The sequence below is a fragment of the Enterococcus sp. 9E7_DIV0242 genome, from assembly GCF_002140975.2.
Taxonomy (GTDB): domain Bacteria; phylum Bacillota; class Bacilli; order Lactobacillales; family Enterococcaceae; genus Enterococcus_L; species Enterococcus_L clewellii.
Genome location: NZ_CP147247.1, coordinates 3,758,429 through 3,873,771 on the forward strand (window position 1 = coordinate 3,758,429; position 115,343 = coordinate 3,873,771).

The 115,343-nt window shown below is 39.1% G+C and carries 102 protein-coding genes (2 of these 102 running past the window's edge); 84 read left to right on the forward strand and 18 right to left on the reverse strand.

Annotation, left to right across the window (positions count from 1 at the left end; genetic code table 11):
* Positions 1-667, reverse strand: partial view of a LacI family DNA-binding transcriptional regulator gene (locus A5888_RS17620; RefSeq protein WP_086350942.1) — the 5' portion only. It extends 317 nt beyond the left edge of the window; only the first 667 of its 984 coding nucleotides appear in the window; the start codon lies at positions 665-667; its stop codon lies off the left edge, out of view.
* Between the two features lie 223 nt (positions 668-890).
* Here A5888_RS17620 and A5888_RS17625 point away from each other — a divergent pair, with 223 nt between their 5' ends.
* The 5 genes from A5888_RS17625 to A5888_RS17645 all read left to right on the forward strand — a co-directional run bounded on the left by A5888_RS17625 (position 891) and on the right by A5888_RS17645 (position 7,626).
* Positions 891-2,108: an extracellular solute-binding protein gene (locus tag A5888_RS17625; protein ID WP_212647231.1), complete on the forward strand. Its 1,218-nt coding sequence runs from the start codon at positions 891-893 to the stop codon at positions 2,106-2,108.
* A gap of 187 nt (positions 2,109-2,295) precedes the next feature.
* Positions 2,296-3,648: a carbohydrate ABC transporter permease gene (locus A5888_RS17630; RefSeq protein WP_086350943.1), complete on the forward strand. Its 1,353-nt coding sequence runs from the start codon at positions 2,296-2,298 to the stop codon at positions 3,646-3,648.
* Positions 3,648-4,481 (forward strand): sugar ABC transporter permease, encoded by an 834-nt coding sequence (locus tag A5888_RS17635; protein WP_086350944.1) that lies wholly within the window; start codon positions 3,648-3,650, stop codon positions 4,479-4,481. Before A5888_RS17630 ends, A5888_RS17635 begins: the two co-directional genes overlap by 1 nt.
* A gap of 7 nt (positions 4,482-4,488) precedes the next feature.
* On the forward strand, positions 4,489-5,931 hold the full coding sequence (gene gtfA, locus A5888_RS17640; RefSeq protein WP_086350945.1) for a sucrose phosphorylase: 1,443 nt from the start codon (positions 4,489-4,491) through the stop codon (positions 5,929-5,931).
* Between the two features lie 12 nt (positions 5,932-5,943).
* Positions 5,944-7,626: a glycoside hydrolase family 13 protein gene (locus A5888_RS17645; protein ID WP_086350946.1), complete on the forward strand. Its 1,683-nt coding sequence runs from the start codon at positions 5,944-5,946 to the stop codon at positions 7,624-7,626.
* A gap of 375 nt (positions 7,627-8,001) precedes the next feature.
* On the opposite strand, the gene A5888_RS17650 is transcribed toward A5888_RS17645, so the two are convergent.
* Positions 8,002-9,159: an ROK family transcriptional regulator gene (locus tag A5888_RS17650; protein WP_086350947.1), complete on the reverse strand. Its 1,158-nt coding sequence runs from the start codon at positions 9,157-9,159 to the stop codon at positions 8,002-8,004.
* A 135-nt stretch (positions 9,160-9,294) separates the two neighbouring features.
* Here A5888_RS17650 and xylA point away from each other — a divergent pair, with 135 nt between their 5' ends.
* The 10 genes from xylA to A5888_RS17700 all read left to right on the forward strand — a co-directional run bounded on the left by xylA (position 9,295) and on the right by A5888_RS17700 (position 22,133).
* Entirely contained in the window at positions 9,295-10,602 is a 1,308-nt protein-coding gene (gene xylA / locus A5888_RS17655) for a xylose isomerase (protein ID WP_086350948.1), read from the forward strand.
* Between the two features lie 18 nt (positions 10,603-10,620).
* Positions 10,621-11,901 (forward strand): ABC transporter substrate-binding protein, encoded by a 1,281-nt coding sequence (locus A5888_RS17660; protein WP_086350949.1) that lies wholly within the window; start codon positions 10,621-10,623, stop codon positions 11,899-11,901.
* A gap of 168 nt (positions 11,902-12,069) precedes the next feature.
* On the forward strand, positions 12,070-12,933 hold the full coding sequence (locus A5888_RS17665; protein ID WP_086350950.1) for a carbohydrate ABC transporter permease: 864 nt from the start codon (positions 12,070-12,072) through the stop codon (positions 12,931-12,933).
* A complete protein-coding gene (locus A5888_RS17670; RefSeq protein WP_086350951.1) occupies positions 12,930-13,754 on the forward strand; it encodes a carbohydrate ABC transporter permease in 825 nt (274 codons plus the stop codon). The genes A5888_RS17665 and A5888_RS17670 overlap by 4 nt, the downstream gene beginning before the upstream one ends.
* Positions 13,755-13,764: 10 nt before the next feature.
* Positions 13,765-16,050 carry an alpha-xylosidase gene (yicI, locus tag A5888_RS17675; protein ID WP_086350952.1) on the forward strand — a complete coding sequence of 762 codons (2,286 nt, stop codon included), beginning with the start codon at positions 13,765-13,767 and terminating at the stop codon, positions 16,048-16,050.
* A 16-nt stretch (positions 16,051-16,066) separates the two neighbouring features.
* On the forward strand, positions 16,067-17,503 hold the full coding sequence (locus tag A5888_RS17680; protein WP_086350953.1) for a glycoside hydrolase family 1 protein: 1,437 nt from the start codon (positions 16,067-16,069) through the stop codon (positions 17,501-17,503).
* Positions 17,504-17,840: 337 nt separating this feature from the next.
* Positions 17,841-19,343 carry a xylulokinase gene (gene xylB / locus A5888_RS17685; RefSeq protein WP_086350954.1) on the forward strand — a complete coding sequence of 501 codons (1,503 nt, stop codon included), beginning with the start codon at positions 17,841-17,843 and terminating at the stop codon, positions 19,341-19,343.
* Positions 19,344-19,354: 11 nt separating this feature from the next.
* Positions 19,355-20,239: an ROK family protein gene (locus A5888_RS17690; RefSeq protein ID WP_086350955.1), complete on the forward strand. Its 885-nt coding sequence runs from the start codon at positions 19,355-19,357 to the stop codon at positions 20,237-20,239.
* 55 nt (positions 20,240-20,294) lie between these two features.
* Positions 20,295-20,705 (forward strand): VOC family protein, encoded by a 411-nt coding sequence (locus A5888_RS17695; protein WP_212647232.1) that lies wholly within the window; start codon positions 20,295-20,297, stop codon positions 20,703-20,705.
* A gap of 198 nt (positions 20,706-20,903) precedes the next feature.
* Positions 20,904-22,133: a glycosyltransferase gene (locus tag A5888_RS17700; RefSeq protein WP_086350957.1), complete on the forward strand. Its 1,230-nt coding sequence runs from the start codon at positions 20,904-20,906 to the stop codon at positions 22,131-22,133.
* A 129-nt stretch (positions 22,134-22,262) separates the two neighbouring features.
* Here A5888_RS17700 and A5888_RS17705 read toward each other — a convergent pair whose 3' ends face one another.
* The 5 genes from A5888_RS17705 to A5888_RS17725 all read right to left on the reverse strand — a co-directional run bounded on the left by A5888_RS17705 (position 22,263) and on the right by A5888_RS17725 (position 27,865).
* Complete coding sequence (locus A5888_RS17705; protein WP_086350958.1) at positions 22,263-23,372, reverse strand: ABC transporter ATP-binding protein; 1,110 nt, start codon at positions 23,370-23,372, stop codon at positions 22,263-22,265.
* Positions 23,373-23,643: 271 nt separating this feature from the next.
* Complete coding sequence (locus A5888_RS17710) at positions 23,644-24,864, reverse strand: ABC transporter permease (RefSeq protein ID WP_086350959.1); 1,221 nt, start codon at positions 24,862-24,864, stop codon at positions 23,644-23,646.
* Positions 24,861-25,538, reverse strand: a complete 678-nt coding sequence (locus tag A5888_RS17715; protein ID WP_086350960.1) for an ABC transporter ATP-binding protein — start codon at positions 25,536-25,538, stop codon at positions 24,861-24,863. Before A5888_RS17715 ends, A5888_RS17710 begins: the two co-directional genes overlap by 4 nt.
* Complete coding sequence (locus A5888_RS17720) at positions 25,531-26,709, reverse strand: efflux RND transporter periplasmic adaptor subunit (RefSeq protein WP_086350961.1); 1,179 nt, start codon at positions 26,707-26,709, stop codon at positions 25,531-25,533. The genes A5888_RS17715 and A5888_RS17720 overlap by 8 nt, the downstream gene beginning before the upstream one ends.
* A 298-nt stretch (positions 26,710-27,007) precedes the next feature.
* Positions 27,008-27,865, reverse strand: a complete 858-nt coding sequence (locus A5888_RS17725) for a PucR family transcriptional regulator (protein ID WP_170924909.1) — start codon at positions 27,863-27,865, stop codon at positions 27,008-27,010.
* A 412-nt stretch (positions 27,866-28,277) separates the two neighbouring features.
* On the opposite strand from A5888_RS17725, the gene A5888_RS17730 reads away from it, so the two are divergent.
* The 10 genes from A5888_RS17730 to ahpF all read left to right on the forward strand — a co-directional run bounded on the left by A5888_RS17730 (position 28,278) and on the right by ahpF (position 38,525).
* On the forward strand, positions 28,278-28,952 hold the full coding sequence (locus tag A5888_RS17730) for a response regulator transcription factor (RefSeq protein ID WP_086350963.1): 675 nt from the start codon (positions 28,278-28,280) through the stop codon (positions 28,950-28,952).
* A complete protein-coding gene (locus A5888_RS17735; protein WP_086350964.1) occupies positions 28,940-30,100 on the forward strand; it encodes a sensor histidine kinase in 1,161 nt (386 codons plus the stop codon). Before A5888_RS17730 ends, A5888_RS17735 begins: the two co-directional genes overlap by 13 nt.
* 60 nt (positions 30,101-30,160) lie before the next feature.
* Positions 30,161-31,048 carry an ABC transporter ATP-binding protein gene (locus A5888_RS17740; RefSeq protein WP_086350965.1) on the forward strand — a complete coding sequence of 296 codons (888 nt, stop codon included), beginning with the start codon at positions 30,161-30,163 and terminating at the stop codon, positions 31,046-31,048.
* A complete protein-coding gene (locus A5888_RS17745; protein ID WP_086350966.1) occupies positions 31,045-32,259 on the forward strand; it encodes a hypothetical protein in 1,215 nt (404 codons plus the stop codon). Before A5888_RS17740 ends, A5888_RS17745 begins: the two co-directional genes overlap by 4 nt.
* The gene (locus A5888_RS17750; protein WP_086350967.1) at positions 32,243-32,866 is read left to right on the forward strand and encodes a hypothetical protein; all 624 of its coding nucleotides are present in this window, start codon (positions 32,243-32,245) and stop codon (positions 32,864-32,866) included. Before A5888_RS17745 ends, A5888_RS17750 begins: the two co-directional genes overlap by 17 nt.
* Positions 32,867-33,534: 668 nt before the next feature.
* A complete protein-coding gene (locus A5888_RS17755; RefSeq protein WP_086350968.1) occupies positions 33,535-34,659 on the forward strand; it encodes a tyrosine-type recombinase/integrase in 1,125 nt (374 codons plus the stop codon).
* 170 nt (positions 34,660-34,829) lie between these two features.
* Positions 34,830-35,243, forward strand: a complete 414-nt coding sequence (locus tag A5888_RS17760; protein WP_086350969.1) for an RpiB/LacA/LacB family sugar-phosphate isomerase — start codon at positions 34,830-34,832, stop codon at positions 35,241-35,243.
* A 267-nt stretch (positions 35,244-35,510) separates the two neighbouring features.
* Positions 35,511-35,966 (forward strand): hypothetical protein, encoded by a 456-nt coding sequence (locus A5888_RS17765; protein ID WP_086350970.1) that lies wholly within the window; start codon positions 35,511-35,513, stop codon positions 35,964-35,966.
* Between the two features lie 369 nt (positions 35,967-36,335).
* Complete coding sequence (ahpC, locus tag A5888_RS17770; protein ID WP_086350971.1) at positions 36,336-36,896, forward strand: alkyl hydroperoxide reductase subunit C; 561 nt, start codon at positions 36,336-36,338, stop codon at positions 36,894-36,896.
* Positions 36,897-36,992: 96 nt separating this feature from the next.
* The gene (gene ahpF, locus A5888_RS17775) at positions 36,993-38,525 is read left to right on the forward strand and encodes an alkyl hydroperoxide reductase subunit F (RefSeq protein ID WP_086350972.1); all 1,533 of its coding nucleotides are present in this window, start codon (positions 36,993-36,995) and stop codon (positions 38,523-38,525) included.
* Positions 38,526-38,588: 63 nt separating this feature from the next.
* Here the strand turns inward: ahpF and A5888_RS17780 are convergent, their stop codons facing one another.
* Together A5888_RS17780 and A5888_RS17785 are read right to left on the reverse strand one after the other, a co-directional pair.
* Positions 38,589-39,497, reverse strand: coding sequence for an AraC family transcriptional regulator (locus tag A5888_RS17780; RefSeq protein WP_086350973.1), 909 nt, complete (start codon positions 39,495-39,497; stop codon positions 38,589-38,591).
* Between the two features lie 171 nt (positions 39,498-39,668).
* Complete coding sequence (locus A5888_RS17785; RefSeq protein WP_086350974.1) at positions 39,669-40,064, reverse strand: DUF4809 family protein; 396 nt, start codon at positions 40,062-40,064, stop codon at positions 39,669-39,671.
* Positions 40,065-40,311: 247 nt separating this feature from the next.
* Here A5888_RS17785 and A5888_RS17790 point away from each other — a divergent pair, with 247 nt between their 5' ends.
* The 7 genes from A5888_RS17790 (at position 40,312) to A5888_RS17820 (ending at position 47,759) form a co-directional block, all read left to right on the forward strand.
* A complete protein-coding gene (locus A5888_RS17790) occupies positions 40,312-43,080 on the forward strand; it encodes a sigma 54-interacting transcriptional regulator (protein WP_170924910.1) in 2,769 nt (922 codons plus the stop codon).
* A gap of 73 nt (positions 43,081-43,153) precedes the next feature.
* Positions 43,154-43,576: a PTS sugar transporter subunit IIA gene (locus A5888_RS17795; RefSeq protein WP_086351047.1), complete on the forward strand. Its 423-nt coding sequence runs from the start codon at positions 43,154-43,156 to the stop codon at positions 43,574-43,576.
* Between the two features lie 12 nt (positions 43,577-43,588).
* On the forward strand, positions 43,589-44,059 hold the full coding sequence (locus A5888_RS17800) for a PTS sugar transporter subunit IIB (RefSeq protein WP_086350975.1): 471 nt from the start codon (positions 43,589-43,591) through the stop codon (positions 44,057-44,059).
* A gap of 20 nt (positions 44,060-44,079) precedes the next feature.
* Positions 44,080-44,871: a PTS mannose/fructose/sorbose/N-acetylgalactosamine transporter subunit IIC gene (locus A5888_RS17805; RefSeq protein ID WP_086350976.1), complete on the forward strand. Its 792-nt coding sequence runs from the start codon at positions 44,080-44,082 to the stop codon at positions 44,869-44,871.
* The gene (locus tag A5888_RS17810) at positions 44,855-45,676 is read left to right on the forward strand and encodes a PTS system mannose/fructose/sorbose family transporter subunit IID (RefSeq protein ID WP_086351048.1); all 822 of its coding nucleotides are present in this window, start codon (positions 44,855-44,857) and stop codon (positions 45,674-45,676) included. Before A5888_RS17805 ends, A5888_RS17810 begins: the two co-directional genes overlap by 17 nt.
* 12 nt (positions 45,677-45,688) lie before the next feature.
* On the forward strand, positions 45,689-46,741 hold the full coding sequence (locus A5888_RS17815; protein WP_086350977.1) for an SIS domain-containing protein: 1,053 nt from the start codon (positions 45,689-45,691) through the stop codon (positions 46,739-46,741).
* Between the two features lie 13 nt (positions 46,742-46,754).
* Positions 46,755-47,759, forward strand: a complete 1,005-nt coding sequence (locus tag A5888_RS17820) for an SIS domain-containing protein (protein ID WP_086350978.1) — start codon at positions 46,755-46,757, stop codon at positions 47,757-47,759.
* A gap of 193 nt (positions 47,760-47,952) precedes the next feature.
* Here the strand turns inward: A5888_RS17820 and A5888_RS17825 are convergent, their stop codons facing one another.
* Complete coding sequence (locus tag A5888_RS17825) at positions 47,953-48,690, reverse strand: hypothetical protein (RefSeq protein WP_086350979.1); 738 nt, start codon at positions 48,688-48,690, stop codon at positions 47,953-47,955.
* Positions 48,691-49,478: 788 nt separating this feature from the next.
* Here A5888_RS17825 and A5888_RS17830 point away from each other — a divergent pair.
* The 10 genes from A5888_RS17830 to A5888_RS17875 all read left to right on the forward strand — a co-directional run bounded on the left by A5888_RS17830 (position 49,479) and on the right by A5888_RS17875 (position 57,466).
* Positions 49,479-49,631 carry a hypothetical protein gene (locus A5888_RS17830; RefSeq protein ID WP_339101759.1) on the forward strand — a complete coding sequence of 51 codons (153 nt, stop codon included), beginning with the start codon at positions 49,479-49,481 and terminating at the stop codon, positions 49,629-49,631.
* Between the two features lie 166 nt (positions 49,632-49,797).
* On the forward strand, positions 49,798-50,331 hold the full coding sequence (locus A5888_RS17835) for a ClbS/DfsB family four-helix bundle protein (RefSeq protein ID WP_339101760.1): 534 nt from the start codon (positions 49,798-49,800) through the stop codon (positions 50,329-50,331).
* Between the two features lie 272 nt (positions 50,332-50,603).
* Positions 50,604-50,804, forward strand: a complete 201-nt coding sequence (locus A5888_RS17840) for a cold-shock protein (protein WP_086350983.1) — start codon at positions 50,604-50,606, stop codon at positions 50,802-50,804.
* 110 nt (positions 50,805-50,914) lie between these two features.
* On the forward strand, positions 50,915-51,139 hold the full coding sequence (locus tag A5888_RS17845; RefSeq protein WP_086350984.1) for a hypothetical protein: 225 nt from the start codon (positions 50,915-50,917) through the stop codon (positions 51,137-51,139).
* A gap of 343 nt (positions 51,140-51,482) precedes the next feature.
* Positions 51,483-51,881, forward strand: a complete 399-nt coding sequence (locus tag A5888_RS17850) for a nuclear transport factor 2 family protein (RefSeq protein ID WP_339101761.1) — start codon at positions 51,483-51,485, stop codon at positions 51,879-51,881.
* Between the two features lie 4 nt (positions 51,882-51,885).
* Complete coding sequence (locus A5888_RS17855; RefSeq protein ID WP_339101762.1) at positions 51,886-52,236, forward strand: DUF3784 domain-containing protein; 351 nt, start codon at positions 51,886-51,888, stop codon at positions 52,234-52,236.
* Positions 52,237-52,620: 384 nt separating this feature from the next.
* Positions 52,621-54,108 (forward strand): flavocytochrome c, encoded by a 1,488-nt coding sequence (locus A5888_RS17860; RefSeq protein WP_422389755.1) that lies wholly within the window; start codon positions 52,621-52,623, stop codon positions 54,106-54,108.
* A gap of 442 nt (positions 54,109-54,550) precedes the next feature.
* Entirely contained in the window at positions 54,551-55,288 is a 738-nt protein-coding gene (locus A5888_RS17865; protein WP_249274559.1) for a response regulator transcription factor, read from the forward strand.
* Positions 55,285-56,757 (forward strand): sensor histidine kinase, encoded by a 1,473-nt coding sequence (locus A5888_RS17870; RefSeq protein WP_086350986.1) that lies wholly within the window; start codon positions 55,285-55,287, stop codon positions 56,755-56,757. Before A5888_RS17865 ends, A5888_RS17870 begins: the two co-directional genes overlap by 4 nt.
* Positions 56,758-56,845: 88 nt before the next feature.
* Positions 56,846-57,466 carry a hypothetical protein gene (locus A5888_RS17875; protein ID WP_086350987.1) on the forward strand — a complete coding sequence of 207 codons (621 nt, stop codon included), beginning with the start codon at positions 56,846-56,848 and terminating at the stop codon, positions 57,464-57,466.
* Positions 57,467-57,568: 102 nt separating this feature from the next.
* Here the strand turns inward: A5888_RS17875 and A5888_RS17880 are convergent, their stop codons facing one another.
* From A5888_RS17880 to A5888_RS17890, 3 genes are all read right to left on the reverse strand, one after another.
* Entirely contained in the window at positions 57,569-59,506 is a 1,938-nt protein-coding gene (locus A5888_RS17880) for a heavy metal translocating P-type ATPase (protein ID WP_086350988.1), read from the reverse strand.
* A gap of 480 nt (positions 59,507-59,986) precedes the next feature.
* On the reverse strand, positions 59,987-60,175 hold the full coding sequence (locus A5888_RS17885; RefSeq protein WP_086350990.1) for a hypothetical protein: 189 nt from the start codon (positions 60,173-60,175) through the stop codon (positions 59,987-59,989).
* Between the two features lie 708 nt (positions 60,176-60,883).
* A complete protein-coding gene (locus A5888_RS17890; protein ID WP_339101763.1) occupies positions 60,884-61,987 on the reverse strand; it encodes a tyrosine-type recombinase/integrase in 1,104 nt (367 codons plus the stop codon).
* Positions 61,988-62,340: 353 nt separating this feature from the next.
* Between A5888_RS17890 and A5888_RS17895 the strand changes: the two genes are divergently transcribed.
* From A5888_RS17895 to A5888_RS17945, 11 genes are all read left to right on the forward strand, one after another.
* A complete protein-coding gene (locus A5888_RS17895; protein WP_086350991.1) occupies positions 62,341-63,450 on the forward strand; it encodes a CDP-glycerol glycerophosphotransferase family protein in 1,110 nt (369 codons plus the stop codon).
* A 3-nt stretch (positions 63,451-63,453) separates the two neighbouring features.
* On the forward strand, positions 63,454-64,212 hold the full coding sequence (locus tag A5888_RS17900; RefSeq protein WP_086350992.1) for a WecB/TagA/CpsF family glycosyltransferase: 759 nt from the start codon (positions 63,454-63,456) through the stop codon (positions 64,210-64,212).
* A 168-nt stretch (positions 64,213-64,380) separates the two neighbouring features.
* A complete protein-coding gene (locus A5888_RS17905; protein WP_086350993.1) occupies positions 64,381-65,565 on the forward strand; it encodes a CDP-glycerol glycerophosphotransferase family protein in 1,185 nt (394 codons plus the stop codon).
* A 328-nt stretch (positions 65,566-65,893) separates the two neighbouring features.
* Positions 65,894-66,289, forward strand: a complete 396-nt coding sequence (gene tagD, locus A5888_RS17910; protein WP_086350994.1) for a glycerol-3-phosphate cytidylyltransferase — start codon at positions 65,894-65,896, stop codon at positions 66,287-66,289.
* Between the two features lie 39 nt (positions 66,290-66,328).
* Positions 66,329-67,852 (forward strand): glycosyltransferase family 2 protein, encoded by a 1,524-nt coding sequence (locus A5888_RS17915; RefSeq protein ID WP_249274561.1) that lies wholly within the window; start codon positions 66,329-66,331, stop codon positions 67,850-67,852.
* A gap of 66 nt (positions 67,853-67,918) precedes the next feature.
* Positions 67,919-69,046, forward strand: coding sequence for a UDP-galactopyranose mutase (gene glf, locus A5888_RS17920; protein WP_339101764.1), 1,128 nt, complete (start codon positions 67,919-67,921; stop codon positions 69,044-69,046).
* 57 nt (positions 69,047-69,103) lie between these two features.
* Positions 69,104-70,483: an ATP-binding cassette domain-containing protein gene (locus tag A5888_RS17925; RefSeq protein ID WP_086350997.1), complete on the forward strand. Its 1,380-nt coding sequence runs from the start codon at positions 69,104-69,106 to the stop codon at positions 70,481-70,483.
* Positions 70,483-71,295, forward strand: coding sequence for an ABC transporter permease (locus A5888_RS17930; RefSeq protein ID WP_086350998.1), 813 nt, complete (start codon positions 70,483-70,485; stop codon positions 71,293-71,295). Before A5888_RS17925 ends, A5888_RS17930 begins: the two co-directional genes overlap by 1 nt.
* 81 nt (positions 71,296-71,376) lie before the next feature.
* Positions 71,377-73,743, forward strand: coding sequence for a CDP-glycerol glycerophosphotransferase family protein (locus A5888_RS17935; protein WP_339101765.1), 2,367 nt, complete (start codon positions 71,377-71,379; stop codon positions 73,741-73,743).
* A gap of 69 nt (positions 73,744-73,812) precedes the next feature.
* Positions 73,813-75,606, forward strand: coding sequence for an adenylyltransferase/cytidyltransferase family protein (locus A5888_RS17940; protein WP_339101766.1), 1,794 nt, complete (start codon positions 73,813-73,815; stop codon positions 75,604-75,606).
* A 158-nt stretch (positions 75,607-75,764) separates the two neighbouring features.
* Complete coding sequence (locus A5888_RS17945) at positions 75,765-76,370, forward strand: hypothetical protein (RefSeq protein ID WP_086350999.1); 606 nt, start codon at positions 75,765-75,767, stop codon at positions 76,368-76,370.
* A gap of 121 nt (positions 76,371-76,491) precedes the next feature.
* Here A5888_RS17945 and A5888_RS17950 read toward each other — a convergent pair whose 3' ends face one another.
* Positions 76,492-77,787, reverse strand: a complete 1,296-nt coding sequence (locus A5888_RS17950) for an ISL3 family transposase (protein WP_086351000.1) — start codon at positions 77,785-77,787, stop codon at positions 76,492-76,494.
* 381 nt (positions 77,788-78,168) lie between these two features.
* On the opposite strand from A5888_RS17950, the gene A5888_RS17955 reads away from it, so the two are divergent.
* The 12 genes from A5888_RS17955 to A5888_RS18010 all read left to right on the forward strand — a co-directional run bounded on the left by A5888_RS17955 (position 78,169) and on the right by A5888_RS18010 (position 92,136).
* Positions 78,169-79,359 carry a M20 metallopeptidase family protein gene (locus A5888_RS17955; RefSeq protein WP_086351001.1) on the forward strand — a complete coding sequence of 397 codons (1,191 nt, stop codon included), beginning with the start codon at positions 78,169-78,171 and terminating at the stop codon, positions 79,357-79,359.
* A gap of 163 nt (positions 79,360-79,522) precedes the next feature.
* Entirely contained in the window at positions 79,523-80,233 is a 711-nt protein-coding gene (locus A5888_RS17960) for a DUF5058 family protein (protein ID WP_086351002.1), read from the forward strand.
* A gap of 14 nt (positions 80,234-80,247) precedes the next feature.
* Positions 80,248-80,925, forward strand: coding sequence for a hypothetical protein (locus A5888_RS17965; protein ID WP_139843922.1), 678 nt, complete (start codon positions 80,248-80,250; stop codon positions 80,923-80,925).
* A 371-nt stretch (positions 80,926-81,296) separates the two neighbouring features.
* The gene (locus tag A5888_RS17970) at positions 81,297-83,159 is read left to right on the forward strand and encodes a DUF6077 domain-containing protein (protein WP_086351005.1); all 1,863 of its coding nucleotides are present in this window, start codon (positions 81,297-81,299) and stop codon (positions 83,157-83,159) included.
* An 85-nt stretch (positions 83,160-83,244) separates the two neighbouring features.
* Positions 83,245-84,315: a bifunctional glycosyltransferase family 2/GtrA family protein gene (locus tag A5888_RS17975; protein WP_086351006.1), complete on the forward strand. Its 1,071-nt coding sequence runs from the start codon at positions 83,245-83,247 to the stop codon at positions 84,313-84,315.
* A 241-nt stretch (positions 84,316-84,556) separates the two neighbouring features.
* Complete coding sequence (locus tag A5888_RS17980; RefSeq protein WP_086351007.1) at positions 84,557-85,225, forward strand: response regulator transcription factor; 669 nt, start codon at positions 84,557-84,559, stop codon at positions 85,223-85,225.
* Positions 85,216-86,319, forward strand: a complete 1,104-nt coding sequence (locus A5888_RS17985) for a sensor histidine kinase (protein ID WP_086351008.1) — start codon at positions 85,216-85,218, stop codon at positions 86,317-86,319. Before A5888_RS17980 ends, A5888_RS17985 begins: the two co-directional genes overlap by 10 nt.
* A 203-nt stretch (positions 86,320-86,522) precedes the next feature.
* The gene (locus tag A5888_RS17990; RefSeq protein WP_086351009.1) at positions 86,523-87,782 is read left to right on the forward strand and encodes an FtsX-like permease family protein; all 1,260 of its coding nucleotides are present in this window, start codon (positions 86,523-86,525) and stop codon (positions 87,780-87,782) included.
* Positions 87,779-88,438, forward strand: a complete 660-nt coding sequence (locus A5888_RS17995) for an ATP-binding cassette domain-containing protein (protein ID WP_086351010.1) — start codon at positions 87,779-87,781, stop codon at positions 88,436-88,438. The genes A5888_RS17990 and A5888_RS17995 overlap by 4 nt, the downstream gene beginning before the upstream one ends.
* 15 nt (positions 88,439-88,453) lie before the next feature.
* Entirely contained in the window at positions 88,454-89,935 is a 1,482-nt protein-coding gene (locus A5888_RS18000; RefSeq protein ID WP_086351011.1) for an ABC transporter permease, read from the forward strand.
* 13 nt (positions 89,936-89,948) lie between these two features.
* Complete coding sequence (locus A5888_RS18005; protein ID WP_086351012.1) at positions 89,949-90,623, forward strand: ABC transporter ATP-binding protein; 675 nt, start codon at positions 89,949-89,951, stop codon at positions 90,621-90,623.
* A complete protein-coding gene (locus A5888_RS18010) occupies positions 90,616-92,136 on the forward strand; it encodes a PASTA domain-containing protein (protein WP_086351013.1) in 1,521 nt (506 codons plus the stop codon). The genes A5888_RS18005 and A5888_RS18010 overlap by 8 nt, the downstream gene beginning before the upstream one ends.
* Positions 92,137-92,326: 190 nt before the next feature.
* On the opposite strand, the gene A5888_RS18015 is transcribed toward A5888_RS18010, so the two are convergent.
* Positions 92,327-92,626: a hypothetical protein gene (locus tag A5888_RS18015; protein WP_086351014.1), complete on the reverse strand. Its 300-nt coding sequence runs from the start codon at positions 92,624-92,626 to the stop codon at positions 92,327-92,329.
* A 283-nt stretch (positions 92,627-92,909) separates the two neighbouring features.
* Here A5888_RS18015 and A5888_RS18020 point away from each other — a divergent pair, with 283 nt between their 5' ends.
* The 7 genes from A5888_RS18020 to A5888_RS18050 all read left to right on the forward strand — a co-directional run bounded on the left by A5888_RS18020 (position 92,910) and on the right by A5888_RS18050 (position 100,242).
* Positions 92,910-93,818, forward strand: coding sequence for an EamA family transporter (locus A5888_RS18020; protein ID WP_086351015.1), 909 nt, complete (start codon positions 92,910-92,912; stop codon positions 93,816-93,818).
* A 526-nt stretch (positions 93,819-94,344) separates the two neighbouring features.
* Positions 94,345-96,366, forward strand: coding sequence for a BglG family transcription antiterminator (locus A5888_RS18025; RefSeq protein WP_086351016.1), 2,022 nt, complete (start codon positions 94,345-94,347; stop codon positions 96,364-96,366).
* A 46-nt stretch (positions 96,367-96,412) separates the two neighbouring features.
* Complete coding sequence (locus tag A5888_RS18030) at positions 96,413-96,886, forward strand: PTS sugar transporter subunit IIA (RefSeq protein WP_086351017.1); 474 nt, start codon at positions 96,413-96,415, stop codon at positions 96,884-96,886.
* 47 nt (positions 96,887-96,933) lie between these two features.
* Positions 96,934-97,212 carry a PTS sugar transporter subunit IIB gene (locus A5888_RS18035; protein ID WP_086351018.1) on the forward strand — a complete coding sequence of 93 codons (279 nt, stop codon included), beginning with the start codon at positions 96,934-96,936 and terminating at the stop codon, positions 97,210-97,212.
* A gap of 24 nt (positions 97,213-97,236) precedes the next feature.
* Positions 97,237-98,622 carry a PTS galactitol transporter subunit IIC gene (locus A5888_RS18040; protein ID WP_086351019.1) on the forward strand — a complete coding sequence of 462 codons (1,386 nt, stop codon included), beginning with the start codon at positions 97,237-97,239 and terminating at the stop codon, positions 98,620-98,622.
* Between the two features lie 16 nt (positions 98,623-98,638).
* The gene (locus A5888_RS18045; RefSeq protein WP_086351020.1) at positions 98,639-99,562 is read left to right on the forward strand and encodes a 1-phosphofructokinase family hexose kinase; all 924 of its coding nucleotides are present in this window, start codon (positions 98,639-98,641) and stop codon (positions 99,560-99,562) included.
* Positions 99,563-99,594: 32 nt separating this feature from the next.
* Complete coding sequence (locus tag A5888_RS18050) at positions 99,595-100,242, forward strand: class II aldolase/adducin family protein (protein ID WP_086351021.1); 648 nt, start codon at positions 99,595-99,597, stop codon at positions 100,240-100,242.
* 107 nt (positions 100,243-100,349) lie between these two features.
* Here A5888_RS18050 and A5888_RS18055 read toward each other — a convergent pair whose 3' ends face one another.
* Positions 100,350-100,754, reverse strand: a complete 405-nt coding sequence (locus tag A5888_RS18055; protein ID WP_086351022.1) for a hypothetical protein — start codon at positions 100,752-100,754, stop codon at positions 100,350-100,352.
* A 187-nt stretch (positions 100,755-100,941) separates the two neighbouring features.
* Here A5888_RS18055 and A5888_RS18060 point away from each other — a divergent pair, with 187 nt between their 5' ends.
* The 4 genes from A5888_RS18060 to A5888_RS18075 all read left to right on the forward strand — a co-directional run bounded on the left by A5888_RS18060 (position 100,942) and on the right by A5888_RS18075 (position 103,803).
* On the forward strand, positions 100,942-101,652 hold the full coding sequence (locus A5888_RS18060; protein WP_086351023.1) for an NAD-dependent protein deacylase: 711 nt from the start codon (positions 100,942-100,944) through the stop codon (positions 101,650-101,652).
* 99 nt (positions 101,653-101,751) lie between these two features.
* Complete coding sequence (locus A5888_RS18065; RefSeq protein WP_086351024.1) at positions 101,752-102,600, forward strand: chorismate mutase; 849 nt, start codon at positions 101,752-101,754, stop codon at positions 102,598-102,600.
* Between the two features lie 14 nt (positions 102,601-102,614).
* Positions 102,615-103,130 (forward strand): transcription repressor NadR, encoded by a 516-nt coding sequence (locus A5888_RS18070; protein WP_086351025.1) that lies wholly within the window; start codon positions 102,615-102,617, stop codon positions 103,128-103,130.
* 196 nt (positions 103,131-103,326) lie between these two features.
* Complete coding sequence (locus A5888_RS18075) at positions 103,327-103,803, forward strand: GyrI-like domain-containing protein (RefSeq protein WP_086351026.1); 477 nt, start codon at positions 103,327-103,329, stop codon at positions 103,801-103,803.
* A gap of 146 nt (positions 103,804-103,949) precedes the next feature.
* On the opposite strand, the gene A5888_RS18080 is transcribed toward A5888_RS18075, so the two are convergent.
* Entirely contained in the window at positions 103,950-104,882 is a 933-nt protein-coding gene (locus A5888_RS18080) for an ArsR/SmtB family transcription factor (protein WP_086351027.1), read from the reverse strand.
* 207 nt (positions 104,883-105,089) lie between these two features.
* Here A5888_RS18080 and A5888_RS18085 point away from each other — a divergent pair, with 207 nt between their 5' ends.
* The 7 genes from A5888_RS18085 to A5888_RS18115 all read left to right on the forward strand — a co-directional run bounded on the left by A5888_RS18085 (position 105,090) and on the right by A5888_RS18115 (position 113,498).
* Positions 105,090-106,385: an ABC transporter substrate-binding protein gene (locus A5888_RS18085; protein ID WP_086351028.1), complete on the forward strand. Its 1,296-nt coding sequence runs from the start codon at positions 105,090-105,092 to the stop codon at positions 106,383-106,385.
* Positions 106,386-106,539: 154 nt separating this feature from the next.
* On the forward strand, positions 106,540-107,418 hold the full coding sequence (locus A5888_RS18090; protein ID WP_086351029.1) for a carbohydrate ABC transporter permease: 879 nt from the start codon (positions 106,540-106,542) through the stop codon (positions 107,416-107,418).
* 3 nt (positions 107,419-107,421) lie between these two features.
* The gene (locus tag A5888_RS18095; RefSeq protein WP_086351030.1) at positions 107,422-108,297 is read left to right on the forward strand and encodes a carbohydrate ABC transporter permease; all 876 of its coding nucleotides are present in this window, start codon (positions 107,422-107,424) and stop codon (positions 108,295-108,297) included.
* Positions 108,298-108,318: 21 nt separating this feature from the next.
* Complete coding sequence (locus A5888_RS18100) at positions 108,319-109,197, forward strand: sugar phosphate isomerase/epimerase family protein (protein ID WP_249274563.1); 879 nt, start codon at positions 108,319-108,321, stop codon at positions 109,195-109,197.
* The gene (locus A5888_RS18105; protein ID WP_086351031.1) at positions 109,198-110,358 is read left to right on the forward strand and encodes a Gfo/Idh/MocA family protein; all 1,161 of its coding nucleotides are present in this window, start codon (positions 109,198-109,200) and stop codon (positions 110,356-110,358) included.
* Positions 110,359-110,377: 19 nt separating this feature from the next.
* Positions 110,378-111,382 carry a Gfo/Idh/MocA family protein gene (locus A5888_RS18110; RefSeq protein WP_086351051.1) on the forward strand — a complete coding sequence of 335 codons (1,005 nt, stop codon included), beginning with the start codon at positions 110,378-110,380 and terminating at the stop codon, positions 111,380-111,382.
* A gap of 322 nt (positions 111,383-111,704) precedes the next feature.
* A complete protein-coding gene (locus A5888_RS18115; protein WP_086351032.1) occupies positions 111,705-113,498 on the forward strand; it encodes a glycoside hydrolase family 2 protein in 1,794 nt (597 codons plus the stop codon).
* 79 nt (positions 113,499-113,577) lie between these two features.
* Here A5888_RS18115 and A5888_RS18120 read toward each other — a convergent pair whose 3' ends face one another.
* The gene (locus tag A5888_RS18120) at positions 113,578-114,558 is read right to left on the reverse strand and encodes an L-lactate dehydrogenase (protein ID WP_086351033.1); all 981 of its coding nucleotides are present in this window, start codon (positions 114,556-114,558) and stop codon (positions 113,578-113,580) included.
* A gap of 484 nt (positions 114,559-115,042) precedes the next feature.
* Here A5888_RS18120 and pth point away from each other — a divergent pair, with 484 nt between their 5' ends.
* Positions 115,043-115,343, forward strand: partial view of an aminoacyl-tRNA hydrolase gene (gene pth, locus A5888_RS18125; protein WP_086351034.1) — the 5' portion only. 266 nt of this gene lie beyond the right edge of the window; only the first 301 of its 567 coding nucleotides appear in the window; it begins with the start codon at positions 115,043-115,045; the stop codon falls past the right edge of the window.

Consider the following 115,343-nt stretch of genomic DNA (forward strand, 5'->3'; position numbering starts at 1 on the left):
TGCCACCTTCAACACCTAATGTATTGTCGAAAAACAGCTCATTATCGAAAGCAAGATTATTTTTTTCAAGAGCTTTTAGAAACCCTTTAAACCGATGATCATGTGTATTCATGATGTTCCCTGTACAAAAAGCAATTCGTTCATGCCCCTGATCGATCAGATATTGAGTTCCTTCGAAGCTTGCTTGTTCTTCATCAATTTGAATTACCGGCAGATTTTGCTCACCAATATATCTGTTGCAGAGAACAACTTTCCCCTCATTGATGAGTTGGATGACATTCGGTGTTGCAGTTTCCAAGTTGGTGATGATGATTCCATCTAATTGTTTTTTGGGAATCAGTTCTATATAAAATTTCTCTAGATTAGGGTTACCATGTGTTTGTAAAACGACTAAGTGGTACCCAGATGCCATGGCGATTTTTTCAATTGAATCAACTAGATAAGCAAAGAATGGATTTGTTATATAAGAAATAATGATTCCAATCATTTTTGAACCTTTTCCTCGTAGTTGTTGGGCAACATTATTTGGGTAATAGTTTAGTTCCTCCATTGCTTTGTAGATTTTCTTTTTGGTTTTGTCAGAAACATAAGGATGATCATTCAGTGCTCTTGAAACAGTTGTAACCGATACTTTTGCCTTCTTCGCTACATCTTCTATACTTGCCATTTTTATTCTCCTAAATGTGATTTATTTCTAAATATACATTTTATTATAGCTTAAATCCCTAATATATCAACAAAAAATATGTATGAAAACGATTGACATATGAAAACGATTGACATATACTCATATACATAAAAGAAAGCGTATACGAATTATGAATTCTATTTGCTGTCTTTTAAAAAGAGCAGGGTGTCTGCGAATAGTCATAAAGGAGATTGGCACAATTATGAAGAAAAAAGCAGTAGTAGGATTAGTTAGTTTAGTAGTTGCCGGATTATTGGTAGGATGTGGAAATTCTAAGGATGAAAGCACTTCAACATCTGAAAATAAGCAGCCGTTAAAAATGTGGGTTGGGTTAAATCAGGCGGAAACATATCGACAATTGGCAAAAGAATTTGAAGAAAAGCATGATGTTGAGGTTGAAGTAATTGAAATTGAAGAACCTAGAGATGCGTTGCTAAAAGATGGTGAAGCTGCTGCAGATGTAATTCGTCTGCCTCATGATCAGTTAGGGTTATTGGTGGAATCAGGCGCAATTTATGAAAATGAAAAATATAAGGACGAAGTGACTGAAAATAATATTGCAATGGCTGTTGAAGCAGCTTCTTATCAAGAGAAATTGTACGGATTTCCAGCAAGTGCAGAATCAATGTTTCTTTACTATGACAAACGGGTTTACGAAGAGGAAGATTTGAAAACATTAGATAATCTGATAAAAAAAGGCAAAGTTGGGTTAAACATTTCTGAGAATGGCGCCGACTATCGACTAACACCTTGGTTTATAGCAAACGGTGCCTATCTTTACGGTGAAAATGGAACAGAAGTCAATGGTTCTACTTTGAATAATGAACAGGGACTTAATGTTTTGAAGTGGGTCGGACAAGCCAAGACTATGGAAAATCTCGTGGCTGTTAACACGGATGAAATCAGTGCCCTACAAGAGGGAAAAATTTCTGCTCTATTCAGTGGGGTTTGGAATACTCAAAATATTAAGGATGTCCTGGGAGAAAATATGGGAACAGCAATTTATCCTGCCGCAGATTTTGGTAATGGGGACATTTCGTTGAAGGCTTTTTCCGGCGTTCCGCTATTTGTAGTAAATGCGGCAACGAAAAATCCTGGGAAAGCAATGGACTTGGCTAAATTTGTAACCGAAGAAGAAGCTCAACTGCAGGTTTTCAAAGGGATCGCTACTGTACCTTCGAATAAAAATGCTCGTGAATCGCAAGCCGTTCAGGATGATCCGATTGCAAAAACTGTAGTGGAAATGACGACAGAAGAACATTCTGTGCTTATGCCTAAACTGCCTGAAATGAAAAATTTCTGGACGAATATGAATGCATTATTGGTGGATACCTATGAAGGAAAGGTTTCAGAAAATGAGATGCAGACGAAGTTAGATAAACTTGTTAAGGATATTTCGCAGCCAGTGGATGAGGAATAATACGATCTGGAAGAATATAGAAGAGAAGCGTTAGCGTTTAATCAGTCTTTATGATAGCTGATAGTTGTTGATTGATGGGGCGTTTTGCCCCATGCTCAATCAGCGAGTGCATTGGCTGATAATTAGCTGAAACTCCATGCTGATATAAAAAGCAATGTGGTTTATAAAGTGAGAGGGAGTGAGAAAAATGAGACGAATTACATCATTTTGGCAGAGTTTGAACACCATCTTTCGGGAAGGCAGTCTTTGGACAAGAGTTTCTTTCTTCGTGATGGGGGCTGGAAACTTTGCTAGAGGACAAATCATAAAGGGACTGTTGTTTTTAACAGCAGAAATCAGTTTTATTCTGTTTATGATAACCAGTGGCTTTCAATCATTGAAGAATTTGATTACTTTAGGTGTGAACACGCAAGGATGGAAGTATGATGAAAACTTGGGGTTTAAAGTACAGGTTGCTGGAGATAACTCTATGCTGTTGCTAATTTATGGTATTTGTACATTATTTCTATTAGTAGGTATTGCAATTATTTGGTGGATAAATATCAAAAGCAACGGTAATCTGGATCAACTCATTAAAGAAAAAGAGCCTGTTCCTACCTTTTATTCAGAGCTTCGTGATTTGCTAGATCATCGATTTCATCTCACGCTTCTTTCGATTCCAACGGCAAGTATTGTGTTGTTTACTGTATTGCCTTTGGTTTATATGATTTCTATTGCGTTCACTAACTATGATCATCAGCATTTACCACCTAAAAATCTATTCGAATGGGTCGGTTTTGCAAATTTTGGCAATGTCTTAAGTGGAAATATTTCCGGTACATTTTTCCCGTTACTCAATTGGACATTGATATGGGCTGCTTTTGCAACCTTCACTTGTTTTTTCTTCGGAGTTGTATTGGCATTATTGCTGAATGCTAAAGGTGTGTGCGGGAAAAAATTATTGCGTACCTTATTTGTAATAACTATGGCGGTACCGCCATTTGTTTCTTTATTGGTCATGAGGAATCTTCTCCATCTTTCCGGTCCAATCAATACATTTTTGTTGAATAGTGGATGGATAGAAAATCCAGTTCCATTTCTAACAGATGGTTTAATGGCTAAAATTTCGATTATTTTCGTCAATATGTGGATCGGTATTCCTGCTTCCATGCTAATAACAACAGGTGTGATCATCAACTTACCGGAAGAGCAGCTTGAAGCAGCTAGAATTGATGGAGCAAATCCATTTCAAATGTTCCGTCACATTACTTTTCCACAGATATTGACAGTGATGGCACCTAGTTTAATTCAGCAATTTGTAGGAAACATCAATAATTTTAACGTCATCTATTTGTTGACTGGGGGATTACCTTCCAACAGTGATTATTACGGGGCTGGAGAAACAGATTTACTCGTAACGTGGCTCTATAAATTGACCGTGGATAATGCGGATTATAATCTTGCTTCTGTGATTGGGATCGTTACGTTTGCTCTCAGTGCAATTCTATCCTTATTTGTTTATACACGAACAAATTCTTATAAAGAAGGGAGTAAAGCGTGATGCGAAAAAAAATAAATATCCCACTGAATCTATTGTTGATCTTCTTGGCGGTGGTCTGGCTGTTTCCAGTGTTCTGGTTGGTCCTAACAGCATTTCGTGGAGAGCCCGGGCAATTTGTTTCCTATATTTTTCCAAAGCAATATACATTCGAAAATTTTACACATCTATTTGAAAATAATCCGGATTTTCCATTTGTAAAATGGCTTCAGAATACATTTATCGTATCTATCGTTTCTTGTTTACTGAGTACGTTTATTACTGTATCAATGGCCTACGTCATGAGTCGATTGCGATTTAAGCTTAGAAATGCTTACTTAAAGCTTGCATTGGTACTGAATATGTTTCCAGCTTTTATGAGTATGATCGCTGTTTACTACATACTGAAAGCGTTGAATATGACACAAACATTGACTGGATTGATTTTGGTCTACAGCTCAACCGCAGCACTAACTTTTTATATTGCAAAAGGTTTTTTTGACACGATACCAATGTCTTTGGACGAATCAGCTATGATCGATGGAGCGACGAAAGCACAGATATTTACAAAGATTACGTTGCCAATGTCTAAGCCGATCATTGTTTATACTTCATTGATGGCATTCATGGCACCTTGGATGGATTTCATTTTTGCTCGTGTAATTATGGGTGATAAAGTAGAAAAATATACAGTCGCTATTGGTTTATTTACAATGATCAATAAAGAGACCGCACAGCAGATGTATACAAAGTTTGCAGCTGGGTGTCTAGTTGTAGCTATACCTATTACTATATTGTTTATTTATCTTCAAAAATATTACGTCGAGGGAATTACCGGCGGATCAGTTAAAGGATAGTGAGAAAATGACAGTTAAAAACAAAATCATGCTGATTACTTATGCAGACTCATTGGGGGAAAATCTAAAAGAGCTAAAAATCGTTTTGGATCGATATTTACAGGATGTTGTAGGAGGAATTCATATTTTACCCTTTTATCCATCAAGTGGAGATCGCGGCTTTGCTCCAATGAACTATCAAAAAGTAGAGGAACGCTTTGGTACGTGGAAAGATATTCAAGCTATTTCCAAAGAATATTATTTCATGACCGATTTTATGATCAATCATCTCTCTCAGCAATCAGAAGAGTTTCAGGATTTTCTTGAAAAGAAGGAAGACTCAAAATGGAAAGATTTATTTATCCGTTATAAAAACTTTTGGCCTGATGGAGAACCAACACAAGAACAAATAGACCTAATCTATAAGCGTAAGCCACGAGCGCCATTTTATTTGGCGGAGTTTGCTGACGGCAGTAAAGAAAAAATCTGGTGTACCTTTGATGAACAGCAGATTGATCTGGATGTTACGACTGATGTAACAAAATACTTTATCAAAGAAAATCTAAGTTTTTTGGTTGACCAAGGAGCAGATTTGATTCGTTTGGACGCATTTGCCTATGCAAATAAGAAAGCTGATACAAACTGTTTTTTCATTGAACCAGATATTTGGGAAACATTGGAAGAATCTGCTGCTGTGGTACAAGCGAAAGGAGCGGAGGTCTTGCCGGAGATTCATGAGCATTATACGATTCAGCAGAAGATTGCAGATCATGGTTATTATGTTTATGATTTTGCTTTGCCGATGCTGATGCTCTATTCTCTCTATTCTGGGAAAGTCGATCGCCTTGTTCACTGGATGAATAGTTGTCCCCGAAAACAGTTTACGACATTAGATACTCATGATGGTATCGGCGTGGTAGACGTAAAAGATTTACTGGCAGAGGAAGAAATTGAATTTACTAAAGAAAAGCTTTATGCACAGGGAGCGAATACGAAGAAAATCTACTCTTCTGAGGCATATAATAACCTCGATATCTACCAGATAAACTCTACGTATTATTCAGCCTTAGGTGATGATGATGAGTCCTATCTGCTAAGCAGAATCTTACAGTGTTTTGCACCTGGGATTCCTCAAGTGTATTACGTGGGATTACTGGCGGGAAAAAATGATATTGAGCTGTTGGAACAAACAAAAGAGGGTCGAAACATTAATCGGCACTATTATGATCTGGAAGAAATCGAAAAAGAGATAGAGCGTCCAATTGTCCAAAAACTATTTAATTTATTCAATTTCAGAAATCAGCAACAAGCATTTGATGGAACTATTGAGGTACAACAAGAAGATGAACATACACTTAGGATTCTTCGTTCAAATGTTGGCGAAGAAATCAGTTTGACCGCAAATCTGTTGACTAAAGCGTATCATGTCGTGGTCAGCAAAGAAGACACAAAGAAAGAAGTTCGATTTTAGTTAGGAGAGAAGATGTTGGCAAAAGAATGGTGGAAGGAATCAATTGTATATCAAATTTACCCAAAAAGCTTTCAGGATAGTAACAATGATGGAATCGGTGACCTTCAGGGGATCAAGAAACGCTTGTCATATCTGAATAAACTAGGTATAGATGTTATCTGGCTATCTCCAATTTATCAGTCTCCGATGATCGATGGCGGATATGACATTTCTGATTATCAGGCGATTGATCCAATGTTTGGAACGATGGCTGATATGGATGAGTTGATTCAAGAGGCAGATCGGCTTGGTATCAAATTGTTGATGGATTTGGTTGTAAACCATACTTCTAGTGAGCATAGCTGGTTCAAGGAAGCTTTGTCTGACTCGAAAAGTAAATACCGTGACTATTATATTTTCAGGGAGGGGATTGATGGACAACCTCCGAATAACTGGCGAAGCTATTTTGGCGGATCTGCTTGGACTGTTGTTCCAAATGAAGAAAACATGTATTATCTACATGCCTTTGCTGCTGAACAGCCAGATCTAAACTGGGAGAATTCGGAAGTAAGAGAAGAGATCATCACAATGATCAATTGGTGGTTGGACAAGGGGTTGGGCGGTTTTCGTATTGATGCAATTCTAAATCTTAAAAAGAAGATAGAGTATGGAAAATTTGAACCAGATGGAGAAGATGGTCTAGTTTATATCGGTCATTGGATATTGAATCAGCCGGGAATCGAGGTATGGCTGAAGGAGCTAGATGAAAGAACGTTCAAAAAGCATAACAGTTTAACGGTTGCTGAGGCAGATGTGGAACCTTCCCGCTTACATGAATACATTGGGGATGAAGGGGTATTTCGAATGATTTTCGACTTTACTTATACGGATATCGATGTGCCTGGAACTGGAGAGTGGCATAAGCAATCAAACTGGACTGTAAGCGATTTGAAAGAAGCTATTTTTACTGATGAGCTTGAAACACAAGCCGTTGGTTGGGGCGCAAAATATTTAGAAAATCATGATCAGCCTCGATCAATCAACAAATATATTCCAGAAGCTGATATTTCAGATGTTTCGAAAAAAATGTTGGCAACTCTGTTTATGATGCTTCATGGTACACCATTTATCTATCAAGGACAAGAATTGGGAATGGAGAACATTCAGATGGACCGAATTGAAGATTATGATGACATTGCTTCTCATGATCAATACAATCGGGCGGTCCTTTCAGGAATTTTACCGGAAGAAGCATTTCAAGGTCTGTTCAAGCGTAGCCGAGATAACTCCCGAACACCCATGCAATGGTCAATAGAAACAAATGCAGGATTTTCCAAAGCAGAACAAACATGGCTTCCTGTTAATCCCAATCATCTCAGAATCAATGCGGAACAAGAAGAAAAGCAATCAGATTCTGTCTTGAATTATTATCGTCAACTGATCCATCTACGCAAAGAAAGCAAGTACAAGGAAACAATCGTATATGGTGAATTCGTGCCGCTGGAACTTGCTGATGACACAATCATTGCCTATAAAAGAGTCTACAAGGAGCAGGAAATTGTTGTACTGATCAATTTTTCAGACCAAGCAAAAACAATAGATATCGTAGAGGGGATGAAGTCGATTATATTGTCTAATGTAGGTGCTGAAACAGGTTTAATTAAGAAGAACATCCATCTAGCTCCTTACGCTGGTATTATTGCTGTGAATGAATAAAAAAATCAAACCGTAAATCCTCAGATTTTTGATGAGGATTTACGGTTTGATTTTTATTTTATTGAGGTGTTGAGTAAATATTTTTATATTAATTGGTATAGAAGAATCTGGTTGTTGCTATCATAACTATGAATGCCGAAAGGAGTTCTTGCCGAGAGTAGTTTTCAACTGTTGATTTCTGAATGACTATTGTTGTTTTTGCTTAGCTTTTTCAACATGCCTTCTACCTTGGATTTATTGCAACTACAGTCTAAGGTGAGTCCTATGCTATCGAGGATAAATTGAACGAATAAACGGATGTGAGAGAACCATTTCTGAATAAGAATGGTTCTTCTACATCCGTTTTTCAATCGAAGAATGTTGGTAGTCGGCTAGCTATTCATAAATAGAATGGAGTTTTAGCTGTCGGATATTTAAAAAATTCTGACAGCATAAGGCAATCCCGCCGTACAATGTTGCTTCGTTGCCCAATGAGCTGCTTTGCACACAAATATTTTTTGCAAAACGGCTGGCTAGATGTTCTTGAACAACAGTCAGAAGTGCGGGTATTCTACGGTAGACAGAGCTATTGATAATGACAACATCTGGATCATAAAGCGTGACGATATTATTGATACCGACACTTAAAAGAAAGGCATTATTCCTCAATTCTTTTTGTATATCTAAATCATCTTTTAGCGCTTCTATCACCGAGCTGTCAACAAATTCTATATTTTTTTTCTCTGCAACAGCTTGATATAAAACGGTGTTGGAGGCGTATTGCTCCAAACAGCCGTCATTGCCACAAGGACATGGCTTTCCTGCTGGATAAAGTATGGAATGCCCGATTTCTCCAGCGGTCCCATGCTTCCCTTTCTGAACAGTTCCTGCATCGACAATCCCTGCCCCGACCCCACTGTGAATACTTAAGCTGACTAAGCTTTCTGAATCCTTGGAAAACGTGTATTCACCCAACGCAGCGAGGTTCGCTTCATTCTCAAGAAAGATAGGAAAATCATAGCGTTGTGATAGTTCAGCGTGTAGATCGATCGTATCTAAATCATAATACGGAGTAAAGTTGATTTTATTGTTATGCACAACCCCATGAATTCCAACAGTCATGCCAATAATCGTGTTGTAAAGATCAGACTGATTTTTGTGAATCGTCTGAATCGTTTCCTCTAACAACTCTAGAACTGTTTCCGCTGAGACGTCTAGTCGTTTCTTTTCAATAGAAAGAATGGTTTCGCCATTTAAGTAGGCTAACGTTCCTTTCAGATAATTCACCCCTAAGTCAAAGGATAGGGTGACTGCGGCTTTCGGATTGAATTGCAACATGATTGGTTTCCGACCACCTTGTGTGCCGGCAGCGCCAATACCTGTTTCAAAAATCAGTCCATCGTCAAGTAAACCTTTGGTGATGGAAGAGACCGATGCTTTGTTTAAGCCAGTCAAAGAAGAGAGCTCTGCCCTGGAAATATTTTTGTGATCAATAATTCCTTTTAAGACTTGCGCTTCGTTGTGTTCACGGATTTTGTATTTGTTTGTGATCATATCATTTCACCTCTCTATTATATTAAAATTTATGAAAGCGCTTGACAACTTCTTTTTAATGTTTTATATTCTTCTTGTAAGTTAGTTTAACTTACTAACCAACTATAATCAAGTCATTTTTAGGAGGAATCTGAAATGAGTTACTTTCCAAAAGTAGAAAAAGTGAATTATGAAGGACCGACATCCAAAAACATGTTTGCCTTCCGTCATTACAATCCAGAAGAAATAATTATGGGAAAAACGATGAAGGAGCATCTGCGTTTTGCGGTAGCCTACTGGCACACGATGACACAGGATGGTTCTGATCCATTTGGACTACCGATCAATCAACGGGACTGGGAATCTGAAACACCGATGGAGACAGCGAGAAAACGTGTAGATGCTTTCTTTGAAATCCTGACAAAGCTGGGAGTCGAATACTTCTGTTTTCACGATGTAGACATTGCACCGGAGGGAGATTCATTAGAAGAGTTCTTTAAAAATATCGATGAAATCACAGATTTGATCAAGGAAAAAATGGATCAGACAGGCATTAAGCTATTATGGAATACAGCGAATATGTTTTCACATCCGCGTTTTGTCAATGGGGCAGCTTCTTCGAATAATGCAGAGGTTTTTGCTTATTCTGCAGCACAGGTCAAAAAGGGCTTGGACGTCAGCAAAAAATTAGGTGGCGAAAATTATGTGTTCTGGGGTGGCCGTGAGGGTTATGAATCTCTGCTGAACACAGATATGAAATTCGAACAAGACAATATTGCTCGATTATTCAAAATGTCAGTAGCCTATGCTGAAACAATTGGTCATAAAGTTCAGTTTCTGATTGAACCGAAACCCAAAGAACCAACAAAACATCAATATGATTTTGATGCAGCAACGACAATGGCATTTATTCAAAAATATGGATTGGAAAATAATTTCAAACTCAATTTAGAAGCCAATCATGCGACATTGGCTGGTCATACCTTTGAACATGAGCTGACTGTGGCTCGTTGTTACGATGCATTAGGATCGATCGATGCAAACCAAGGAGATATGCTTTTAGGTTGGGACACAGATGAGTTTCCAACTAATATCTATGACACAACATTGGCGATGTACGAAATCCTTGAAAATGGCGGGATTGCACCCGGAGGAATCAACTTTGATTCAAAAGTTCGCCGTTCCTCTTTTGCAATGGATGACTTGCTTTTGGCACACATTGCTGGAATGGATACGTTTGCTCGTGGTTTGAAAGCTGCCGTGAAGTTAAAAGAAGACCGATTCTTTGACGGGTTGAAAGAGGAGCGCTACCGTTCTTATACAGAAGGAATCGGTGAAAAGATTGTTGCAGATGAAGAAAATCTGGAATCACTGACTGCTTATGCGCTTAAGCACGATGATATTGCTATGACGTCTAGCCACTTGGAGTATGTGAAGTCACGTTTTAATGATTATCTAGTATAAACAAGGGGGAGAAAGAAAATGAAACGAGGAAGAATGCTTTTTTCAACAATTATTTTGGCAACAGCAGGATTGATGTTAGGTGCTTGTGGTTCAGGTGGCTCCGGCTCCAGTGCGGATACTACGGTGGATGTATTCAATATCAAGGTGGAAACAAAGGATCAGCTAGAAGATTTGGCAAAAAAATATGAAGAAAGTCATGAAGGCGTCAAGATCAATGTAACAACAGTTGGTGGCGGACAGGATGCGAATGCAGCGCTACAATCCAAATTTTCTTCGGGTGATGAGCCGAGTGTTTTCCTTCTAGGTGGATTGGCTGATGTCGATAAGTGGGGCGATAGCTTGGCTGATTTGACAGATACAGACCTTGCATCCAAAGCGATCGATGGAATGCTGGATGGTGCAACCTCTGAAGGGAAAGTGTATGGCTTGCCGATGAATATCGAAGGCTATGGCTTCTTGATCAACAAAGAGCTATTTAAAAAAGCAGGGATTGATTTTGAAGATATCCAGTCGTATGCAGACTTCGAAGAAGCAGTGAAAACATTAGACAATAAAAAAGATGACTTGGGCATGAAAGCTGTATTTGGCTTCAGTGCAAAGGAATTCTGGGTCGTTAGTCAGTATAGTTCACACTTTACTTCTCCTGAGTTTGATAATGATATGAAGACAGTTTACGATGCGAAAACAATCGACTTTACTTATGGAGATCAATTCAAGGAATATACAGATTTGATCAATAAATACAATGTTCAACCAATTTTGTCACTTGATTACAGTACCTCAGTTGAAGAAGATTTTGCCAATGACCAAGTAGCAATCATTCATCAAGGAAACTGGATCATTCCAACCTTAAATAGCTTAGATCCTGAAATTGTTGAAAAGAAATTAGGCATTCTTCCTCTATATGTTACTTCTGGAACAGATGGAAAAATTGCAGCTGGTGCACCATGGTATTGGGGCGTCAATAAGAATAAGGACGAAGACGTTGTCGAAGCTAGTAAAGACTTTCTGGAATGGATGTATACGGATGAAGAGGCGATGACAGTCATAACAGACGAGATGGAATTCATCCCGGCGTATACGAATTTCTCGGCAGATAGCTTGAAGGACGCAACGTCTCAAACGATTTTTGATTATGTTTCAGAAGGAAAAACCGTACCTTGGGTACACAACCAATACCCAGATGGTTATTCACAAACACAATTTTACCCTGAGTTCCAAAAATATTTAAATGGGGATATTTCTTGGGACGATCTGATGAAAATCGGAAAAGAAGAATGGGAAAAGGATAGAAAATAGTATGTAGTTGGATAGAGTTTTTGATAAAGACAGCTCAGAAAAAGTGTGGAGTGAACGAGGGAAAAGAGATTGAGGTATAAGCACTAAGAAAAAATAATCGCTAGGATCAGGCACTTTTTCAGCTGTTTTATCAAAGAAATTTGTGATAATCGAGAGGGGGACGTATCAATGAATAATCGATCAAAGAGCTTTTGGCTATTTCTGGCACCGAGTTTACTGGGGATGATTGTTGTATTGTTCATACCGTTACTTACAGGGGCTTATTATTCGCTGACTGATTGGAATGGTATCAAGGTCGATCAGTTTTTAGGAGTGGAAAACTATCTTCGGGCGTTTCAAGATGAGCGCTTTTTAAACAGTATTTGGTTTACGACGAAGTTCTCTGTTGTCGCTATCATTCTTGTCAATATTATAGGCTTGGGGCTGGCGCTCCTGGTCACTCAGAAAGCTGATAAACTAAACAATGTTTTCCGAACGGTCTTTTTCATGCCGAATCTAATTGGAGGGATTATCCTTGGTTTCATCTGGCAGTTCATCTTTATCAAAGCTTTTGCGGCGATAGGCGACGCAACAGGGATCGAATTTTTCAAGGGTTGGCTTTCGACGACGAACACAGGATTTTGGGGACTGATCATTCTATTTGTCTGGCAGATGAGCGGATATATTATGATCATCTACATTTCTTTTATTAACAATATTCCAGACGAAATGATCGAAGCAGCTGAAATTGATGGGGCTACAGCTTGGCAAACCTTCTGGAAAATTAAATTTCCAATGTTGGCTCCGGCATTTACAGTCAGCTTGTTTCTAACTTTATCGAATGCATTCAAGATATACGACCAAAATCTGGCGTTGACAGCTGGTGGTCCATTTGATTCTACGCAAATGGTAGCGATGAATATCGTTAATGAGGCCTTTGCGGTACGTAATATGGGGTATGCTCAAGCGAAAGCAGTGATATTCCTAGTCATTATTGCTGTGATTTCAGTTGTTCAGATCAGTATCACCAGAAAGCGGGAGGTCGACCTATGAACAAGCAGAAGAAAAGAAAGTCGTTGGGAATCAAGATCATCGGCCTTTTGTTGATGTTGGCTTGGTTGTATCCGTTTTATCTGATTGTTATTAACTCGTTTAAAACGAAATCAGAGATTTTTAAAAATACATTGAATGTTCCTGAACAGTTTACGTTAGAGAATTATCCGGTCGCATTTGAAAAGCTGGATTTCTTCAGAAGTGCAATGAACTCTGTACTTATTACAGCAGTCTCACTGTTTGTGATCGTCATTTGTACGTCGATGGCAGCATATGCACTATCTAGAAATAAAAGTAAGCTTAGTGATCGACTATATTTTGTGATAGCAATTGGTCTGCTGATTCCATTTCAGGCAATCATGATTCCTTTGGTTTCTTCTTTTGGGAAAGCCAATATGTTGAATCGTCCGGGCTTAGTCATCATGTATCTGGGGCTGGCAAGTAGTATGGCGATTTTCCTTTATTTCGGTGCTTTGCGTGGTATTCCACAGTCACTGGATGAAGCAGCGACAATTGATGGGGCATCAAGATTTCAGATTTATTGGCATATCATTTTACCTTTGCTGAAACCAACAACAGTGACTGTTATCGTGCTGAATTCGATCTGGTTCTGGAATGATTATTTATTGCCTTCCCTGGTTATCAACAAAGAGGGGATGTATACAATTCCGTTGAAGATGTTTTATTTCTTCGGACAGTATTCTAAACAATGGCATTTGGCATTGGCAGCATTATTTATTGCGATTATTCCAATCATTATTCTTTATGTGTTCTTACAAAAATACATCATCAAAGGCATTTCAGATGGTGCCGTAAAATAGGAGGTTAAGTATGAGATTTACAGATGGCTATTGGATGACGAAGGAAGGGTACACGATTCAATCACCGAAAGAAGTATTTACTAGCCAAGAAAGTAAGGATCGTGTGGTCTTGTATGCTCCTTACAAGGCGATCAAGCAACGTGGTGATACCTTGAACATGGGAATGAGCACGATTACATTGACCAGCCCACAGGAGGACATGATTTCTGTTAAGATCGTTCATCATGAGAGGAACAATCAAGGACCGAACTTTCAGCTGGAAACGCGTGAGGTTATCCCTACGATCGCAAAGAGTACGGAAAAAGTATCGATCCAGTCAGGTGCTCTTCGTGCAGAAGCAAGTCTGGATGATAAATTCCAGCTTCGCTTTCTAGGTGATGATAAATTGTTGACGGAATCCAAGTTTGGTGCTCAGGGAGAAATCACACATGTTGATGGGACTCATTACATGAGAGAGCAATTGTCTTTAGGGATCGATGAACTGATTTACGGTCTAGGCGAACGCTTCACGCCATTTATTAAAAATGGACAAACCGTAGATATCTGGAATGAGGATGGCGGAACAGGCAGTGAACAAGCTTACAAAAATATCCCATTTTATATGAGTAGCAATGGCTATGGTGTTTTTGTCAATCATCCTGAAAGGGTTTCCTTTGAAATTGCTTCTGAGAATGTATCGAGAGTTCAGTTTAGCGTTGAGGGAGAAGCACTGGAATATATCATTATTTATGGTCCGACACCAAAAGAAATTCTGGAAAAATATACGAATTTGACAGGTAAGCCCTCCTTGCCGCCAGCTTGGTCTTTTGGTTTATGGTTGTCAACCTCATTCACAACGGACTACAGTGAAAAGACAGTCATGAGTTTTATTGATGGGATGCTGGAGCGAGATATCCCTCTGGAAGTTTTCCATTTTGATTGTTTCTGGATGAAGGCCTTTGAATGGTGCAGTTTCAAATGGGATGATGAGTTATTTCCAGATCCTAGAGGGATGATTCAGCGTATTCATGATAAAGGGATTAAGGTCTGTGTTTGGATCAATCCGTATATTGGTCAGAAATCACCTTTGTTTGAAGAAGCAAAAACGAATGGGTATTTTTTAAAGCAAGCGGACGGTAATGTTTGGCAATGGGACATGTGGCAAGCGGGACAAGGGATTGTTGACTTTACGAATCCCGAAGCTGTGAAGTGGTACCAAGGGCATCTATCTGACCTTTTGGATATGGGTGTGGACAGCTTCAAGACCGATTTTGGCGAACGGATTCCAACCGATGCTGTGTATTTCGATGGCTCTGATCCTAAAAAGGCTCATAACTATTACAGCTATCTATACAATGAAGCAGTCTTCTCTCTGCTGGAAGAGAAAAAAGGAAAGAACGAAGCAGTTCTATTTGCTCGTTCCGGCACAGTGGGGTCACAGAAATTCCCAGTGCATTGGGGTGGGGACAATCTTTCTGAATATGTGTCGATGACAGAAACACTGCGAGGGGGATTATCCTTCCTCCTTTCAGGCTTTGGCTTTTGGAGTCATGACATCGGCGGCTTTGAAGAGAATGCCTCTGCGGATATTTACAAACGCTGGACACAGTTTGGGCTACTTTCTACACATAGTCGTTATCATGGGAATATTCAGTACCGTGTGCCGTGGTTATATGATGAAGAAGCGGTGGATGTGACCAGAACCTTTACACAATTGAAGCTTCGTTTGATGCCGTATCTTTATCAACAGGCCGTTTATACAGCTAAAAGCGGTGTGCCGATGATGCGTCCGCTGTTTATGGAGTATACACAGGATCGCAATGCTTATTATGTGGATAAACAATATTTCTTAGGCGATTCGCTGATGGTTGCCCCTGTCTTTACAGAAACCGGTGAGGTCGATTATTACTTACCGGAAGGGAGATGGACGCAGCTATTGACGAATGATTATCGCCAAGTAACTGAAAATGGGCAGTGGCTCAATGAAACCCATGACTATTTACAGTTGCCTGTCTGGGTAAAAGAGAATACAATTTTAGTGACAGGTCATACAACTCAGATGAGTGTTGTCTATGATTATGAAGACTCAGCCGCGATTCATTGCTACCAGTTATCGGATGGAACACATTATCAGGAAATCGTCGATAGCAATGGAACGGTTGTTGGAAGCATCAGCATAGAACGTCAGGCAAACCAGCTTCAGGTACAAGCGAAGGGCTTGACTGGAAGAACGCAGCTCTATTTCCACGAGGAAAGCCAAATAAAGGAAGTAGAACTGACAGAGGTAAAAATGACCATTGACCTGATCTCAGAATAAATTGGAGGACAAGCAAGTGGAGCATAAACAACTGGATCAATTTCCAAAGGATTTTTTATGGGGCTCAGCCTCAGCTGCTTATCAAGTAGAGGGTGGTTGGAACGAAGACGGAAAAGGGATTTCCGTCTGGGATGAATTTGTTCGAATTCCTGGTAAAACGTTTAAAGGGACAAATGGTGACACTGCGGTCGATCATTACCATCGCTATAAAGAAGATGTGGCTTTGATGAAGGAACAGGGATTGAAGGCTTATCGTTTTTCGGTGGCATGGACGAGAATTTTTCCAAATGGTCGGGGGGAAATCAATCAAGCTGGACTCCAGTTCTATATCGATCTAGTCGATGAGCTGTTGGAAAACGAAATTGAACCGGTGTTGACACTCTATCATTGGGATTTGCCTCAAGCGTTGCAGGAGGAGTACCAAGGTTGGGAATCCAGAAAAATCATAGAAGATTTTACCAACTATGCGGCAGTTCTATTTGAGACCTTCAAAGGAAAAGTCAACTATTGGGTCAGCTTGAATGAACAGAATATTTTTGTTACTCATGGATACTTGATAGCTAGTCATCCACCGGCAGTGCAAGATCCTAAAAGGATGTATCAGGCCAATCATTATGCGAATCTGGCCAATGCAGCTGTGATCAAGAAGTTTCATGAGATGAATATGCCCGGGATGATTGGTCCGAGCTTCGCTTATGGTCCGAATTATTCTGTCAATAGCGATCCTAAAAATGTATTGTCTGCAGAGGATGCAGAAGATTTGAATGCACATCTGTGGCTAGATGTTTATGTTTTTGGAGAGTATCCGATTGCTGCATTCAAATATCTTGAGGAACAAGGCTTAGCACCAACGATCGAAGCAGGTGATAGTGAACTATTGAAAGCAGGTAAGCCTGATTTTATCGGTATTAATTATTACCAAACAAATACAGTTGCATTTAATCCAATTGATGGGGTCGGTATGGGAAAAATGAACACAACGGGAGAAAAAGGCTCAACAGAAGAGTCTGGGATACCGGGCGTGTTCAAACGTGTGGAAAATCCATTTGTTGAGCGGACAAACTGGGATTGGGAAATTGATCCGGAAGGGTTGCGTATTGGCTTGAGACGCTTGACCAGTCGGTATCGTATGCCGATTCTCATTACTGAGAACGGGTTGGGCGAATACGATCAGCTGACAGAAGATAAGGAGATTCACGATACGTATCGAATCGACTACCTGAAGCAGCATATCCATGCGATTCAGGAAGCCATCACAGATGGGGCAACGGTTTTAGGATACTGTACATGGTCTTATACTGATTTGCTTAGTTGGTTGAATGGCTATCAAAAGCGCTATGGATTTGTCTATGTGGATCAAGATGAAACACAAAATGGTTCGTTGGCACGTTACAAAAAAGATAGTTTTTATTGGTACAAGGAAGTTATCCAGTCAAATGGAGAAAAACGATAAAAGTTGGCAGGGGAGAATAGGCAGTAGCTACTTTTCGTACAGCAAGAAACAGGACGAACGCTTTCTTGCATACTTAGAAGGAAAGGGTGCGTCTAGCTATTAGAGGTAGATCATCCACTCTGATTGTTACTTGTCAAATCCCCTCCCGCTAGAAGTAAAAAGCAGATTGATACAAAGGTCATTTGATTTTATCACCGACAGGAATCAGAGTATGGTTCCGCGATTCGGATGTGCGAAATCAGAATAAGGGACTGTCCCATAGTAGTTTTACGGGCAGTCTTCCCTTTGGATCAGTCTTTCTTTTTGAAAATAAGGACAAGTAGATAGGAGTGAAAGGATGAGTTATGTAATTGGCATCGATCTGGGAACTGGGTCAGTGAAGGGGCTTGTTTTAGATAAAAAAGGTACAGTGATCGAACAGGCGACGGAGGATTATCCGTTGCTTCATCCTCATAAAGGGTATAGTGAGCAACGACCATCAGATTGGATCAAAGGAACAAAGCAGGTTTTGTCGACACTGATTGCTAGACAACCACAGCTGAAAGCAGAGCTTGCCGGAATCAGTATTTCTGGTCAAATGCACAGTCTGGTTTTATTAGACAAGCAGGGAGAACCACTGCGTCATGCGATTCTTTGGAATGATGTCCGAACAACCGCCCAGTGTCAGGAAATCACTGATGTCTTAGGAGAGAAGCTGTTGGAGAAGACGAAGAATCTTGCACTGGAAGGCTTCACCTTGCCAAAGCTGCTATGGGTAAAGGAGCATGAGCCCGAGAATTGGCGAAATGCCGCTCGGTTCTTACTACCGAAAGACTATTTGGCCTACTGGTTGACAGGAAATCAACAGATGGAGCTTTCGGATGCGGCAGGAACCCTCCTGTTAAATGTGACAGAAAAGAAATGGGATAGGGTAATTTCTGAACAGTTTGGTATCCGTGATGAATTGCTTCCACCTTTGGTACAATCGATGGACCATGTGGGGGATATCCAATCGAGTATTTGTGAGATGCTAGGCATCGAAGGTCAGGTTCGTGTATTTGCCGGCGGAGCGGACAATGCCTGTGCAGCACTTGGTGCAGGAATTATTGAAGAGGACCGAGCAATGTGCAGTATTGGTACATCTGGGGTGTTTTTATCCTACGAAGGTCAGACAGAACGACAATACAACGGCAAGCTGCACTATTTTAATCATGTGATCAAGGACAGCTATTATTCTATGGGTGTAACGTTGGCTGCTGGTCAAAGTTTGACATGGTATAAGGACACCTTTGATGCAGAGGATTCCTTCGATCAATTGATTGCAGAGGCTGAAACCAGTGATATTGGTGGGAATGGTTTATTGTTTACGCCTTACATCATGGGGGAACGCACGCCTCATGTGGACAGTCAGATCCGCGGTAGCTTCCTTGGTATGGATGCAGGTCAGAGAAGAGCGGACTTTACTCGGGCTGTATTAGAGGGGATCACGTTTTCTTTGAAAGACAGTCAGGCCTTGATGCAGAAGATTGCAAAAAAAGAGTTTCGTGAGGTGATTTCTGTTGGAGGCGGTGCGAAAAGTGCTCTCTGGCTACAAATCCAAGCGGATATATTTAATACGAAGATTCGTACATTGAAGACAGAGCAGGGGCCAGGCCTGGGAGCAGCTATGATTGCTGCAATGGGGCTCCGCTGGTTTGATTCAATCGAGCAATGTGTAGCAGCTTTTGTAGCCTATGAAAAGGAATATTTTCCGATTTCCGAAAATGTACAATTATACGAGAAAATTTATGCTATTTATAGACAAGCGTATGGTCAAACGAAAGAGCTGTGTCATCAACTTTTAGCAGTTTCTAAGGACTAGTGGGAGGGCATATGGGAATTTTAGCATTTGATATTGGCGGTAGTGCAGTAAAATATGGATTTTGGGAAAAGGATAGGCTTGTGAGGCAGCAGGCGTTTTCACTTCCGAAAGACTGGAAAGCGATGACCACGGAGCTAAACGCTGTTTTTGAGCAAATCAGCCAAGAGCACGAGATAACTGGTGTGGCACTAAGTGCACCAGGCTTGGTGAATGAGACTATAGGACAAATTCAAGGCATCAGTGCTGTCCCTTATATCCATCATTTTCCTATTCAGCAGGAGTTATCGGAATTGTTTGGTGTTCCAGTTACGATGGAAAACGACGCCAATTGCGCGGCTTTGGCGGAGGTCTGGCTAGGTGCCGCAAAGGATGCAGAGCACTGCCTATTCTTTGTAATTGGGACTGGCGTTGGCGGGTCAGTGATCCTCAATCGTAAGTTATTCAAAGGTCAAAATCTATTTGGTGGTGAGTTTGGTTATATGTTTTTGAACGATTCGGCTTCATTGAGTGATCTGGGCAGTTCAGTCAAAGCGGTGAAAAAATACAATCAGCTGACGAAAGAAGACATTCATGGACAAGAGTTGTTTGAGCGTGCAGAAGCAGGCGATCCGTTGGCAGACGAGCTTGCGGAAAAGTTCTATCGAGCTGTGGCGCTGGGGATTTATAACCTTCTGGTTTGCTTTGATCCAGGACTTATTGTGCTGGGTGGTGGCGTGTCTGCAAACAAAGTGGTACTAAAGCAAATCAAGAAACACTTGAATCGGATTTTACTGGAAAGAAGCGTAACAGCTATGACTTACAGGCTTGAAGCGTGTGTTTTTGGGAATGATGCAAATTTAATTGGTGCAGTGTATCATCATATGGAAACAGTTGGAAAGCACGAGATATATTGTTAGAAATGATTACGTTGAACTGATATTATGAGAGTATCTTAAGTGAGGAGGTATGATTATGGCATCTTCAAAAATTATTCCATTTTTAACATTCCCGGCGACGGCAGAGGAAGCAATGACATTTTATGAGGAGAGCTTTCCAAACGCTAAAATAACACATTTAGTACGTTACGATGAGCAGGTTCCAAATACATCATCTGAAATGATTGGCAAGGTTTTGAATGGTGGTCTTAGCTTTCAAGGGCAAGAACTATTTTTCATGGATATGGACCCAGAAGCTGCACCCGCTTTTAGCTGGGCAACCTCATTGTATATAAAATGTGTGGATGAATCGGAGTTCGATGTTATTTTTAATCACCTTTCCAAAGAGGGTACCGTGATGATGGGACCGGAACCTATTTTAGATTTACGCAAGGTTTCTTGGGTCACAGATAAATATGGTGTTACTTGGCAGCTAGTTTGGGAATAGCGGTTTTCAGGTACGCTTAGACATAATCGATGAGTTAGAAAAACACGGGCAGAGATGTCGGTGTTTTTTCTACAGGAAGGGAATGAAGTAGGCAAAAACTCCTTGCTGTGAATTCAAAACTAAATTACACTATAGGGAAAGAAGGACATGCTTTGTCAGATAGTAAAGATATGGCATGAATAGAATGAGGGCAGAGATATGGATACGATACTGTTTGCACCGGAAACAATCAATCTAGCTGAAACGACTCGGATGATCGAGACAGCAAAAGCTGTTCGAGCGCGAGGTGAGCACTGTCTATTTATTGCCTATTCTGAAAAATTTTCAGGACTTATTGAGGCTGCGGGATTCAAGCTCACCTATCTTCACCCGAAGACAACAGAAAAGATGGCCGAAGAAATGCTTCGGTTCGATCAGTTTAAAACGCTGAAAAACCCTTTTTCAAAAGAACTGATGGAACAACGGGTAGCCAACGAAATTGATTTTATCAACCAACATAACGTTACGAAAATCGTTACAGGAACATCCATGAGTATCTTTTTATCTGCCAGAATTTGTCGGGTCCCGTTATTTTATATCAAACCATTTGCATACTCTCGACCGCAAATCGAAGCGGGGAATATGTTTGAAAGCACTCTGCTAAATAGAGGAATGCGAGCAATAGCTTTAAGACTAACGTATATTCCTAAAATGTTTCGACAGGTGGAAAAGAAATATGGAATAACTATTTTTAAGAAAACACTTGAGCTTTTCGATGGTGACTTCAACCTGGTTACAACGATTCCGACTTTAACCGGTGTGGAGCAGTTGCCAGTAGATTACCAATATGTCGGGTTTATGTATGCCAACCTCCCCGGGAAGATTCCAGAAGAGATTTATATACTGAAAAAGCAGATCAGGCCCCTGGTATATTTTTCAATGGGCAGCTCCTCCAATCGAAAGCTAGTGGAGAAATTTTTGACCGTTTTGGCGAAGCTTCCTTATATCTTCGTGTGCCCGATTGCATATTATGTACCGGAATTCAAAAATAAGAAATATGCGGAAAATATTTATATCTATGATTGGTTACCGACAGAGCAAATGAATAAGTTGATTGATTTTTCTATAATCCATGGTGGCGAAGGAACTGTACAGACTGCCTGCATGTCTGGGAAACCTTTTATTGGATTGGGTCTGCAAATGGAACAAAGGTATAATCTACGCTTGTGTGAGATATATGGCAATGCGATTCAGATAAGGAAAAGGGATATCTCTGTTCAATCACTAACAGAAAAATGCGAACGATTGCTTCAAGATTCACAGATGATCGATTGCGCAAAGAAATTAAAAGAGCAAATACTTACGAGAGAACCCAGTACAGAATATGCAGCTAGAATCATCTGTAGTGCAGGATCAGAAATGGATAGGCTGATGAATGAAAAATTTTAAAAGATGGATGATCTGGTTTTATTTTAAGAATAGGAAGTACTTTTAACACGATAGGCCACAAAGGTAGTCGTGTTTTTTGTGTAAAAAAAGACCTCCCGCCGAAGCGAGAAGGTCTAGGGGACCCGTTAATTAAGGTAATGTAATAACAAGCTCTGAATCTTTGTCGAAGAAATGACTCTTATTCAGATTGAATGCCAAGTTGATTGTTTCACCTGGCGTATGCAACTCACGTGCATCGACTTTAGAAACAAATTCATGATCGCCAACTTTTGTATAAAGCATTGTTTCAGCTCCTAAAAGCTCAGACACAACGATTTCTGCACGAACGACTGTTTCAGGTGCTGCTTCCAGTGCGATTGGCTCACTGTGGATATCTTCCGGACGAATACCAAAGACCAAATCTTTTCCTTCATAGCCTTTTTGAACAAGCATTTTATTTTGGCCTTCCGGTAATCTCAGATTCAAGTCTTTTCCATCCGTAATCACGCCATTGTTCAATGTTACGTTGAAGAAGTTCATTGCTGGAGAACCGATAAAGCCTGCAACAAAGATATTTTTTGGTGTATCGTATACTTCTTTAGGAGAACCGATTTGTTGAACGATTCCATCTTTCATGATAACGATTCTATCGGCCATCGTCATCGCTTCTGTTTGGTCATGGGTTACATAGATTGTTGTTGTTTCCAAGCGACGGTGCAATTTTGCAATTTCCGCACGCATGGCAACACGTAGCTTAGCATCCAAGTTAGATAAAGGCTCATCCATTAGGAAGACTTTTGCATCACGAACGATTGCACGGCCTAAGGCTACCCGTTGGCGCTGACCACCGGAAAGTGCTGCTGGTTTACGATTCAGGTATTCTGTTAAACCAAGAATGTCTGCCGCATTTTCCACACGTTTTTTGATTTCCGCTTTGTCATATTTACGAAGCTTCAGTCCGAATGCCATATTGTCAAATACAGTCATGTGAGGATATAGTGCGTAGTTCTGGAATACCATTGCGATGTCACGGTCTTTCGGTGCCACATCATTCATTACTTTGTCGCCAATGATCAGTTCGCCTTCTGAAATATCCTCTAATCCGGCAATCATACGTAACGTTGTTGATTTACCGCATCCGGAAGGGCCTACGAAGACAATGAACTCGCGATCCGCGATATCTAAATTGAAGTCTGTTACTGAATATCTTTCAGCATTATCATATTTTTTATGGACACTTTTTAAAGCGATTTCTACCATGAGTCTTTTCCTCTTTTCTCTTGTTTTTGATAGGTTCAGTATATCTGAAAGCGGTATCTTTCAACAATGGTATATTGCCCAAGAAACACTTTAAAATTTCGGCACATTGCCGAAAGAGGATATTCAAGAATGTTTTTCGTAAAATATAGCAAGTTGAAATGAGCGTTACTGAGAGAGTTTGCTTTATAAGTCTGTAAAAAAAGGAATACAAAGAAAAGTCAGAAGCAAGCGAAGGTCAATCTATCCTCGCCGTTTCTGACTTTTCTTATGGCTATTTTAAAATATCAATCAATTCTTTTTTTGCTGCGCTAGAGGCAGGAAGGTAGCTAAAGGCGACACCAATCAATACAGAGGTAGTGATGGCAATCATGACCGTTGGCAGATCAGGTGCAACTGAGAAGGGGAGCATCAGTGAGACAGCAGCTGCAATCAGCATACCAAGAAGATAGCCGATAAGCCCGCCCGTGAGTGTCAAAGCGATCCCTTCATTTAAAAATTGACGCTTGATTTCTTTGCTAGTAGCGCCCAATGCCCGCCGAATCCCAATTTCTTTCGTTCTTTCCGCGACAGAGATATACATCATGTTCATGACACCAACTCCGGCAATAAATAGAGAGATACCGGCAACCAGTGAAATGAAGAGCGTTAAATTATTCAACATGTCGCCGAGCCCCTTCATTTCCGCCATAGGATCGTATGCTTGATATTCTCCTATTGCACGTAAATCCCCATTGGCATTCAGCTGAGCCAGCACCTGCCCCATGACCGCATCATAAGAACTATTTTTTTTCATCTTGAGTATGACAGATGTTTCCTCGGTTTTGTTTCCTTGATAGAATGTATAAGTTTTGGGTGGAAAGAATGCTAATGGTTCATAATTGGTAGGAGAGATATCTCCTGATACATTTTGGGTGATACCGACGATCGTATAGATTTGATTGCCAAGCTGAAATCCTTTACCCAATGCCTGTTCGATCGAATCATATAGACGCGTAGCAACGACTTCATCTATGACTGTTACTTTATTGAGCGTGTCACTATCAGCTTTGTTTAGGCTACGTCCAGCTAATAGTGCGACAGGTTTTTCAAGTGCGTTAGTATTTTCTACAAGTTGAGCAGAGAGGGACAACTTCTTGTTTTTCGCGATAAAGTTGAGTGAAACACTACCATTGTCTTTGCTCATTCGATAATAATCAACAGAGGCAACACCGGGCGTACTTTGGATAATTTCCAGATCGGCTTTAGAGATTCCTTTATCTAAACTCATCAGGTCATTGACATTGAAATAGTTGAGGTTGATATAGCGCGTATTTGGTTCATTATCAACGACATTCATTGTAGACAGGATATTGCGCTTGAAGCCATTACCGATTGCGACAATAGTGATTACGGAAGCAATCCCGATAATGATTCCGATCATTGTCAACAAACTGCGGCGCTTATTTTTTATGATTGATCGAAAGGCTGTTTTCCAGATAATCGAGCTTCTCATACAGGTACCTCCTCTTCCGAGAGTTCTCCGTCACGTACTTTAAACAGACGCGTACAATATAGGACTGTTTCTGGATCATGAGTGACTAGAATAATGGTCACCCCTTCGTCGTTCAGCTGCTTGAACAATTTCATGATTTCATCTGTCGTATGTGTATCTAGCGCCCCTGTCGGTTCATCTGCAATAATAAAACTCGGAGAATTGATGATTGCGCGAGCAACAGCAACTCGCTGCTGCTGACCACCGGAAAGTTGCTTAGGATAATAATCACCTTTATCTGCCAATCCGACTTTAGCTAGCATTTGCTGCACATGGATCTTTGTTTCCTTAGGACTTGCCCCACCATATAGTAGTGGCAGCTCTACGTTTTCAGAAACTGTCAGATTTTCGATCAGACTGAAATTTTGAAAAACAAACCCAACAGAGCGGTTGCGAATTTGAGAAAGATCGCCATCTTTATAATGCTCAACTCTTGTTCCTTCAAAAAGGTAGCTACCTTCGAATGTACGATCAATAAAGCCTAATAAATTGATCAATGTTGATTTCCCGGAACCTGAAGGTCCCATGATTGCAGCAAAATCTCCCTTTTCTATGGTCAGGTTAATATTTTTCAATACTTGTAGCTCTTCTTCTCCGGTGTGATAAAATTTATTGATTTGATTGAGGCTAATCATTGTTGATCACCTTGATTTCTGCATCGGATTTCACTGCTTCATCGGGTTCTTCGATAATCTTATCCTTTTCTTTTAGACCGGATTCGATAATTTTTCGTCCATTTTTGATAGTTGTCGTGATGGCTGTCTTTTTTGTTTTGCCAGAGTGATATAGAAACACATACTCCTGATCTTTTTCATGGACGATGGCACTTTCAGGAATGATCAACTGTTGCTGGTTGATTTGAACTGTTGCTGTGCGGTCGTTGCTCCAGTTAAAGTCCCCATTGACGGTAAAAAGATAGGTAGCAGTATTAGTTTCAGCTGGCACGCCAACATTTTTTTCGGAAAATGAGTTGATTGCGGCAATGCTGCCGCCTGCTTTTTGATCGGTGCCGATCGTTGAGACCTCGACTTCCTGTCCGACAGCCAGCTTATCCAAATCATATTCAGTTACTTCGGCTTGTATTTGTTTTTCTTTACTGGAAATTTGAATAACTGGAACTTCGGAAGAGTTTTTTCCTTGTTCGTTTATTGAGATAATGCCGTCAACAGGAGCGGTAATTACGGTTGATGCTTTTTTCTGCTGGATACCAAGCAGTTCATTAGCTCCGGCGGCTTGTGTTTGAGCTGTTTCAACGGCTTGTTGTGCTTGCCGCAGTTGATCTTCAGCTGTTGCCAGCTCAGCCTGAAGGGAGACTCTTTTTTCTGTAAATAATTCTTTTTCTTCTGGTGTAACAGTCGTTAGTTTCTTTTGATTTTCTGCCAGCTGATTATAAATCGTATTGTATTGAACTTGAGCGGCGTTGACATTTTGAGCCGCTTGAGCTGCTGCAAGATCGAACTGACTGATTTGATTTTGCTGAGTCGAAAGCTCTTCTTCAATATTGCTGTTTTGATACTGAATGATTGCTTCTCCTGCATGAATTTCTTGCCCGTTTGAAACAGGGATTTCTGAAATTTTCCCATGTTCAGGCTCTAGGTAAATGGATTGAAGCTGACGTGGAATTACTTTCCCTTTAAGAATCAACGGATCTGCTTTTTTTACTGTATATAGGGTATAGCCTTCTTCCGCTTCTCCTTTGGTCAAGGTGGAAAAAAGAAATACAGCGGTGCCGACCCCGGCTGCCGCGAATAGAGCAAGGGAAATTTTTTTCTTTTTAGATGTACGTTCTCCAAATCTTTTTTTCATGTCATCCTCCTGATAATGAAGTACTTTTTCCTTCATCAAATTATGGAAGATAGAGTGTTGGACAGCCATTGATTGACATAACAAAGGACTAACAATTTTGAAAGAGTTGACATGAGGGGAGATGATTGGATTATAGATTGACTCGTGATAGCAGATGTTTAACGAACGTAAGTAGTTGATAATTTGAAAATGAGAAAGATCTTTTAAGTCTTTGCATAGGTTGCGACGAGTGCAAAGAAAAAGCAGAAGAGGACACTCATTTCAAGTGTCCCCTCCTGAGTAGGCTATCATGTCTGCCTTAGTGATTCAACAATAAGTAACAAAGAATCAAATCATCTGTATTTTTCAGCTGCATACCAGTGTTTTCCTGGAATTTTTCTAAGCGGTATTGGAGTGTATTCCGGTGCATAAACAGCTCTTTGGCAGTAGAGCTGAGGTTGCCTTGATTTGTCCATAGCGTTTGAATGATTTCCTTCATTTCGTCATCAATCCGCCACTCCTCCTTCATGGAGCGAGTCAGACTGCTTTTTGCCAATGCTTCTTTTGTGAAGTAATGAAGTGCCACATCAGCAATACCAAAAACTTTTTTTCGTTTGATTTGCAGCGCCTCTTCTTTAAAAATCGCCTGTTCTTCTTCAAACAAGGTGGCAAAGTCCTTCGTGCTGTCATGAAAGCCGCCGACAAAGACACGACTAGTTGTTTCAAAGTCATCGTCGAGGGTCAGAAAAATCCCTTCAAGTTCTTCCTTGCTTAACGAATGCTTTGTTTGCTCCTCTACTAAAATTGCTTGTTGGTCCGTTAGAAAAAAGAAGTCTACGGTATTGGGAAAAATCCCTTCGATATGCTCTTTCCATACATCTGCCAAGAAACTTTTCGGAGTCTGTAGCAAGAGTTGAATAACGCGGAATCGCCCGTTCTCTTCCAGTACTTTCTGTTGGAATAAAATCTGATACCAAAGATGCTTGCCGTCTACTAGCGATTCGGGCGTTTCAGCTGCTAAGATGGTCAATAAAGCGATTTCCTTTTTCGACAGCGTATTTTTTTTAAGCCAAAGATAACCATCTGCCTCTGGAATGGATAGGTAGTCATGATCGGATGACGGATGATTGTGATGCACCGCTTCCGGATAGATCGTCTGTAGGTTTGTTCTGTTCAAAATCAAACACCTCATTTATTGTTAGGTGAATCGTACGAAAGCATTTGCTTAGATAATGACGATTCATTTCTTTCCTATTTCGTTTGTTCTTTTTATATCCTAGAAAAAAGGGTTGTTGAAGATTAGAGTGTATCTAAAAGTTTAAACAGACCCTATTTTTTTACTAGATGATTCCCGATTAAAAATAGTCTATCATAGATGACTTAAAAAGGTAAGTTTCCTCAAAAACATATCTAGTGAAAGTAGGAAGTGATGCTATATAGGAGTAACCTTAAGAGGTTTTGAAAAGTCTGGCTTTTATTTTAACTCAAGCACTTCTATTTTCTAGACGATTATTGGTCATAACTAATAGTGAAAATATAGAGAATTGAACGGTATAATAAGAAGGACTGAAAAAAGGAGCGTGAGCGGTGTGCAGAAAAAGCTATTGATCATTGATGATGAAAAGGATTTGCTTGAAACGCTGAAAACCTACTTCGAATTATCGGGTTATTGTGTATTTACCGCAGAGAATGGTATAGAAGGGCTGCAGCTTTTAAATAAGAAACCGGATTTGATTCTTCTGGATGTTACAATGCCGGAGATGGATGGCCTTCGTTTTTGTAAGGAAATCAGAGAGGTCGTCCATGTACCGATTATTTTCTTGTCAGCAAAAATTGATCAGACTAGCCGAATGGAAGGTTTAGTTGCCGGAGGCGATGACTATTTATTAAAGCCGTTTGGTTTAGAGGAATTGGCACTACGGATCGAGGTGCATCTTCGCAGAGAAAATCGGACGAAGCAAGAAGAATCGATCGCCTACTTTGGAGATCTGAGCTTTTTTTATCAACGCAAAGAGCTGCGTTACCAAGGAGAGAAAATTCAATTGACCAAAACAGAGTATGAGATTGCGGCCTATCTTTCTTTACGAAAAGGGCAGGTTTATACAAAGGAACAGATTTACGAGTATCTATGGGGCTTTGATAAAGAAGGGAATAGTGAGATCATCACAGAGCATGTTCGAAGAATACGGGCAAAAATCAAGAAAATCAGCTCAAAAGAAGTTATTCAGACAGTTTGGGGGATGGGCTATAAATGGATTGGTTAGATGAACAATTGCAGCGGATTCGGCTGACAAATAAGAAGCTGCAGGCCAGCCTATTTCTATATCTTCTTGCAGGTCTGCTACTGGCGATATTTGCTTATGGATTGACAGTTAGTTTTTGTGTGGGCTGGGAACGTTTGTTGTTGAATGAAACGCAAACAATGGAGCATTTCACTGATATCTTTACGCGTTCCTACACACAGGATGTTTCAAATGAGGCTGCGAGGGCTGTGGCAATTCTTCGAGTAGTCCGACGTTTCAATTTGATTGTCTATATTCTTTTGGCGATTGGCTGGAGCAGTCGTCAATTTTACCAAGAAAAAATTCGTCAACCATTATTGATTATGGAAGAGACGATTAGAGGAATACAGCGAAAGGATCTTTCGATAGCCTGTGAGTATAGAAGTGGCGATGAATTTGAGGACATTTGTTCCGGAGTAGAGGAAATGCGGCGTCAATTAATAGAAGATCAGCGTCAAATCGTACAATTTCATGGGGAGCAACGCCAAGTCAATGCCGCTTTTGCGCATGATATTCGGACACCATTAGCAGTGATTCAGAACAATGTCGAGTTGATTCGAGCGTTTTACCCCTCTGGAAAAATGACAGAGACGAAGATGGATGAGTCATTGGATAAAATAGATCGTCATCTTCAGCGGCTGAAAGATTTCACTTTTACGATGCAGGAAATCCAGAAAATTGATGAAATCAATCTGGTAAGAGAGTATCAAAAAACAGAAGTTTTGCTGCAGACGATCAAGGAAATTGGTGAAGCAATTGTTACTAAGGTATTTGATATTCAGGTAACAGAACCGATTCCGAAAAAAGTGACAATTGATTTGCAGATTATTTCTCAAGTAATGGAAAATCTATTAACGAATGCTAACCGATTTGCGAAAAAGCGAGTAACTGTGACGATCCAAGTGGAGGCATCCTATCTATTGATTTTCGTACATGACGATGGTAAAGGATTTTCAAAAGAAGAAATCACTAAAGCGACAGAGCCGTACTATTCGAGAGACAAACAAAAACATTTTGGCATGGGCCTGACTATCAGTCAAACCTTGGCCCAGAAGCATGGAGGCGTGTTGAAGTTGTCGAATGCAGTCAATGGCGGAGCCGTAACTTCTGCAACTTTTTCAATTATATAGGGAATTTATAGATATTTGTTTTCTATGATGACTGTAGAAACGAATAAGGGAAGTGAGTAAATGAGTATCAAAATTAAACAGCTCAATCAATTTTATGGAAAGAAGCAGGTGCTGCATGATCTCAACTTGACGATCGAGACAGGGATGTACGGATTACTGGGAAGAAATGGAGCTGGTAAATCAACCCTGATGAAAACACTTGCTACACTATTGCCGTGCAACGATGGTGAAATCGTAATGGAGGACATCCGTATTCAGCATCGAAAGGACATCCGATCGATCATTGGCTACCTGCCTCAGGAATTTTCAATGTATGGCAATATGAACGCCTACGATGTGCTTGATTACTTAGGGATATTATCCGATTTGAGTACAGCAAAACGCAAGGAAAGAATTCGAATTGTACTGGAACAAGTCAATCTAACGGTTCACCAAAAGACAAAGGTTAAAGCAATGTCAGGAGGAATGAAACGAAGACTAGGTATTGCACAAGCGCTTCTTCATGATCCTAAGGTTCTGATTGTGGACGAACCGACAGCTGGACTTGATCCGGAGGAACGGCTGCGTTTTCGGAATCTTTTGGCAGAACTCGCGGATCAACGTATCGTGTTATTGTCGACGCATATTGCAGGAGATATTGAGGCAGTAGCAGAAAATCTGGCAATTCTGGATCAAGGAAGGATTATTTATTCCGGTACCGTTTCAGAGCTGCTGGAATCAGCAGAGGGACATATTTTTACCATACGCATCCCTCGAACAGAGCTGAATGCGGTCAAACAACAAGTACAGGTCATCAATCTTTATCAAGAGGGCTCTCATATCGATGTTCGTTTTATTGGAAAAGAGAACGAGCAAATGATGGACCATCCGTTGCTTCTGGAAGCTTCTCCGACACTGGAAGATGCCTATCTTTACATCCTGCAGAATAGGGCAGGTGTTGAAAAATGATCTCACGTTTACTAGGAAAAGAGATGAAGCTGACGCTAGTCAGTCTGACGTACTGGCTGATTGTAGCGGTCATAAGTCTATTTATTTTTACTCAGATTGGAACAGAGATAACGGTCATTCAAAAGCCAAAGCCGACAGATGAATCTTTTGGGATGACACAAACAAAAGATAAACAGCTGATTCAAAAACAAACCTATGGTACCTTGTATCTGGAGTTCCATTCGGACAGCTACGGTACATACCCTTTGGGTTTCCATAAGGGTGTGACTCTTGATGAAGATGAGCAACAGGAGGTTCAAAAAATACTTGAGCAGGCTTCAGGACTGACAATGACTGAATTGGAGCAGGAGTATGAGGCACAGGTAAAAGAAAAAATGGAGGACTATTTTGATAATAACCTCTATGTATTTCCGTTGAGGGCAGACGCTTCCTACGAGCAATTTGAGAGGGATATGCTGCGTGTAACTGATATCGTGGGAGCAGGTTCCTCTTATGAAAAGGATGAGTATCTGAGTGCTGCGGTAGAGCCGAAAACCTATAAGCAAGCTTTGAAGGAATACCAGTTGATTGTAGAGAAGGATCGAGTAACAGGGGCTTATGCAAGAATGGTTTGTGATTATTTAGGAATTATTTTGGGGATTATCCCTGTTTTTCTAGGGGCAACGGTTGTTTTACGAGATAAAAGAGGTCAGGCGGAGCAAGTCATTTATTCTAGGGCTATCTCCTCCATTCGATTAGTGGGAAGCCGCTATGTTGAAACTGTTCTACTGCTTTTATTACCAGTTGTTTTGATTAGCTTGATGCCGGCAGTACAAGTGCTGGCTATAGCAGATAAGCTAGATGTCTCAGGGGATCTTTTGTTGTTTTTCCAGTATATATTGGGTTGGCTTCTTCCGACCATTCTGTTTGTTGTTGGACTAAGCTTTTTTATAACAGAGCTTTTTGGAGGGATCGCGGCGATTGTTGTTCAGGTTATTTTCTGGCTCGTTTCAATTTTTTCAAACAGTACCACAATTGTTGGTGGGATTGGTTTGAACTTGATTCCACGGTTTAACAAAGTGGGGGAGAGAGCCATCTTTGAGCATATTTTTGACGAGTTAGTCTGGAACCGCGTATTCTTTGCTGGTGTAGGGCTCCTATTGTTTCTATTAGCCGTTGCCATTTATGATTATAAGCGGAATGGAGGTCGACTACTTGGAAAAAGTGTATAGTATCGGTAAAAATTTTATTCGCTGCCACTATCTTTTCTATCTTTTTGGTGGGGTCCTTTTTCTGATGATTTTGCCCTTTTTTGTTGGACTTGAGAATCTGGATGTCTTTCAAAGTGCTAAGGTTATTGAGTATTGGTATTCATTGATAGGGCTGCTGTTGCTGTTTCCATTGTATTTACCAGATAACGATACAGCAGCGCTGGCAATTATTCGGTCAAAGCGGACTTCTTATCGTTGGATCGTGGGCATTCGTTTGCTTCTGGAAGTCATTTGTAGTTTGTTATTTTTAAGTGTTCTCTTGTTTTTGATGAAGCGTGGGAGCAGCAGCTTTCCGGAAAGCTATTTTATGTTAAGAGGACTTGGTACAGCACTATTTCTTGGTGGTATATCCGCGATGACTTTTGCGTTTATTAGACATCCTGTGCCGAGTATTATGATTCCGTTTCTCTATTATCTGCTGAACATGATGAGCAAAAAGACCTATTTTGGTCGCTTTGATCTGTTTTCAATTGCACAAGAAAACTGGCAGGATGGCTGGTTGTTGCTTGTATCGGGAAGCTTATTGTTGCTAATCAGTGTATGGATAACTGGAAAAGCGAGAGTGTAAATCGATTTCTGCAATCAAAGTTAGCAGTTACTGTGTACAGAAAAATGTTGTTGAAGAAAAATGCACTATAAAATGGAGTAGTTTCATTTTAACTATAGACCATTTTTACAAGATATATGTTCTCTAATAGAATAATGATAAAAAAGCAAGACGAGATAGTTTATCTTAGTCTTGCTTTTTTTTATAGGAAATCACTTGATGTAAAAAAAATCGCTAAAATTGTTTATTATTTAAATGGTTTTTATGAAGAATGTTTTTGAATTCTTGTAAAAGTATATTTTAAAATATAGAATATAAACGAAATGAATTTAAATCATATATCTGATAGTTGACGGTTTATTTCATGTTTAAAAAGCCTATAGTAGAGATAATAGTTGTTTTTATTGATGGAAAGAGCATTTCTCTTGTTGGGTTCTATAACAAAAAGAATATTTAATCTCGGAGATATTATACTCTTCGGATTTTTTTCAATAAATATTGATGGAACAGAAGCCTGTTTGATGCTCCACATACTTTTTTTGAGATGAGGCCAGAAGAAGGCCTAATTTTTATTTATGTCCGTCAAAGTCAAACTAATAGAGGGTGTATCTTTTCACTGTATCAAAAAGCCAACTATTTGGAGGCATTAGTATGAGCCTAAAATCTATTATTGTAAGGAGAGAACGCCTGTGGCACGAAGAGGAGAAAACATTTACAAACGTAAAGATGGCCGATGGGAAGGTAGATACGTCAAATCAAGAGACAAAAATGGAAAAATCATTTTTGGGTATGTTTATGCAAGGAAGTATGCTGAATTGAGAGAAAAGCTTACTTTGAAAAAAATGGAATATGCCAGTGGGATCGATCAGCAGAATCTTTATAAGGGAACTGTTTCGGAATGGATGAACTATTGGTTGGATTATTTGATGGCGAAGAAAATCAAGGCTTCTACGTACGCAAACTATCGTGGGCGACTGAAGAAGCATATCAATCCTTATTTTGATGAGATTCTTTTGACTGATCTGACTACGGCGAAAGTGGAGGAATTTATTCATCACTTGATTGCCCTTGGTTTGTCAGCAAAATCCGTTCATTGTATTATCAATATCTTAAAGTCGGCGATTCGAAAGGCTGTCATGGAGGAGCTATTGATAAAAGATCCCTGTGCAGGCGTTATTCTACCTCGCTTGAAGAAAACATCCGTTTCTGCGCTGACAAAAATTGAACAAGAGCGTCTGGAGCAAGTCGCGTGGCGAGAAGTAGAGTGTTCTCCAGTCATTCTTTCCTTATATACTGGAATGCGTATTGGCGAAATCAGCGCTTTACGCTGGCGAGATATTGATTTTACAGCAAATATCATCTCAGTCGAACATACATTGCAGCGAATCATGATTTCCGAGGGAGAGGAACGTCGAACGAAGGTAATCATCAGCCAACCAAAAACAGGAACCTCCCAACGAGCATTACCTCTGGCAAAGAATTTGAAAAACTATTTGCTGGAAAAGAAACAATCGTCTACCTCAGAATTTGTGATTTCCTGTAAAGATGGGTATGCTGAGCCACGGCTGATCAATTACAGATTTAAAAAACTATTGGAGGCAGCGAGGATAGAATCTGTTAATTTTCATGCGTTAAGACACACCTTTGCTACGCGTTGTGTAGAAGAAGGTGTTGATATTGCCACGCTTAGTAAGCTGTTGGGGCATACATCGATCAAGTTGACGTTGGATACGTATACAGATTCTATGTGGGAAAATCGTCAGAAAGCTGTTTCGCTTCTTGATAAAAGAATCAAGAGGGGCAGTGCTGCTTGAAATTGCTGCTTGTAATTACGCATTTTTTGAAAATAATATTATTTTTTTAGCACAAATGGTTTGAAGAAATAAAAAGTGATTTGGGTTGAAAGAGTATGGGTACCTCCGAAACTTCCGTTATTCTATAGATAAGGGAATCGATAAGTAAAGTATTAGGAGGAGAGTGAGCGATGCGGCTTGGAATAGGAAACGACCATAAAGGTTATTATTTAAAAAAGACCATCGGCTATTACTTGAAAGAGCAATTATATGATTTTATTGATTTGGGAACGAGTAATGGATTTGAAGTGGTTGATTATTCAGCTTGCGTAGAGGATATCTGCAAAAAGATACAACACGAAGAAATCGATGGTGGAATTCTGATTGGTGGTACGGGCATTGGGATGTCTATTTGTGCAAATAAGTATCAGAATATTCGAGCTGCCTTAGTACAAGACGTGTTTTCTGCCAAAATAGCGAAAGAGAGATATGATGCTAATATTCTCTGTCTGGGAGAGCAAGTTTGCGGAGAAGGCTCTGCGCGTATGATCATTGATGTGTGGCTGCAGACGGCATTTCAAGGAAATCAACAGACGGTGTTGTAGTAAATTAAGAAAGTCGAAAAGCTGCATCTTCCTCCGTTCTTTAATTGAGAAGCGGTAAATGAAACGAATCAGATATGAGAGGGAACGGAAACTATTCTTTTGTAGCATTCGTTTGACAGTTAGTTGCTGTGCAAGTAGAGCTTTTAAAAACAAAGACTGCTTGCACTTTTTTCTTTTAAGAGATAGGAATGATAGAATAGAAGAAAACACAGGACAGCAATTACTTGAAAAAAGAAGTGATTGTCTTCTTTTATAAGGAGTAGGCTAATGATCACACCAGCGTATCCAAACCAGCGAAAACACGAAGGACTCATGTCAGAATTAAAGCAAGAGCTCGTCAGCCGGCCGCATTATATCTATTTGGATGAAGGAGAAGTTTTTTCAAATATCCAGCCAAGAGTGATACATACAGATAAATACTATGACGCATTTGAGCAATCAAAGAATACAGTTCTTTTTTGGAGCTCAAAAACACGACTGCATTCTACAAAAGCTATCTATGCAGTGAAGGATCGAACGATTACCTTTGATAAAGTGATAGATACGAATCAAGGCGAGTTCGAGTGGGTGGGGAGAAATTTTTGCCTAGCTGCGTTTGGAGCTCAATTTGTGCTGAAGGAAGAGGTGGATTGGCTCAAGATACCAAGCAAATTCATGGAAATAAATCATTCTAAGGGACGTATTGAAGATGATTTTGTCCGAATCAAAATAAAAGACTTATGAAAAAATTTATAGGAATTTCAATGATTTTCATGCGAAAAAGTAACGTTAAAAATTGAACAAAATGATAGGATAAGTAATACATTTTTCTGATAATTACTCTAAGAAAAGATAGAGAATGGAAAAGGTTAATTGAGAATGGATGGGCTTGTTGAGAAAGATAATCATTTCACAAACTCTGTATTTAAAGGGATTTCTGTTTCTTAATTATAATGATTACAATTTTTTAACAATTATAATTTCCTCTTGACTTTTTTTCAGACAACAGTGATAATTTTAATTGTAATTTCATTTTATCTTTTTGGAGAATGAGGTTCGAGTGAAGCTGTTACTAATTATTATTACTAATATATTATCGGGAGGAATTTTATCATGTCATTAATTGGAAAAGAAGTAGAAGAGTTTGCAGCAAAAGCGTACCACAATGGAGAATTTATTGATGTATCGTCAGAAGATTTCAAAGGGAAATGGAACATCGTCTGTTTCTACCCAGCGGATTTCACGTTTGTATGCCCAACTGAATTGGAAGATTTACAAGAACAATACGCAACCTTAAAAGATTTAGGCGTAGAAGTTTACTCTGTTTCTACAGATACTCATTTCACACATAAAGCGTGGCATGATCATTCAGACGCAATCGGAAAAATCGAATACATCATGATCGGCGATCCTAGCCATAAGATTTCTCGAATCTTTGATGTATTAGATGAAGAAGGCTTGGCACAACGTGGGACATTTATCATTGATCCAGATGGCATTGTGCAAACAGTTGAGATCAATGCAGATGGTATCGGCCGTGATGCGAGCGTTCTGATCGACAAAATCAGAGCAGGTCAATATGTGCGCAAAAATCCAGGTGAAGTTTGTCCTGCTAAATGGAAAGAAACTGGCGAAACGCTAAAACCTAGCCTTGATCTTGTAGGTAAAATCTAAGCAGAACCGCTAATAAAGTAGAACGATCAAAACAGCTGCGGCAATGAGAAAATCAACGTCAGCAGCTGTTTTTTATCAAAGAAAAGGAGCACACACATGGCATTAGATACAGAAATCAAAGAACAGTTGGCTCAATACCTTGAGCTTTTAGAAAATAATATTGTTTTGAAAGCAAGTGTAGGAACAGATGAGAATTCTCAGAAGGTATTAGAGCTTGTTGAAGAAATCACGTCGATGTCTTCAAAAATTTCAATGGAAAATACTCAGTTAGATAAAACACCAAGTTTTGCTGTGGATCGTACAGATGGTGCCAGCGGTGTCGTTTTTGCAGGCTTACCACTAGGTCATGAGTTTACTTCACTGGTATTGGCGTTGTTACAAGTCAGCGGTCGTGCACCAAAAGTAGACGATAGCGTAATCAAACAAATTCAAAGTATTGATAAAGAGCTTCATTTTGAAACATATGTTAGCCTGACTTGTCATAACTGTCCGGACGTTGTTCAGGCATTGAATATTATGAGTGTACTGAATCCAAAAATTTCACACACCATGATTGAAGGCGGTATGTTTAAAGAAGAAGTTGAAGCAAAAGGAATCATGGCAGTACCAACGGTTCTGTTGAATGGAGAAGAATTCTCCAGCGGACGTATGACGATCGAACAAATTTTTGAAAAAGTTGCCGGACCGGCAGATGCTTCTGAATTTGAAGACAAAGAACCCTATGATGTATTGGTTATCGGCGGTGGACCTGCAGGAGCAAGTGCTGCTATCTATGCTGCTCGTAAGGGAATCCGTACAGGTTTAGTTGCTGAAACTTTTGGTGGACAAGTTCTTGAAACATTGGGGATTGAGAATGTGATTGGTACGCCTTATACAGAAGGGCCTAAATTGATGGCTCAAGTAGAAGCTCATGTGAATGAATATCCCGTTGATGTAATGAAATCGCAGCGTACTGCGAAGCTTGAGAAGAAAGAGCTAGTTGAGGTAACCTTGGAAAATGGTGCCGTTCTGAAAAGTAAAACAGCAATTCTTGCAACAGGTGCACGCTGGCGTAATGTAGGCGTTCCTGGTGAGAAAGAGTTCAAAAATAAAGGGGTAGCTTATTGCCCACATTGTGATGGTCCTTTATTTGAAGGGAAAGATGTTGCTGTTATCGGTGGAGGAAACTCCGGAATTGAAGCAGCTATCGATCTTGCAGGAATCGTGAAGCATGTCACTGTACTTGAATTCATGCCTGAGTTGAAGGCCGATCAGGTCTTACAAGAGCGTCTATACTCATTACCGAACGTAACAGTGAAGAAAAATGTTCAAACAAAAGAAATTACTGGGACAGATAAGGTAAACGGGATTACTTATGCCGATCGTGAAACGGGCGAAGAGGTTCACTTGGACGTTCAGGGAGTCTTTATTCTGATTGGTCTGGTACCGAATACAGACTGGTTAGGCGATACACTTGACCGTACGAAGATGGGTGAAATCATTGTAGATAAACGTGGTGCCACGAATGTTCCAGGTGTCTTTGCAGCTGGAGATTGTACAGACAGTGCATATAAGCAAATCATTATTTCAATGGGATCAGGAGCTACTGCTGCTCTAGGTGCATTTGATTATATGATTCGTCACACATAAGAATAGATAAAAAAAGACAGGAACAACTTTCGCTTGTAGCGTGTTGTGGTTCCTGTCTCTTTTTTAATTTTTGTCCTCGATCGGTAGCCATAATTCCATATAGGAGCCTTCCGGAGAGCTGTTGTAATACATTTCCGGAGAGTACATCGACAGGGTCAAGTCATGTTTTTCCACCCATAGGCCGCTATACTTGACTGCTTTATTGAGTGCCACAGTGACCAACTCTTGAAAGTTTTCTGCTTCGAACCCGCAAACAACATATTCTCTTGCCGGAAGTGTCCATTTAGAAAAGCGATCATCTTTTGTTCCATTGGCAACTTCTGCACCTGCAAAATAAGTAAAGTTGCCTTCAGGTGCATTTCCTAAATAGGCGACACCAAGCTCTCTGCTATTTTTGATTCGGGGAATATCCCGCTTGTTTTTATGGAATTTCCCCCATACTTCTCCGGGAATATCTATACCTGTCGCTTCACCATTTGGCAACTGTCCTTCAATTGGCACATACCCTTCAAAGCCTAGAAAAGAAATAGGTGTTTCCAACTTTTTTCTATTGAACTCAAGAACAAGCCCGTCGCTGATCAAGGGCACTCCTTCATCAATTAGGATGTAATTCAATGCGAGATCTGGCTTATCAAACTGATTCAGCATAACAGGGCTTTCGCGATAATATTCAGGTGTCATACCATAGGCTTCTTTGAATGCTCGAGTGAATGTCTCGTGACTGTTGAAGCCGCTCTCCAATGCAATATCTAGAATCCTCATTCTTTTGTTTGAGAGCAGATCAGAAGCGTGAGCGAGTCGTCGAAACTTGATATATTCTCTTGCCGGCTTTTTGACTAGTCGTGAAAAAAGTCTTTGATAATAAAAGGGCGAAAGGTTTGCTAAAGCAGCGAGATCATCGATCTTGATCTCCTCTTCTAAATGTTCTTCAATAAAATCTACTGTGACTTGAATGGCTTCCCATGCGTGCATTATCAGCACCTCCTTGTACCCAGAATAGCATAACAAAGACTTTGTGATTTGATGCTGTCTGCTTTTTTTAGGGAAGATTTTTTCTGTTGCTCATAAGTTGGTTCAATGTTAAAGCACAATACTGAGTTCGTTTTCTATATTTTTTATGAGTGATGCAGTATCCAGCACTTTTTATTCCACTTCAAAGTCTATTGCTTCGATTTTGAAGAGCGTAGTCAGAAGCTCGTTGACTTTTTCTGTCAGTTCTCTGGTATCTTCGATGCGATCCTTCGTTTGAAGCTCTCCGTCAAGACTTTTATAAGTTAACAGATCGTATTCTTCAAAGAGTTGTACCTCATAGCCCGCTTTTGTAAAAGAAAGATAGTCGTCAAGCACATCCATTTTCATTTCCTGCTTGAAGCCATTTTTTAGTACGATCGTCATGACCAAAGAAGAGACAGTCAGCTCTTCCAACGGGATATCGCGGTCATCTATGGACAAGGTGTAAGACACACATTTTACGACACCACAGGCATTGCAGCCCCCTTCAGTCAAATCTATGACACTGCTGATAATTGCTTTTGTCATTATTCCTCCGTCCTTTCCTATCTGTCTATTTTATTGATTTGAGACAGTATTCATTTGCTACAATTGATTATAATAAAAAATGTTCATCTGAACCAGACTTCTTTTGCAGGATGCTGTAAGTTATGAACTTTTCAATGACAAAAGGTTTTGTTTCCAGAACATATGCTAAGAGCTCTGTAAAATAGCGAAGGACAAAACCTATTGACTTTGTGACGTTCTAATTTAAGATAAAAGGGAGGTGATGGGGATGTTGAAGGAACGATTACTTGCATATTTAGAAAATCAAACGGCTTTTTTTCATTTGGAAAATGTAAGCGATGTATTTACTGCAAAAAAAATTGCTGAGCAGTTTTCAATTAAGAGGAATACGGTCAGTCATCATTTGAACCAGTTGAATGAAGAAGGTAAGATAGTCAAAATCACTACGAGACCGGTTTATTTTTTTCATAAAGAAGCCTTCGAGCTTCAATTTTTTGCGGTTGCTAAAACAGTCTATTCAAATTTGGAAGAACTACAGAAGGAACAACCGTTATTCAATAAGAAACAGGATATTTTTTCTTTGTTGATTGGGCATGACAGGAGCTTGGCCCGAAGCATTGAGAAGCTGAAAAGTGCCGCTTTTTATCCGGATGGCGGGCTGCCGATTCTCTTGACAGGAGAGAGTGGGACAGGAAAAAGCTACATGGTTCGAATTCTCCATCAGTTTTGTTTAGAGAATGAGTTGATAGCGGATGATGCACCATTGGTAACCTTCAACTGTGCGCAATATGCGAATAATCCAGAGCTTTTGACAAGCAATCTTTTTGGACATGTAAAGGGGGCATACACAGGTGCAGAGAGTGATCATGTAGGTGCTTTTGAGTCAGCAGATGGTGGATGTCTTTTTCTTGATGAGGTTCATCGATTGACACCAGAGGGACAGGAGAAGCTGTTTACGTATCTCGATCAGGGAATCATTTATCGGATGGGGCAAACAGATCGACCAAAAAAAGTCAATGTTCGCTTGGTCTTTGCGACAACAGAAGAGCTGACTAGTACTTTTTTGACCACTTTTATTCGACGAATACCCGTTCAGATCGAGTTGCCGGCGTTGTCTAAAAGAACGCAAACTGAACGCCAGGAAATTATCCTTTCCTTTTTTATTCAAGAGCAACGAAAGATCGGTCGACCGTTTTCCGTTTCTGCTCAGGTCATTCATCTTTTGAAGCATACGGTGCATTCAGGAAATATCGGGGCATTGAAGAATATGGTACGAGTCACTGTAGCGAAAAGCTTTGCGGAACAACGAAACAGCAATAGGATAACCATCACGATTCATCAACTGCCGGAAGAATTATTGAGGCAACAACCTAACCTAACCGTTGCTATGGAACAAGCGATTGAAATCAATGAGCGCACAGTGTTGGAATCATTGATGACTAAAATCGATAAAAGACAAACAAGAATTATTGAAACCTATGAAAAATTACTGACAGATTTTCAAGATGGTGGTAGTCTGGAAGCTGCCGAAGAGGCACTTAGATCAGTAGTTGAGCAGCTCTTTGATTTTCTTTTGTTCGAAACAGACCGTTCTCAAAATCAAGAGCTGTTATTGTTCATGACCCAATATGTTCGTGAAGCCTTGAAGCAGACCGAAACTTCCTATCAAATCACGTTTGATGGAAATAGTGTCTATGCAGTCAGTTATTATCTGTTTCAGCGCAGTACAGTTCGATGGGTACCGGACGATCCAGAAGTGATTCAATTGATCGATAGGCTTCATGGGGAAATTAGGAGACGTTATCCTCAGAGTTATCAATATGCGGAGCGTATCCTTGAATTGATCAAACCACGTCTGGATATTGATGTATTCGAAATGGATAGAATTATCCTAACACTTTATTTGAACAAGCTGGATCTGTTGAAAGAAAATAGCAGACCAAGAGCAATCATTGTGGCTCATGGCTATGCGACGGCGAGTAGTATTGTGAATGTCGCGAATCGTCTACTGAGTAAAAATATTTTTGAATCCTTTGATATGCCGCTAGATACAACACCTCATGAGATTGCAGAAGAAGTTATGCAATATGTAGAAAAAAATGATGTCTCCAACGGCTTAGTTATTTTAGTAGATATGGGTTCGTTGAAAGAAATCTATCAGTATTTTTCTAAAACCCTATCTGCGCCGTTAGTCATCATGAACAATGTCTCCACACAATTGGCATTGGCTGTTGGGGAAAAGCTACAGATGAATGACGGACTAGAACAATTGGTGGAAGCCTGTTTACCGTATACGCAAACAGAGTGGGAGATCATTTATCCGGAAGACAACAAATCAAAAGCAATTCTGACGACGTGCTTTACTGGGATCGGTACAGCAGCGAAAATCAGTCAATTATTGGAAAAAAGCTTGCCAAAGGATGCTTCTCTGCAGGTGATTCCCTATGAGTTCGATGTTTTAGAGCAAAGAAAGAAACAGGATGCAGTATTTGGGTTGTATGATGTCGTAGGCATTATCGGAACCGCTGATCCAAGCATCAAGGACATCCCCTATCTCTCTTTGGAAGAATTGATTTCAGGAAAAGGGACGCATAGCTTATTTGACTGGCTGAATCAATTGATGGATAAAACAGAGGCAGAGCAAGTGAATCATCGACTTATTCGAAATTTCTCGTTGGAAAAAGTGATTGATTCCGTTACGATTTTAGACACAGAAAAGGTTATGTCGGAAATTGAACTGTTTATGCGTGTGCTGGAAGAGCTGACGCAAGAGCGCGTGCCAAATGATCGACGCTTGGCGTTGTATGTGCATATCAGCTGTTTGATCGAGCGCTTGATCAGAAATATTCCGATTCAACATTATAGTGGCTATGAGGCACTTTACCAGTGTCATGAAAAACGACTCTCTTTGATCAAAGAAGCATTTAGTGTCATAGAAAAGGATTATAGTGTCATCATTCCGGATTCTGAGATTGCCTATATTTTTGACATTCTCTTTAAAAAGACTGATACAGCAACCCTTGAAGAAGAATTTTAAATAAAATGTTGTGCGTGCCATTTTTTTTGGCACGCTTTTTGCTGTTAATAAAAGTGTAAGAGAGGTGATGAGAGTGAAACGGAAACTAGTCTTAGCCAGCCATGGCAATTTTGCGGAAGGCATCAAACATTCATTAGAGCTGATTTGTGGGAATACAGCCCCCATTCAAACGATCAATGCCTATACAGAAGAAGGCTTTGATCTGACTGCCGCTGTTGCACAGATAATGGCTGAGCAAGCAGCGGATGAACAGCTGATAGTGGTGACGGATTTGTTTGGCGGCAGTGTAAATAATGAGTTTCTGACGTATATCTATCAAGAAAACTTTTTCTTGATTGCCGGTATGAATCTACCGCTTTTGATTGAGCTAGTCACACAGCTGAATAGTCCACAACCAACGACAGAATGGATTCAAACGATTTTAAACAGCTCGAAACAGCTGATTCAATTCTGCAATACATCTGTTGAAGCAGAAATGATAGAAGAGGATTTTTAAGGAGGGAAAAAAATGATCAAATTATTGAGAGTCGACCATCGTCTGTTACATGGTCAGGTTGCTTTTTCATGGACACAGGGGTTAGGTGCAGATTGTATTTTGATTGCTAACGATGATGTGCCGGTCAATGAAATCAGAAAGACAACGATCAAACTGGCAAAACCGCAAGGAGTCAAATTAGTTATTAAAACTATTGAAGATTCGATCAAGGCACTTCAAAGTGGTGTCACAGATAAATACAAGTTATTTATTGTTGTTGAATCGGTGAGCGATGCGTATCGACTAGCTGAAGCGTATTCGGATATTCGTCAAGTAAATCTGGGGGGCATGAAGGTAAGAGAAGGGACGCGATCGATTGGGAAGGCCGTCAATATTCTGCCAGAGGAAGAAGAGCTAGTAAAAAAAATGGCGAGTAATGGTGTGGAAGTTGAGATTCGTCAGGTGCCGGCAGATAAGAAAATTGTTGCTACAGAGGTATTGTAAAAAAGAAAGGAAATGATGACATGCTTATACAGGCACTTTTGTTAGGGCTAGTGGCTTTCATTGCCCAGTCAGAATACGCATTAGGGACGTCCCTACTGTCACGCCCCATTGTTACTGGGTTGTTTACTGGTATAGTTCTTGGGGATATCAAAACAGGAATCATCATGGGCGCTACATTAGAATTAGCATTTATAGGTTCGTTTTCTGTTGGTGCATCGATTCCACCAGATGTTGTGACTGGTGGGATTTTAGGAACAGCTTTTGCCATTACTGCCGGAGCTGGCACAGAAACAGCACTGTTGCTTGGGTTGCCAATTGCAACATTAACATTGATTTTGAAAAATGTATATTTAGGTCTATTGATCCCAATCATGAACCATCGAGCAGATGCTTATGCGGAGGATGGAAACTATAAGGGAGTAGAACGGATGCATTTAATGGCTGGCTTTGGCTTATCACTGATGCTTGCCTTGGTCGTTGCAATTTCTTTCTCTGTAGGGAGCAATACCATCAGCGGCTTATTGGAGATGATTCCAGCATTTGTTCAGCATGGTTTGTCTGTAGCAACAGGAATTATTCCAGCGCTTGGGTTTGCCATGCTAGCAAGACTGTTGATCAACAAAGCGGTGGCGCCGTACTTTTTCTTGGGCTTTGTGTTGGTTGGTTATTTAGATATTCCAGTGACGGGAATTGCTATCATCGGTGCAATTATTGCTGTGATCGTGGTCAATTTGACAAGTATGACAAAACGAGCTGAGATGCCGGTACAAACAACAGGTGGGGAGGTTGTTGATGATGACGAAGATTTCTGATCAGGAAGCAAAGATAACGAAAAAAGAATTAAACAAAGTGTTTTGGCGTTCCTTCCAAATGGAGTTTTCTTGGAACTATGAGCGGCAGATGAATCTGGCCTATGTCTATGCCATGATCCCAATACTGAAAAAACTTTATAAAACAAAAGAGACAATGGCGGATGCACTTAAACGCCATTTAGAGTTCTTCAATACGACACCCCATATCGTCACATTGATTTTAGGGATCAACGCGGCGATGGAGGAAGAAAATGTCACGGACGAAGCCTTTGATGTTTCAGCAATCGATAGTATTAAGACCTCCTTGATGGGACCATTGGCCGGGCTAGGCGACTCCTTTTTCTGGGGTACCTTACGTCTGATTGCGACGGGTGTCGGTACTTCACTAGCATTGAAGGGCAACATTCTTGGGCCAATTCTATTCCTACTAATTTTCAATATCCCTCATATCATCTTGCGCTATCTGTTTACAGGCTGGGGGTATAAATTAGGAACGGACTTTTTAAAGAAAATTCAAAGCAATGGTATGATGGAAAGTCTGACATTAGGAGCATCAATTATTGGTTTGATGGTGGTGGGGGCAATGACGGCCTCAATGATTGAAATCAATATACCGTTAACGATTGGTTCTGGGGATGAAGCAGTGACAGTTCAGAGTATTTTTGATGATATTGTGCCAAATATCCTATCTCTTGGCGCGTTTGGTGCAGTTTTCTACCTACTCAAAAAAGAAGTCAAACCATTGGCAATTCTAGGTGGTATGGCAGTGGTCGGCATTCTAGGGGCGTGGATCGGTTTATTTTAAGGAGGACAGTGAATGGCAACGATGATGGATTATATCCATGAAGAAAAAGAGGTTTTGGAAAAGATTATTACAGCGTTTCAACTTGTCGAAACGCAGCAGGCAGCTAAAATGAAAAACTGTTTGATTTTAGCTACCGGCTCGTCCATGAATGCTTGTATGGCGGCGAAATATTACATGGAAAAAACAGCGAAGATAACGATCGACATCCAAGAACCCTATCACTTTTTACACTATGGTCGCGTGAATGCTGCGGTTGATACAGTGATTGCAGTTTCTCAAAGTGGTAAGAGCGCCTCGACAATTGATGCAATCAAAATAATCAATCAAGAGCAAAAGGTTCGTACACTGGCACTGACCGCAGTAGTAGATAGTCCGATCACAGCTTATGTCGATGAAGTGATTCCATTAAATATGGGGATCGAAACAGTTGGTTTTGTGACGAAGGGATACTCGGCAACAGTGGCTACTCTGATGTTGTTAAGCATTGCAATGGCCAATGCTTCTGGAGAGATAACTGAGGAAGAAGTAGCAGGTAAGAAAAAGGACCTATTTTCGGCCATTGAAACTATTCCACAAATTATTGAAAAGACTGAAGCTTTCTTTTTGACTCACGAGGCTGAGTTCAGATTAGCCCAACGTTACATTAGCATTGGTTATGGTCCAAATTGGGGGACTGCAAAGGAATTTGAAACAAAATTTACAGAGACTGTTCGTGTGCCAAGTAGCGGTTTTGAGCTAGAGGCATATATGCATGGTCCTTATCTTGAAGCAGATGCTAGTCACCTTCTCTTTTTTATAGAAAATCATAGTCAGCAAGCAACTCGTTCACAGGCGCTGAATACGTATATGAGACAAGCTGTTGGCGAATGTTTGACCATCACCACAGAGAAATCTGAAGAAAAAAATGTTTTGGGATTAGATATGAAGGTGTCAGAAGAAATCAGTCCATTACTTCTGGTTGTTCCATTTCAGTTGTTGGCATATCGCATTGCAACAGCAAAAGGGATTGATTTAAGCCAAAGGATTTTCGATGATTTTGATGATGTACTTAAAAGTAAACGATGAAGGAGAAAACAAGATGTTGAAATTTGACGAACAAAAGCAAGTGAAGGATATCCAAGGAGCATTAGAATTGCGCCCGCAGGTAGAGCAAATCATTGATGAAATCTATGCTAAAGGTTTTGATAATATCTACTATTTAGGTATTGGTGGAACCTATGCTTCTGCTATGCAAGCTGTAACGTATATCAATGGTAAAAGCGATCTTCCTGTCTATGTGCAGCACGCCGCTGAATACTATACAACAGGGAACCGCAGATTGACAAAAGATTCGTTGGTTATTTTATCTTCTGTGACTGGTACGACGCAAGAGGTCGTTGAGGCAGTAGAGGAAATCAAAAAAGTTGGGGCAACCTTGGTTGGGTTTATTGATGCGAAAGAGAGTGTACTGGCTGAAAAGTGTGACAAGGTGGTTACGTATCCGGCACCGGGAACAGAGCAGATCAAGTTCTTTATGGTTGCGGATCGCTTGATGAAAAATAATGGGGAGTTTGAGGACTATGAAGCTTATTATAAAGAGTTAGATGAACATTTGGCCGTTGGCTTAGTGGAAGCAGAAAAGAAAGCAGATGCCTTTGGCCTAGCCTTTGCTGAAGCACATCGTCATGACCCGATGCACTATTTTATTGGAGCCGGCAATCAATGGGGCGCAGTTTATTCTTATGCAATGTGTTATTGGGAAGAGCAAAGCTGGCTGCGTTCTAAATCGATTCATGCTGCAGAGTTTCTGCATGGGACATTAGAGATCATTAATGAAACAACCGCGGTGACCTTATTCCTTGGTGAAGATGAGCAACGTCCACTTGCTGAACGTGTCGCGAAACTGTTGCCACGAATTTGTGCGAATTACACCTTGATTGACTCAAAGGATTACGAAGTGAAAGGTATCAGTGAAAAATACCGTGGCCGTGTGCTCTCATTTCTATTGATGCACTGTGTCACACAAAGGATTGACGCTCATGTTGAAAAACTAAATTGTCACCCATTAGATATCAGACGCTATTACCGCCAGTTTGAGTACTAGAAATAACAGACCGCCGATTTTTGGCGGTTTTTTTCGATTTGAAAGAATAATGTTATGTTGGTTCTAATTGAAAAGAACAAGCAGTGGATGAAATGTCGATTGAAAATGAGAAAAGGTGGGTGAAATTATTTCTCTAAAAAAGTTAAGGAGTCTAAGACATACATTTCTGTCTTACCCTCCTTATACGAGAATATCAATCTACTATAGAAAACTCAACAGAAACATCACGAACAGAAAGTGTGTCGCCTTCGTGAAGAATAAGTCCTAGAATCTCTTCACTATAGTTACTGGGATTTCCTGCTTCTGATTCTAGCTTTTGGATGATTTTTTTTGCTTCAATAGAAGCAATGTATTTTCGAAAAACAGAGCCTTCATCTTCAGATGTATATTGACTGACTGGACCGTATCCATCTCCAATGGGAACTAGATTATAAGTTCTGGGGAGTAAATCCCCTCCTTCTCCGACTGCAAGGTCCCCTGTTAGAATTTTTTTGTCATTGGATTGAACGGTTTTGCTAAATTCAATGGATACATCTTGGATTGTTATGACAGAGCCTTCTCGCAGAACAAGCCCTTGTACTTTTTCGCTATAGTATTCTGGCTTAGCGGATTCCAAATCAGAAGAGAGAATAGTTTCTTTTCCTTCTGTGGAAGCCATGTGCCTACGGAAGGAAGAACTTTCCTCTCCATTAAGATATAAACTAACAGGGCCATACCCAGCTCCGACAGCAACTAAATCATACGTATTAGCAGGTAAGTCACCATCTTTACCAATTGTTACTCTACCGGTAAAAGTTTTGATGGTACTTTTTTTTGAAGTATTCTTTGTTGAAGATTCAATCGAGTCTTTTGATGAATTTGTAGATTCTTTGGTAGTATTACAAGCGGAAAGTAAACTGAGTGATAGTAGTAGCAAAAATATTTTTTTCATTTGGAACACTCCCTTTTTTTGTACAACAATATTTTAAACAGAAAAAATTGTAACATAAAAAGTCAATGTTTCATATAGTATTTTACACTTGGACATAGCTTGCTAGAGCTACTTACCCATAACTTTTAAGTCAATCGCATTAAAAATGCAAAAACTAGCACTGATTTGCTATGTGAAAATTGATACAATGATTAAAAAGGTGGTACGAATAATGTTTAACATGACTACTATCGCGGATTGTAAATATAAAGAGAAAGTATTTTCTTTGGTAGGTTGCTGAAATTATAGACAATATGAAAGAGGATCTAGGGATGAGTAAAGAGAAAAAAGATGATCGCTGGAAAGAGTTTGATTTTAAGAGTTTTTGGAAGGTTTCAGGTTACGCGAAAAAAAGAATGCGAGGGCAGTTATTTTGATGCAGGCAATGTGGCGTATATTGAGGAGACATTGGGCTACAAACTTCCTGAGTCCTATCTTTCTTTTATGAAAAGACAAAAGAGTGGCATACCAATAAAAGGTAATTCTAGAACTGCTACACCGACAAGTTAGTCGGAGACAGGAGTGACAATCAGAGAGTTTTCCTATAGGATGCAGATCATAAGTAGTCATTTTAGTGAGTATGTGGATGAAAAGCTGATACGTGATGCGATAGATATGATGGCTGAATATTGCAGTATGGAAATCAAATTTTTTTACTGAAAAATCATCTGAAACATAGTTTTATGCAGTGTACGATGAAAGATAATGCTTGGCAGAGAATGTCTTTGGATGAAGTGAAGGAGCAGTAAATGGATAAAGAAAAAGCGAAAAGAAGAGTATCTTTTCATTCGTCAAGAAATGAGGATATTGAAAACTCGTTATGGGATAGTAGATTTGTTCGATTATTCAAAGGAGAAAGAGGCATTTCACGAAATAATTCAGCTTACATATTTATTAGCTGATGACTTACAAAAGGAACGACTGGAAAAAGAATATCGACTGAGAAAACAGAAGTCAAGAAAGCTAAAAAAGAAAATTACCTGTTGACTCATACCTTACGTAACGGTTTATAGTTTAGATAGAGCTTAATACGGCTATAAGCAATAGAAGAAAGAGGAGAGATGTAAAATGGCTAGACCAACAACAAAGAATGATCTTATTCAATCAGGAAATGAAAGCTTTGACAAATTGATGGAGTTGCTAGATTCATTGACGATAGAACAACTGACAGGTACATTTTCTTTTGATGTAGAAAAAGAAAAGGGGGAGCATTGGAAGCGTGACAGAAATATCCATGATGTGCTTATTCATTTGTATGAGTGGCAGCAATTATTGCTAGACTGGGTAGCTGCAAATAGAAATGGAGAGACAAAACAGTTTCTTAAAGAGGGCTACAATTGGAAATCCTACGGAGCGATGAACGTAGAGTTTATGGAAAAGCATAAAGACGGGACGTACGAAGAAGCATTAGCCCTTCTTAAGGAGAGTCATAAAAAGGTCATGAAATTAGCAGAAGAATTCTCAAATGATGAACTGTTTTCTAAAAAGGTATTTCCATGGGTTGGTGGTTCTACGTTAGGTAGTTATTTTGTCTCTACAACTGTTAGTCACTATGAATGGGCAACTAAGAAAATCAGAAAATATAAAAAATCTATTGTTTAAAAGTGACTGTAATAGAACGTCTATATTTTAAAAAATAAGTGAATTTTTGCATTCAGTTTTAAAAAAATAGTGAGAAGTAGTAAAATAAAACGTAACTATTTCTATATAATGCTATACTTATCCCCAAAAATAGTGTAGTATTAGAAGAGTAGTATAATTGATTGCTAAATTAAAAGGTCATTTCATTCATATTGAGTGTCTTATCTCCTCTTTTTTTATCACGAAGGTATTGCAAATAATGATTGTGCAGTGAGCACAAGGAGGAAGATTTTATGAATACAGGTACAGTGAAATGGTTTAATGCAGACAAAGGTTTTGGTTTTATCACGCAAGAGAATGGAACAGATGTATTTGCTCATTTTTCAGCAATACAAGGTGAGGGCTTCAAGAGTTTGGATGAAGGTCAAGCTGTGACATTTGATATAGAAGATGGTCAACGTGGACCACAAGCAGTAAACATTTTCAAGAACTAAAGTAGTCTATAAAAACGATCCAATTGTTTGGATCGTTTTTTCTTATATTATTGCTAAGTTACTGAGGAAATTGCAGGGAGTTTAGGTCAATAAGGAAAAGGGGCTAATTTATGAGCTTTTACGGACATAAACAAGGAATCATATCTGAAAAAGGGCAATCGTTTTTTGAAGGACAGGAAGTATCATTTATCTACAGAAAAGAAATGAGAACAGGTAGTATAGATGTGCTGAGAGTCAATTCCGCAGTGATCAGTATTAAGGATATCTTGAATCAAAAGGAACAAAATGAAAAAACCGTGGTCAATTATGAAAAGTTAATGGCAGTTTATAACTAGTTTTAGAAATCATTGCAAGAAATAGCTTTATATCGAGTAAATAAAGAGCAGTATGGACAGATGAAATCTCAGTAAAATCACTGAGGACTGATCTGTCCATTTTTTTATTGCAAGCAGATATAAAAAAATGAGGTCAAACTGTTTTATTTAATGATTCGATGAGATAATGGATAAAGAATATTTAAACTGAAACAATTAGGTAAGGAGGTTATGGCTGAAGTGGTCAGCTTCAAGCAATAAGGAAAAAAAGCTGCTTCTGCAACATCACTTATCCGGTTTTAAAGGATTGAGGCCTACTTATGTCACAGCCCCGAGTAAAACAATTATTTATAGGAGGTGGAAAATGAAAAAAACGGTGTTGGCATTTATAGAAGCTATCAATGAACAGAACGTACCTAGAATTATTCAAATGATGGCAGAAGATTTTTATTTTATTGATACTTATGGACATAAGGAAAACAAGGAACAAATGAAAACTGGCTGGCAAGGTTATTTTAATTGGTTTCCAGATTATGTTATTGAGGTAGAGGAATATATTGAAGCAGAAAAGTGTTCAATAATTATTGGCAAAGCAAGTGCATCTTATAAAGGGAAGAAATCAAGATACTGGCAAATTCCAGCTTGCTGGAAAGTAGCAGTCAAAAATAATCAAATTCAGCGCTGGCAAGTGTTTTGTGATTCTAAAAAACAATTAGATTCCATGCAAACACCTATTTTTGAAAATGAACAAAAAGGAGAATAGCGATATGGTGTCTGTTATCATGTTCATAGTACTGTTCAGTTTAGCTATAAGCTGCTTTATTCTTAGTTTCAAATTTAGAAAGGGGCAATGGTTATTATTGGTAGCGGGCTATAATGATTTACCCAAAAATAAGCGAGAAAAAATAGATAAGAAGCAGATAGGAAATCTAGCGAGTAAGAGCATTTTTGTAACAGGTATTTATCTTATGTACGAGGCAGTAGTTGTTCAATTATTACTATTTTCCTTCTTTGAAAATAAAGGCGTAGCATTGCTTTTGTTAGGCATTCCTACAATCTTATTTATTTTCTTTATAGTCAGACAAACAAAGTTAAGTGGTGCTATTTATAAAGAGTGACGTAGTCTTATCGGTTGGCTTTTCAAATCGCTATTGTGGCCGATGCATCATCTAACTATGGATAGTAGATTTATAGAAAAGTTATATTTAGGTTTTTGTGAGAGAAATAGAAACTAGATTAATATGTTTTTGGAAAAATTAGATTCCTATTTATTCTAAAAATTCGAGTGAAAAATGGAACCAATCTTTTATTGCTAGGAAAATAAACATCAGTTATACTGAATGATGGTAGAAAGAATCATTTTGATGAAAGAGAAGTGGAGATCGATTATTTGTTAGATTGTCTTGTTCAGTTCATCACAATCGAATCTATCATTATTAATTATTGGGGGAATCACAGTGAAGAAAAATGTGTTGAAAAAAGGATTTATTGGGCTTACAGCGATGTTCTTGCTAGGTGCGTGTGGGGCAGATTCAGCTGGAAAGGGTAGTACAGAAAAAAGCAAAGAAAGCTCTAGCTCTAGTTCTACTGAAGTAACCTCAGGTGCGTCAGCAACAGAATATACCGATCCTTCTGAGTTGAAAGACAGCTATGATATTATCATCGTTGGCGGTGGCGGAGCTGGCATGGCAGCGGCGTTGTCTGCAAAAGAAGAAGGTATGGATCCGGTCATTTTGGAGAAGCTGCCAGTAGCTGGCGGGAATACAATGAAATCTTCCGGAGGAATGAATGCTTCTGAGACGAAGTTCCAAAAAGAACAAGGAATTGATGACAGTAATGACCTGTTTTTTGAAGATACACTAAAGGGTGGAAAAGGGACAAATGATAAAGAATTGTTGCGCTATTTAGTTGATAATTCTTCGCCTGCGATCGATTGGTTGGATTCAATGGATATTACATTGGATAATATTAGCTATAGTGGTGGAGCAAGTGTGAAAAGAATTCATCGTCCGCATGATGGTTCTGCCGTTGGTGCATATCTTGTAGATGGACTTGTAAGAAATATCCACGAAAAAGAGATTCCATTATTTGTTAATACAGAAGTCACAAAAATTGTTAAAGAAAACGATCAGGTGACTGGTGTAGAGGTAGAAGTAGATGGAAAATCTAAGACGATTTCCGGAGATGCAGTTGTCATTACAACTGGTGGATTTGGTTCAAATAAGGAAATGATCGAGAAATATCGTCCAGAGTTGAAAGGCTATGTAAGTACGACATCAGAAGGTAGTACAGGCGATGGCATTCGTATGGTCGAAGAAGTAGGCGGAGCAGTTGTTGATATGGAGCAGATTCAAGTGCATCCGACTGTTGTACAAGATACTGGTATGTTGATCAGCGAAACAGTTCGTGGTGAAGGTGGTATTCTTGTTAATCAGCAAGGGGAACGTTTCTATAATGAATTGGAAACTCGCGACAATGTATCGAAAGCTATTACAGCTCTTCCGGAAAGCTATGCTTACCTTATCTTTGATGGTGCGTTAGCTGACCGTGCAAAACAAGTAGATTTCTACAAGGATCAAGGTGTGGTCATCGAAGGCAAAACGATCGAAGATTTGGCTAAAGAAATCGACATGACGCCTGAAACATTAAAAGAAACAGTGGATACATGGAACAAAGCAGTAAAAGATCAATCAGATACAGCATTCGACCGTACGACAGCAATGGATTATGATTTAACGACTGGACCTTATTATGCAATCAAGATAGCACCAGGAATCCATCACACAATGGGTGGTGTTAAAATCAATACTAAAACACAGGTTTTAGGAGAAGATAGTTCTGAGGTTAAAGGTCTATATGCAGCCGGAGAAGTTACCGGAGGTATTCATGGACAAAACCGTATTGGAGGAAATGCAGTAGCGGATATTATTGTTTTTGGTAGACAAGCAGGAACACAATCTGCTGAGTTTGCGGCTGCAGCGAAGAAATAAGCTTCCTTGTATAAGGTAGTTAGCAATAACAGAGATGTTTAGACTTGTCTTTGTTTTGAAATAGTAAAAGAAATGAACCATCGTAACAAAGAGAGAAATAGTGTAGGAATAGAGACAGAAATGTTCAGTTTCAAGTAGATACTTTTTACCAACTGAGGTCGTGATAAAAGCGGTTAGTGAACAAGTTTTCTCTACCTACCTGTCATTTGTTCGGTTTTAGAAAATAGCGTGGGAATAGCAAACGCCCATGCTATTTTTTGTTTTACTTAAAAATAGTCTATAATTTTACATGCGAAATCAAGCAAAGCTTGATCAGACGATATAAAGGGTAGCGCTCATAGTTAAAAATCAGCTTGTTGTCGACTATCTGTTAGGAAAGAAGAGACGTTAGATATAGACAAAGCCTATTGTATGCATGTATCCTATCAGTAAGAGGATTCTGTTGGATTTGAAAAATGGGATAACGAAGATTCAACTGAATGTTAAGGAGAGTATTATGGCAAAAGTATTGATTGTTGAAGATAATCGGCAAATCGTTGAGGTACTGAAAAAATATTTGAAGCATGCAGGGTATGAAGCGGATGCTGTTTATGATGGGAAAAGTGCCTTAGCTGCTTTTGAGCAACAACATTATGAATTGATCTTGCTAGACATTATGTTGCCTGAGCTGGACGGTTATGCTGTTTGTCAGGAGATAAGAAAGTCATCAATCATTCCAATTATTATGATCACTGCTAAATCAGAAGATGCGGATCGTATTCTGGGATTAGAGATAGGGGCGGATGATTATATCGTTAAGCCGTTTTCTTCGAAAGAAGTCGTTGCTCGTATCAACGCATTACTTAGAAGAATCCAATTTGAAAAAACGAATACAAAGAAGCAGTTCACATGCGGGGATATCCTTATTGATGTCGCATCCAAAGAAGTTACGGCAGCTGGTAATAGATTATCGCTGACGAAAAAAGAATTTGATTTACTGCTATTGTTTGTTCAGTTTCCTAAAAAAGTATTTACACGTGAAAACCTTTTAGACAGTGTTTGGGGCATAGACTATTTTGGTGATCCAAGAACAGTGGACAGTCATATGAAAAGATTGCGGGCAAAGCTGAAAGCTGGTGCTTCGATTTGCCATATCCAGACCATCTGGGGAGCGGGTTACGCATTTGAGGTGACCTCATGAAAAAACATATAGCTGGTCGTCTGATTCGCCTTTTCTCGCTATTACTGGTTGCAATGACAATAATAATCGGACTATTGTTTAGTGTGATTTTTTCAAAGCAAACAGAGGATTTGCATCTAGAGGAGATGACACATCGTGGGGAAGTTATTCAGACAACTCTGACAGAGTATTTTACCTCCAACGCAACTTCACGTCAGCAATCCTCTGGTAATCATAATGGGATGATGGGTTATGGGGCCTATTTGAATTTTATTGATCAGATCTCAGGGGATAGTGTTTGGGTCGTTGACCAGAATGGAGACACGCTTTTGAAAGGACAGCACCATAATCGGGCTGACAGCCGTGAGCCTCTTCCGAAAAATGCCGAAGACATGGTTGCAGAGGTCTATCAGACGAAAAAGGCTGTTTTGAAAAAGGCGGGTATCTTGCTTCAACTAAATACAGTGACTCATGCCTTACCAATCCTTGTTTCAGACGAGGTGGCAGGAGTGATTATCATGTATTCCGATGTGGCTTCTATCCATCAGAATCAGGCCAATGGTTATTTGATTTTGTTAGTTAGCTTGATTATTGCCTTGCTTGTCGGTATTTTAGTTTCAGTCAGATTGGCTAAAGGGTTTACTGCACCAATCAAAGAAATGGAAAGTTATACGAATACATTGATTGCAGGACACTATCCACCAGCGTTGACTATTCATACAGAGGATGAACTAAATGAGTTAGCAGATCGATTATCTATTTTAAGTCATCGTCTTGAAAAGGCCGAAAAGGCACGGAAAAATAAAGAACAAGATGAAAAAGAGTTCCTATCTCAAATTTCTCATGAACTACGAACACCAGTCATGGTTATGAAAAGCTCTTTAGAAGCTTTAACAGATGGTTTGGTTGATTCCCCAGAGGAACAAAGAAGTTATCACAAACAGCTGTTGAAAGAAGCGGATTATTTGGAACGATTGGTCAATGATCTATTAGAATTGAGCCGGTTACAAGCTGTTGGCTTTTCTTTGGTGAAGGAATCTGTTGATCCGTTAGAAGTTGTTGAAGATGCCGTTCGTTCTTACCGTTTGAAATTTGCTGAAAAGCAGCAGGCATTCGTTTTCGATAATCAGCTGACTGCACCGATATATCTTGAGGGCGATCAAGGGCGACTGACACAGCTTTTGAAAAACCTTTTGGAGAATGCGTATAAGTATAGTGAGCCAAATACTAGAATCAAGTTATTGCTCGAAAAAGTGGAGAATCAATTGCATGTACAGTTGATTAATCCAAGTAGTCAGGGCATTATTTTGGATAAGAAGGAGCTATTTCAAGCATTTCATCGTGGAGACAGGACTTCTGCCGAAGAAGGAACAGGTCTGGGATTGGCGATTTGCCAGCAAATCGTGCAGCGACATTCAGGAACGATCACGATTAAGAATACCTCTGATCATCAGGTTATTGTAGATATTTATTTTCCAATTCAGAAGTGAAATCAGATGATAATTTTTGTCCTTTGCCATAGTTTTGTCACACTTTCCTTCTAAACTTAGAGGTGAAGAAGGAAAGTGAGGTGAGAACATGAAAAAAGTTTTGGTTATAGCAATGGTTTTAGCAGTTAGTGTTATTGGTGTCAGTATAGGAAGTACAACTGCAGATAGCAGAGTGTCTGAGCAGGTTGGTGGGATTGCCTGTACTACGGCCTATAGGTCAGGGAGTCGAGTGACAGAAGGAAGCAAGAGAATGACACACTTGATCAGTACGCTGAGAAAAAACAAGGCTGAACGAAGTAAAGCTGTTGAAAGTCAAGGGAATACGGGACAAGTAGTACCAACTGTTCAGGAGCAGCTGCTGACACAAGAGGAGGTGCCTGTAGTAAATAGCACAGAAGAAGAACCGATAGAAACACAGGAAGCTACTCCATCAGCTGACGTTTGTGATGGTCGGTTTCATAACAATGGTATTTGTGATGGCTCATGTGTAGGTAATGCTGAGGTGACGAACTATGGACATCATATGGGCAACGGCACGGGTATCTGTGATGGAACAGGCCACGGCAATGGCATTTGTGACGGTAGCTGTATCAACTCCGGAAATGACGGTGCTACTCAGGCTGGCGGCAATGGAAATAGTCAGGGCGTTGGCAGTTATGGTCATTCATCCTCTCATGGAAATGGTCACGGCAATGGGCATCGTAGATGAAAAAACAGGTGGTACTGTACGTATTGAATGTACAGTACCACCTGTTTTTCATTAGTGATATAACTGTTGAAAGTGAACGATTATCTGTAGAACCTATACGTTTTATTTATCCATAGGTAACAGCATCCGTAAGCCGTTCAATATAACCAGCAGTGTGCTGCCTTCGTGAGCAATGACGCCAATCGCGATATCCATTTTGCCAAGTAGATTTAAGATGACTAATAAAGCGACGATAAACATAGAGAAGGCAATATTCTGCCAAACAATTGTATCCAATCGTTTAGAAACTTTGTGTGCATAACTAAATTTCTTTAAATCATTTTTCATTAATACAGCATCTGCGACATCGATTGCGATGTCTGTTCCATCACCCATAGCAAAACCGATATCAGCGGTAACTAGCGCCGGAGCATCATTGACACCATCACCAAGCATAGCAGTCATTCCGTATTTTTTCTGTTGTTCCTGAATGATTTGAGACTTGTTTTCTGGCAGTACATTTCCAGCTACTTCATCGATGCCTAAAAGGTCGGCAACCGCTTGGCCCGTCGCGACAGCATCTCCGGTGATCATGGTTGTATGGATGTTTTGGCCTTTCAAATAAGCAATCACTTGTTTTGCTTCTGGATTTGGCACATCCATCATTGCAATCAAGCCAACAACCGCTTGATTTTCGCTGAAATAAATCACGGTTTTACCTTCAAGAGCATACTGTTCTTTTTTTCTGTCAATAATTGGAGGCACTTGTTTGAAAAGATCAGGTTTACCAATTTGGTAATGACGTCCGGCTGTCGTTGCGGATAAGCCTTTTCCAATTTCATTTGTAACGTCTAGCTCCAAGGTATTGTTTGCTGGAAATTTTTCCAGGATTGCTTTTGCTAAAGGATGGTTTGCTGTTTTTTCCATAGAGGAAAGAATCGTCAACCATTCTTTTTCAGTCTGTTTGTTTTCTGTTTGGAAGTAGTAGTCTGTTACTTTCGGTTTCCCCTCTGTCAATGTCCCTGTCTTATCAAAGGCAACAGCTTTAATATCAGCTAAGTTGGCAAGAAAAGCCCCACCTTTAAATAGAACCCCACGTTTTGCTAGATTGGAGATCCCAGATAAGGTTGCTGGAACAGCACTGGCTGCCAACGCACATGGAGAAGCAGAAATCAGTAAGACCATCCCACGATAAAAACTGAGTTCCCAGCTCCATCCAAGCAAGAAGGGAGCTGCTAAGATAAATAGTGGAACAATGATCAATACTGCTGTTACATAAGTTGGTTCAATTTGTTTAATCTTTGTCGCAGTTTTTGACAAGTTAGATTGTGATTGCTCCACGAGTTGAATAATTTTGGCAAAGACTGTGTCCTTACTATCTTTAGTGATTTCCATCGTGAAAGAGCTGCTGCCATTGATCGTACTACCGAAAACAACATCTCCAGTAGTTTTTTCTTTCGGCATACTTTCACCATTGATCGATGCTTCATCGATCACAGCTGTTCCTTTTAGAATAATTCCGTCTGTAGGGATTTGGTCGCCATTAAGTACTTGCAGTGTGTCGCCAATTTTGAGGGAAGAGACAGGTACTAGCTTTGTCGTTCCATCGCTTTGTAGCAGACGCGCTTCGGTAGGATTCATCTTCAAGAGATTCGTAATTTCGCGTTTACTTCTTCCTTCAGCATAGTCCTCAAGAAAATGAGCACCGGCAAAAATAAGAATCAGAAGTGCTCCTTCATCAAAATCACCAATGATTGATGCGCCGAGTGCGGCTAAAGTCATCAAGATGTGTACGTTCGGTGTAAATTTTTTCTTTTTGATAGTATCTGTAAAAGTTTCTCCGAAGCCTTCAATAATTACATGGTGCCCAGCTGCTAGCATAGAGAGAATATAGAGAATAGTGCGAACCAAGCTGTCTTCAGGTACAAAGAATGCGGCAAGATAGAGTAGGACTCCTGTAAAAAATAAGATAATTGGCATGTTTCCATGATTATGTTCATGAGAACAACCTGTGTGATCATGATTGTGGGTATGGGTATTTTTTTCGTGTGTATGTTCCATTGTATTCTACCTTCTTTCGTTAATTAAATAGGAATGGTTTTGATTTATATATGAATGATCGTTCATGTTTCCATGCTTATTATATATGAATGTCTGTTCATGTGTCAAGAGGAAATATTTATAGTAGAAAGAAAGGTAGTAGTCGTGTGTTGATGGGGATGGTTAAAAAGGAAGGGAGTAGGGAATCGGTTTAATAAAAAAACTGTGGGATAAACCTTTGCAAAGAAGCTTAACAGAAAGATAAATAGACCCAATGCAGCTAAAAACCAGAGAGCATTAGGCTATTTAAATATGATATTTTATTATCTATAAAAGAAATATATGACTCTAAAGAAGTTTTTCAAAATCTTCTATAGTTATAGGTGTAGGTTGGAAGGGAGTCAATTTTTCTTCTTCAATTAATCGTTCAACTTTAGAGATAAAAGTCTCGATATCATCATCTGCATCAACAGTAACAAAATCACCGAAGGCATATTGCCACTATCTTAGATTCAATAGTTTTTGAATGACTTCAGGCTTAACTCGAAACTTTATAATTTTTGCAGGAATACCACCAACAATAGTGTAAGGTGGAACGTCTTTTGTAACAAGGAAACCAGCAGTAATAACCGCGCCATCCCCAACAGTTTTACCTGTTGAAGAAAAAGTAACATTTTGCAATCCAAACATCGTTACCAATTACTATTGGCAAGTCGCTTATTATGGGATTTGGGACTGTTTTGTGCGTATAATCTATATCCTCAAAATATGTAGATGCAGAACAACTTTTTTTCATATGTAATACTGGAAGTAGTGAATTGATTAATAGGGTGATTTGTTCCTAATCTTTTGACGCCTGGAGCTATAGAACAATATCTCCCTACGATTGTATTAGTTTGTTCGTTTTGTATATAGCACAAAAAAATCCTGTTCATATCTTTTAGCAAGATACTGGATTAAATTGCCATCAGTAAAAGAAAAGCTCATGATGTATAGTACAGAGACTTTCCTTCTGAGGCTGGCAATAAACGCAGTATCGTAAGATAACAGGAGTTAAAAAAACTTATGCAACTGCTTTTCAAAAATAAGTTACCATTCCAGTCATATCCTTCTGTCTCCTTGTTAGAATCAGGTGATTTTCAAGCTTTTGACTAACCTACTTTCAAACTTTCTGCTACACTCTCAATTAATACAAGACGAATAGAAGTTAAAGATTATTAGAATTCATAAGTCACAGATCTTCTATCTTGTTTTGTGTAAAAACAAGAAAAACTGCTACAATTTCAGTTACAGAGGTCTTTTGGTTAGTTTTTGACGATGATTTTGACGGTGCAAATATCGAACTAATCCTCTGATAAAATACTGAAATTGAGCAGCTACCTTATAAAATAGATGTATCTAATTATTGAATTTATTGACTATTTCTCTTTGATCGCTCAAAAAACTACTAGTGTAGGTGTCTAAAGTCATTTTTATTGATGAATGTCCCAACATTGCACTTACTGCAGCAATGTTGCCTCCTAGTGCAATGCAACGCGTTGCAAAACTATGTCGCAAGGCGTGGAAAGTTCCATATTGAATACCTAAACTCTTTTTAAGTTGAGAGAAATGATAATTTATGATTCTAGGTTCCATTCGAGTATGATTCTGAGTCTGTATTACATAAGAAGATTTTACTTCTTGAGTTATTGCTAATTCTGATAATATCTGATGCAAATTTTGTGTTAGAGGGATTGTTCGTAATCCCTTGATTGTCTTAGGACTGCCCTCTATTAATTCAGTCTTAGCACCTTCTGCTTGACTAGAAACCCTTTGAACTGTTCTTCTTACATGCAAAACAGATGTTGAAAAATCAATATCCTCCCATTTTAATCCACAAATTTCTCCAATTCTCAGGCCGGCTTCCAATGCTAGTAGAACGGGTAAGTATTTCTGATTTTTTTGACTGATTTCAAGCATTTTTTTTTGGTCATCCCAAGGGAATGCCTCTACTTTTTTTTGACAGGTTGAAGGTAGTTCGATATCTATACAAGGATTACTAGATATATATCCTCTTCCTTTGGCAGCTTCAAGACAACTGTTTAACAATCGGTAAATCAAACGAACCGAACTTACCCCTAAATTACTGGATAGTATTTCGATTGTTTTTGAAATATCTTTTGCAGCTATTTTATCTAATTGCTTATCTCCTAAGTATGGATGTAAATGTACACGCATTTTATTTTCATAGCTTGTGTATGTGCTAGGCTTAATTTGATTTCCTTTGATATTTCTTAACCAGTATTCTCCCCAATCTGCAAAAGTTCCAGAATATTTTTTTAGAGGTATTTTTTTTTGGAAATAGTAATAATTTTTTCTTTCTATGATTTTCTTTTTAACCGAGCGATAAGATTGACCATAAATATATCCGTAATGTAATGACCCATCTTCCTTACGTGCTTTGGGGTAGCGGCCTTCCCAACGACCATCTTTGCGCTTATAAATATTTTCTCCTTTTGACATACTACGTTACTTCACCCTTTCTTTGACGGCTGACTTGACGGCAGAAAAAGACAATATACTGTTCTAAAATTCAAAAATATACAGAATTATCTATTTTTCACCTAAAATCATTCATAAAAAAAACAAAATCCTTACTTGTAATGTTGATTTTTATCTTTATAATGTGTAGAATTTAGTTAATATAAAGATTTAAACCTCTTTATTAACTAAAAGTAAGGAATAATTTTAATTACCGCATCTTGTTTTTACACAAAACAAGATACGCAATTGTTTTTAATAAAAATTTATTCCAGTTCGGAAAAAGTACATATTGATTTAAAAGAATAATTGATGTTTACAAAAGGAAGAGTAATGTGATTTATTTGAAGTCTTTTTATTTATGGGCGTTGTGTGGGTTACCCAAGCCCCAAAAGCGAATTCCGATAGTCTATATCATGAGTTTTACAGCAAATGATGGTGGATTGATTCGTCGTTTAGCAGAAATATACCAAAATGATTTCGCTGTTTTTTATACACCTAGGTCAAAAGCTTATGCGGAAGAATTGGCTCATTTGGGCGTTCAAATACTTCCTTATACACCATGGCAACTTCTTTTCAGAAATCGCATCGGGTTATTGAAAAATGCGCAAGTAATTCTCGTGGATAACTACTTTTCCGAGCTCTCCCTGTTGAAGAATGGACAAGCAGTGATTCAGCTATGGCACGCGATTGGGGCTATCAAAAAATTTGGTTGGGAAGATCCTCAGACTCAGTTGCGTGGGCAAGCAGACAGGCGACGGTTTCAGCGTGTCTATGATCAGTTTACAGATATCGTGGTCGCCTCGGAAGCTATGGGGAAGGTTTTTCAGCGAAGCTATCGCGTCTCGCCGGAAGTGATTCGGTATTTGGGGGTACCGAAGACGGACGAGTTATTGGCACAAGCGATTGAAAGTAAGGATTCAAAAGCAGCGTATATCCTGTATGCGCCGACCTATCGTAAGACGCCAGTTCAGATGGAGGCGGTTCTCAAGCAGGCGTTGACGGTTTTTGCCCAGTTTCCAGAGAAACAGTTTTTACTGAAGCTTCATCCGGCAGCGACGGATCAGTCGTTGCCTTTACCGGAGAATGTTCGTTTGACGACAGTTCCCTTGGAACAGCTTTTTCCTCAAGTAACGTTGTTGATTACCGATTACTCTGCCAGCGTGTTTGAATTTCTACTATATAAAGAGATCCCCTATGTTTTGTTTTTTGTACCGGACAAAGCACAGTATGAACAACAACCGGGGATTCAGGACGGGGTTTGGGACACCGTTCCGGGAGGAGTCGCACCAACGGCAGAAGCATTACAGGAAATGCTTAAAGAAGAAACATACAAGAATGATGCCAAACAAGCAAGAGTATTCCATGACTCATGGCATACCTATAACGATGGAGAGAGCATAAATAGAGTGTTGGCGTTGGTTGAGGCCAGAAAAAAGGGGTAAAAAATGAAAACAGAGTATTTAGGCGGATTACCGGTTGATGTCCTGAGGTATGAGGATATCACAGCGGATATTCCAAACTATTTGGCTGAACAAAAGAAAATGATCATTACCAGTGTGAATCCACAGATCACCTTACAGGCTTATGAGCATGAAGAGGTGTTTCAGTATATTCATCGAGCGACGCATCGAATCGCGGATGGCATTGGGATCGTGAAAATGTCTAAATGGATGGGCGGAGAAATACGAGAACGGATCACGGGAATCGAAGTGATGGATCGTTGCTTGGTGTATGCCAATGCGCATGCCTGCCGCATCTTTCTTTATGGTGCCCAAAAAGAAGTGGTGGAAAAAGCAGCCGCAAACATTAAAAAGCAATATCCTAATCTCGTGGTGGCTGGTCATCTCCATGGCTATACTGCAAAAAATGACCAACGGATCGTTGAGCTGATCAATCAAGCGCAACCGACCTTTCTTTTCGTGGCACTGGGCTCACCGAAACAGGAGATATTTTTGGAACGAAATGTTGACCAGCTGAGTGCTAGTGTCTATCTGAATGTTGGTGGGACTTTTGATGTGCTATCAGGGATGGTAAGGCGCGCCCCTGATTTCTTTATTAAGCATAATATCGAATGGCTCTATCGCTCCATCAAATACAATCGGTACGATCGTCTCGTTCAGATTCCTCAATATATTTGGAAGGTGTTAAAAATGAAACGAACCAAGGCGACGCATAAAAAGCCAAAACAAGAGAAGAATCATTGAGTTTTTGAACATGCCGTATTTGATTAAATGAACGATAGTCTAAATGTCCAGTATTATACAAGTTGAGCGTTTATAGGCAGCCTTGTGTCTGTTGATTACTAGTCCTCATTTATGGCTGAAAGTCTAAATGAAATTTGTGGAGTACACCTGAGTTGGGAGAAGAATTACATGCGCAAACGCATAGAAACTGTTTATCATAGCATTGTTAAATGTTTATTTTTTATTTTAGGTTATTTTCCTAAAAAGAAGCTGCTATTTTTTGAAAGCTTTCATGGCAAACAATACAGTGATAATCCTCGAGCTATTTATGAGTATGTTCGCAATAATCACCCAGACTATCAATGTATATGGGCGGTAAAGAAAGGCTATGAAGCTTATTTTGACAGCTACAAAGTTCCTTATGTTCGACGATTGGGGGTGCGTTGGTTGTTGACGATGCCCAGAGCGACATACTGGATTTTTAACACTCGCATGCCCTCATGGATGAAAAAGAGTCAACACACTGTGTACGTTCAAACTTGGCACGGGACGCCACTAAAAAAACTAGGTCTTGATATTGAAGCAATCAAAATGCCGGGAATAAATACAGTGGAATACCAACAGGATATTATTCAAGAGGCATCTCGATGGGATATTCTGATTTCTCCAAATGCATATAGTACTGAATGCTTCAGAAGTGCTTTTGCCTATGAAGGAAAAATTCTTGAGACTGGTTATCCCAGAAATGATGTATTGGTACGTACTGAAAACAAAGAAGCATACATACGTTCAATAAAGAAAAAGCTAGGCATTGAAGAAAAGAAAAAAGTGATTTTATATGCGCCAACTTGGAGAGATGATCACTATTTTTCTCAAGGAGCCTATCGCTATGAGAACCATTTTCCTTTTCAGGAAATGTTACATGCGGATAAGGATCTGGTGATTGTTACACGCCTACACTATCTTATTGCTGAAAAATTGGATATTTCTTCCTATGGTTCGGCTGTCATTGATGGCTCTGCTTACGAGGATATCCGAGACTTATATATGATTGCCGATATTTTGATTACAGATTATTCATCGGTCATGTTCGACTTTGCTCTGACAGATAAGCCGATGCTGTTTTATATGTATGATTACAAAAACTATGAAGAAGCTATTCGAGGTTTTTATTTTGATCCTCATACAATTTTACCGGGACCAATTGTAATGGAAGAAGAAGTGTTAGTTTCTGAGGTTTTAGCCATTCTCAATGGAACTGCATTAGAAAATGATATTAGGTATTCTCAATTTAAGCGCCAATTTGTTCATCTATCTGAAACAAGTAGTGCCGAGGAAGTAATAACTTATGTCTTTGGGATGGAAAGTAAATAGATAGCTAGTCACTTGTTTTTTTAGTCAGGTAATAAAATGAAAAGGTTGTAGGAGGAAAAAGATGTCTATCTTAGTGTTGGGTAGAGCAGGATATATAGGTTCTCATGCGCTTCGTCAGTTACCAAAAAGATATTATTCTGATTAGAAGTAGCATAGGGCTCATACTAAAGAGGCTAGCGAAAAAATGCATGAAGTAGTGGGGAAGAAATAACAGGCTATTGTAATATCGGCTAGTTAGAATTTGTATATGTAAATGACTAAAAGTACATTTACAGACCCAATATTTTGACTAGAGCTAGTACTTAGTACATAAGGAAGAAGTGAAGGAATGAAACGTTTAATTACTTATGGAACTTTTGATCTGCTTCACTATGGACATATCAATCTATTGCGGCGTAGCAGAGAGTTAGGTGACTACTTAATTGTGGCACTATCAACAGATGAGTTCAATTGGAATGAAAAGCAGAAACAAACTTATTTTTCCTATGAGAAACGAAAGCAGTTGCTTGAAGCTATCCGTTATGTGGATCTAGTGATTCCGGAAGAAAATTGGGAACAAAAAGTATCAGATATAAAAAAATATCATGTAGATACCTTCGTCATAGGAGACGATTGGACTGGGAAATTTGATTTTATTAAAGAAGAAACAAAAGCTGAGGTTATTTACCTGCCTCGCACGCCAGAAGTTTCTACTTCACAAATAAAAAAGGATTTAAATCAATAATCTGTAGGATTAATGAGAGAGCTAAATGGAGGAACGAAGTTGAGAAAAGATATTAGTGTTAAAGAGGAATTTAAGGATTATCAGTATCTTTTAGATGATGTTTCTTGGAAGGAAGAGTTGTCTGATTTTGAGTTATACACCTCAAAGATTGTGGTTTCTGAACCAAAGGTATCTGTAATTATTGCAAATTACAATAATGGCCCTTACTTAAAAAAAATGATGGATTCGTTAGTGAATCAGACCCTTGATATTAATAATATTCAAGTTATGTTTATTGATGATTGTTCAACGGACAACTCAATTGAAGTAATTAAAAACTATATTGCCTTTTATCCAAATCTTGAAATTTATCAGCTAAAAGAAAACACTGGTGGTGCTCATGGTCCTAGAAATGTGGGAATTATGAATGCGCGTGGTGAATATTCTGTATTTCTTGATTCTGATGATTGGTACGATTTAAACGGGTTGAAATATCTATCCGATTTGTTGGATGAATCTGGTGATGATTTTGTAGTTTCTGGTTTAGTTCAAAGTGTTGATGGATATTTATCGTTAAAAAGCAAACCTTATTATAGTGACGGAGATTTTAAAAATCGTTCTATCCAGGAATTGCCGACAGAATTTTATGGATGGCTTGGCCCACAAGCAATTATGGTGAGGACATCTTTAGTTCATGATAATAACTTGCATTTTGTTAATCAGCGTGTAGCAGATGATGTCACCTTTTTTTATGAAGCTCTACGGCTGTCAAAAACAATTACTCAGGGAAAAGAATTGACTACCTATCTTAATCGAGATGCCGATAATGATAGCTTGAGTAAATCAATTAATCGAACATTTATGATTTCATGGTTGAGGGCATTAGGCTATATTAATCAAGAATTTCCAGACGACTCTTCGAAGGAACGAATGATTTCCAGACGCTTAGAATGGTTGATCTATGATTTTTGTATTAGACGTGGTACAGGCTACAAGTTTAGTAAATCAAGGCTGTTAGATTTCAAAGAACAAATGGATTTGTATCTAGGTAAGTTGAACTTTGATCCGAGTATCCATTTTAGAAGTGATGTCCGTCAGGTCATTTGGAAATTTTTGAAGCAGAATGATATTGATGGTCTGTATTTCTTCATACAATGCCAGGCTATACGTTGGGTATTGGTTAATAAGTTGGGAATAAAGAAAAAGATAGGAAATAGTTACTTTTACCCATCGCTACTAAATAGACTACCTAAAATTCGTTTGAATGCGTATGCGATAGCTGAAAGTTTTTCTGATAATCAACTGATAGTCAAAGTGTATACTCATCAAAAGGTTATTGGTTTTGAAGCAAGAAATCTGAAAGAACCATTTAGTAAAAGAAAAAGAGTGCCTTATAAACAAATTTCTGATACTGATTATCAAGTAACAATACCGACTGATTATATTGATAAAGAAAATAGATTTACAGTTGTTTTTGATAATTATTTAGAAGTAGGTATTCAAAACTTTAAACGGATATACAAAGAAAACACTGAGGTTGCTATCAACAAAACGAATGTGAATGATGGTCAACAAAGAAATTGAAAAAAATTTCAGCAGTGACACTATTTCATAAATAGTAGCCATTAACTGATGGAGGAAGTTATTTTTATGAAATACAACAAAAAAAACTATGCTTATCTGATTGTTGGATCAGGACCGTTTGGGGCAATTTTTGCTTATGAAGCTGCAAAACGTGGCAAAAAAGTGTTAGTGATTGAAAAACGTAATCATATTGGTGGAAATATGTACACGCATAAAGAGCATGGGATTAATGTTCATGACTATGGTGCGCACATCTTCCATACAGATAATAAAGAAATTTGGGAGTATATTAATACCTTCAGTGAATTCAACGGGTATATTAATCAAGTTGTTGCAAACTATAAAGGTGAATTGTATAATCTGCCATTTAATATGAATACTTTTTATCAAATGTGGGGAGTAAAAACTCCAGAAGAGGCAAAAGCAAAGATTGCAGAACAGCGTGAACATGCTGGGATTACTCAGACTCCTAAAAATTTAGAAGAGCAAGCGATTAGTTTAATTGGTACAGATATTTACGAAAAATTGATTAAAGGGTATACCGAAAAACAATGGGGAAGAAAAGCAACAGAATTACCAAATTTTATTATTAAACGATTACCGACACGTTTTACGTTTGATAATAATTATTTTAACCATCGCTATCAAGGAGTACCAATCGATGGGTACACGCCAATTTTTGATAAATTATTGGCTAGTGAGTTGATTGATGTGGAATTAAATACCGACTTCTTTTCTGAAAAAGAAACCTATTTGGCCGAGTTTCCACGTGTTGTGTACACTGGAATGATTGATGCATTCTTCGATTATATGCATGGTGAGCTAGATTACCGATCTGTTCGTTTTGAATCTGAAACGTTAGAGTCAGATAATGCTCAGGGAAATGCAGTAATTAACTATACTGATGCTGAAACACCCTATACTCGTGTAATGGAATGGCGTCACTTTGATCAAAAAGCTGATAATAATAAAACAATTTTGACTCATGAATATCCTCAAGATTGGGATCGCTCAAAAGAGGCTTACTACCCAGTAAATGATGAAAAAAATTCTGATATTTTCAAAAAATATAAATTGGAAGCAAAGCAGTATGAACATGTAATTTTTGGTGGACGATTAGCCAATTATCAATACTATGATATGGATCAGGTGTTTAGTGCGGCACTAAAGGCAGTTAATCAAGAGTTCAAATGATTTATTAACTGGTTTTGTTTAATAAATACTATGAACGATTAACATGGAGGGTTTAATTTGGATAGTGAATTAAAAGTAAAAGCAACGTTGTTAACAAAGGAATATAGCTTGGCGACAACTCGAGTTGAAAAACTGAAAACACTTTTTAATATTTCTCAAAATAAGATACCTAATTTTTGGGCACTAAGAGGTGTAAGTTTAGAAATTTACTCAGGTGAGACAATAGGGATTATTGGATTGAACGGCTCGGGTAAATCGACGCTGTCAAATATTATCTCGAGTATAACGCCTCAAACATCCGGCCAGCTTGATATCAATGGTGAAGTATCGATCATATCTATTGGTGCTGGTCTAAATGGGAATTTGACAGGACGCGAAAATATACGTATGAAATGTCTGATGATGGGTGAAAAAAATAAGGAAATTGATAGTAAAATTGATGATATTATTGAATTTTCTGAGCTGGGTGTGTTTATAGATCAACCAGTAAAAACCTATTCGAGTGGGATGTCTTCTAAGCTAGGGTTTTCTATTGCAGTTCATCAAGATCCTGATATTTTAGTTATTGATGAGGCTTTATCTGTAGGAGATCAAACCTTTTATAATAAAGGCTTGAAGAAAATGCTCTCCTTTAAGGAACAGGGGAAAACAATTATTTTTGTTTCACATTCCATTAATCAAGTAAAACAAATTTGTGATCGTGTGGTATGGATGCACTATGGCCAGATGAGAGCATTTGGTAAAACAGAAGAGATAGTAAAAGATTACACTGCATTTATTAAAGAGTATAACAAGCTATCCGAAGAAGAAAAAGATGCCTACCAAAAAGTTGAAAAGGACCAGCAGAGAAGCTATTCTTTAGAGCAGCTCCAAGATGAAATTATCGAAGAAACACCTAAAGAGATGGCAAATAGAAAAATGGTTAAGGATATTGTAGAGTCAACAACTAAGAATAAGGTTGGAGATAAAATGCCAGTAGCTACAAAAGCCTTTACATTATTTTTATTATTCTCAATTATGTACTTTAGTCTAGCTTATGTAAAACAGGTTTCAGTTGGTTATGCTGCAACCAATCCTGTTGGGACTATTCGCCGGATTTTCAAGCGGACAACTCAACCAAATAAAATTATAAATACAAGTCCATCTTCCACTACCTCTGAAGCTTCATCAAGTACTCCTGTATCAAGCACTCAAGAGGTTAGTGATACAACAGCGAGTTCAACGGTTGGAAGCTCTGTTATTGAGGGCAGTGAACCAGTGGAAAATGCTGAAGTAACAGGTGATGGAACTTATACGGTGCAGGAAGGTGATTCACAGTGGGCGATTGCTGAGAAGAATGGACTGACTGTAGAGGCATTACAACAACTCAATCCTGAGCTTATTGAAGCAGATATTAATCCGGGACAAGTCTTAATAGTAAGAGAGGTTACTGAATAATGCATGAGGTACGGTTAATCATAAAGGAACAAATACAATATCTAGGCGTGGCTCAGCGAATTGCTAAATATAGTAATAAAGCGATGTATCAGAGTCATATACTTGGTAATTTATGGCAAATTTTAAATCCGCTCATTCAATTAGGCGTTTACTATTTTGCTTTTGGTATTGCTTTAGGCAGAGCGAATAGTGTTCAAGGTGGAGTCGCGTATATTGCGTGGCTAATGATTGGTTTGAGTACCTGGATTTTCCTGAGTACAGTAACGAAGCAAGCATCAAGCTCGGTTTATAATCAGATTGGCATAGTTTCCAGAATGAAGTTTCCTATCAGTATCTTACCAATGGTTCGGATTTTTTCTGATTTGCCAAGCTATTTTTCATTTACTGCACTTGCTGCACTGGTCTCGCTAGCGCTAGGAGAGAAAATCTCAATTTATTGGTTGCAGTTGCCGTATTACCTATTTGCTATGATTGCTTTTCTATATAGCTTTAGCTTGATTAATTCTACTATCTCGGCGTTGGTTCGCGATTATCAAATTTTCTTGAATTCAGTTATTCAGGTTTTAATGTATATGTCTGGGGTTATGTGGGACTTAGAAACTAGAAGTCTTCCAGTCTGGTTGTCAAAAATTTTACTGTTAAATCCATATGCGTATCTAATTAATGGTGTTCGAGATGCTATGTTTTATAAGAGATGGTTTTTTGAAGATAGAGCACAGATGCTTATATTTTGGATGATCACGTTATTGCTTTTAATTGTTGGATCACATCTGCACATTAAATTTAGAAGTAAGTTTGTTGATTACCTTTAATATAAGATGAATAAATGATTGAGACTAATTATTTCTAGATATATAAGTAACGATAATAGACAAAAATTGTGAGGAATTAATATGAAAAATGAGTCTTTAAAAGAACAATTTATAGGGAGAAACTGGTCATTTGGAATAGATGGAGAGGAGCCTTTAACAAAAGCTCTTGAGTTTCTGGAAGATGGTTCAGTCGTTGGGATAGAAGAGTCACCTATCTCAACGTGGGAGTTTCGCAAAAATGTTTTGTATTTATTAGATGCTGAGTCAACAACATTGCATCGTTTTACTATTAAAACGGATGAATTTGATAGGACGCCTATCTATAGTGACTCGTTGCTTTTTTCAAAAGAAAAGGAAAAAGTAATTCTTTACTTATCAGAGACTGATTTTTCTTATACATATGAATATGTTGTTAAATTAGAACTATACCTAAAGAATCTGAGATTTGCAAAAGATGCCCAAGAACAACTTGAAAATTTCAACTTTAACTTCAACAAATTTATTAAGGATACACTTGTTTGGTTGTCTAAAGCTTATTCTGAGGACAAGAAAACTGTTGATTTGAACGAAATATTACCTGAGTACAGACCTAGAATCAATCAGTTGATTTCAGAATTATTAATGGAAATTGATGATGATTTAATAGAAAAATTTGTACCCTATTGGTTGAGGCATCATTTTTGGGAAATTAAGCATGGGAAAGCCCATGTTAAGCCTGGTGAATTAGCTCCAAGATTCTGGTTTGGTTATTTTGTTAGCCCAACAGAGTATCTTTCTGGTAGTATATCAATTACTGAAACACATGAACATAATGGAGTTTTAACTATTAGAGGCTTTTATACTAAACCGTCTTATGAGGACATTGAACTTGTTTGTGTTAGTTCATCTGAAACACAAGTGGTTGAAAGCTTATATTCAGAATCTGTTAATAAGAAGTATTTTTTAGATGAAGAAATAATGCCTGCTATGACATTTAATGTCTCTGTTCCTTGCACATATAATGAAGATGATACCGAGAGTCTTCTATTCTATTTTAGATACCAAGGGAATTTATATCCAACTACGATAATGCATACGGCAACATCTCGCTTGTTTCACAAAAGAAAGTTATTTGTTGGAGATCAATTCATTTACTCAACAACTTCCAAATATGCTATTAACTACAAACCATTGAATGTGAAAAATATTACTACTGATGTGGTTAAGAATTCTAAGAATTTTATCATGATTAAATTTTTCGAAAACTTAATGCAAAATGCTTCTAGAAGAATTTGGGTTTTCATTGATACGCCTAAAACAATTGATGATAATGCTGAAGTGTTGTTCCGATATGCCTCTCAATTTGATGATGGTATCGAAAAATATTTAATAATCCCAGACGAAAGCTACAAAGAGTTATTTGATTTAGAGTTACATGAGTATTTGATTGTTTATGGAACTTGGGAACAGCAACTGCTATTTCTAATCGCAGAAAAACTTATCTCCAGTAACAGTCTTAATTTAAACTTGGTTTTTCCATCAATATTTAAAAAGTTTAGAAGGCTTACGTTAGATCAAAAAACAAATTATTTTGCTTTAAGTAATGCAGATTTTGTATTTTTAAGTCATGGTTATACTATAGGCGATAGTTCAACTTTCATTAATAAATATACCGCTGATATGCAGCTTGTATCAATTGCTTCAGATGTTGAATTGAAAAATATGGAAAATGGGAAGTATCAATACGAGAATATTAAGGTGACTGGCTTACCAAGATATGATCGATATCGTTTAGATGGACATAGTGAAAAAATAATTATTTTTATGCCAACATTTGATAAAAAATATGTTCATGCAGATAGGCGATACGACTCCAATTATATTGGTGGGAAGCATTGGTCAATGATTACGGAACTTCTTAATAATACAGAATTAATGTCTGTGTTGAAGGATAAAGGCTATACATTCCTGTTTAAACCACATCCATTTTTAGAGCCTCAAATGCGTGATTTTACGTTTAAAGATCCTGTGGTATTAGCAGATGAAACCTGGGATTACAAAAGGGTAGCCAATGAAGGTGCTATAGCTATTACTGACTATTCTACAGCTGTGTTTGACTTTGCTTATCTAAAAAAACCGATTCTCTATCTTCATAATTTGAAGAACATCAAATTCAAATATGAAGAAACATGGAATTATGAAGAACATGGATTTGGTGAAATTTGTAATTCCATCGATTCTTTAGTTCATGCAATCATTACTTTAATTGAAAATGATTGTCAAATGGAGGATAAATACAAATTACGTGTTGATGATTTCTTTACCATTCAAGATCGTAATAATAGTAAAAGGGTATATGAAGAAATGTTAAAATTACCTTTGCACAAAAGGAAATTGTTTGATAAATTTAATAAAAATATTATAGATCACGATATGCAAAAAACAATCAATCATGTTGAAAATTATTGATTATGTTATTTAGTTTTAGGTTATAACTCATGCACTATGAAAAAAATTGATTATTTGGAGGAAAGTTAATTGGAAAAAGTATTGAAATATCATCAGGACATGTTAGCCGCGATATATGGAGAGGGATATTCAGTTTGTGATTGGCTCGTTGAAAATAACATAACTGACGTAATCGTCTATTCTTCCCGTAATACTTACGAGCATTATTTACCAATTATAGTGAGTCTAATTACTGACGAGCGAATAAATTTCGGTGGATCTTATAGTCTAACACCTTTTGTTGATAGAGATCGTGTACATTTTATGTTTGGTGCCAAAAAGTTCGGTGATATTTACTCCGCTGATTTAAGTAAATACTCAGTAATTACTCTTACACCATATAATAATTCAAAAATAGATGGAATAATTGCTGATTCTGGAAGAAAGAAGATTACCGCCAATACTTTACTAAAAGGAACTTATGCTCGGTTTAGTCGTTGCTATAATGCAATTGTTACTTTACAGAAAAATCATCCAAATGCGCACTTTATTCAGTTACGTTTGCCAGCAGCAAAGAAGGATAATAAATATTACGATTATACACTTTCACAGCTTGAAAGATCTGTTATGAACTCAGAAATTCCTGAGCATTACACAAAATATGGCTTTGAACTCCCCGATGCTTGCGAAATGTTTAGGGTCCCTTCTTCCAGTTTCTCAAGTAATACAGGCGTTTTATTTGATGATAAATCCTCAAAATATGTTAATATCATAAATGGTCATCGGGTAACTCCAAATCAACCGGAAAAACAACCAACTAAAAAGATATGGTTTATTGGTGGTTGTAAATTTTATGGTGTTTGTTCGCCAGATGATATGACTATCGAAGCTTATTTACAAAAACAACTAAATGAAGCTAATGAGAATATAGCAGTAGAAAACTATGGATACTTTATGGCTAATCAATTCTTTAGATTTGAAAAAAACATCGAAAATCTTCCTATTGGTGAAAACGATATTGTTATTAGTCACTTCTTCAATCCATTTATAGATGGTCTAATTGATGATGGTGTACAAAGAAAATTTGATGAACTTTTAGAAGAGAAAGAGCTATTTTCTTATAATGATCATTTAACACCTGATGGAAATAAACTTTTGGCAAATATTATTTATCAACATTTAGCGGACAATAAATTTTATTCAAATCCAAAAACAGAGAGCAAGCTTCCGGAAAATATCGTTTCAAGAGGGAGCAAGTCAACTGTAACAAATCCAGATTTGGAGGAATACAAAGCTTCTTTGGCTGAAGTTAAACTAAAAATTGGCTCTATTGTAATGAACTGTAACCCATTTACATTAGGTCATCGCTATTTGATTGAGTACGCCTCTAAACAGGTGAGCCAACTTTATATCTTTGTTGTGGAAGAAGATAAATCCATTTTTCCGTTTAAAGATAGACTAGATCTAGTTAAGGCCGGCACAGCTGACTTAAAGAATGTAACAGTTATTCCGAGCGGTAAATTCATCATTTCTCAGTTGACTTTTGCTGACTACTTTAATAAAGCAGATATCCAAGATAAACAGATTGACCCAACACAAGATTTAGAACTGTTTGCGACTGAGATTGCCCCAACGTTAAATATCAATGTTCGTTTTGCTGGAGAAGAACCTTTGGATCTGGTTACTAAGCAATACAATGATGGCATGGCAAGAATATTACCTAAACATAATATTGAGTTTCATGAAATACCTCGTAAAGAAGAAAATGGTGGAGTCATATCTGCTTCTCGTGTTCGTAAGCATTTGGATACGAGAGATTGGTCTGAAATTGAACAATTGGTACCACAAACCACGCTGAGCTATTTGAAGGAAAAATTCAAATAGTTGGTGAGATAAATCAATAAGTCTGGAATTGAATAGAACACATTGAAGAATAGTTAATGCTTGTGTTACCAGATATTGTCTCAAAAAGAAACTTGTGTAGGTCAACAATACAAGTTTGTTGTTATGGTAGTTAAACAAATAGAAAGAGTTGGTAAAAAATGATAAGAAGTAAAAAACAAACAACCTCAATAGTTTTACTTATGCTATCACTATTATTCGTACTATCTTCCTGTAGTTTGTTTGCAGAGGAGAAGGATGAATATCTTGAAAGCCTAAAAAGTTTAGGGGGGAGTCTTTGGATTAGTACATCCAAATATAACAGCTCTTATGACAAAAAAACTCCCATGGACTTTACGTCTATTGTTTGGGAAGAAGCGGAAAAAAACCAGAGCTTGGCATTCATTAACAAATCTCAAGTATTTGTTGGAGTTTATGAAAATGAGGTATTGTCGTATGGTAGATATTTTTCTATTGACGATACTAATAAACCAATATTTCTATTTTCACATGAAAGTTTTGTAGCAACAGAAAATCATCTGAATACCAAAATCCCAGAAGCAGATAGACAAAGTTTTACTCAGACTGAGCTTGATGAGGCTGCAGGGGGAGATTCAGCAGAAAACTACTTTATCTCAAAGGAATTTAGCAGAGGCGTTGATTCTTGGAGTAGCAGCTTCTATTTATTAGATGACAACACACTCATTCGACAAAATATTTACGATTCTGATAGTAAAGTAGCATTGATAAAGTATACTAGACAATAGTTGTTAAACTCTAAAACTATGAAGCTCTTAAAAAAAGGGCTCATTGTCAAATTGGACTGATGAGTAGAAATAAGGAGGTTGGTTATTGAAAGAGAAAATCTTTTGATAACCAACTTCTTTGTTATGTCATTTTTATCAGATCGTTCATAAGAAAAATTCGTGTTTTCATATTTTGAAAGGATTTAAACCCATAAGAGACACGCTTTAGTGCTTTTATATGAGTATTCATTGCTTCTATTTTTCCATTCGAATAAGGATAAATCATGGCATTTCGGATTCCTTCTTCATAGGTTAATAAGTTGGTGATTGATTGACGAAATACTTCATCTAATTCTTCTGGAAGGGTCCGTAGTTGTTCAAAGAATTGTTCATGATCTTTCCTTCGGAAAGCCTCGGTTAATTCATGAAATACTTGATACGTAAAACGCAGTGCCGGAGAAAACTCAAGGAGTCGATCAATCATCATGGCTTCTGTCAGATAAGGAAACTTAGGGGCTCTAAAGCTGCGCCAAGTTTTGTAGGTCGAATGATTAACAGGGGCTCGATTTTTCAATAAAAAGCGCCAATTACTTTTTAATTTATTCGCTAAAGGATGTTTATTTTCCTGTCTCAATCGCGCAACCTCTTTGATACGAAAGGCATTAAAGGCCCGATTAAGGTGTTGAACAACATGAAATCGGTCAACGACCAACTTTGCTTGAGGGAATACACGGGGAATCAATTGAAAATAAGCGGCATTCATATCTGTGACTAGAAATTGTACCTTCTCCGGATTTGAACATTTTTGAAAGTAATGAACCAAATGGTTCAATTTTCTAGAAGGAAGAATATCAACCAGTTCACCTGTTTCTCCATCAGCACAAATAAAACTCATCTTATCTTCAATAGACGTATGAGAACGGAATTCATCAACCATTAAAACAGAAGGCAGATAGGTTCGTTTTCGTGTAGGAAGATAGGCTTCTGTTGTCTTAAGTACACGAATGACTGTCGTAATAGAGACATGGCACAGAGAGGCAATCAGGCGAAGAGATATCTTCTCTTTTAGTAGTGCAAGAATTTTAATCTGTAACTGTTTGGCAATAAAACAATATGGTGCAACGAAATAAGACTGAGCCGTCCAGTGGCGAGAACAGGAACGACAAAAGTAGCGTTGTTTCGCTAATTTCATGACTAGGGGTAAGCATTGATAGGAATCAAAACGAATCATTGTCGCTTTTGTTCCATTTTTAACCACTGCTTGTTTCCCTGTGAGGGGAACTTTTGAAGAAGAGCAGTAGGGACAATGAGCCATACAGGGAGAAAGCTTGGCGTGAACGATAAGTGTCTGCGTTCCTTTGATTTTTTGTTCTGAGACTTCTGAAATAGTTAGGTTTTTGTCTATGATTCGTAGCATTTTTTTGATAGTATTAGTCATAGCATATCGTCCCTTCCGATTAGATTTGGTTGTGGTGACTTAATCGTATCAGAGAACGATATGTTTTTTTAGATAAAAATGAACATGGGACTGAAAAAAGTATTTCTACTTTCATCAGTCCCATTTATTATAGAGCCAAAAAAAGAGCTTCATAGTTTTTTATGTCCACAATCTTTTAGATAAACTAATTGCAGTCATGTCTCATCTCCTGATGTGCGTCCCCTTTTCGTACCTATAATAGTGGCTCATCGTTGCGCTGAACACTATCTCAATAAGAATAGTAAAATCTCTTTTCCTATATTGAAATTTTTTTATGTAAGAAATATTGACATATGTTTTTTTTATATGCTACTCTAGAAAAAATGAGAAGGAGATTAAAATATGAAAAAGTTATATGATCAAGCAACAGAATTACAGGGTGAGTTAGTTGAAATGAGAAGAACACTGCACCAATCGCCGGAGATAGGCCTAAAGCTGCCTAAGACGGCCGCGTTTGTGAAAGAGAAACTGGAAGCTATCGGACTAAAACCAGAGCGTGTAGGAGAATCTGGGCTGTCTGTGACGATTGGCAAGGCGGGGAAATGCTTCTTGATTCGTGGGGATATGGATGCGTTACCAATTGTAGAAGAAGCAGATGTTCCATTTAAATCGGAAAACGAAAATATGCATGCGTGTGGGCATGATTTCCACACGACTATGCTTTATGGTGCAGCAAAATTATTGAAGGAACATGAAGATGAGCTAGAGGGAACAGTGAAATTGATGTTCCAGCCGGGTGAGGAAATCTTACAAGGAGCTAAAGTCATGGTTGAAGAAGGGATTCTGGAAAATCCTAAGGTAGATGCTGCAGCAATGATCCACGTTTTTCCGGGGCTGCCATTGAAAAGCGGCATGGTTTTAGTTCCGGAAGCTGGACCGTTTGCTTCTACCTCTGACTGGTTTGAAATAAAAATTCAGGGAAAAGGCGGGCATGCAGCGATGCCTGAACTGAGTGTCAATCCACTGACTGTCATGAGCCATATTCATTTGGCGTTGCATGCGTTGGAAGGCAGAGAGATTTCTATGTACGACAGCGCCGTAATATCAACAACGATCATGGAAGGCGGAGTAGTAGATAATGCGATTCCGGATACAGCATATATGAAAGGGTCAATTCGTACCTTTGATGAGAAGGTTCGAAAATTTATCTTCAAGAGGATTCCTGAAATTGCTGAAGGGATTGCCAAAAGTTTCGGAGCGACTGTGGAGGCAACGATTATTGAAGGCTGCCCGACTGTGGAAGTAGATGGTGCGGTTTCAGCAGATATCAGAGAAGCCTTGGAAAAAGAGTTTCCGGGAGATATCTCTTCGCCGGCAGTTGTTGGTATGAATAAGCTTGGGGGATCAGAAGATTTTTCTTATGTGACACAGGAAGTACCTTCAACGATGCTATTGTTAGCTTCAGGACACAGCGAAGAAGGGTATCCTTACTTCGTTCATCATCCCAAGGTAGTATTCGACGAAGCTGTATTGTCTAAAGGCGCCGCAGTTTACGCCATCTCTGCGATGGAGTGGCTGAAGAAAAACAAGTAAGACAAATTCGGTTGTTCGGTCGATTCGTACGCAGCTAGTCAGTGATGAGAACGACTGATCGTTTTTAAACGAGCGTTAGCAGAGGGTAACAGTTTTGATGTTTTAATGAGTACGCCCTTCTCAAAATGGGGAAGGGCTGCTAGAAATAGAAGGGAGCAAGTAAATGGAGTTTTTGAAAGTGGCAAATGGGGTGCCGATGTTAGTTATTTGTACATTAATTATTATACTCGTACTGTTTCAGCCAATTATTATGAGTGTCATGGCACGGAAACGCGCAACCGAAATCGGGTTGACGGATGAGGAAATCAAAAAAGCGATAAAAAGCACAGCAATTTTTTCTTTTATCCCTTCAATTCCAGCGATTGTCGGATATCTGGTGCTGATTCCGGCGCTAGGGAAATACATTCCGTGGATGCGATTAAGTGTGGTTGGTTCGGTTGCTTATGAAGGGATGGTTGCCGATCAGGCAGCAGCAGCTTTTGGTTATGATTTGACAAAAGGCGATTTTCCGATTGATGTCTTTTTAGCGATATTTTTTATCATGAACATTGGAATTATCGGAGGAAATCTATTCAACCTCTTTTTCTTGAAAAGCTATGATACAGGTGTGAAGAAAATCATGAGTCGGAATGCGGCATTGGTTCCGATCATTACAGGAGCAGTATTCGTTACCTTGTACGGGGTGTTTTCGGCAAGATACGTGACAAATATTGAGAATCCTGTTTCATTGATCACGTTTTTAGGTGCGGCTGCTGTAGCATTGGCAGTCAATGGAGCCGCCAAGTCACATCCGAAGCTGAAGGAGCATGCATTCTCCATTAGCTTGATTGCCGGTATGATCATTGCATGTATCGCAAGCCCGTTTTTTAGTTAAGGAGGATGGAAAAAGTGGATAATTTTACAAATAGGATTCATCGAGTTGGACGAGTGACTGTATTTTTCTGTCTGACAGCTTTTGTTTTATCAGCAGTTGTATTGTCTTGGATTTATGGAACCAAGTTGGATTTTCCCGTGATTTTCAAAAATGCGTGGCCAATCGTTTTGACTTTTACGATTGCCGGATTTAGTGAAAATTTGTCCTATGCTCCGATTATTGGACCGGGAGCGTTATATATTTCCTGTATTACCGGGAATCTATCCAACATCAAGGTTCCGGCAGCAATCAATGGCCAAAAGCTGTTGGATTTAGAACCGGGAAGTGAAAAATCAGATGTACTTTCAATTATCATTGTCTCGGTTTGTACAATTGTAACAACTGTTTTGATGTTCTTCGGAATGCTCTTTCTGGCTCCGTTGATTGAACCGATTTATAATAATCCTGTTATCAAACCAGCATTTGACAATTTGCTTCCTGCATTATTTGGAGCCTTGATCGCTCCTCAAATCATGAGCAATGTCAAAGTCAATTTACCAATATTTTTAGTACCTTCTGGATTATTTTTGCTGACTGACCCAGTATTTTTCCAAAACAATCAAGGCTTCATTCTACTTGGCTGTGCATTGATTGCGATTGCTTATAGCTATTTTATGATGCCAAAAACAAATAATGAACTAGAAAACGAATAGCATAATCGATTTTAGTATGGTAAATGGGGTGAGCAGTTTTGTGCCCCCTGTGTAGGTATGAAAGAAACATATTGTTTATAAGTCGGCTCTTGTTTGAGTCGACTTTTTTTGAACAGAAAAAGAAGAACAAATAAAATGGACTGTTATAAGAAGGCAATCTCCATTTAAAACGAATGGTATGCAAAAAAAGTATAGAATAAACTTACAAATAGTTGGGGTTTATTGTTAATATACAGTTTGACCTCTCTGTATCTCTTAATGTAAAATAAGTAAAGTATCTTATGGATGAAAGAGACTAAAAATACATGAATATAACGGTTTATCGGGTATATTACAATATAGGATTGGTGACTATAAACGGAGGTAGCTAATTGTCAGGTTTGAATGTTTTACTTATTGGGAAAACCTTGTTGTTCTACGTTATAATGACGGGGATTATGTATATGACTGGTTCCGGTGTCAGCAAGATTGCTGGAATCACTACGACAAAAATGGAGAGAGTCAGTATTGGGTTTGTTGCGCAGTTGGCACTTGTTCAATTTTTCGGTTGGTTTTTCATGGCCTTTAGATGGAGTATGGTAGTTTTTTCCGTTCTGGTTCTACTTATCTCGTTGTTTGGGCTTTTACTGGGATTTTATAAACAGGCGTATAAATCTGAAAAACAGGAGAGAAATTGGACAGATTTACTGCCAGTAGGGATGCTGCTGGTTCAGATTAGTTTGACATTTTTGATGTATCGATCAGACGCAGATGATTCATTTTATGTGAGCAATGTGACGCTGTTCCAACATAGTCCAGTGCTCAATCCTTATGATGCGAGCTTTGGAATCACTAGTCTAGGGACGGTTCCAATGTATGATTTTGGTATCTGGGAGGCCTATGCGGCTGTGCTTGGGAACTTCTTCCATATAGAAGGGGTCACATTGATGCACTTTGTTTTTGTTCCTTGGCTCCTCTTACTTTCGACATCAGCTTATCTTTTTTTAGGACGAACACTTTTTCAAGGCGATCGAACAAAAGGAAATTATTTTTATTTCTTGTTGTCTGTTTTTCATCTTATGGGAGGCAATGCAGTTTTTTCACAGGGCAGCTTCTTGTTATCGAGAATATGGCAGGGAAAAGCAGTCTATCTACATGTCGTTTTGCCTCTACTAATGGCTGCTTTATTAAGCTGTATTGTTGATAAGCAGGAAGAAGAGAAATGTTTGCTGGAGCGATATCTTTTTGTCCCTCTACTTGTATGTATCTTGGCTGGTGCGGCATTAAATCCGACCAGTTTGTATGTACTTGGCTTTCAGCTAGCGGCAATGTTGCTGGTGGTTGCGGTCTATAAAAGAAAAATACGTCTTTTATGGCATGCCCTTCCAGCTATTTTTACAGTTGGTTTGTTTACCCTGTTGATTTATTTTAGAGCCAGTCGTTTTGATGGTCAAATAGAAGCGGCTTCTGGTACAGGAGACGCGTTTGTTTTTCGTGTATTTGAAAATTTTTTTGGTAGTGGTATGTTATACTTTGTTTTGTATATTTTGGCTGTGCTGATCATTCTTGTGCTAGGGAATGCCCGAGCGAAAATCAGTTTTGTTTTTACACCATTGATTTTGTTCCTCAGTATCTGGAATCCGATAACCGGTAAAATCGTTGCTGAGACGTTGACCAAAGCTCCGTCCTATTGGCGTGTCTTTTGGTTATTGCCAGTCGGCTTGGCTATCAGCTATGCTGTTGTTTTAGTAGCATCGCGTGTAAAATATAACAGTGTCGGCCTTTTATTAGGCTGCATACTTATAGTTATTCCTGGAACTTGGATGTTTTCAAGTGAAAACAATTTTGTGAGAGCAGCCAATGTTGAACGGATTCCAGAAGAAGTCATAAAGTTCAGTTCTACATTTTTAGAAAAAAATGAGCGGCCGGTCATTTTGGCATCAGACGATTTATCCACAACCTTAAGACAAAAATACAATCAGGTCGAGCTTATTTTCTCAAGACACCAATATATATTGGATTTGTTTACGTATAGAGGGAAAGCGGAAGAAGGCGATGAGCGAACCCGACTGATGAGCTTTTCGAATGGGCATATTGAGGATGAAGCCTCTGTAGTTGAGACGCTTGCCAAATACCCGATTGATTTTGTTATTCTGAAAAAGGAATATGGGAACAGCTGTCAGCTGATGGAGCGTCTGGGTTGGAGGATTGCGGATCAAAGCAGTGACTATAACTTATATAGTTTGGAAAAATAGGCATCTCAATAATAAAAAAGTGATTTACAAAATGAATGGTTGTTCAAAAATAAACGATATTTGAGCTTCTAGAAAGGCGTATAGAATGATTTCAAAAGATTATGTTGGAATAATCATTCCATCTTTGGATCCAGATGACAAGTTTCTTCATTTATTGAAGGATTTGAAAAATTCGGATTTTAATCATATATTTGTGATTAATGATGGCAGTAACGATAGCTACAACGACTATTATCAAAAAGCGGTATCAGACTATGGCTGTGTGCTCTTGACCCACCAAGTAAACTGGGGAAAAGGGCGTGCGTTGAAAACAGCCTTTAACCATATCTTAACGGAGTATCCGGAAATCCAAAGTACAGTGACTGTAGATTCAGATGGGCAGCATCGAATTGAGGATATTGAAAAGTGTTACCAAACATCGATTGAAAATGAAGAGGCTTTGATTATGGGTTGTCGTGATTTTTCAAAAGAGACAAGTGATATCCCGTTTAGAAGTAGATTCGGAAACGTGATGACCTGTAAAGTTTTGAAGCTATTTTGCGGGATTACTTTATCAGATACACAAACCGGGCTTCGCGGAATATCAAGAAGCTTGATGAGAAAATTTCTAACAGTAGATGGTGAACGTTTTGAATATGAAATGAACATGATTTTAGAAACGAAAGAGCAAGGCATTGGAATTGTTGAAGTGCCGATCCAAACGATTTACATAGAAGAGAACGAGACGTCTCACTTCAATCCGTTGAAGGATTCGCTGAGGATTTATTCCTTATTTGCAAAATTCATCTTTTCTTCTGTCTGTTCATTCTTAATAGATATTGCATTGTTTGCTGTTTTTGTCAGGATATTGGCGGGTGTCAGTGACCATTATATTCTCTTTTCAGCTTATTTAGCGCGAGCCATTTCTTCTTTATTCAACTATCAAATGAATAAAACACAAGTATTTAAAGCGGATGATGGCAGTCGCTCACCATTGGTCAAGTATATTTTCCTATGTATCGTTCAGATTGTGGTGTCTTCTTTTGCGACAGAATGGCTGTTTCAGGCGCTGAAAATCGACGTAACTGGAATAAAAATTATTGTCGATGTCTTGCTGTTTTTCATTAGTTTTCAAATACAAAGAAACTGGGTATTTCGAAAAAAAGATAACGTATAATAGGTTTTGAATGATTCTGAAAAACGAAAAGGTCTAAGGCTGGTGTAAGGGCTCAAAAAGTTAGAACAAAAGAATCTAACTTTTGAAGGTCGCTTCATGCCACGTTAGGCCTTTTCTCTATCTTAGAGTTCTTCAATTGTAAAACTTTTGTGAACAAAAAGGTTCTTTTGTGTAAAAGCCTGCAAAAGGCTTATTTTTTTTGGTTAAATAGAGAAGAGAAAATAACTGGAGGTATTTAAACATGAGGGTCTTGATCGTTGAAGATAATCGTGAGTTAGCACTATCTGTCAAAAAAGGTCTGATGAAGGAGAACATTTCTGTCGATGTCGCCTTTACAGGGGCGCAAGGAGAAGAGAAGGCGTATATTACAGACTATGATGCAATTTTATTGGATCTAAATTTACCTGACAAGGATGGACTGTCTATACTGACTTTTTTAAGAGAATCAGGGATCGACACCCCCGTCATTATTGTTACAGCTCGCCATGAAATCGAGGAACGGGCGAAAGGTTTGGATTATGGAGCAGACGATTATTTAGTGAAGCCCTTTGAGCTAGTCGAGCTGATGGCGCGAATCAGAGCCGTGATTCGTCGTTTTTATGGGCGGACATCCCCAAACATTTCAGTGGGACAATTGCTGGTAAATACAATCAAACGAGAAGCAACGATTGCAGGGAATGTTGTTTCACTAAAGCCAAAGGAATTTGATATCCTTCTATATATCGCACAGAAAGCGCCGGCTGTCGTTTCAACAGAGGAAATTGTTGAGCACATTTACGATGAAAGTTTTGATCCGTTTTCTTCTGTTTTGCGTGTCCATATGGCCCGTTTAAAGAAGCAGCTAGCTTCTTCCGCGGGAAAAGAAGTTCTGAAAACAATTCGGGCAAAGGGGTACCAATTATGCGAATGAATATGAAAATCGGAATTGTTATCAGCGCTTTCTCTTTGTTGATTACTGCGGCGATCGTTGGCGGCTTCTACATGTTTCAGCAATCGCTTCGATCTGTTGAAGCAGGGTCTTTCTTAGGCTCCAGTGTGTATGTTATGAGTGATAAGGAAGAAGTAGCTGCGCTTGAAACGGCCCAAATCCGAGTGAATACCGAAGCAATTGTCAGCACCTCTGAGCTGGATGATTTTTACATTCAGTCATTTTCAAAGAACTTACCCTTTATCATTGTTATAGTCTGCAGTATTTTGATTGCTGCTACGTTGATTCTTTGGGTGATATTAAAGCGGATTCAGATGAAACAGACCATTTCGATTATTGAAGAGCTGAAGCGATTGGATAAAAAAGCTTCTTTACACAGTCTTGATAAAGGAATCCAAGAAGCATTGACTGCTTTACGTCAGAATTATGCAGTCAGTCTGGAGGATTACAAACGATTGAGTAGTTATATGACACATGAGCAAAAAAATACGATTGCTGTATTGAAGAGTAATTTGGAGCAACGAATCGGGACAGAAAATGATTTGCGGCTGTTAGATAGACTGACAGATAGTGTTGACGATATTCTGACATTAGCAGGAAACAATGAGGAAGAGGTTGAACAAGTAGACGTTTCCTTGATTTGTGCAGAGGTTTGCGACAGCTATCGCAAGATTTATCCCAAATTGACCTTTTCTTTTTCAGAAGATAAAAATCTGGAAATTTTGGCCAAAGAACGCTGGATTTATCGTGCAGTTTCCAATTTGCTGGATAATGCAGTGAAGTATGGTCAGGATCAGGAAATACATCTGGCTGTAACAGCACTGAAAAATAGTGTGATCATTACTGTCAGGGATCAAGGGGATGGACTTGATAGGGATACACAAGACCAAATCTTTGAGCATAAATATCGTGTGAATGGGTTAAAGCAGGATGGGTATGGTATTGGTCTGTCCGTCGTGAAGCATGTCTGTATGCTGTGTAAAGGGTCTGTCTATGTTGAAAGCCTGAAAGGACAGGGCTCAGCTTTTTATCTGAGTTTTCCGGCAATCAACGAACTTCAGATAACTTCTGTCTGAGTATCAATAGGATAGAAGAGGTTGCTCTAGTAGTTGCTTCTGTAACACTGTTTACCCAGTTTTAAAGGGCTGAGGCACACTAATGCCACAGCCCACTTTAGATAGAGCGTGGAATTTGTCGTCTGTTCCACGTTCATCTGTCAATTAACATTCAGTTAACAATCAATTTGCTAAAGTAAGGTCAGAAAGGAGCCCCCCTGATTATGCAACTCTTGAAACATGCATATTTTAGTCTCAAACATAATAAGCTACAATGGCTGCTCAAATTCCTATTTCTTTTTCTTTACTTGAATCTGGTATTTAGTCTCATTGACAGTATCCATGGGTTAAAAAAAGAGATACAGAAGAGTCAAAGGAATTATGCAGCACAAGTCCAACTGTTTCCTGTTTCCGAACAAGCAGTCCCATTGACCTATCAACAACTCGAAGACTATGGAAAGTCAAAATATGTTGATTGCGTCGAACATGATGGTTTTCTTTATTTAGCGCCGACAGACCCGCAGACAACCGTGCATTCGCAAGAAGAAGTAAGTTCTTCCGTTGGTGGTATGATTCATGTGCTTCCGCAGGCAGAAATAGACAATAAAGTAAAATTGCAAGGTGTCGATCGTTTGAAACTAGGAGCGAACGAATGTCTAATCAGCCAGCAATACGCGGATATGCAGCAAGTCAGCATTGGAGAAACCATTTCTTTTGACAACGGTCAGGCTCAGGTCGATTTTGTTGTCAAGGGGATCTATGACACTGAAGAAACAGAGTCATTTGGTCCTGATATTTACACCACGATTGAAGCGTTAAAGTCTGGAAATCCGGAGCTTTATAAGCAAGTACAATGGTATTCAATTTATCATTTAGTTGATCAGAGCATGTTCGATGATTTTTGGTCGGAGCTAAAGGAAAAAGGTGTAACGGATCAGTATCAGCTTGTTTCAAACGAAGAATACTACCAAGAAGAGACCGTCTTTTTGAGTGAAACATTGAAAAAAAGCGGCTATGGATTACTTGGCGTCGTACTATTGGGGGTTGTCCCACTGTATGCCCTGACAAAGATTTTTAGGAAAAGACAGTTAACCGAAATCGGCTTCCTGTACAGCATGGGAATCAGCAGAATAAAACTAGCAGGAATATATATCGGTAATAACCTCTTACTGTTGCTGGTGACGGGCTGTCTAGCTATGGTTTCAGTGAATGGGTATCTCTCTTCTTTTGCACAATTGTTGCTGAGCAGTACTCAGAAGCTACTTAATGCACAAACGGTCGATTTCTTTTCGACGAATAATTTCAGTGTTGTGACTTCGATTACTGCGCCAATTGCTCCGATTACAGAGATATCTGTGCAATCATCTTTCTCCATTGAAAAAGTTGCGCTGATAATGGTTATCGTCATTATTCTTTCAATTAGCGCAGTGAATGAGATTCGTCGTTTTCAATTAAGCAATCAATTGATGGAGGAGACAGCATGATGGAAGCGATTCGATTTGAACAGGCAAGCTACACAAAAGAAACGCTTGTTTTGGAGCAAGTATCAGCTACTTTTGACAGAGGGAAATCCTATTTGATTTTTAGCGATGCTCGCTTAGAGCTGGGATTATTAACTGCTGTTATGACTGGACTGGAACCCTTGTCCTCGGGAAAGCTTTTCTACTATGGACAGGAGTATACCAAGCATGTACATACAACTCTGCATACTGCAGAAATCGGTGCTGTTTTTCAAAAGTACAACTATATACCGGCATTATCAGCAGAAGAAAATCTTTATTATTACCTTCAAATCAATAAGCAGCCCATGAAAAAAGCAGCGTGTCGAAAATATCTGGCTAGTTTCGGGATTAACGGTGATTCATTGAAGCGTCCATTACAACAGTTGGATCTGTTGATTCAAAAAAAATATTGTTTGGCAAAAGCGCTAGTTTTATCGCCAAAGCTATTGATACTGGATCGCTTGTTATCAACTCTGGATTTTCACAGTCAAGAACAGATTATGATCTATTTGAATAAGCTGGCAAATGAAGAGAAGACTTGTGTCATTTTACTGGAAAGTGAACAATTTTTAGGTAGATATACAGATGAGGTTTGGGGATTAAATCGGGGGAAGCTTTCTTTTATCAAGTGTATATGAAAAGAGGAAGCGACTATGAACTATTTACAACGTGGTATTCGCAGTGTGACGCGCAGAAAAGGGAAATCCTTTATCCTATTTGCAGTTATTTTTATTTTAGGAAATGTTATTGCCGGTGCGATCGCCATTCAGCAATCAACAGAGAACGTGGAGAAAAAAGTCAAGAAGGAACTGGGAGCAACTGCAACAGTTGATCTTGATTACGACAGGCTAATGGAAGAGAGTCCATCGGGTGGTCAAGTACCAGGTGGCCTTTCGGAAGAAGATATCAAGAAAATCGGTAGCTCTCCATATGTAAAAGAATACGATTACAGTACAGGTGGAATGATCCAAGTAAAGGATTTAAAACTTTATCAGATGAACAATGAAGATAGTAATTTTTCAGTAAACATGGGTCAGTTTATACAATTAAAAGGGACGAACTTGACCAGCCCACCTGATTTCTCGGAAAAAAAAGTCGATCTGACCGAGGGAAGGATGTTTACGCAAGAAGATATTGACAGTGACAAACCGGTAGCAATCATTTCAGAAGAACTGGCAGAACTAAATGGTATTGGTGTCGGGGATCAGCTTGTTTTGGACAGTAACCATTACTCATACAATAATGATGGGACTACCTCTGAAGCTATGAAGGGCGATGATCATCCAGTAGAAATTATTGGGTTGTTCAAGCCTCAAACCGTAGAGAAAAAATCGGATGAAAAGTCACAAGATAATATGAATAATCAGATATTCCAGACGGAGCAGTTCAATACACTATATATGCCGAATAATGCTATTAAAGAGATTAATAAACAGGAATATGCTACAGGCAAACGTCTGACTCCTGATAATTATACGGATGATTATACAGAAGAAAGCATGAACCAGGCAACACCGACATATATCCTGAAAAGTCCGGATGATGTGGATGCCTTCAAAGAGGAAACAGAACCACTTATTCCAGACTTCTTCAAACTAACAGCTTCGACAGATCAGTATGAGCAGGTTGGCAGCAGCATGAAGAAGCTATCCCAAATTGCAGGATATGTGGTACTGATTGCTGTTGGTGCAGCATTGGTGATCATTTCTCTAATCGTTGTTCTTTTCCTAAGAGACAGAAAGCATGAGTTTGGTATTTACCTATCCCTTGGAGAAAAACGAAACCGCGTATTGGCTCAAGTCATCATTGAGTTATTGATGATCAGCTTATTAGCAATGGGCATCTCCTTAATAACAGGAAATATACTGGGGGATGTTGTTTCGAATTCTCTGCTTTCAGGAGATATTTTGGCTGAAACAGCGAATAATTCAGCAAATGGTAGTATGTCCTTTGTTGCTGGTGCCATGAGTCAGTCAACGCTCAGTGCGGAGGATATCACCAGTGCGTATGCAGTGAATTTCTCTTTGAGTTACATCATTACGTTTTTAGCCGCTGGGATGGCAACGATACTGGCTTCAGCAATTCTTCCGCTACTTTATATTCTGCGGTTGAATCCAAAGAAAATTATGATGTAGGAGGAAGAAGAGAATGGCAATTTTAGAGACAAACGCACTCACTTATTTTTATCAGGATGGCGATCGTCGCCGAAAAATATTAGAAAAAACAACGATTTCTTTTGAACAAGGTCAATTTTATACGATCCTCGGACAATCCGGGTCTGGTAAAACGACCTTCCTTTCGCTGATCAGCGCATTGGATGAACCTAAAGCCGGAGAAGTTCTATACAAAGGTAAGAATATCAAGGATATCGGTTATGAGGAATATCGTCGGGACGATATCAGTATTATTTTTCAAAGCTATAATCTAGTTCCGTATCTGACAGCAGTAGAGAATGTAATGGTGGCAATGTCTGTGACAGACAATCAGTTACCAGATTCCCCAAAGGATGTTGCCTATAACCTTTTGGATTATATCGGTATCACGCGTTCTAAGGCGGATCGAATGGTCAATCAGCTTTCCGGTGGGGAACAGCAACGGGTCGCAATTGCACGAGCTTTGTCAACAAATGTTGACATTATTCTTGCTGACGAACCGACTGGAAATTTGGATGAAGGCATGGAACAGGAAATCATCGACATTTTCAAGGATTTGGCAAAGGTTCATAACAAATGTGTGATCGTTGTCACTCACTCCAACGAGATTGCGAAACATTCCGATCATACCTATTATTTGAAGCAAGGTGAGTTGATGCTGAATGAGTGATTTCTTATCAAAATTCAATAAGGGGAATTACGATCAGGAACAAAAAGAGCAACGACAGAGGCATGAGAGCCGTCAGGAGCAATCGCCTGTGCAAGGGAAAGAGGAGTCGCAAACACAGCCAACACCGTCAATAGAGAATCAAAGCAGTGTACGGACCCCCACACAGCAAATAAGGGAACAGAATAAAGTACCACTCGTACCGAACGACAGCCCATACATCATTCCTAATGGCAGAGCAAAGAAGTCATCTGAAGAAGAAGGCACACTGAGCCGCCGCCGTAAAGAGGAAGAGACAGAGTTTGATCCTACGTATAAGGGAAAGCAGAAACGCAAAAAGTTATTGATTCTTGGCTTGGTTATTCTTGGTTGTAGTATTATCTTTTTCATCTACTACCAAATGACACATGTTAAGGTACCGGATTTTATGAATAAGGATGTGGCAGACGCTCGTACCTGGGCAAGCGAGAATAATATGAAGCTCGAGCTTGAGCAAAAGTATGACCCTAAAATTGTTGCTAATAAGGTGGTTGGGCAAAAGCAAAAAGCAAAATCAACGATGAAAAAGGGGGCAACACTGAACTTAACAGCTAGTTTGGGTGCAGATCCGGAGGAACAGCTACAACTGCCGGATTTCATGACGATGTCAAAAAAAGAAGCCGAGGATTGGATTGCAGCTCAACAGGCAACAAACATTTCGATTATCGAAGAGTTCCATGAAACCGAAGAAGCTGGAAAAGCGTTGAAAATGGAGTTTACCAATGCGGAAGTTACCCAGCAGAATTATCATCGTAAAGATAAGCTCAAGTTGTATTACTCAAAAGGGAAAGAAACCTACAGTAAGAATATTACGGTGCCTGATTTCACTAAAAAAACCAAGGCAGAGGTTGAGACTTGGGCAAAGAACAATGAGATCGTTGTTAATTTCGAAGAGGTAACCTCTACGGATATTGAAGCTGGAATCGTTATTTCTCAAGGGATAGCGAAGGATGAAAAGCTTGCGAAAAAAGAGCAAATGACTGTGACAGTTTCGCTGGGAAAAGGGATTATCGTGCCTGATTTTTCTGAATATAGTTTGGAAGATGCAGCAACTGCTGTTAGTGGTGTGGATATCCAAGTGAAGACGATCTACACTGAAAGTATGAGCTATGGACAACTAGTTTCTCAAAGCGTTGCCGCAGGAACGGAATTGACGAGTAAGGATGATCAAACTATTAAGGTCGTTTATTCTGCGGGACAACCGTATCTCAAGGATTTGAGAGGAACAACTGTGGAAGGTGATTTGCAAAAGCTGTTTTATGATGAGTTTCAGTCAAAAGGGGCGAACATCAACTATCAAATCCGTTATGTCGACTCAGCAGAGGCAAAAGGGATGGTTGTTGCTATGAATGTGCATAGCGAGTATCTGCCATTGAATTACACCGTTTATCTGGATGTCAGCTTAGGTAATCTTAGTGGCACGCAACAGTATGGAACGCCTCAAAATCAAGGAGAAGATGGCTCTGAGAATGAGTAAGTAAGTTCTTTTAGGCAAGTAGAAGAGTATAAAAAAGAAGAAACACAAACTAAGAGATTTTGAGTTAAAAGGAAGCAAATAGATAGAACTAGACAAAAATTAGGGTATGCCTGAAAAACAGACAGGTCTTAGATAAAGCAAAAGAGCCATTCTTCCGATTTGGAAGAGTGGCTCTTTTGCTTTTACTTCATTAGGCTTTGACTGGTGATTTTGGTTCACGACCAAGAATCGCCTGCAACACAGTCAATACACCGAAAGATGCTAAAATTGCATAAATCAGGCTTGAATAAGTTGTGATATCGAAATCCCAAGTTTTATAAATAACTAATACAATAGCTAAAGCAATAGCAGCAATAACGTTGAATAGAGCGAAAGCCCAAAGATTTCCATTTTCTTTACGAGATAAATAGAAAACAGAGAAACCAATACTTAGCACACCCCATGCAATACATACCAAAATAGCTGCCCAGTAGATAATAAATGCTACCACATTTTTTCACCTCACTTTGTTCAGTAGTATTTTATCATGTTCTTCATTTTTTGTCATGAAAAGGTGATGAAAAATAGAAGAAGGCTTATAGAAAGGAGTGTGTCTTGCTGAGAGCTAATCAAGGGCTCCCTCTTTTGTAGTTTCAGATAAAACGTTGTTCAGAAAATCTGGACAAGAAGGGGTGAAATTCTTGATTTAATAGAGAGGTTACTCTTTCCATTGACCTTTTCTGTACGATACGATACCTTAATAAGGATCAAACTTTGAATAAAGAGGTGTTTGTATGTGGTTCTTACCGGCATTGGTTACGGTGCTAGCTTGGGGAACAGCTGATGTATTTTATAAGAAGGGAAACGATCCCAAAGACCGCTTTTCTGCGACGAAGACGACCGTCATGGTTGGGCTGGTCATGGGCCTGCATGTGCTATTCTATTATGTGATTTATGAAGGAATTGCGTATGACTGGAAAAATTTGTTATTGTACTTGCCTGTATCTTCTATGTATATTCTCTCGATGGCTGTTGGGTATTTTGGGTTACGCTACATTGAAGTGTCTATTTCTTCACCAATCAGTAATTCTTCGGGAGCTGTCTCGGCATTATTGACTTTTTTCTTGCTTGGTGGAACGATGAATAATATACAGTTTGGTGCAGTGGCAGCTATTTCTATTGGGATTCTATTACTGTCTATATTTGAAAAAAAGGAATTTGATGAAGAGCTGAAGCAAGAAAATCAAGGAATCGATCGAAAATATCGGGTCGGTGCAATCGCTATTGTTTTCCCAATTTTATATAGTGTTATTGATGGTTTAGGGACTTTCCTAGATGGGTATTATTTGGAGTTTAAGCAGATAATGCCCGAAGACCAGGCGAACATGAGCTATGAGCTGACGTTTTTTATGGTTGCGCTACTATTGTGGGCATATCTTGAATTAGTGAAACACGAGCGTGTGCTTGTCTTTTCAGAACGAGCTAAGGGACTTGCTGCGATTTTTGAGACAGTTGGACAGTTCTTCTATGTAGGAGCGATTGCTTCTAATGCGATTATTGTGGCACCAATGATTGCCTCTTATAGCATTGTATCGGTTTTACTTGGAAGGATTTTTTTGAAGGAAAAGCTCAGTGCGAAGCAGTATATAGTGATTTTGATGATCATGATTGGAATCGCAATTCTTGGATTTTATGATGGGTAAAGTAGCTGGAAACGATCTATTTATTAGTAGGGACCAACAGTGAAGTAGTCCATTCTCAGTATGGATTTAGAGCTGCAGAGCTATTGAGTAAATAAAAACGGAGTCTTTCATTTCGATGGAAGGCTTTGTTTTTTTATTAAGAGAGGATGATGAACAGAAGCTCATTACCGAAGAGCTTTGAAACACTGTGATTTATTACTGATGGCTTCTTACATGTTTCTTCTCGCAGTATAGATGAGCAGACATCGATACAGTTCTTGTTTTTTACTTGCCGTTTATTCGTTTTTAGGTGTAGACAGAGCGTAGATGTTGCGTTCTGGCTCGCACTCGGTCATTTAGACGAATAAAATAATAAGGCTATGTTTTTTTCTCGTAAGTTCTTTTAAGGGACAACAACTATCCCTATATTTTAGTGAGAGATACGTTCATCCCAATAGAAGATAAGGTGGTGGTTTCAATTTGGGCTGAAACGAGAAAAGAAGCAGCTGTTCTTAAGTTAAGATAAATATAGAAAGAGGTGACCCAAATGGATCGTTTGGAAATGGCTTTGATTCAAGACTTTTTTCAAAGAGATGACATTGTGGTAAGTAAGATCCTGGCATCAAAGCTTTTATCACAAGGAGATTTAGCCGTGCATTTAAAAGAAATCAACCATACTCTTCATTCCAAACTCACTGTAGAAGATGAACAAATTTATATATCAGATAAGGACCGAGAAAAATGTTATCGCTACTTAAAAAAACAAAAACTGACGATTTTTACTTATTATGAAGGGAAATACCGCAGGGCCTTGCTCCTGTTACATTTGTTGCTAAGTAAGGCAGATATGAATCTTGCTGAGTTGACCGATCAGCTGCGTGTCAGTAAAAACACTACATTGTCTGAGATCAAACGCTTGAAACAAGAGCTGGAATTAAAAGGAATATTTCTAAAATATTCTAGGAAAACCGGCTACACGCTTTTAGGATCAGAGTTTGCTATCAGAAATGAGCTGGTGAACACGTTGAAAAGTTTACTGAAACAGCCTTCAGGGCGATATTTTCTTTTGGAAACCGGCTTTGTTCAAGAACATGAATTGCTGCTCTTAAAGAACAGATTGACGAACATCCAACAAAAGGTACAGCTGACCTTTACAGAAGAAAGTTTAGAAGAATTACCAATGGTATTGGCATTTTTGATTCAGCGGGCACAGCATCATGCCGGTGCCTGGCATTTCAAATTTGAGAAGTATGACATTAAAAATACAAAGGAGTTTCCTCTGTACGCAGAATTATTTCGACATGTAACGGACATAAATGAAAACGATTTATTGTATCTAGTTTTACAGGTCCTCTCTGCAACAATCGTTAAGACAACTCTGGATTTATCTGACAGTGAAGATATCGTGAAAGCGACAGACCGATTTATTCTATTTCTGGAAGAAGAGTGTGTTATGCAGTTCGCCAATCCGGAAGGCTTGAAAGAAAAGCTGATTTTGCATGTTAGACCTGCAATCTATCGGTGTCTGCTGTGCGTGAATATCAAAAACCCTTTAACTGACGTATTTATTGAAGAATATCGACCTCTTTATGAAAAAATCAAAGTGGGGGTTGGCATTTTTGAAGAGCTGATTGGGAGAGAATTTCCGAAAGAAGAAATTGTTTTTATTGCGATGATTGTTATCAGCTCGATCATCCATACGAAAAATGGTACGGAAAAGCAGGTGTTTCGTGCAATGGTTTTATGTCGAAGTGGCATGTCGATCTCTAAGCTGTTGCTGGAAAATCTTCGCTCTATGTTTCCTAAGATTGAGTTTGTTGGTGCTTATGCCATTCATGAAGTATCTCAAACAGGATTTGAACCAGACTTTATTTTTACTACGATCCCAATTCACACAGAAATCACGACATTTCTCGTTCCGCCTGTGCTAGATAAGGATGCTCGAATAAAAATAAGTAATCAGGTAGAAGTCGCAATCAATGAAGATGTTACCAAGAAAACTAAGGAATTATTTAGTTATTTAAGCGATCTCTTTCCTGAATTTTGCAAAGACGATGCCTTCATGCGTATTGAAAGTTTTTATATGAAAAGTGAACAACCGAGATTAGCAGTAGAGGAGGATCATTTTTTGCTGACGGAAGAGCATATGACTGTCTGTCAATCTGTAGATATGGGTGAAGCGCTGGCGTTGGCTTTTCAACCGTTACTTGATCGTGGAAGTATTACGGAAAATTATGTGAAGGAATGCAAAGATATTTTTGTTCAGGATTATCCCTATATGATGATTGCCTATGAATGTTACCTTCCTCATGCAAAGCCGGAACATGGGGTAAAAAAACCGGATTATCAGATTTTGTTTATCAAGGAGAAGTCACTATTACCAAATGGGGACAGGATGCGTATGGTGATTGCTTTAGCACCATCGACAGAAAATCAACATGTAGAATGGCTGCTCAAAATGAATCAGTTATTGTTAGAAAGCAATCTTCAAAAAAAGCTGGGTGCGATCGATTCAAGAGAAGCATTGTTGGCGTTGCTACAACAGGAACTGAACAAGCTGCCCGAATGAACACGAGTTACCAAGGTACTGATTAACTTTTTATAGAGGTGAAGATATGGTAGGAACAGAATTATTTAGTGAAGATTTGATATTTATTGGGCAGGAGCTGAGGGATCGAGCAGAGCTGTTTAAGTGGTTCAATGGTTGTATGATCGAACAAGGATTTGTGAATGAAAGCTATTATGAAAGTATTTTAAAGCGTGAGCAACAGTTTCCAACAGGAATCCAAACGCCCACAGTTGGAGTCGCTATTCCCCATGCTGACCCGGATAACTTAAACAAGCCCTTTATTGCAGTGGTTAGACCAAAACGAGGAATTGAGTTTGAGCCGATGGGTATTGCGGAAGGAAATATACAGGCAGAGCTGATTTTCATGCTAGGGGTTCTTAAAAATGGAGACCAAGTGATTGCTTTGCAGAAGCTGATGAATCTGTTGACGAATAATGAGGCGGTACAACAGCTGTTGGAGGTACGTACCTGTAAAGAAATGATGGAGATTATACGGGTGAATTTTGATCAAGGAGAATAGGAAAATAGCATGAATAATTAAGTATAAATAATTAGGAGGAAAAGAAAATGAAACGAATTATTGTCGCATGTGGTAGCGGGGTAGCAACCTCTCAAACAGTCGCCAGCAAAGTGACTAGATTATTGAAGGAGCGTAATGTGAACGCCTATGTTGAAGCAGTGGATTTGAAATCAGTTGAGCGTTATATGGATTCAAGTGTTGCCTATATCACGATCACGAAGACAAAGAAAGAATATCCGATTCCTGTTATTAATGGGATTGCTTTTTTAACCGGAATGGGTCAGGAGACAGAATTGCAAAAGCTGATTGATATTTGCAGTAAATAATCATAACTATGAGGAGGTAAAAAGATGGAGATTTTAAGTAATGTAGTGAACTACTTATTGAGTCTTGGTGCTGCAATCTTTGTTCCAATCATTATCATCATTGCTGGTCTGATTGTTGGAATGAAGGTGAAGGATGCGATAAGCTCCGGTATTACGTTAGGTGTTGCTTTTACTGGGATGACGATGTTGATCAGCTTTATGACTGGGGCTATTAGTCCGGCCGCAGAAGCAATGCTTGAGACAGTTGGTATTTCATTGCCGATTGTTGATGGTGGTTGGACAACGATGTCTACGATTTCCTGGTCATGGCCGTATGCTTTTTTGATGTTTCCTCTGATGATCGGGATCAATGTACTTATGTTGGTCATTAACAAGACGAATACATTTAATGCAGATTTATGGAATGTCTGGGGAAAAATATTTACAGCAGTGGCGGTTGTTGGAATCACTGGTAGTGTGCCGTTGGCTTTTGCAGTTGCGGCAGTACAAATCGTGTTCGAATTGAAAAGCGCAGATGCACACCAGCACCGCATCGAAACGCTATCTGGTATTCCTGGTGTGACATGTACCCATAAAATGGTTTTTTTAGCTGCAATCTTTTATCCTATCGACAAGCTACTTCGCAAGATCCCTGCACTAGATAAGGATTTTGATGCGGAATCATTAAAGGACAAGGTCGGTATTTTTGCAGAAAATCATGTATTAGGCTTTATTTTAGGCTGTGTATTTGGGGTGCTTGCTCGATATAGTATTGCTGAAACATTGACTTTGGCAATACAAGCAGCGACAGCTTTGACACTATTTCCTGTGATCACAAAATACTTTATGCAAGCCTTATCTCCTATTTCTGAAGCGGTGAGTGATTTCATGAATAAGAGGTTTGAAGGACGAACATTATTAGTTGGGTTGGACTGGCCGTTTATGGGTGGATCAAACGAAATCTGGTTGGCGGTTATCTATTCTGTACCGGTTACGTTAATCTTTTCAATGTTCCTTCCTGGAAATGAAATTTTGCCATTTGCAGGAATCATTAATATCGCTTTAGCGGTTCCGGCATTTTTAGTTACCGGTGGAAACTTACTGAGGATGATTATCCTTTGTACGATTGGCTCGCCGATCTTTTTATGGGTAGGCACAGCTTTTGCTCCCTTCATGACAAACTTAGCGAATACTACAGGGGCTGTTCAATTGGAAGCAGGGAAAATGATTTCTAACAGCTCGATCGATGGACCCGTGTTTACCTACGCGTTTTCACATGTTTTTAAGTTTTTAGAAGGAAACTTTATTCCTTTAATCATTTTGATTGTTTGGGTCGTCAGCTTTATTTTCTATTATCGAGACTTGATGCGTGAAGCGAAAGCCGCGCAGCAGCTAGAACAAGAGGAACCATTGGAGGCGGCAGAAGCCTAAGGAAAGGATAGGTAGGATGATCTATACAATCACATTGAATCCGGCAATTGATCGCTTGTTGTTTCTTGAGAAGACATTGACGAAAAGAAAGACGAATCGTGCGTCAAAGGTGACCTATGATATTGGAGGTAAAGGAACGCATGGTTCCTTTGCCATGACAAGATTAGGTGTCCCAAATCTGGCGCTAGGGTTTGCGGGAGAGAGAAACTTTGAGACGTTTGAACGGATATTGAGTCAAAAGGAAATTACGCACTCTTTTATTCAAATACCTGATGGACAAACCCGAGAGTCGATCGTTGCGATTGAACCTGGAAATCAAGGAACAACTATGCTGACGGAACCAAGTTTTTTCGTTCAAAATGCAGAAAAGAAGCAGCTGCTCCAGTTTCTGGAAGATAGACTGACATCAGAGGATCTGGTGTTGATTGCAGGCTCGATGCCGGAAAATTTTTTGCTGAGTGACTTAAAAGAAATGATACAGATGGTCAAAGAAAAACAAGCATTTATTGCTTGTGATCTGTCTGGCGATGCATTGCTTCAAGTAGTTCAGCTGGGTGTGGATTTTATCAAGCCTAACGAGTTTGAAATGGCTGAGCTACTGAACGGAAAAGTAGGTTCAGAGAAGGAAGCTTTAGCACTTTTGGCGCAAGAAATCACCTGTATTGTTGCGTCAAAAGGAGAGCAGGGGAGTATTTGTTATTACGAAGGAAAACAGTATCAGGTTATTGCACCTATAGTAAATGAGGTCAATGATACCGGAGCAGGTGACTGTTTTGTAGGTGCGTTTCTGGCAGAATTTTACCAGAGCAGGGATATCCGACAAGCTCTTCGAATGGGAAGTGCCTGTGCCGCTAGCAAGGTCCAATATGAGGACAGTTCTTATTTTGATCCAAAGGAAGCAAAAAGTTTGATGGCAGAAGTACAGATTATTGAACACTAAATAGAGCTGAACAAAGAAACAGGAGGAAGAATATGCTATATCAATCAGAACGAGAAGAGTTATGTAAGATTACGAAAAATATTTATCAGCGGTATGGAACGAATGCTGCTGGAGGAAATATCAGTGTGCGTTTGAATGAGGAACATATCATCATGACTCCGACATTGATGTCACAGAATCACCTATGTGACCTTTCGCCGTATCAAATTTTAGTCGTTGATATGAATGAAACGATTGTTGAAGGATACGGTAGACTGACTAGAGAAATCAATATGCACATGGCTTGTTATCGAGAAAACCGCAAGATCGGCTGTGTTCTGCATGGGCATGCGAGAGAATCGATGGTTTTTGCTTCTCAGGGAATGGACATGCCGAACCTGACAGAAGCAACCCAAAAATTCGGAAAGATTCCGTGTCTGCGATTTGCTCCGGCCTGTTCCTCCGAGCTCGCTGAAATCGTGACAGAGCATGTCAACAGCTTGGGAGAGGATGTACTATCAAAGGCGATGCTGCTGAACAAGCACGGAGTTTTGGTACTTGAAGAAACACTCCATAAGGCGAACGATATGTTGGAACGTCTGGAATATAATGCCTATGTTGCATACAAAGCACTGCTGTTTGACAAACTAGGCATTCAGCCCATTGAATCTGGTGAGTATGCTTACAACGTAGAAGAGTAAAGACAATTACAGCCTGCAACAGTTTAAATAGGGAGAGGAAAAAGCCGCAGTGAAATCTACTAATTTCACTGTGGCTTTTCGGTTGGCATTTATCCATCAAGCTAGATTTATTCTGCGTAAATCCCTTCTCCTAAGTGATATTCAGCATGTATTTTTCCAGAAACGGTTGTTTCGATGATGTCATATACTGTTGTTTCTGCCAATTCTTGATATAATTGGCTATCCCTTTTTAGAAAGTGAATGTCTTCGTGTTCGAGTGTCGGTATTATCTTGTCTACATTTGCTAAACGTTCACAGACATAATCAACAATTTCTCCTCGAGTTATACTTTCCAGTCCCAGTTGAACTAAATAGGCAACTTTTATAAAGGGGGACTTGCGAAAAATAAAATGGTTCTCCTCAATTGTTTTGGCTGTTGCCTGGCTGACTGTAAAACCAAATTCATCTATGCATTCTTCAAATACAAATACGACATCATTTATGATCATTTCGTATGTTTTCTCTGCTTTCATGCGGATCTCCTATTTCGGTAGCAGCGGATGCTACTCTTTTTCTTTAATTATATACTAGAAACACAATGAAACGAGTTGATTTGAAAAAGGACCATCGCCAATTTTTAGGATTTTTACTTTATCTCTGGTAATTGATGGTACATTGTTCTTAATATCGTCTATAATAGAAGATAGGAGTTGAAAACTTATGAATACACTTACTATAGAAACAGGTATTGAATGGATAAATGAAGCACAATCGATTACTTTTTTGACGGGTGCGGGTGTATCTACTGCATCTGGCATTCCAGATTATCGCTCATTAACAGGCGTTTATCAAGGGCTGGAAGCACCAGAGTATTTACTTAGCCGGACGTGTATGCTTCAAGAACCGGAGAAATTTTACGGATTTGTGAAAAAACTCTATCATCCAGAGGCCAAGCCGAATGTAATCCATCAGGTTATGGCTGATTTTGAAAATCATAAAGATAGTTGGGTTGTTTCTCAAAATATAGATGGTCTTCATGAAAAAGCCGGGAGCCAGAAAAGAATTGATTTTCATGGTAGCTTGTACCATTGTTATTGTCAGAAATGTGGCCAACAAGTATCTGCTGAGTCGTATGTAAAAGAGGATCGGCATGAGCAATGTGGCGGCCAAGTGCGACCGGATATTGTCTTATATGAAGAAGGCTTCGAGGATGAAACAATCTCAAAAGCAGTACAAGCAGTTGCCAATGCAGAACTAATAGTGATTGTCGGTACCAGCTTTCAAGTCCATCCGTTTTGTGATTTAATTTTTTACGCACAACCAACGGCTAAGATACTGGTGATCAACCAGACACCTGTGACCATCCAAAAAGAAGCATTTTTTATCGAGACAGATGCAGTTAAGCTATTTCAGCAAGTAAAGAATGCGTAGTAATAGCAATAATATCAAAAAAATAGGTTCGCATTCCGTAGTAGCAGGATTTTTGGTGTCTAGGAGACGGCGCGACCTATAAGAACAAGGAGTAATCAAATGGAAACTTTTAAATCTGAAAAACAAAAAATGATTAATGGAGAACTTTATTTCGCTGCTGATCCAGAGCTTTCTGCAGCACGTCAGCATGCTCGCGAACAGATGAAGCTAATCAATAATGAAATGGATAAGAACATTCGAAAACAGCTGATTGAAGAGACTTTTGGCACAACCGGAACAGGCGTGTTTATTGAACCAAATTTGAAATTTGACTATGGCTTCAACATTCATGTTGGGAAAAATTTCTATGCAAACTTTGATAATATTTTTCTTGATATCTGTCCCATCAGAATTGGTGATAACTGTATGTTTGGCCCGAATGTTCAATTGTACACAGCTTCTCATCCATTGAATCCAGGCAAAAGAAATAGCGGGCTGGAATTTGGGAAACCAATAACGATTGGGGACAATGTCTGGATTGGCGGTGGGGCAGTAATCGTTCCCGGCGTGACTTTAGGGAACAATGTGGTTGTTGCTGCGGGTGCAGTAGTAACGAAATCAGTGCCGGATGATTGTGTGGTCGGAGGAAATCCGGCTAAGATCATTAAAAATATTAATGAAACAGTAGAGCAAACGGATGTGTTAGCTGGACCGAGAGAAAAGATCGATGCACTTGACCGAGAAATCACCTCTCTTTTAGAACAACGTATGGATGCGGTGATGGAAATCGCAGCAATTAAAAAGGCGCAAGGAATAGAGATTCTTGATACTTCCAGAGAGCAGAAGGTTCTTGAAAAAATCGAATCTTATACAAAGAAAGCGGACTATAAGACCGTTATCCAAGAGACCTACATGGGAATCATGGCTGCTTCAAGAGCCTTTCAAAAGGAACAAATCGATAAAATATAATGAGGTGAAGGGATATGGATGGAACGCAAAGACGTTCAGAAATTTTGAATGTATTGGAAGTTGCTGAAACGCCTGTCAGTGCTGGAAAACTGGCCGCGAAGTTCGTAGTCAGTCGTCAAATTATTGTCGGAGATGTTGCTTTACTGCGAGCGGCAGGTCATGAGATCGTGGCGACTGCTAGAGGGTATATATTGGAGCGTATGGAAGAAGCTGGGGTTATTCGAAAAATCGCTTGTCAGCACCAACCAAGTCAAACAGAGGATGAGCTTTCCTGCATTGTTTCCTACGGAGGCGAGGTGCTTGATGTGGTCGTGGAACATCCAATTTATGGGGAATTGACAGGGAATCTCAGAGTTCGGACGAAAGAAGATATCAAACGATTTATCGCATCGTATAAAAAGAGTAACGCTTCGTTGTTGTCTGAATTAACGGGTGGTATCCATCTTCACACGATTCGTTGTGAGAATGAAGAGGTGTTGGAGCAGATTAAAGAGGCCTTACTAAAAAAAGGAATTCTATACCAAGGCTAAGAATTGGCAAAGCAATATAGGAGAGAAGAGTCTATTGAGAGCGATTGTTTTCGATAGGCTTTTTTTGGAACTGTTGAAGGGTTTTAAATTATGATGAAATTAGTGTGTCTGTAAAATTGAGCAGAGGCCGTCAAGATTCCACTAAATATTTCATGTTACAGTTAGGTTGTTCATAACTATTATTGGAGGGATATATATGACTAGAATCTCAAGGCTTACTGTAAAAGAAATGCCTGAAAAGCAGCTAGTAACTATTCGAAGAACCATTGACTTTTTTGCAGAGTATTCGGAAATGATGGGCGAGGTATTGCAGAAGATCGACAAGGTTCTGACTGCTAGTAAGCTACTTCCAGCAAGTGGACCAATCGTCTGCTTTCACAATGTAGATTTGGCAGCATTAGATGTGGAAATAGGTATGGAGATAGCTTTTCCCATAGTTTTGAAAGAGTCGGAGGTACAATATAAAACTATTCCTGCTTGCAAGATTGCGCTGACGATTGACCAAGGACCTTACGAAGAGCAAGACCCGACGCTGGAAGCATTGATGGCATGGATCAATGAGCAGGGATATTCAATGGCAGGTGGGATTTACTACCATTATCTAAATGATGAAGAGCAGTTGCCGAAGGACTATCTGACTGAAATGTATATTCCTATCAACATGAAAGAATAGACAACCTTCGTAAAAAATAAATATAAAAAACGTTCAAATACCTAAGACGATACGATAATCGTCGAGGGGAACTTGAACGTTTTTCATTTAAAAAATTTTGTCGCTTAAGTATTCTCTGATTTTGATACGCCTTGTTTTGATATAGATCAACTTAAATGGTTGTTCTTTTCAGAATAATAAAGTGTCGAGAGAATATTTTGTGGATGGTTTCCAAAGGAGTCACCGAAGATGGTCAAGCCGCCCTTATTGACCGCAGATGGTTCTATCCCGATTCGTAGTTTGATAAAGGGAGAATCATTTAGCTTTAAGTCATTTAGGGTGACATCGGAGATCTTTTTTCCATCCATCCCTGTGTCCTCATTAGTAATTCTCAAGTGCTTCAACAAGCCGTATTGACTAAGGTGACTTTCCCACCAGCTCGGTGTATATTTTCCTCGCACATCAGAATAGTTACCCGGTAGAGTCCAGGTTCCGGCGTGAATGTCGTTGATAAAAAATGAGATATCACTAGGCCAGTTGTTATTTGATTCAGGGAATTCCGAGGAAATTTCTAAAGAAATCTCCAGTAGCTCAGGACACTGATGCGCATCTAGATCATTTGGAATAACATATTCGACAAAGCCGTCAGCAAACCAAAGCAAAGAAGCATTTACACGTTCATTTGATACAAAGCTGCGCGGATCATCCAAGGAGCCAATAATTTTTTTGCTGTCAGCGAGTCCGCAGGTTGGCTGAACCGAGAAGTCAGAATAATAGCCAAGCTTGATTTCATTGACTTTTTTCTTGTAGGGCAAATAAATTTTATTTGGAAATTCGATCTCTATTCTATCTACGCTTAGGACATAGGTTTTCTTCCTGTTGTCAGCAGAATAATTTTCCTTACTACCTAAATGTACAAGCTGGGCATCTTCAAGGATTTTCATGTGGCGAGAGATAATGGCTTTACTAAATCCGGTTAACCGAGCCAGCTCACTGACTGTCAAAGCTTTTTCAGAAATTAGATTTAAAATATGTAGGCGTGTATCGGAAGCAAGTGCTTTATACACCTGCAACGAATCTTCGTTCAATGACAATTCCATCAAATTCCTCCTTTTGTTAACTTAATAGTTTCATTTTTTTGCGTTTCATTTTTTATATTATATACATAGTTGACACTTTAGTCAATAATTTTGAAAACGGTTAAAAAGCTGTTGACTCGCTGTTTTTGAGATGATATTATCTCGTTAGTAAATAGTGTTAAAAAACAATTTAACTTTTTTGTTAACTGAAAAGGAGCGAGATCGGAAATGAAGTTCAAAAAAATGTTTACGGTTTTAGGTGTTATCTCACTGAGTGTGGCTTTATTAGCTGCGTGTGGGAAAAAAGAGGCAGCCTCTGGAGGAACAGAAGAAATTCGTATCAGCTGGTGGGGCGGAGATAGTAGAAATGAAGCTGTTCAAGAAGCAATCAAAAAATTTGAGGAAGAGAATCCCAAAATTAAGGTCAAAGCGGAATTTGGTGGTTATGCGGGTTATCAAGAAAAAATCACTACTCAGCTTTCTGGTGGAACAGCACCGGATGTCATACGCTTGGATTCAATGTGGTTAGATCAATACCAAAACCAGCTAACAGATATCAACGAACTAGGAGATGACATTGGCTTAGATAATTTTAATAAGGAATCCTTGGAACCCGTGTCAATTAATGGAAAACTATTAGGACTGCCATTATCTACGAATTACCGTACTTTGTATTACAACAAAACAGTTTTAGACGAATATGGTATTGAACCACCTGAAAGCTGGGAAGACTTGATTGCAATGAGAGAGAAGCTGCCGGAGGATGTATATCCGGTTTGGAGCGGATTCAGTACGAAGTATGTGACCCCTCTTGTTTTCTTCTCAATACTTGCGCAACAAACTGGAAAACCTTTAGCAGATGAAAACAATAAATTATTATACACAGAGAAGGAGTTCAAAAATGCGCTACAATTTTATGCGGACTTGGTTGAACAAAAGGTCATCACTTCCAAGAAGCTGATCGATAACTCCGGTATGGTCGATGGTGCACCGGCGCCCCCTCTTGTTGAAGGAAAATGGGTAACCTTCTTTGAGTTCACAGCGAATATCAATACAATCAATAATCAGCTTGCTGAGTCAGGATACGAGATGGCTATGGCTGGATTTCCATCGATGGAAGGTGAAAAATCTACCGGAGTCTGGACAAAACCGTCAATGGTTTATGCTATTCCAGAAAGCAGCAAGAAGAAAGAGGCGGCTGCAAAGCTGATCGATTATCTGATGAATAGTGAAGAAGCCAATAAAATTCAAAAGTTGGAAAATGGTGTGCCGGACAGTCAATCAGGCAAAGCTACATTGGAAGCAGAAGATTTGATTACACCAATGGTTACAGAAACGATTGCATTAGGAGAAGAAAAGGTTGATACCAGTCTAAATACGATGTTCAAGTGGGACCGTGCTCGGTTGAATGACATGGCTGCGGATGTTATCACGCAATTAGATTACGAGAAAATTTCAGTTGAAGAAGCTGCAGCTCAATTTTATAAGGCATTTAAAGAGGAAGAAGCAACATTTACAGAATAGAGAGATCGTCAGCTAGATGTCCGAATGCAGCTTCGGCTGAATGAGGAAAAAGATGGGAAAAGGTAGGGCTGTGACAGAAAGAAGCATAGCGACTAAGTGCAGGTTTCAATTATCCTTGCGCTATCCTTTTTCCGGCTGGCAAGGAGGACGAAAGATGAATAAAAATAAATATATCGGCCTGCTTTATTTGGCTCCGTGGGTAATAGGTTTGTGTTTTTTTGTAATCTATCCTTTTGCGATGTCGTTGTACTATAGCTTTACAGATTATTCTATGCTGAACGAGGCACAATTTGTTGGCATCGCAAACTATAAAAAAATGTTTTTTGATGATCCGATATTCTGGTCGTCGTTGAAGGCTACAATCAAATTTGTATTTTTAACTGTTCCTCTAAAAATGATTTTTGCGTTATTCATTGCGTATATCATGAATGCGAAATTAAAAGGAATTGGTTTTTTCAGAACAGCTTACTATGTCCCATCGGTATTGGGTGCCAACGTGGCGATTGCTGTACTTTGGCAGTTCTTGTTCAAAGGAGACGGCTTGATCAATATGTTCCTTAACAGTCTGGGGCTTGAGGGAGTTGGCTGGTTTTCCAGCACAGGTGGAGCTATGGCAACGATCGTCATTCTTAGAGTTTGGCAGTTTGGGTCCGCGATGGTGATTTTTCTAAATGCTCTGGCAGAGATTCCGGAGGAGTTGTATGAAGCTGCAGCAATCGATGGGGCTTCCAAATTCCGACAGTTCTTTTCTGTGACGCTACCTCAACTGACACCCATCATCTTTTTCAATTTGATTTTACAGTTAGTTCAGGCATTTCAAGAGTTTGATGGACCATTTTTGATTACGAACGGAGGACCGATGAGGTCGACTTATTTACTGCCCATGTACATCTACGACAGTGCATTCAAGACGTTTAATATGGGCTATTCCAGTGCGTTGTCTTGGATTCTGTTTGTATTGATCATGATCTTTACGGCAGTTCTGTTCAAAAGTTCAAAACGCTGGGTATTCTATGCGGATGGAGGGAAATAGCTCATGGATAAAACAGTTCAGAAAAACAGCCAACATGAAGTGAAAAAGAAACTGATTGTTTTTCTAAAATATGCCGTTCTGACGATCGGAGCGTTAATTATGCTTTATCCGATTCTCTGGTTGTTTGGGGCATCATTTAAGAGTAATACTGAAATTTTTCGTTCTATTTGGTTTTGGCCGGAATCCTTTGATTTCAGTGCCTATATAGAAGGTTGGAAGACCTCTAGTCAATATACATTTACAACGTACTTTCTCAATTCATTTCTGATTGTGATTCCTAAGGTGCTTTTGACTCTTGTCTCGTGTACGTTAGCAGCCTATGGATTTTCCAGATTTGATTTTCCCTGGAAACGAATTCTTTTTCCGATCATGATTGGTACGTTGTTTCTACCGGGAATTGTGACACGGATTCCATTGTATATTTTTTGGCGTAACATGGGACTGTTGGATACCTACATCCCGTTGATTGCCAATTCGGCGTTCGCTTGCGACACATTCTTTGTTTATATGCTGGTTCAGTTTTTCCGTTCAATTCCACGTGAGCTGGACGAAGCAGCACGAATCGATGGGTGTAGCTCGTTTATGACGCTGATTAAGGTGTTGGTTCCTATTCTTAAACCATCCTTGATTACAGCAGCGCTCTTCCAATTTATTTGGACGTTTACTGATTTTCAAGGACCATTGATCTATATTTCTTCGGTGGAAAAGTATCCGGTATCGATTGCGTTGCGTATGGCTATGGATACGACATCTGCTGATTTTAACTGGAATCGAACGATTGCGATGTCGATTATCGGGTTAATCCCGTCATTGCTTGTCTATTTTTCAGCACAAAAACATTTTATTGGCGGCTCAACGGCTGGCGGTGTCAAGGGCTAACAAGTGAGAGGAGAAGAATACATGGTGAAAAACTTTACGATTTCAGCTTTTGCGGATGAAATCAGTGAAAATGTAGAAGAACAAATACGTGTATTGAAAGAAACAGGCATCCACCATATTGAAATCAGAGGATTGGATGGAAAAAATGTCAGTGAACTGACAGAAGAGGAAGCCAGAGAATATAAGAGTAAGTTTGATAGTAATGGGATTCAAGTATCCAGTATCGGATCACCGATTGGAAAAATTGGTATTAAGGAACCCTTTGACGAGCACCTAAATTTGTTCAGGCACGTATTGAAGCTGGCAGAAATTTTTGAAGCACCGTATATTCGGATGTTTAGCTTTTTTATAGAAGAAGGTGAAGAGCCGGAACAATACAGCGAAGAAGTGATCCGACGTTGGCAGGCCTTTTTAGACGCTGCGAAGACTTATGAGAACATCATCTTGCTTCATGAAAATGAAAAGGATATTTATGGAGATACTCCTGAACGCTGCTTGCACTTATTAGAAACATTAAATTCTCCAAAGGTAAAAGCAGCTTTTGATCCGGCAAACTTTGTTCAGTGTGATGTGGAGGTTTATCCTAAGGCATTTGATATGCTTGCCGAGCATATCGCCTATATGCACATCAAAGATGCGAATTCCGTTGATCACGAGGTTGAACCAGCTGGGTCAGGGGATGGCCAGGTGGCTTTAGTTTTAGAGCAGCTTATCAAGCGAGGGTATCAAGGCTTTGCTTCATTGGAGCCGCATTTATCTGTGTTTACAGGTTTTGCCGAGCTGGAAAAAGCGGATGTCTCTGGATTAGCACAGGAAAGCGATCAAGTGAAGCTGTTTCATGTTGCTTCTGAAGCATTAAAAACAATACTTGTAGATCAATTGGAACAGGAGTGGGGCTAAATGAACGAAGTAAAACTAGCTGTAATTGGCGCCGGTAATATCGGCACTATGCACATTGGCTACCTGGCTGCCGGTAGGGTACAAGGCTGCCAGCTTTATGCGGTTTGTGATCACAATCCTGAAAAGCTGGAAGCTGTTCGAAAGAGATATGGAGAAACATATCTCTTGTATTCTTCTATAGAGGAAGTGTTATTGGATGACCAAGTGGATGCAGTATTTGTTGCGACTCCTCACTATGACCACCCAACGATTGCCATTCAGGCACTGCAAGCAGGAAAGCATGTGCTAATCGAGAAACCTGCAGGGGTGTATACGAAAAAAGTACAGGAAATGAATGAAGAAGCGGGGAAACATCCAGAGCTGAGCTTCGGCATTATGTATAATCAACGGACGAATCCGATGTATCAAAAAGCACGTGAGCTTGTTCAAAATGGTGCGTTAGGTGAATTACGACGGACCAACTGGATTATTACGACTTGGTATCGGTCACAAAGCTATTATGATTCCGGCGGTTGGCGTGCGAGCTGGCGAGGAGAAGGTGGAGGTGTCCTGCTAAATCAAGACCCGCATCAACTGGACCTTTGGCAATGGATTTGCGGTATGCCGCAACGAGTGTTCGGGTTTGCTTCGTTTGGCAAGCGTCGTGCGATTGAAGTAGAAGATGAGGTAACGGCATATGTTGAATATGAAAACGGAGCGACGGGTATTTTTATGACCTCTGTATCAGAAACGCCAGGAACCAATCGTTTTGAGATTGTTGGTTCAAAAGGCAAACTTGTGATCGAAAATGAGAAAATGAGCTTCTGGCAGTCGACTGTTGATGAACGAACCTTTAATGCAACCTACACAGGTGGCTTTGGTGAGCCGGAAATCTGGCAGATCGATTTGCCTGTTATGTACGATAACAGAGATGAGCACCAAAAAATCCTTCAGAATTTTATCGACCATATTCGGACAGGAAAAGAGCTGTTGGCACCTGGCTGTGAGGGGATCGCTGGCTTAAGTATTTCAAATGCCATTCATCTATCTGCGTGGCAGGAATGTTGGGTTGATTTACCAATCGATAGTGAATTGTATTATGAGGAGTTGAAAAAACGCATCGCGACTTCTCAATTGAGGGAAGTCGAGGAGAAGGTATTGGATACTGATGCCACATATTAATACAGAAATAGGTGGAACGATGAAAAAAATTGGTTTAATCGGATGTGGGCATATTGCGCATACCCACGTAACAGCTTATCAACAGGCAGGCTGTATGCTAGTTGCTTGTTGCGATGAGAATGAAGAGAAGGGGCGGCAGTTTGCTGAAAAGTATGGGCTTGCTTTTTATGGAGAGTATCAAACACTGCTAAAAAATAAACAAATCGATGTTGTTTCTATTTGTACACCCCATTATCTGCACAAGGAAATGACGGTCGCTGCGCTAGAAGCAGAGAAGCATGTGCTTTGTGAAAAGCCGTTAGCCTTGACTTCAGAAGAAGGGACAGCTGTGTTGGAGGCTGTTGATCGCAGTAAGAAAGTATATGGCGTGTGCTATCAAAATCGATTCAATGATTCCTCGTTAGCGCTAAAAGGTTTACTTTCGGAACAGGACTTTGGCGAGTTGAAAGGAATCAAGTGTTGGGTGACTTGGCATCGAGAAAAAGAGTATTATCTAGATTCTTCTTGGCGAGGAAACAAAGCAAAAGAAGGCGGCGGTGTACTGATCAATCAAGCGATCCATACCTTTGATCTGATTACATGGCTGACTGAAATGCCGGAAAAGATTAAGGGGAAAGTCATGACAACTCTTTTAGAAGGATATATCGAGGTAGAGGACACTGCTATGGCGACGGCATTATTACCAACAGGTGTCCCGGTATCGATTTATGCAACTAACAGCTATTCCTCAGATCCCACACCGGAACTCTATTTTGATTTCGAAAAGGCACAGATCAAGCTGACGATGGATGAGCTGATAATCAATGGTGAGCCCATCATTGATAGAGCTGCAACCTCGTGTGAGGTTGGGAAATCCTATTGGGGGAAAGGGCATTTACGTCTGATTTCAACATTTTTAGAAAAGATCGACGGGCAGCAGAATGAACGAACGGACTGTCTTGCTGCAGCGGATGGATTAACTTCCTTGAAGATGGTCGAAGGTATTTATCGATCTGATGAGAAAAACGACTGGATCAATCTATGAATAATAGGAAAAGCAGTTAGTATCTCTGACTTTTTTCTGACTACTGGCAGGTTGAAATGCTTATAGTGAGAGGGAATAATGGTCAGTTTTGGCTAACAAATATTTTTAGGATAGGTTTATAAAGAACGTGTTTATGAAAAATGACGAAGCGTTTGTAGGGAATATGTACAAATAGCTTTTGTGAGAAACGGTTGGTTGATTCGGTGGAATCTTGACTGACAATTAGGTGCGAAAGAATAGAACAGGTGTTGCATTGCCGGTAGTTGAAAGAGAGCTCTTCTTATCCCGGTGTAGAAAGTAATGATGGTTGGGAGCGTAATAGATGAAAAAAAGAAGTGATTATCCAAGACCTCAATTTAAAAGGGAAAGCTGGTTTAGTTTGAATGGCGAATGGTCTTTTGCCTTTGATGATGAGGACCAAGGGGTAAATGAGGCTTGGTATGACAGTAAAAAGAACTTTCCACTCCAGATCAATGTCCCTTTTGTTTATCAGTCGAAAGAGAGTGGAATCAATGAAAGAACGCCCCATGATATCGTTTGGTACCAGCGAATATTCACTGTAGATTATACCAAGAAACAGCGAGTGTTGCTGCATTTTGGTGCAGTTGATTATGAAGCTGATGTTTATATCAATGGCCAGCATGTAGGCAGACATGTTGGAGGACACACGCCTTTTGAAATTGATGTTACCCCATTTTTAGCGGCTGGAGGGAGTCAGACGGTAACTGTTCGCGTGTTCGATCCGCATGCCGATGAATCGATTCCGAGAGGGAAGCAATTTTGGGAAGCTGAATCTCGTTCGATTTGGTACACTAATTCTACAGGAATTTGGCAGCCTGTATGGTTGGAGGTAGTTTCTGATACGTATTTGGATAGTATTCGATTTACCCCTATGTTTGATGAAGGGAAAGTCCAAATCGAGGTAGAGGCTAACCAGCAACGGTCGGCAGTGCTGGATTATGATATTTCCTTCAAAGGGATTCCTGTGGCTAGCGGTAGACTGGATTTTATTAAGAATAAGCTGGAATTTGATGTCGAACTGATTCAGAATCACATCTTTAGAACGAATTTCCACGATGATGGTTGGGCTTGGACACCGGAAAACCCTAATTTATTTGATGTAAAATTATGCTTATTGGATGAGCAAGGCGAGTTGCTTGATCGAATAGACAGCTATTTTGGTTTGCGGAAAATTCATAAAGAAAAGAATATGGTCTATTTAAATAATAAACCTTATTATCAAAAACTAGTATTGGATCAAGGGTACTGGTCGACTGGACTGCTAACAGCGCCAGCTGATGAGGATTTCATAAAGGATATCGAATTGGCTAAAGCAATGGGCTTCAATGGGTGTCGCAAGCATCAGAAGACCGAAGACCCTCGCTTTTTGTATTGGGCCGATAAACTAGGCTTCCTTGTTTGGGGAGAGTGTGCAGCACCACCTATGTACACAGCGAAATCAGTGGAGCTGCTGATGCATGAATGGACAGAAATTATCAATAGAGACTATAGTCATCCATGTATTGTTACATGGGTGCCAATCAATGAGAGCTGGGGTGTTCCTAATGTTCAGCAGGATCGCCAGCAACAGCATTTTTCTCAGACGATGTACCACTACTTACATGCGCTGGATACAACCAGACTAGTTATTTCAAATGATGGTTGGGCGATGACCGAAACAGATATTTGTGCCATTCATAATTACGCTCATGGTCAGGAAAAAGAGAGCGAGAAGTATACATTCTTCAAAGAATCGCTAGCGACAGTCGACGCATTGATTCATCGTCGTTCGTCTCCGTGGGCCATCTATGCTTCCGGCTTCACTTATCAAGGAGAACCGATTATTTTAACAGAATTCGGTGGAATTGGGTACGACGTTTCAGGTGAGCCGGGCTGGGGATACACCTCTGTAAATAATGAGCAGGATTTTCTGAAGGATTATGAACGGATCATGCAAGCAGTCTATGCTTCAGAAGCCTTATGGGGGTATTGTTATACGCAGCTTTCAGATGTGGAACAGGAAATAAATGGTTTGCTTACTTATGAGCGACAACCGAAGTGTGAATTGGAGCAAATCAAAAAAATCAATGATAGCTACCATAGAAATTCGATATAAATGAAGAATCTAAGACAAGAAAACGCCCCGTCAATGTTAGTGACGGGGCGTTTCGTTTGTTTTAGTATTTAATCATCGCTTAGTTTTCTTCTGCTTCAAATTTTTCAAAAGCAGATTGAATGACTTCTTTCAGTGCAGAAGCAGAAGCGTTCATCCGATCTTTTTCGGAATCTGTCAGAGGAATTTCGATAACCTTTTGGATTCCCTGACGATTGATAACCGCTGGTGCTCCAATATAGATATCATTTTGTCCATATTCGCCATCCAAATAAACAGACAATGGGAAGACAGAATTTTCATCATCTAGGATGGCTTTGGTGATACGAGCTAAAGCCACAGCAATACCATAGAAAGTTGCACCTTTTTTATCAATAATGGAATATGCAGCATCACGTACATTGAAGAACAGATTAACCATTGCTTCTTCATCCACGTCTGGATTGTTTTTGATCCATTCATAGATTTGCAACCCGGCAACATTGGCATGAGACCACACTGGGAATTCAGTATCTCCGTGTTCACCAAGAATATAGGCATGGACATTTCGAGCGTCAACATTAACTAACTCGGCGATTGCTTGACGGAAACGAGCAGAATCCAGAGAAGTTCCGGAACCAATAACGCGTTCCTTTGGAAAACCTGAGAATTTCCATGTAGAATAGGTTAAAATATCTACCGGGTTCGCAGCAACAAGGAAAATACCGTTGAAGCCTGAATCAACGATCTGAGTCACAATTTCTTTATTGATCTTCAAATTCTTGTGTACAAGGTCGATTCTTGTTTCCCCTGGTTTTTGAGGAGCCCCTGCTGTTAGTACAACAAGATCTGCATCATGGCAGTCAGCGTAAGAAGCAGCATAGATTTTTTTAGGAGAAGTGAAAGCTAATGCGTGGGAAAGATCCATCGCATCTCCTTCCGTTTTCTTTGTATTGATATCGATAATACCAACCTCTTGGGCGATATTTTGAGTGACAAGAGCGAAAGCATAGCTAGAACCGACAGCACCGTCTCCTACTAAAATAACTTTTTGGTGATCTTTTCTATCTGCAGCTGCAGTCATGTGTACCATTCCTTTCATTGGTTTCTTTGATACAAAAATAGTATCACCATAAAAGACTTTTGTCACGTGATTTAACTCGAAACTAGTACAGTTTTTCAAGCTGTTTTAGATGCAAACTCTTACATGTGCGATTCTTCACGATTCTTGTTTATTAAGAAAATCAAAAGGTTTTGCTATTCTCAAGAATACCTTAGTCAATTTTTAAATTTTAAACGAGTTGAAACAGCTGGAATTGTGTTATACTGTTAAGACAGAAGCGCACTGTAACACGCTATTTCTGAAAAAGGATTTGCGATTATGCTTCTTTTTAATAAAACAAAAGCTAAATTTATTTTTTATAAGGAAGTGACTGAGAGTATAATCTGTCTTAGTCGCGTATTTTGTGTTGTATAGGATTGTTGAAAAATGGCATGCTATTGTTGATTTTGAATGACACAAGCAGCGAACTGTCGGCAATGATTAAATCAAGCAAGGGGAGAACGAAATGAAAATGATCGTAGGATTGGGCAATCCTGGGAGCAAATATCAAGAAACTAAACATAATATCGGTTTTATTACAGTGGACGAGATTGCTCATCGTTACAATGCTGTATTCAAGAAGAATCAATTCGAAGCAGATATTGCTGAGTTTTTTATAGGAACAGAAAAAATTATGCTAGTCAAGCCACTCACGTTTATGAATGAATCAGGACGGGCAGTAGGACCATTGATGACTTATTATGGTGTTGAGGACCATGAATTGATCGTGATTTACGATGATTTAGATCTTGAGATCGGAAAAATTC

Coding starts and splice junctions, on each gene's coding strand:
- A5888_RS17625 (WP_212647231.1), top strand. CDS start 891: ATGAAGAAAAAAGCAGTAGTAGGATTAGTTAGTTTAGTAGTTGCCGGA.
- A5888_RS17630 (WP_086350943.1), top strand. CDS start 2,296: ATGAGACGAATTACATCATTTTGGCAGAGTTTGAACACCATCTTTCGG.
- A5888_RS17635 (WP_086350944.1), top strand. CDS start 3,648: ATGCGAAAAAAAATAAATATCCCACTGAATCTATTGTTGATCTTCTTG.
- gtfA (WP_086350945.1), top strand. CDS start 4,489: ATGACAGTTAAAAACAAAATCATGCTGATTACTTATGCAGACTCATTG.
- A5888_RS17645 (WP_086350946.1), top strand. CDS start 5,944: ATGTTGGCAAAAGAATGGTGGAAGGAATCAATTGTATATCAAATTTAC.
- A5888_RS17650 (WP_086350947.1), bottom strand. CDS start 9,159: ATGATCACAAACAAATACAAAATCCGTGAACACAACGAAGCGCAAGTC.
- xylA (WP_086350948.1), top strand. CDS start 9,295: ATGAGTTACTTTCCAAAAGTAGAAAAAGTGAATTATGAAGGACCGACA.
- A5888_RS17660 (WP_086350949.1), top strand. CDS start 10,621: ATGAAACGAGGAAGAATGCTTTTTTCAACAATTATTTTGGCAACAGCA.
- A5888_RS17665 (WP_086350950.1), top strand. CDS start 12,070: ATGAATAATCGATCAAAGAGCTTTTGGCTATTTCTGGCACCGAGTTTA.
- A5888_RS17670 (WP_086350951.1), top strand. CDS start 12,930: ATGAACAAGCAGAAGAAAAGAAAGTCGTTGGGAATCAAGATCATCGGC.
- yicI (WP_086350952.1), top strand. CDS start 13,765: ATGAGATTTACAGATGGCTATTGGATGACGAAGGAAGGGTACACGATT.
- xylB (WP_086350954.1), top strand. CDS start 17,841: ATGAGTTATGTAATTGGCATCGATCTGGGAACTGGGTCAGTGAAGGGG.
- A5888_RS17690 (WP_086350955.1), top strand. CDS start 19,355: ATGGGAATTTTAGCATTTGATATTGGCGGTAGTGCAGTAAAATATGGA.
- A5888_RS17695 (WP_212647232.1), top strand. CDS start 20,295: ATGGCATCTTCAAAAATTATTCCATTTTTAACATTCCCGGCGACGGCA.
- A5888_RS17700 (WP_086350957.1), top strand. CDS start 20,904: ATGGATACGATACTGTTTGCACCGGAAACAATCAATCTAGCTGAAACG.
- A5888_RS17705 (WP_086350958.1), bottom strand. CDS start 23,372: ATGGTAGAAATCGCTTTAAAAAGTGTCCATAAAAAATATGATAATGCT.
- A5888_RS17710 (WP_086350959.1), bottom strand. CDS start 24,864: ATGAGAAGCTCGATTATCTGGAAAACAGCCTTTCGATCAATCATAAAA.
- A5888_RS17715 (WP_086350960.1), bottom strand. CDS start 25,538: ATGATTAGCCTCAATCAAATCAATAAATTTTATCACACCGGAGAAGAA.
- A5888_RS17720 (WP_086350961.1), bottom strand. CDS start 26,709: ATGAAAAAAAGATTTGGAGAACGTACATCTAAAAAGAAAAAAATTTCC.
- A5888_RS17735 (WP_086350964.1), top strand. CDS start 28,940: ATGGATTGGTTAGATGAACAATTGCAGCGGATTCGGCTGACAAATAAG.
- A5888_RS17740 (WP_086350965.1), top strand. CDS start 30,161: ATGAGTATCAAAATTAAACAGCTCAATCAATTTTATGGAAAGAAGCAG.
- A5888_RS17745 (WP_086350966.1), top strand. CDS start 31,045: ATGATCTCACGTTTACTAGGAAAAGAGATGAAGCTGACGCTAGTCAGT.
- A5888_RS17760 (WP_086350969.1), top strand. CDS start 34,830: ATGCGGCTTGGAATAGGAAACGACCATAAAGGTTATTATTTAAAAAAG.
- A5888_RS17765 (WP_086350970.1), top strand. CDS start 35,511: ATGATCACACCAGCGTATCCAAACCAGCGAAAACACGAAGGACTCATG.
- ahpC (WP_086350971.1), top strand. CDS start 36,336: ATGTCATTAATTGGAAAAGAAGTAGAAGAGTTTGCAGCAAAAGCGTAC.
- ahpF (WP_086350972.1), top strand. CDS start 36,993: ATGGCATTAGATACAGAAATCAAAGAACAGTTGGCTCAATACCTTGAG.
- A5888_RS17780 (WP_086350973.1), bottom strand. CDS start 39,497: ATGCACGCATGGGAAGCCATTCAAGTCACAGTAGATTTTATTGAAGAA.
- A5888_RS17785 (WP_086350974.1), bottom strand. CDS start 40,064: ATGACAAAAGCAATTATCAGCAGTGTCATAGATTTGACTGAAGGGGGC.
- A5888_RS17790 (WP_170924910.1), top strand. CDS start 40,312: ATGTTGAAGGAACGATTACTTGCATATTTAGAAAATCAAACGGCTTTT.
- A5888_RS17800 (WP_086350975.1), top strand. CDS start 43,589: ATGATCAAATTATTGAGAGTCGACCATCGTCTGTTACATGGTCAGGTT.
- A5888_RS17805 (WP_086350976.1), top strand. CDS start 44,080: ATGCTTATACAGGCACTTTTGTTAGGGCTAGTGGCTTTCATTGCCCAG.
- A5888_RS17810 (WP_086351048.1), top strand. CDS start 44,855: ATGACGAAGATTTCTGATCAGGAAGCAAAGATAACGAAAAAAGAATTA.
- A5888_RS17815 (WP_086350977.1), top strand. CDS start 45,689: ATGGCAACGATGATGGATTATATCCATGAAGAAAAAGAGGTTTTGGAA.
- A5888_RS17820 (WP_086350978.1), top strand. CDS start 46,755: ATGTTGAAATTTGACGAACAAAAGCAAGTGAAGGATATCCAAGGAGCA.
- A5888_RS17825 (WP_086350979.1), bottom strand. CDS start 48,690: ATGAAAAAAATATTTTTGCTACTACTATCACTCAGTTTACTTTCCGCT.
- A5888_RS17830 (WP_339101759.1), top strand. CDS start 49,479: ATGGATAAAGAAAAAGCGAAAAGAAGAGTATCTTTTCATTCGTCAAGA.
- A5888_RS17835 (WP_339101760.1), top strand. CDS start 49,798: ATGGCTAGACCAACAACAAAGAATGATCTTATTCAATCAGGAAATGAA.
- A5888_RS17840 (WP_086350983.1), top strand. CDS start 50,604: ATGAATACAGGTACAGTGAAATGGTTTAATGCAGACAAAGGTTTTGGT.
- A5888_RS17845 (WP_086350984.1), top strand. CDS start 50,915: ATGAGCTTTTACGGACATAAACAAGGAATCATATCTGAAAAAGGGCAA.
- A5888_RS17850 (WP_339101761.1), top strand. CDS start 51,483: ATGAAAAAAACGGTGTTGGCATTTATAGAAGCTATCAATGAACAGAAC.
- A5888_RS17855 (WP_339101762.1), top strand. CDS start 51,886: ATGGTGTCTGTTATCATGTTCATAGTACTGTTCAGTTTAGCTATAAGC.
- A5888_RS17860 (WP_422389755.1), top strand. CDS start 52,621: ATGTTCTTGCTAGGTGCGTGTGGGGCAGATTCAGCTGGAAAGGGTAGT.
- A5888_RS17870 (WP_086350986.1), top strand. CDS start 55,285: ATGAAAAAACATATAGCTGGTCGTCTGATTCGCCTTTTCTCGCTATTA.
- A5888_RS17875 (WP_086350987.1), top strand. CDS start 56,846: ATGAAAAAAGTTTTGGTTATAGCAATGGTTTTAGCAGTTAGTGTTATT.
- A5888_RS17880 (WP_086350988.1), bottom strand. CDS start 59,506: ATGGAACATACACACGAAAAAAATACCCATACCCACAATCATGATCAC.
- A5888_RS17885 (WP_086350990.1), bottom strand. CDS start 60,175: ATGTTTGGATTGCAAAATGTTACTTTTTCTTCAACAGGTAAAACTGTT.
- A5888_RS17890 (WP_339101763.1), bottom strand. CDS start 61,987: ATGTCAAAAGGAGAAAATATTTATAAGCGCAAAGATGGTCGTTGGGAA.
- A5888_RS17900 (WP_086350992.1), top strand. CDS start 63,454: ATGAAAACAGAGTATTTAGGCGGATTACCGGTTGATGTCCTGAGGTAT.
- A5888_RS17905 (WP_086350993.1), top strand. CDS start 64,381: ATGCGCAAACGCATAGAAACTGTTTATCATAGCATTGTTAAATGTTTA.
- tagD (WP_086350994.1), top strand. CDS start 65,894: ATGAAACGTTTAATTACTTATGGAACTTTTGATCTGCTTCACTATGGA.
- glf (WP_339101764.1), top strand. CDS start 67,919: ATGAAATACAACAAAAAAAACTATGCTTATCTGATTGTTGGATCAGGA.
- A5888_RS17930 (WP_086350998.1), top strand. CDS start 70,483: ATGCATGAGGTACGGTTAATCATAAAGGAACAAATACAATATCTAGGC.
- A5888_RS17935 (WP_339101765.1), top strand. CDS start 71,377: ATGAAAAATGAGTCTTTAAAAGAACAATTTATAGGGAGAAACTGGTCA.
- A5888_RS17945 (WP_086350999.1), top strand. CDS start 75,765: ATGATAAGAAGTAAAAAACAAACAACCTCAATAGTTTTACTTATGCTA.
- A5888_RS17950 (WP_086351000.1), bottom strand. CDS start 77,787: ATGACTAATACTATCAAAAAAATGCTACGAATCATAGACAAAAACCTA.
- A5888_RS17955 (WP_086351001.1), top strand. CDS start 78,169: ATGAAAAAGTTATATGATCAAGCAACAGAATTACAGGGTGAGTTAGTT.
- A5888_RS17960 (WP_086351002.1), top strand. CDS start 79,523: ATGGAGTTTTTGAAAGTGGCAAATGGGGTGCCGATGTTAGTTATTTGT.
- A5888_RS17975 (WP_086351006.1), top strand. CDS start 83,245: ATGATTTCAAAAGATTATGTTGGAATAATCATTCCATCTTTGGATCCA.
- A5888_RS17980 (WP_086351007.1), top strand. CDS start 84,557: ATGAGGGTCTTGATCGTTGAAGATAATCGTGAGTTAGCACTATCTGTC.
- A5888_RS17985 (WP_086351008.1), top strand. CDS start 85,216: ATGCGAATGAATATGAAAATCGGAATTGTTATCAGCGCTTTCTCTTTG.
- A5888_RS17990 (WP_086351009.1), top strand. CDS start 86,523: ATGCAACTCTTGAAACATGCATATTTTAGTCTCAAACATAATAAGCTA.
- A5888_RS17995 (WP_086351010.1), top strand. CDS start 87,779: ATGATGGAAGCGATTCGATTTGAACAGGCAAGCTACACAAAAGAAACG.
- A5888_RS18000 (WP_086351011.1), top strand. CDS start 88,454: ATGAACTATTTACAACGTGGTATTCGCAGTGTGACGCGCAGAAAAGGG.
- A5888_RS18005 (WP_086351012.1), top strand. CDS start 89,949: ATGGCAATTTTAGAGACAAACGCACTCACTTATTTTTATCAGGATGGC.
- A5888_RS18010 (WP_086351013.1), top strand. CDS start 90,616: ATGAGTGATTTCTTATCAAAATTCAATAAGGGGAATTACGATCAGGAA.
- A5888_RS18020 (WP_086351015.1), top strand. CDS start 92,910: ATGTGGTTCTTACCGGCATTGGTTACGGTGCTAGCTTGGGGAACAGCT.
- A5888_RS18025 (WP_086351016.1), top strand. CDS start 94,345: ATGGATCGTTTGGAAATGGCTTTGATTCAAGACTTTTTTCAAAGAGAT.
- A5888_RS18030 (WP_086351017.1), top strand. CDS start 96,413: ATGGTAGGAACAGAATTATTTAGTGAAGATTTGATATTTATTGGGCAG.
- A5888_RS18035 (WP_086351018.1), top strand. CDS start 96,934: ATGAAACGAATTATTGTCGCATGTGGTAGCGGGGTAGCAACCTCTCAA.
- A5888_RS18040 (WP_086351019.1), top strand. CDS start 97,237: ATGGAGATTTTAAGTAATGTAGTGAACTACTTATTGAGTCTTGGTGCT.
- A5888_RS18045 (WP_086351020.1), top strand. CDS start 98,639: ATGATCTATACAATCACATTGAATCCGGCAATTGATCGCTTGTTGTTT.
- A5888_RS18050 (WP_086351021.1), top strand. CDS start 99,595: ATGCTATATCAATCAGAACGAGAAGAGTTATGTAAGATTACGAAAAAT.
- A5888_RS18055 (WP_086351022.1), bottom strand. CDS start 100,754: ATGAAAGCAGAGAAAACATACGAAATGATCATAAATGATGTCGTATTT.
- A5888_RS18060 (WP_086351023.1), top strand. CDS start 100,942: ATGAATACACTTACTATAGAAACAGGTATTGAATGGATAAATGAAGCA.
- A5888_RS18065 (WP_086351024.1), top strand. CDS start 101,752: ATGGAAACTTTTAAATCTGAAAAACAAAAAATGATTAATGGAGAACTT.
- A5888_RS18070 (WP_086351025.1), top strand. CDS start 102,615: ATGGATGGAACGCAAAGACGTTCAGAAATTTTGAATGTATTGGAAGTT.
- A5888_RS18075 (WP_086351026.1), top strand. CDS start 103,327: ATGACTAGAATCTCAAGGCTTACTGTAAAAGAAATGCCTGAAAAGCAG.
- A5888_RS18080 (WP_086351027.1), bottom strand. CDS start 104,882: ATGGAATTGTCATTGAACGAAGATTCGTTGCAGGTGTATAAAGCACTT.
- A5888_RS18085 (WP_086351028.1), top strand. CDS start 105,090: ATGAAGTTCAAAAAAATGTTTACGGTTTTAGGTGTTATCTCACTGAGT.
- A5888_RS18090 (WP_086351029.1), top strand. CDS start 106,540: ATGAATAAAAATAAATATATCGGCCTGCTTTATTTGGCTCCGTGGGTA.
- A5888_RS18095 (WP_086351030.1), top strand. CDS start 107,422: ATGGATAAAACAGTTCAGAAAAACAGCCAACATGAAGTGAAAAAGAAA.
- A5888_RS18100 (WP_249274563.1), top strand. CDS start 108,319: ATGGTGAAAAACTTTACGATTTCAGCTTTTGCGGATGAAATCAGTGAA.
- A5888_RS18105 (WP_086351031.1), top strand. CDS start 109,198: ATGAACGAAGTAAAACTAGCTGTAATTGGCGCCGGTAATATCGGCACT.
- A5888_RS18110 (WP_086351051.1), top strand. CDS start 110,378: ATGAAAAAAATTGGTTTAATCGGATGTGGGCATATTGCGCATACCCAC.
- A5888_RS18115 (WP_086351032.1), top strand. CDS start 111,705: ATGAAAAAAAGAAGTGATTATCCAAGACCTCAATTTAAAAGGGAAAGC.
- A5888_RS18120 (WP_086351033.1), bottom strand. CDS start 114,558: ATGACTGCAGCTGCAGATAGAAAAGATCACCAAAAAGTTATTTTAGTA.